At 71.4% G+C, this 115343-nt stretch carries 98 protein-coding genes (2 of these 98 cut by a window edge); 37 read left to right on the top strand and 61 right to left on the bottom strand.

What is annotated here, in order from left to right; genetic code table 11:
- Positions 1-1316, bottom strand: partial view of a hypothetical protein gene (locus tag ABZ444_RS14175; protein WP_357995590.1) — the 5' portion only. 28 nt of this gene lie to the left of the window's left edge; 1316 of the gene's 1344 nt are visible here — the first part of the coding sequence; its start codon is at positions 1314-1316; its stop codon lies beyond the left edge, outside the window.
- Between the two features lie 117 nt (positions 1317-1433).
- Here ABZ444_RS14175 and ABZ444_RS14170 point away from each other — a divergent pair, with 117 nt between their 5' ends.
- The gene (locus ABZ444_RS14170) at positions 1434-3020 is read left to right on the top strand and encodes a molybdopterin-dependent oxidoreductase (RefSeq protein WP_357995587.1); all 1587 of its coding nucleotides are present in this window, start codon (positions 1434-1436) and stop codon (positions 3018-3020) included.
- Here ABZ444_RS14170 and ABZ444_RS14165 read toward each other — a convergent pair.
- The 6 genes from ABZ444_RS14165 to ABZ444_RS14140 all read right to left on the bottom strand — a co-directional run bounded on the left by ABZ444_RS14165 (position 3007) and on the right by ABZ444_RS14140 (position 13173).
- Positions 3007-4833 carry a glycoside hydrolase family 18 protein gene (locus tag ABZ444_RS14165; RefSeq protein ID WP_357995584.1) on the bottom strand — a complete coding sequence of 609 codons (1827 nt, stop codon included), beginning with the start codon at positions 4831-4833 and terminating at the stop codon, positions 3007-3009. The genes ABZ444_RS14170 and ABZ444_RS14165 overlap by 14 nt on opposite strands.
- Positions 4830-6488, bottom strand: coding sequence for a carbohydrate binding domain-containing protein (locus ABZ444_RS14160; RefSeq protein WP_357995581.1), 1659 nt, complete (start codon positions 6486-6488; stop codon positions 4830-4832). Before ABZ444_RS14160 ends, ABZ444_RS14165 begins: the two co-directional genes overlap by 4 nt.
- Before the next feature lie 75 nt (positions 6489-6563).
- A complete protein-coding gene (locus tag ABZ444_RS14155) occupies positions 6564-8252 on the bottom strand; it encodes a carbohydrate-binding protein (RefSeq protein ID WP_357995579.1) in 1689 nt (562 codons plus the stop codon).
- The gene (locus tag ABZ444_RS14150; protein WP_357995576.1) at positions 8249-10069 is read right to left on the bottom strand and encodes a glycosyl hydrolase family 18 protein; all 1821 of its coding nucleotides are present in this window, start codon (positions 10067-10069) and stop codon (positions 8249-8251) included. The genes ABZ444_RS14155 and ABZ444_RS14150 overlap by 4 nt, the downstream gene beginning before the upstream one ends.
- Positions 10070-10576: 507 nt before the next feature.
- Entirely contained in the window at positions 10577-12406 is a 1830-nt protein-coding gene (locus ABZ444_RS14145) for a M14 family zinc carboxypeptidase (protein WP_357995573.1), read from the bottom strand.
- Positions 12407-12480: 74 nt separating this feature from the next.
- A complete protein-coding gene (locus tag ABZ444_RS14140; RefSeq protein ID WP_357995570.1) occupies positions 12481-13173 on the bottom strand; it encodes a nitroreductase family protein in 693 nt (230 codons plus the stop codon).
- 94 nt (positions 13174-13267) lie between these two features.
- Between ABZ444_RS14140 and ABZ444_RS14135 the strand changes: the two genes are divergently transcribed.
- Genes ABZ444_RS14135 through ABZ444_RS14120 form a run of 4 tightly spaced genes read left to right on the top strand, consistent with a single transcriptional unit; the run spans position 13268 to position 17049 of the window.
- Positions 13268-13744 carry an Lrp/AsnC family transcriptional regulator gene (locus ABZ444_RS14135; RefSeq protein WP_357995567.1) on the top strand — a complete coding sequence of 159 codons (477 nt, stop codon included), beginning with the start codon at positions 13268-13270 and terminating at the stop codon, positions 13742-13744.
- A gap of 40 nt (positions 13745-13784) precedes the next feature.
- Positions 13785-14696, top strand: coding sequence for an ATP-binding cassette domain-containing protein (locus tag ABZ444_RS14130; protein WP_357995564.1), 912 nt, complete (start codon positions 13785-13787; stop codon positions 14694-14696).
- The gene (locus ABZ444_RS14125) at positions 14693-15454 is read left to right on the top strand and encodes an ABC transporter permease (protein WP_357995561.1); all 762 of its coding nucleotides are present in this window, start codon (positions 14693-14695) and stop codon (positions 15452-15454) included. The genes ABZ444_RS14130 and ABZ444_RS14125 overlap by 4 nt, the downstream gene beginning before the upstream one ends.
- The gene (locus ABZ444_RS14120; RefSeq protein ID WP_357995558.1) at positions 15451-17049 is read left to right on the top strand and encodes a CocE/NonD family hydrolase; all 1599 of its coding nucleotides are present in this window, start codon (positions 15451-15453) and stop codon (positions 17047-17049) included. The genes ABZ444_RS14125 and ABZ444_RS14120 overlap by 4 nt, the downstream gene beginning before the upstream one ends.
- Here ABZ444_RS14120 and ABZ444_RS14115 read toward each other — a convergent pair.
- Complete coding sequence (locus tag ABZ444_RS14115) at positions 17022-20195, bottom strand: BTAD domain-containing putative transcriptional regulator (protein ID WP_357995555.1); 3174 nt, start codon at positions 20193-20195, stop codon at positions 17022-17024. The two genes, ABZ444_RS14120 and ABZ444_RS14115, sit on opposite strands and share 28 nt — an antisense overlap.
- A gap of 148 nt (positions 20196-20343) precedes the next feature.
- Between ABZ444_RS14115 and ABZ444_RS14110 the strand changes: the two genes are divergently transcribed.
- On the top strand, positions 20344-21234 hold the full coding sequence (locus ABZ444_RS14110; protein ID WP_357995552.1) for a hypothetical protein: 891 nt from the start codon (positions 20344-20346) through the stop codon (positions 21232-21234).
- Between the two features lie 240 nt (positions 21235-21474).
- Here ABZ444_RS14110 and ABZ444_RS14105 read toward each other — a convergent pair whose 3' ends face one another.
- Together ABZ444_RS14105 and ABZ444_RS14100 are read right to left on the bottom strand one after the other, a co-directional pair.
- Positions 21475-22083, bottom strand: a complete 609-nt coding sequence (locus tag ABZ444_RS14105) for a hypothetical protein (RefSeq protein WP_357995611.1) — start codon at positions 22081-22083, stop codon at positions 21475-21477.
- A 2-nt stretch (positions 22084-22085) separates the two neighbouring features.
- Positions 22086-23477, bottom strand: a complete 1392-nt coding sequence (locus ABZ444_RS14100) for a selenium-binding protein SBP56-related protein (RefSeq protein ID WP_357995549.1) — start codon at positions 23475-23477, stop codon at positions 22086-22088.
- Between the two features lie 106 nt (positions 23478-23583).
- Between ABZ444_RS14100 and leuE the strand changes: the two genes are divergently transcribed.
- A complete protein-coding gene (leuE, locus tag ABZ444_RS14095) occupies positions 23584-24237 on the top strand; it encodes a leucine efflux protein LeuE (RefSeq protein WP_357995546.1) in 654 nt (217 codons plus the stop codon).
- 203 nt (positions 24238-24440) lie between these two features.
- Complete coding sequence (locus tag ABZ444_RS14090; RefSeq protein ID WP_357995544.1) at positions 24441-25082, top strand: VC0807 family protein; 642 nt, start codon at positions 24441-24443, stop codon at positions 25080-25082.
- Here ABZ444_RS14090 and ABZ444_RS14085 read toward each other — a convergent pair.
- Together ABZ444_RS14085 and ABZ444_RS14080 are read right to left on the bottom strand one after the other, a co-directional pair.
- On the bottom strand, positions 24990-25958 hold the full coding sequence (locus tag ABZ444_RS14085; RefSeq protein ID WP_357995542.1) for a hypothetical protein: 969 nt from the start codon (positions 25956-25958) through the stop codon (positions 24990-24992). The genes ABZ444_RS14090 and ABZ444_RS14085 overlap by 93 nt on opposite strands.
- 16 nt (positions 25959-25974) lie before the next feature.
- Entirely contained in the window at positions 25975-27150 is a 1176-nt protein-coding gene (locus ABZ444_RS14080; protein ID WP_357995539.1) for a histidine kinase, read from the bottom strand.
- 392 nt (positions 27151-27542) lie between these two features.
- Between ABZ444_RS14080 and ABZ444_RS14075 the strand changes: the two genes are divergently transcribed.
- From ABZ444_RS14075 to ABZ444_RS14040, 8 genes are all read left to right on the top strand, one after another.
- A complete protein-coding gene (locus ABZ444_RS14075) occupies positions 27543-28160 on the top strand; it encodes a DedA family protein (RefSeq protein ID WP_357984304.1) in 618 nt (205 codons plus the stop codon).
- Positions 28161-28196: 36 nt separating this feature from the next.
- Positions 28197-29009, top strand: a complete 813-nt coding sequence (locus ABZ444_RS14070; protein ID WP_357995536.1) for a DMT family transporter — start codon at positions 28197-28199, stop codon at positions 29007-29009.
- Positions 29010-29096: 87 nt separating this feature from the next.
- Positions 29097-30302, top strand: coding sequence for a glycosyltransferase (locus ABZ444_RS14065; protein ID WP_357995533.1), 1206 nt, complete (start codon positions 29097-29099; stop codon positions 30300-30302).
- Positions 30299-30973, top strand: coding sequence for a DUF998 domain-containing protein (locus ABZ444_RS14060; RefSeq protein ID WP_357995530.1), 675 nt, complete (start codon positions 30299-30301; stop codon positions 30971-30973). The genes ABZ444_RS14065 and ABZ444_RS14060 overlap by 4 nt, the downstream gene beginning before the upstream one ends.
- A gap of 70 nt (positions 30974-31043) precedes the next feature.
- On the top strand, positions 31044-31799 hold the full coding sequence (locus ABZ444_RS14055; RefSeq protein WP_357995527.1) for a cytochrome P450: 756 nt from the start codon (positions 31044-31046) through the stop codon (positions 31797-31799).
- Positions 31796-32542 carry an isocitrate lyase/phosphoenolpyruvate mutase family protein gene (locus ABZ444_RS14050; RefSeq protein WP_357995525.1) on the top strand — a complete coding sequence of 249 codons (747 nt, stop codon included), beginning with the start codon at positions 31796-31798 and terminating at the stop codon, positions 32540-32542. Before ABZ444_RS14055 ends, ABZ444_RS14050 begins: the two co-directional genes overlap by 4 nt.
- Before the next feature lie 7 nt (positions 32543-32549).
- Entirely contained in the window at positions 32550-35540 is a 2991-nt protein-coding gene (locus ABZ444_RS14045) for a BTAD domain-containing putative transcriptional regulator (RefSeq protein ID WP_357995522.1), read from the top strand.
- A gap of 35 nt (positions 35541-35575) precedes the next feature.
- Entirely contained in the window at positions 35576-37081 is a 1506-nt protein-coding gene (locus tag ABZ444_RS14040) for an MFS transporter (protein WP_357995520.1), read from the top strand.
- On the opposite strand, the gene ABZ444_RS14035 is transcribed toward ABZ444_RS14040, so the two are convergent.
- The gene (locus ABZ444_RS14035; RefSeq protein WP_357995518.1) at positions 37050-38288 is read right to left on the bottom strand and encodes an MFS transporter; all 1239 of its coding nucleotides are present in this window, start codon (positions 38286-38288) and stop codon (positions 37050-37052) included. The genes ABZ444_RS14040 and ABZ444_RS14035 overlap by 32 nt on opposite strands.
- A 229-nt stretch (positions 38289-38517) precedes the next feature.
- Between ABZ444_RS14035 and ABZ444_RS14030 the strand changes: the two genes are divergently transcribed.
- Positions 38518-41070: a PEP/pyruvate-binding domain-containing protein gene (locus ABZ444_RS14030; RefSeq protein ID WP_357995516.1), complete on the top strand. Its 2553-nt coding sequence runs from the start codon at positions 38518-38520 to the stop codon at positions 41068-41070.
- Between the two features lie 38 nt (positions 41071-41108).
- Here ABZ444_RS14030 and ABZ444_RS14025 read toward each other — a convergent pair whose 3' ends face one another.
- The 9 genes from ABZ444_RS14025 to ABZ444_RS13985 form a co-directional block, all read right to left on the bottom strand.
- Complete coding sequence (locus ABZ444_RS14025) at positions 41109-41927, bottom strand: serine hydrolase (protein ID WP_357995514.1); 819 nt, start codon at positions 41925-41927, stop codon at positions 41109-41111.
- A 165-nt stretch (positions 41928-42092) separates the two neighbouring features.
- Positions 42093-43037, bottom strand: coding sequence for a zinc-binding dehydrogenase (locus ABZ444_RS14020; protein ID WP_357995512.1), 945 nt, complete (start codon positions 43035-43037; stop codon positions 42093-42095).
- Between the two features lie 39 nt (positions 43038-43076).
- Positions 43077-43970, bottom strand: a complete 894-nt coding sequence (locus ABZ444_RS14015; RefSeq protein ID WP_357995510.1) for an alpha/beta hydrolase — start codon at positions 43968-43970, stop codon at positions 43077-43079.
- Positions 43971-44030: 60 nt separating this feature from the next.
- A complete protein-coding gene (locus ABZ444_RS14010) occupies positions 44031-45425 on the bottom strand; it encodes an FAD-dependent oxidoreductase (protein ID WP_357995508.1) in 1395 nt (464 codons plus the stop codon).
- A gap of 176 nt (positions 45426-45601) precedes the next feature.
- Entirely contained in the window at positions 45602-46396 is a 795-nt protein-coding gene (locus ABZ444_RS14005) for an ABC transporter permease (protein WP_357984262.1), read from the bottom strand.
- Positions 46397-46410: 14 nt separating this feature from the next.
- Positions 46411-47262 carry an ABC transporter permease gene (locus ABZ444_RS14000; RefSeq protein ID WP_357984259.1) on the bottom strand — a complete coding sequence of 284 codons (852 nt, stop codon included), beginning with the start codon at positions 47260-47262 and terminating at the stop codon, positions 46411-46413.
- Positions 47263-47264: 2 nt separating this feature from the next.
- Entirely contained in the window at positions 47265-48458 is a 1194-nt protein-coding gene (locus tag ABZ444_RS13995) for a spermidine/putrescine ABC transporter substrate-binding protein (protein ID WP_357995506.1), read from the bottom strand.
- A 48-nt stretch (positions 48459-48506) separates the two neighbouring features.
- Positions 48507-49574 carry an ABC transporter ATP-binding protein gene (locus tag ABZ444_RS13990; RefSeq protein ID WP_357984253.1) on the bottom strand — a complete coding sequence of 356 codons (1068 nt, stop codon included), beginning with the start codon at positions 49572-49574 and terminating at the stop codon, positions 48507-48509.
- Positions 49575-49589: 15 nt separating this feature from the next.
- Positions 49590-51023: a gamma-aminobutyraldehyde dehydrogenase gene (locus tag ABZ444_RS13985; protein WP_357995504.1), complete on the bottom strand. Its 1434-nt coding sequence runs from the start codon at positions 51021-51023 to the stop codon at positions 49590-49592.
- Between the two features lie 203 nt (positions 51024-51226).
- Here ABZ444_RS13985 and ABZ444_RS13980 point away from each other — a divergent pair, with 203 nt between their 5' ends.
- Positions 51227-51718, top strand: coding sequence for an Lrp/AsnC family transcriptional regulator (locus ABZ444_RS13980; protein ID WP_357995502.1), 492 nt, complete (start codon positions 51227-51229; stop codon positions 51716-51718).
- Here the strand turns inward: ABZ444_RS13980 and ABZ444_RS13975 are convergent.
- Genes ABZ444_RS13975 through speB form a run of 3 tightly spaced genes read right to left on the bottom strand, consistent with a single transcriptional unit; the run spans position 51715 to position 54805 of the window.
- Complete coding sequence (locus ABZ444_RS13975) at positions 51715-52371, bottom strand: cyclase family protein (protein WP_357995608.1); 657 nt, start codon at positions 52369-52371, stop codon at positions 51715-51717. The genes ABZ444_RS13980 and ABZ444_RS13975 overlap by 4 nt on opposite strands.
- On the bottom strand, positions 52371-53876 hold the full coding sequence (locus ABZ444_RS13970) for a cytosine permease (protein WP_357995500.1): 1506 nt from the start codon (positions 53874-53876) through the stop codon (positions 52371-52373). The genes ABZ444_RS13975 and ABZ444_RS13970 overlap by 1 nt, the downstream gene beginning before the upstream one ends.
- Positions 53873-54805: an agmatinase gene (gene speB, locus ABZ444_RS13965; protein WP_357995498.1), complete on the bottom strand. Its 933-nt coding sequence runs from the start codon at positions 54803-54805 to the stop codon at positions 53873-53875. The genes ABZ444_RS13970 and speB overlap by 4 nt, the downstream gene beginning before the upstream one ends.
- Positions 54806-54875: 70 nt before the next feature.
- On the opposite strand from speB, the gene ABZ444_RS13960 reads away from it, so the two are divergent.
- Positions 54876-56330, top strand: coding sequence for a PucR family transcriptional regulator (locus ABZ444_RS13960; RefSeq protein WP_357995496.1), 1455 nt, complete (start codon positions 54876-54878; stop codon positions 56328-56330).
- 9 nt (positions 56331-56339) lie between these two features.
- On the opposite strand, the gene ABZ444_RS13955 is transcribed toward ABZ444_RS13960, so the two are convergent.
- From ABZ444_RS13955 to ABZ444_RS13940, 4 genes are read right to left on the bottom strand one after another with little or no spacing between them, the layout of a single operon-like run.
- Complete coding sequence (locus ABZ444_RS13955) at positions 56340-59066, bottom strand: alpha-mannosidase (protein WP_357995494.1); 2727 nt, start codon at positions 59064-59066, stop codon at positions 56340-56342.
- Positions 59057-60145 (bottom strand): Gfo/Idh/MocA family oxidoreductase, encoded by a 1089-nt coding sequence (locus ABZ444_RS13950; RefSeq protein ID WP_357995492.1) that lies wholly within the window; start codon positions 60143-60145, stop codon positions 59057-59059. The genes ABZ444_RS13955 and ABZ444_RS13950 overlap by 10 nt, the downstream gene beginning before the upstream one ends.
- Positions 60142-61041 carry a TIM barrel protein gene (locus ABZ444_RS13945; RefSeq protein WP_357995490.1) on the bottom strand — a complete coding sequence of 300 codons (900 nt, stop codon included), beginning with the start codon at positions 61039-61041 and terminating at the stop codon, positions 60142-60144. Before ABZ444_RS13945 ends, ABZ444_RS13950 begins: the two co-directional genes overlap by 4 nt.
- The gene (locus tag ABZ444_RS13940) at positions 61032-62210 is read right to left on the bottom strand and encodes a CehA/McbA family metallohydrolase (protein WP_357995488.1); all 1179 of its coding nucleotides are present in this window, start codon (positions 62208-62210) and stop codon (positions 61032-61034) included. The genes ABZ444_RS13945 and ABZ444_RS13940 overlap by 10 nt, the downstream gene beginning before the upstream one ends.
- 225 nt (positions 62211-62435) lie before the next feature.
- Here ABZ444_RS13940 and iolC point away from each other — a divergent pair, with 225 nt between their 5' ends.
- The 5 genes from iolC to ABZ444_RS13915 all read left to right on the top strand — a co-directional run bounded on the left by iolC (position 62436) and on the right by ABZ444_RS13915 (position 68010).
- Positions 62436-63374, top strand: a complete 939-nt coding sequence (iolC, locus tag ABZ444_RS13935; RefSeq protein ID WP_357995486.1) for a 5-dehydro-2-deoxygluconokinase — start codon at positions 62436-62438, stop codon at positions 63372-63374.
- Positions 63371-64276 carry a deoxyribose-phosphate aldolase gene (locus tag ABZ444_RS13930; RefSeq protein WP_357995484.1) on the top strand — a complete coding sequence of 302 codons (906 nt, stop codon included), beginning with the start codon at positions 63371-63373 and terminating at the stop codon, positions 64274-64276. The genes iolC and ABZ444_RS13930 overlap by 4 nt, the downstream gene beginning before the upstream one ends.
- On the top strand, positions 64273-65112 hold the full coding sequence (gene iolB / locus ABZ444_RS13925) for a 5-deoxy-glucuronate isomerase (RefSeq protein ID WP_357995483.1): 840 nt from the start codon (positions 64273-64275) through the stop codon (positions 65110-65112). The genes ABZ444_RS13930 and iolB overlap by 4 nt, the downstream gene beginning before the upstream one ends.
- A complete protein-coding gene (iolD, locus tag ABZ444_RS13920) occupies positions 65109-66944 on the top strand; it encodes a 3D-(3,5/4)-trihydroxycyclohexane-1,2-dione acylhydrolase (decyclizing) (RefSeq protein WP_357995481.1) in 1836 nt (611 codons plus the stop codon). The genes iolB and iolD overlap by 4 nt, the downstream gene beginning before the upstream one ends.
- Positions 66945-67005: 61 nt before the next feature.
- Positions 67006-68010, top strand: a complete 1005-nt coding sequence (locus ABZ444_RS13915) for an AI-2E family transporter (RefSeq protein ID WP_357995479.1) — start codon at positions 67006-67008, stop codon at positions 68008-68010.
- Here the strand turns inward: ABZ444_RS13915 and ABZ444_RS13910 are convergent.
- Positions 67991-68584: a PadR family transcriptional regulator gene (locus ABZ444_RS13910; RefSeq protein WP_357984218.1), complete on the bottom strand. Its 594-nt coding sequence runs from the start codon at positions 68582-68584 to the stop codon at positions 67991-67993. The genes ABZ444_RS13915 and ABZ444_RS13910 overlap by 20 nt on opposite strands.
- A 66-nt stretch (positions 68585-68650) precedes the next feature.
- Here ABZ444_RS13910 and ABZ444_RS13905 point away from each other — a divergent pair, with 66 nt between their 5' ends.
- Both ABZ444_RS13905 and ABZ444_RS13900 read left to right on the top strand, forming a co-directional pair.
- Entirely contained in the window at positions 68651-70222 is a 1572-nt protein-coding gene (locus ABZ444_RS13905; RefSeq protein WP_357995477.1) for an FAD-dependent monooxygenase, read from the top strand.
- A gap of 3 nt (positions 70223-70225) precedes the next feature.
- Positions 70226-70873: an HAD-IA family hydrolase gene (locus ABZ444_RS13900; protein ID WP_357995475.1), complete on the top strand. Its 648-nt coding sequence runs from the start codon at positions 70226-70228 to the stop codon at positions 70871-70873.
- A gap of 24 nt (positions 70874-70897) precedes the next feature.
- Here ABZ444_RS13900 and ABZ444_RS13895 read toward each other — a convergent pair whose 3' ends face one another.
- Entirely contained in the window at positions 70898-71398 is a 501-nt protein-coding gene (locus tag ABZ444_RS13895) for a DivIVA domain-containing protein (protein ID WP_357995473.1), read from the bottom strand.
- Between the two features lie 137 nt (positions 71399-71535).
- Between ABZ444_RS13895 and ABZ444_RS13890 the strand changes: the two genes are divergently transcribed.
- Genes ABZ444_RS13890 through ABZ444_RS13880 form a run of 3 tightly spaced genes read left to right on the top strand, consistent with a single transcriptional unit; the run spans position 71536 to position 73742 of the window.
- Positions 71536-72294, top strand: a complete 759-nt coding sequence (locus ABZ444_RS13890; protein WP_357995471.1) for an ATP-binding cassette domain-containing protein — start codon at positions 71536-71538, stop codon at positions 72292-72294.
- 37 nt (positions 72295-72331) lie between these two features.
- Positions 72332-73003: a hypothetical protein gene (locus tag ABZ444_RS13885; protein ID WP_357995469.1), complete on the top strand. Its 672-nt coding sequence runs from the start codon at positions 72332-72334 to the stop codon at positions 73001-73003.
- A gap of 31 nt (positions 73004-73034) precedes the next feature.
- Positions 73035-73742 carry an SGNH/GDSL hydrolase family protein gene (locus tag ABZ444_RS13880; protein ID WP_357995467.1) on the top strand — a complete coding sequence of 236 codons (708 nt, stop codon included), beginning with the start codon at positions 73035-73037 and terminating at the stop codon, positions 73740-73742.
- A gap of 39 nt (positions 73743-73781) precedes the next feature.
- Here the strand turns inward: ABZ444_RS13880 and rlmN are convergent, their stop codons facing one another.
- Positions 73782-74882 carry a 23S rRNA (adenine(2503)-C(2))-methyltransferase RlmN gene (gene rlmN / locus ABZ444_RS13875; protein WP_357995465.1) on the bottom strand — a complete coding sequence of 367 codons (1101 nt, stop codon included), beginning with the start codon at positions 74880-74882 and terminating at the stop codon, positions 73782-73784.
- Between the two features lie 153 nt (positions 74883-75035).
- Between rlmN and ABZ444_RS13870 the strand changes: the two genes are divergently transcribed.
- Positions 75036-76058, top strand: coding sequence for a suppressor of fused domain protein (locus tag ABZ444_RS13870; RefSeq protein ID WP_357984194.1), 1023 nt, complete (start codon positions 75036-75038; stop codon positions 76056-76058).
- Here the strand turns inward: ABZ444_RS13870 and ABZ444_RS13865 are convergent.
- From ABZ444_RS13865 to ABZ444_RS13840, 6 genes are all read right to left on the bottom strand, one after another.
- Positions 76038-76877: a phosphatidate cytidylyltransferase gene (locus tag ABZ444_RS13865; protein ID WP_357984190.1), complete on the bottom strand. Its 840-nt coding sequence runs from the start codon at positions 76875-76877 to the stop codon at positions 76038-76040. The two genes, ABZ444_RS13870 and ABZ444_RS13865, sit on opposite strands and share 21 nt — an antisense overlap.
- Before the next feature lie 57 nt (positions 76878-76934).
- The gene (frr, locus tag ABZ444_RS13860) at positions 76935-77492 is read right to left on the bottom strand and encodes a ribosome recycling factor (protein ID WP_352350337.1); all 558 of its coding nucleotides are present in this window, start codon (positions 77490-77492) and stop codon (positions 76935-76937) included.
- A 43-nt stretch (positions 77493-77535) separates the two neighbouring features.
- Positions 77536-78234: a UMP kinase gene (gene pyrH / locus ABZ444_RS13855; RefSeq protein WP_221762026.1), complete on the bottom strand. Its 699-nt coding sequence runs from the start codon at positions 78232-78234 to the stop codon at positions 77536-77538.
- A 145-nt stretch (positions 78235-78379) separates the two neighbouring features.
- Positions 78380-79213 carry a translation elongation factor Ts gene (gene tsf, locus ABZ444_RS13850; RefSeq protein WP_357995463.1) on the bottom strand — a complete coding sequence of 278 codons (834 nt, stop codon included), beginning with the start codon at positions 79211-79213 and terminating at the stop codon, positions 78380-78382.
- A gap of 1050 nt (positions 79214-80263) precedes the next feature.
- The gene (rpsB, locus tag ABZ444_RS13845) at positions 80264-81208 is read right to left on the bottom strand and encodes a 30S ribosomal protein S2 (protein WP_357995461.1); all 945 of its coding nucleotides are present in this window, start codon (positions 81206-81208) and stop codon (positions 80264-80266) included.
- A gap of 242 nt (positions 81209-81450) precedes the next feature.
- Positions 81451-82065 carry a winged helix-turn-helix domain-containing protein gene (locus ABZ444_RS13840; protein WP_357995459.1) on the bottom strand — a complete coding sequence of 205 codons (615 nt, stop codon included), beginning with the start codon at positions 82063-82065 and terminating at the stop codon, positions 81451-81453.
- A gap of 169 nt (positions 82066-82234) precedes the next feature.
- On the opposite strand from ABZ444_RS13840, the gene ABZ444_RS13835 reads away from it, so the two are divergent.
- Positions 82235-83557, top strand: coding sequence for an MFS transporter (locus ABZ444_RS13835; protein WP_357995457.1), 1323 nt, complete (start codon positions 82235-82237; stop codon positions 83555-83557).
- Between the two features lie 490 nt (positions 83558-84047).
- Here the strand turns inward: ABZ444_RS13835 and ABZ444_RS13830 are convergent, their stop codons facing one another.
- Positions 84048-85283, bottom strand: coding sequence for a GNAT family N-acetyltransferase (locus ABZ444_RS13830; RefSeq protein WP_357995455.1), 1236 nt, complete (start codon positions 85281-85283; stop codon positions 84048-84050).
- A gap of 171 nt (positions 85284-85454) precedes the next feature.
- On the opposite strand from ABZ444_RS13830, the gene ABZ444_RS13825 reads away from it, so the two are divergent.
- Positions 85455-86870 (top strand): M23 family metallopeptidase, encoded by a 1416-nt coding sequence (locus ABZ444_RS13825; protein ID WP_357995453.1) that lies wholly within the window; start codon positions 85455-85457, stop codon positions 86868-86870.
- Positions 86871-88282: 1412 nt separating this feature from the next.
- Here ABZ444_RS13825 and ABZ444_RS13820 read toward each other — a convergent pair.
- From ABZ444_RS13820 to rpsP, 13 genes are all read right to left on the bottom strand, one after another.
- Positions 88283-89167 (bottom strand): tyrosine recombinase XerC, encoded by an 885-nt coding sequence (locus ABZ444_RS13820; RefSeq protein ID WP_357995605.1) that lies wholly within the window; start codon positions 89165-89167, stop codon positions 88283-88285.
- 445 nt (positions 89168-89612) lie between these two features.
- On the bottom strand, positions 89613-90866 hold the full coding sequence (gene dprA, locus ABZ444_RS13815) for a DNA-processing protein DprA (RefSeq protein WP_357995451.1): 1254 nt from the start codon (positions 90864-90866) through the stop codon (positions 89613-89615).
- A 91-nt stretch (positions 90867-90957) separates the two neighbouring features.
- Complete coding sequence (locus ABZ444_RS13810) at positions 90958-92499, bottom strand: YifB family Mg chelatase-like AAA ATPase (RefSeq protein ID WP_357995449.1); 1542 nt, start codon at positions 92497-92499, stop codon at positions 90958-90960.
- Positions 92500-92853, bottom strand: a complete 354-nt coding sequence (locus ABZ444_RS13805) for a YraN family protein (RefSeq protein ID WP_357984159.1) — start codon at positions 92851-92853, stop codon at positions 92500-92502.
- Positions 92854-93949: 1096 nt separating this feature from the next.
- Complete coding sequence (locus ABZ444_RS13800; protein WP_026215037.1) at positions 93950-94273, bottom strand: DUF2469 domain-containing protein; 324 nt, start codon at positions 94271-94273, stop codon at positions 93950-93952.
- A gap of 39 nt (positions 94274-94312) precedes the next feature.
- Entirely contained in the window at positions 94313-94981 is a 669-nt protein-coding gene (locus tag ABZ444_RS13795; protein WP_357984156.1) for a ribonuclease HII, read from the bottom strand.
- Between the two features lie 50 nt (positions 94982-95031).
- Entirely contained in the window at positions 95032-95628 is a 597-nt protein-coding gene (gene lepB / locus ABZ444_RS13790) for a signal peptidase I (protein WP_352330985.1), read from the bottom strand.
- The gene (gene lepB / locus ABZ444_RS13785) at positions 95628-96485 is read right to left on the bottom strand and encodes a signal peptidase I (RefSeq protein ID WP_357984150.1); all 858 of its coding nucleotides are present in this window, start codon (positions 96483-96485) and stop codon (positions 95628-95630) included. The genes lepB (ABZ444_RS13790) and lepB (ABZ444_RS13785) overlap by 1 nt, the downstream gene beginning before the upstream one ends.
- Positions 96486-96627: 142 nt before the next feature.
- Positions 96628-96990, bottom strand: coding sequence for a 50S ribosomal protein L19 (gene rplS / locus ABZ444_RS13780; protein WP_357707128.1), 363 nt, complete (start codon positions 96988-96990; stop codon positions 96628-96630).
- Positions 96991-97127: 137 nt separating this feature from the next.
- A complete protein-coding gene (gene trmD / locus ABZ444_RS13775) occupies positions 97128-97907 on the bottom strand; it encodes a tRNA (guanosine(37)-N1)-methyltransferase TrmD (protein ID WP_357995447.1) in 780 nt (259 codons plus the stop codon).
- Positions 97907-98407: a ribosome maturation factor RimM gene (gene rimM / locus ABZ444_RS13770; RefSeq protein ID WP_357995445.1), complete on the bottom strand. Its 501-nt coding sequence runs from the start codon at positions 98405-98407 to the stop codon at positions 97907-97909. The genes trmD and rimM overlap by 1 nt, the downstream gene beginning before the upstream one ends.
- A 74-nt stretch (positions 98408-98481) precedes the next feature.
- Positions 98482-98727 carry an RNA-binding protein gene (locus ABZ444_RS13765; protein WP_020546537.1) on the bottom strand — a complete coding sequence of 82 codons (246 nt, stop codon included), beginning with the start codon at positions 98725-98727 and terminating at the stop codon, positions 98482-98484.
- Position 98728: 1 nt separating this feature from the next.
- Complete coding sequence (rpsP, locus tag ABZ444_RS13760) at positions 98729-99178, bottom strand: 30S ribosomal protein S16 (RefSeq protein WP_357995443.1); 450 nt, start codon at positions 99176-99178, stop codon at positions 98729-98731.
- A gap of 254 nt (positions 99179-99432) precedes the next feature.
- On the opposite strand from rpsP, the gene ABZ444_RS13755 reads away from it, so the two are divergent.
- Positions 99433-100878, top strand: a complete 1446-nt coding sequence (locus ABZ444_RS13755) for a hypothetical protein (protein ID WP_357995441.1) — start codon at positions 99433-99435, stop codon at positions 100876-100878.
- A 412-nt stretch (positions 100879-101290) separates the two neighbouring features.
- On the opposite strand, the gene ffh is transcribed toward ABZ444_RS13755, so the two are convergent.
- Genes ffh through ABZ444_RS13730 form a run of 5 tightly spaced genes read right to left on the bottom strand, consistent with a single transcriptional unit; the run spans position 101291 to position 107171 of the window.
- Complete coding sequence (gene ffh / locus ABZ444_RS13750) at positions 101291-102844, bottom strand: signal recognition particle protein (RefSeq protein ID WP_357995439.1); 1554 nt, start codon at positions 102842-102844, stop codon at positions 101291-101293.
- A gap of 56 nt (positions 102845-102900) precedes the next feature.
- Entirely contained in the window at positions 102901-103461 is a 561-nt protein-coding gene (locus ABZ444_RS13745; RefSeq protein ID WP_357995602.1) for an ATP/GTP-binding protein, read from the bottom strand.
- A gap of 7 nt (positions 103462-103468) precedes the next feature.
- Positions 103469-103861 (bottom strand): DUF742 domain-containing protein, encoded by a 393-nt coding sequence (locus tag ABZ444_RS13740; protein WP_357995437.1) that lies wholly within the window; start codon positions 103859-103861, stop codon positions 103469-103471.
- Positions 103862-103866: 5 nt separating this feature from the next.
- A complete protein-coding gene (locus tag ABZ444_RS13735; protein WP_357995435.1) occupies positions 103867-104289 on the bottom strand; it encodes a roadblock/LC7 domain-containing protein in 423 nt (140 codons plus the stop codon).
- Positions 104286-107171 (bottom strand): nitrate- and nitrite sensing domain-containing protein, encoded by a 2886-nt coding sequence (locus tag ABZ444_RS13730; RefSeq protein WP_357995433.1) that lies wholly within the window; start codon positions 107169-107171, stop codon positions 104286-104288. The genes ABZ444_RS13735 and ABZ444_RS13730 overlap by 4 nt, the downstream gene beginning before the upstream one ends.
- Before the next feature lie 391 nt (positions 107172-107562).
- Between ABZ444_RS13730 and ABZ444_RS13725 the strand changes: the two genes are divergently transcribed.
- Genes ABZ444_RS13725 through ABZ444_RS13710 form a run of 4 tightly spaced genes read left to right on the top strand, consistent with a single transcriptional unit; the run spans position 107563 to position 111134 of the window.
- Entirely contained in the window at positions 107563-108549 is a 987-nt protein-coding gene (locus ABZ444_RS13725; protein WP_357995431.1) for an ABC transporter substrate-binding protein, read from the top strand.
- Entirely contained in the window at positions 108549-109325 is a 777-nt protein-coding gene (locus tag ABZ444_RS13720; RefSeq protein WP_357995429.1) for an ABC transporter permease, read from the top strand. Before ABZ444_RS13725 ends, ABZ444_RS13720 begins: the two co-directional genes overlap by 1 nt.
- A complete protein-coding gene (locus ABZ444_RS13715; protein ID WP_357995428.1) occupies positions 109322-110113 on the top strand; it encodes an ABC transporter permease subunit in 792 nt (263 codons plus the stop codon). The genes ABZ444_RS13720 and ABZ444_RS13715 overlap by 4 nt, the downstream gene beginning before the upstream one ends.
- A gap of 16 nt (positions 110114-110129) precedes the next feature.
- Positions 110130-111134: a methyltransferase gene (locus ABZ444_RS13710; RefSeq protein WP_357995426.1), complete on the top strand. Its 1005-nt coding sequence runs from the start codon at positions 110130-110132 to the stop codon at positions 111132-111134.
- A 25-nt stretch (positions 111135-111159) separates the two neighbouring features.
- Here the strand turns inward: ABZ444_RS13710 and ABZ444_RS13705 are convergent, their stop codons facing one another.
- The 4 genes from ABZ444_RS13705 to ABZ444_RS13690 all read right to left on the bottom strand — a co-directional run.
- A complete protein-coding gene (locus ABZ444_RS13705; RefSeq protein WP_357971198.1) occupies positions 111160-111726 on the bottom strand; it encodes an ATP/GTP-binding protein in 567 nt (188 codons plus the stop codon).
- 7 nt (positions 111727-111733) lie between these two features.
- Positions 111734-112081, bottom strand: a complete 348-nt coding sequence (locus ABZ444_RS13700; protein WP_125632598.1) for a DUF742 domain-containing protein — start codon at positions 112079-112081, stop codon at positions 111734-111736.
- Between the two features lie 71 nt (positions 112082-112152).
- The gene (locus tag ABZ444_RS13695; RefSeq protein ID WP_020546542.1) at positions 112153-112575 is read right to left on the bottom strand and encodes a roadblock/LC7 domain-containing protein; all 423 of its coding nucleotides are present in this window, start codon (positions 112573-112575) and stop codon (positions 112153-112155) included.
- Positions 112572-115343, bottom strand: the 3' portion of a protein-coding gene (locus ABZ444_RS13690; RefSeq protein ID WP_357995424.1) for a nitrate- and nitrite sensing domain-containing protein. It continues 48 nt past the right edge of the window; 2772 of the gene's 2820 nt are visible here — the last part of the coding sequence; its start codon lies off the right edge, out of view; its stop codon occupies positions 112572-112574. The genes ABZ444_RS13695 and ABZ444_RS13690 overlap by 4 nt, the downstream gene beginning before the upstream one ends.

Raw genomic sequence — 115343 nt, 5'->3', positions numbered from 1 at the left:
GGGACGGCGGCGACCCTGTCCTGGGCCGTCGACACGCGACGGGCCCAGGGCATGGCCAGCAGCAGCACCGGCAGCAGCACGATGGAGGCCCGTGACCAGTCGCGGTGGAGGTACCACCAGTCGTTGGTGCTGAACTGCGTCATGTACAGGTAGCCGAAGGCGGCCCAGAAGGAGGCGCCGATGATGGCCGGCCAGGCCCACCTGGTCGGCCTGGCCACCAGGAACGGCATGAACCACAGCAGGTACTGGGCGCCGAGGCGGGGCGTCATGACCATGAAGACGAGCAGGATGGCCGTGGTCAGGTCGATCGGGTCGGCCCGCCGCCACAGCAGCAGCACGGCGACGACGCTGACGTAGATGAGCTTCGTGCCGAACGAGGCCAGCCCCGGCATCAGGGCCCAGTCACCGCCGGTGAACCACGGCGTGTAGCCCCATTCGCCGACGATCGGGCGGATGTCCTGGATGGTCCGGATGACGGCGGGGATCTCGTCGAGCGTGGTGCCCGCGAAGATCGGCGAGGTGAGCAGGAAGAACACCGGGACGATGCCGGTCATGACGAGGGCGGCGATCCTGGCGCGCAGGTGGGGCAGGAGCAGCAGCATGCCGGGCACCAGCCAGATCGGCCAGCTCTTGGCGCACAGCGCGAGGCCCATGAGCAGCCCGGCCAGCATGGCGCGCCGCAGGTCGGCCCGGTCGTCGGAGCCGGGCATGAGGGCGCGGCGCAGCATGGCGACAGGGCGGCGCGCCACGGCGCGAAGGCCGTCGGCGTCGATGGTGACGCCGGGGCGGTCGGGCGCGCCGGGGCCGCGGGCGACCACGAACGCGGCCACGCCGAACACCAGCGCGACCGGCTCGACCTGGCCGTGGACGCCGGCGATGAGCACGGCCAGCGGGTTGAGCGCGTACTGGAAGGCGCGCAGGGACGCCTTGGGGCCGCCGGCCAGCTTGGCGACCAGCGGGACCAGCACGATGTCGGCGACCACGGTGACCAGGCGGCCGGCGTACTCCCACGGGATGCCGAGCCACAGCAGGATGCCGTAGACGTAGGGGATGGTCGGCAGGAAGTGCCAGCCGCCCTCGCTGGCCAGCACCGGGTCCTTGCCCTGCAGCACCGCCTCGCCGGCGGGCTTGAAGCTCTCCATGAAGTCGACGGGTTGCCATGAGTCGATCGCGGAGGTGTACATGATCAGCACGCGGACGGCGATGCCGACGAGCACGGCGACGTAGAGCGGCGGCCGCCAGTCGCGCCACTGGGCGACGAGGGCGAGCACGACACCGGTGACGAGGACGACCCCCGTGAGAACTGCGTAATCCATGGCGGCCCCTAGCCTGCCGTAACAATCTGAGTGCCGCCACCTGGGCTTCCAATTCTTATCCCCGACATGCGGACACGTAACGCGATAGAACATGACTGTCTGTGTTGAACTTTTTCCATGGGGGGATCGCAGGTCAACCAGGCACTGGTCAGGCTCTATTTCGAGGTGAGGGACGGGGTCCGTGACCCGGTCGCGGCCTGGGCGAAACTCACAGGCAACTCTCAGGTCTACCAGGCGCGGCGCGGTGAGCGGCGGGTCCCGCTGGACGACGCCACGGCGGCCGAGCTGGCGGCGGCGGCGATCGTGCACACGGCGTCGGAGCACGGCGCGGACCGGGTGGCGGCGCTGGCGACGTCGCCGCTGGCGGGCGTGGTCGACGGGCTGGGCGGCGCGCTGCTGACCGAGCATCCGTGCGCGTCGGAGCAGGTGCTCGGGCCGCGGTTCACGGGGCCGGGGGCCGAGGACTGGGCGCGGGCGGCGTACGTGCTGCTGTGGGGGGAGAACAACCGGCTGGCGCGTACGGCGGACACGCCCTGGGTGATCGCCGGGCGGTACAAGGGCCAGAAGGTGGTGGCGATCGGCACCCATCCGACCCGGTTGTCGGACGAGACGCTGGTCGTGCGGCCGGGCACGGACGGCGCGCTGGCGATGGCGATGGGGCACGTGCTGCTGAAGGAGTTCTTCCTGGACCGGCCGCCGTTCGCCGCGCACGCGATGGAGCGGACGGACCTGCCGTTGCTGGTGCGGCTGCGCGAGCGCGAGGACGCGTACGTGCCGGGCGGGCTGCTCGGCCGGACCTGCGACCGGCTCAGCGTGTACGGCGGCGAGGCGGTGCAGGTGTTGTTGCCGCGCTTCGACTTCGGGCCGGGCGTGCTGCGGCGCGGCGTGCCGGTCGTCAGGGACGGCGGCGAGCTGGTGACCACGGTGTTCGACCTGCTGCTGGCCGCCTACGGCGTGGCGCGTGACGGGCTGCCCGGGGTGTGGCCGCAGGGGTACGGGGACCGGGAGCCGTACACGCCGGGCTGGCAGGAGATCTACACCGGCGTGGCCGCCTCGCGGACCGTGAAGACGGCCCGGGAGCTGGGCGTGACGGCGGAGAAGACCGGCGGGCGGTGCATGATCGTGCCGGGCCGGCTGGAGACGCCGCACGCCGACACCGCCTACCGGGCGATGCTGGCGCTGCTGGTGCTGACCGGGTGTGGCAGCGGGTGGGCGCAGCCGGCGGGCGGCGCGGGGATCCCGCTGGTGCCGTACCTGTGCCTGCACGCCTGCGGCGAGGACCGCGCCGACGTGGGCGCGCTGAGCTGGGCCCTGTGCGAGGGCCTGTTCGCGCGCCGCACGTCGCGGTCGGTGCTGCTGGAGGCGGTGCGCGACGGGTGGCCGATGGCTCCTTCGCCGCGCGTGCTGGCCATCCCCCGGCCGATCTACCCGCTGCCGCCGGAGGTCGACCTGCTCATCGGCCCCGACGAGCAGTGCGACCTCGCGCCGCCGGACGCGGGTCTGGTGGCCGAGGCGGTGGCCCGGCTGGCCGGGCGGACGTCCCGGGCGGACCCGGGCGGCACGCCGGCGGACGGGCGCATGCGCCTGATGGTCGACCACGCCTGGATGCACGAGTACGGCGAGGCGCTGCCGACCTACCGTCCGCCGGGGTTGGGGGTGCCGCTCAAGCCCACCCAGCTCGTCCGGCCGTTCACAGGCCGTTGAGGTAGGCCCGGTGCCTCCTTGAGAACTCGAAGGCGTTGTACTTGTCCCAGTTGATCGACCAGGTCATCAGGCCGCGCAGGTTCGGGTAGACGCCGCGTGGCTTGTAGGTGCCGCAGTTGCTGCCCTTGGCCAGGCAGTCGAACGCCTTCTGGACCTCGGCGACGGTGGTGAACCCGTTGCCCGCGTTGGGCGAGGCGGGCAGGCCGATGGCCACCTGGTCCTGGCGCAGCGGCGGGAACACGTTGTTGGGGTTGCCCATGATCGGGAAGCCGGCCAGCAGCATGTCCGTCATGGCGACGTGGAAGTCGTGGCCGCCCATCGTGTGGTACTGGTTGTCCAGGCCGGTGATCGGGCCGGAGTTGTAGTCCTGCACGTGCAGCAGGGTCAGGTCGTCGCGCAGGGCGTGGATGACCGGCAGGTAGGAGGCGGCCCTGCTGTCGGCCGAGCCGTTCGGGCCGGGGCCGTAGAACTGGTAGCCGAGCTGCACGAAGAACGTCTCGGGCGCCATGGTGAGCACGAACTTGGCGCCGTAGCGGCTCTTGAGCGCGCGCAGCGCGGAGATCAGGTTGACGACGACGGGCGTGGTGGGGTTGGCCAGGTTCGTGTCGCCCTGGTTGAGGTAGAGGGAGTGGCCCTCGAAGTCCACGTCGAGGCCGTCCAGGCCGTACCTGTCGATGATGGCCGCGACCGACTCGACGAACTTGTCCCTGGCGGCCGTGGTGGTGAGCTGCACCTGGCCGTTCTGGCCGCCGATGGAGATGAGCACCTTCTTGCCCTGGGCCTGCTTGGCCCTGATGGCGGCGACGAAGTCCGCCTCGGGCTCGACGTTCGGGCACTCGGCGGCCGGGCACTGGCGGAAGCGGATGTCGCCGGAGGTCACCGAGGTGGGCTCGCCGAAGGCGAGGTTGACGACGTCCCATTCGGCGGGCACGTCGGCCATGCGGATGTAGCCGGAGCCGTTGGCGAAGGAGGCGTGCAGGTAGCCGACCAGGACGCGCTTGGGCAGGCCGCCTCCCCCGCCGCCGCCGGCGGTCGTGGTGCCGGTGGCCTCGGCGGTGTAGGGCGAGCAGTTGCCGGCGGCGTCGCAGGCGCGGACCTTGAAGCGGTAGGAGGTGGAGGCGGCCAGGCCGGTGGCGGTGTGGCTGGTGCCGGTCACGGCGACCGGGGAGCCGCCGTCGCGGGAGACCTCGTACCGGTCCACGCCGACGTTGTCGGTGGAGGCCGACCAGGTGGCGGTGAGCGTGCTGCTCGTCGCGCCGCCCACGGTCAGGTTGCCGGGGACGGTGGGCGCCTGGTCGTCGCCGCCGCCTCCGCCGCCGGGGGCGCCGTCCAGGACGACGTCGTCGGCGACGTAGGCGCTCTGGCCGTACCAGGCGTTGAGGTAGATGGTCACGGACGTGGTGGTGGCGCCGGTGGTGAACGTGGTGCGCAGCTGCGTCCAGGCCGAGCCGGGCGAGCCCCACGTCTGGGGGTCGGTGCCGCCGGTGCCGGTGGCGCCGAGGAAGACGTAGCCGCCCTGCACCCAGGCCGACAGCGTGTACGACGACGACGGCTGCACCTTGATCTGCTGCTGGCAGCGGGCGAGGTCGGCGCCCGCCGGGGTGGCCTTGAGTGCCTTCGTCCCGCCGTGGACGGGCGAGGTGACGGCGGCGGCGCCGGAGGAGGCGCTGCAGGTCCAGCCGGTCAGCCCGTCCTCGAAGCCGGGGTTGACGGCGATGTTGGCCGCCAGGGCGGGGGTGGCGGACAGGCCCGCCGTGCCTAGGGCGAGCGCCACCGCCGCGACGGCGGTGCGCCACCTGAAGATGCCGCTCATCCGGTGAACCCCTTGAAGATGTTCGTGAACTCGTAGCTGGACTGGGAGATCCCGCTGCAGGTCGGGGAGACCTGGCCGGTGGGGCAGCCGCCGTTGTCGCGGGCGGCGGACCAGAAGCCGACGAATCCGATGTGGTTGCTGTTGGCCCAGGTCAGGAGCTTGCGGGCGTCGGCCTGGGTGGTGGTCATGCCGGTGTCGTTCTTGCCGATCATGGGGGTGACGCCGAGCGCGCGCCTGAGCTGGGCGTCGCTCCTGGCCGGCCAGACGCCCTTCATCTGGCCGAGCGTGGCCTGGGCGGCGGCGGTCATCGCGTCGCCCCAGTTGCCGGTGTAGCCGAAGTTCATCAGCATCGGGTTGACGATCACGTCGAGGCCCTTGGCGGCGGCGTCCTGGAGGATCTGCAGCGAGAACGGGTCCACGCCGTAGTCCTGGCCCTGCACGCGCAGCGTGTAGCTGATCACCGTGCCGCGCTCGGTCTGGAGCTGCTTGAGCGCGGTGTTGACCTTGTTCGCGTCGATGCTCGCCTCGACGTCGATGTCCAGGTGGTTGGTGCCGACGGTGTCGAGCACCTTCTTGTAGGCGGCCAGCAGCGCCGCCGAGGTGCCGCAGGCGTGCTCCAGGTACGGTCCGACCGCGCCGCCGCTGGCCACGACGACCTGGCCGCCCTGGGCCCGGAGGGCCTTGACGTCGTTGACGATCCGGGTGTCGGCGAGCGGGATCGTGCCGCCCCAGGCCGGGTTGCAGCCGCTGCTGTCGCCGAGGACGAACGCCAGCGTGTAGTTCTTCACGCCGGTCGCGTTGGCCGCGCCCACCAGGGACGGGCTGGTCATCGTGATGTCGATGTAGGGGGCGTACCGGATGTCGCCGGCGGGCGGGACGGTGTCCTTGGTGGTGCGGCCGCTGACCGGGGGCGAGTAGGCCGAGCAGTTGCCGGCGGCGTCGCAGGCCCTGACGCGGAAGGCGTAGGAGGTGTCGGGGGTGAGGCCGGTCGCGGTGTGGCTGGTCGTGGGAACGGCGACGGGGGCGGCGTCGTCCCTGGAGACCTCGTAGCGGGCCACCGAGCCGGAGTTGTCGGTGGAGGGCGACCAGGTCACGGTCAGGCTGGTGCCGGTCGGGCCGCCGACGGCCACGCCGCCGGGGACGGTCGGAGCCTCGGTGTCGGGCGGGCCGCCGGGGCCGTCGAGGACGATGTCGTCGGCGGTGTAGGCGCTCTGGCCGTACCAGCCGTTGACGTACACGGTCACGGAGGTGGTGTTGGCGCCGGTGGTGAAGGAGGTCCTGAGCTGGCCCCACTGGTTGCCGGGGGCGCCCCACGTGCTGGCGTTGACGCCGGCGCCGGTCGCGCCGAGGAAGACGTAGGAGCCCTGGGCCCAGGCGGAGAGCTGGTAGGCGGTGCCGGGCTTGACGGTGACGGTCTGCTGGCAGCGGGCGAGGTCGGAGCCCTGCGGGGTGGCCTGGAGCGCCTGCGTGCCGCCGTGCGCCGGGGTGGTGACGGCCTGCGCGCCGGCCGGGCAGGTCCAGCCGCTCAGGCCGGACTCGAAGCCGGGGTTGGACAGGATGTTCGCGGCGGCGGCCGGGGTGGCGTGCAGGACGGTGAGTCCCAGTGCGGCCAGGGCCGTGGCCGCCGGTCCGCGCAGTCTCGGGCGGGGTCTCATGCGGGTCCTTTCGGGGGGTGCGGACCGCGCGCCGGTGCGGCCCGCCACCGGAGGGTGGCGGGCCGCCTCAGCGGGTCAGAAACCAGCGGTGATCTTGGTGAACTCCCAGTTGTCCTGGGCGATGCCGCTGCAGTTCTCCGCGACGCCGCCGCCCGGGCAGGGGCGGTCGCGGTTGACCGACCAGAACGCGAGCCTGGTCAGGCCGTGGGAGTTGGCGTAGTCGCGGATCTGGGTCCAGGTGCTCGGGTTGGTGAGCTCCTGCTGGTCGGACAGGCCGTTCATGCCGGAGATGCCCATGTGGGCGTACGCCTGCGCGTCGGTCCAGCCCTGGGCGGTCTTCAGGGCGTTCTTGAGCCCTTCGGCCGCGTTGACGGTGTTCTGGTACATGTTGGCGCCGCCGCCGAAGTCGAACGGCATGATCGTGTAGTTGTCGATCGGCACCGCCAGTTCCTTGGCGCGGTTGATCAGGCGGGTGCCGTAGTAGGTCGGGCCGGTGGTCGCGGTGCCGAAGGTGACGGCGATCTTGACGTTCGGGTTGGCCGCCTTGACGATCTTGAGGGCGTTCAGGATGCGGTCCTGGACGGTCAGGTTCTCGAACTCGTCGGTGTTCTCGATGTCGAAGTCGACGACGGCCGGGCCGACGGCGTTGATGACCTTCTGCACCGCGCCGGCGAACAGTTCGGGCGTGGAGCAGTTCGGGCCGAGCTTGTTGCCCTGCCAGCCGCCGAAGGACACCTGCACGCTGCCGCCGGCCGCCTTGATGGCCGAGATGGCCTGCGCGTCCTGGCCGCCGGACAGCGGGCGCTGCCCGTCCCAGGCCGGGTTGCAGCCGTTGCTGGCCAGGATGAAGGCCATCGTGAACGACTTGATGCCGGTCGCGCTCATCACCGTGGTGGGAGAGGGCGGGTCGCCCCAGCCGGTGTAGAGGTAGGGGGCGCCGGGCATCTTGCCGCCGGTCGGGCAGCCGGTCGTGGTCGCCGAGACGTCACGCCCGGCCGACTCGCCCACCGAGTTGTACGCCTTGACGGTGTAGGTGTGGCTCTGGCACGCGCTCAGCCCTGAGATCGTCGTGCTGGTCCCGGTGACCTCGGCCTTCTGGGTCGCGCCCTCGTAGACGCGGTACCCGGTCACCGTGCCGGAGGAGGCACCCCACGACAGCGCGATGCTGGTGTCGGTCACGGTCGTGGTGACCGTGCCGGGCTGGCCGGGCGCACCGTTGCCGCCGGGGGTGGTGACGCTGAGCGCGTTGCTGACGCCGGACAGGTTCCCCGCGGCGTCGCGGGCCCGGACGGTGTAGCTGTAGGTGGTCGAGGCCGTCAGCCCGTTGTCGGTGTACGTCGTGCCGGTCGCGGTGCCGACCTGGGTGCCGCCGCGGTAGACGTTGTAGCCGGTCACGCCGACGTTGTCGGTGGAGGCGTCCCAGGCCAGGCCGGCGCTGGTGGCGGTGACGGTGGTCGAGCGCAGGTTGCCGGGCACCGACGGCGGGGTGGGGTCGCCGCCGCCGCTGCCCTGCTTCCACAACGCGGGCACGTTCGGCGGCTCCCAGCCGGGCTGGGAGGTGTGACCCTGGAGGGCCACGTAGTCCACGCCGTTGTAGGTGACGGCGGCGCCGGTGGCGTAGGCGGTCCACGGCGCCCAGGCGGCGGCCAGCTGCTGCTGGGCGGCGGCGCCGTAGGCGGTGGGGACGCCCGTGGCCAGGCCGGCCCCGGTGAGGGCGATGGCCAGGCCGGCCACCGAGCTGATCAGTCTGCTACGTAATCTCATGGCATTCCCTGAAGGTGCGGCTTGACGGTCTTGGAGAAGGACCAGTTGTTGCTGGCGTCCCAGTTGATGGACCAGGTCATCGCGCCCCGGATGTCCGGGTAGGCGCGCGGCGGCACGAAGGATCCGCAACTGGTGCGCTTGGCCAGGCAGTCGAGCGCCTGGTTGACGAGGGAGGGCGAGACGACGCCGCCCCCCGCGGCGCCGGGCCCGGCCGGCAGGCCCAGTGCCACCTGGTCGGGGCGCAGGCCGTTCTCCAGCTGGATGCAGGCCAGGGCGGTCATGAAGTTGACCGTCCCCTGCGAGTACGCCGCGGACTGGTCGCAGCCGAGCATGGAGCCCGAGTTGTAGTACTGCATGTTGACGACCGTGAGGATGTCCTTGATGTTCAGGGCGAGCTTGAAGTACTCCATCCCGGTCGACTGCATGTCGATGGTCTGCGGGGCCATCATGATGATCAGGCCGCTGCCCGCCTTGGCGCGCAGCGACCGCAGGGCCTGGCCCATGTAGGTGGCGTTGAGGCCGTTCTCCAGGTCGATGTCCACGCCGTCGAAGCCGTAGCTCTGCATCAGCGCGTACACCGTGTCGGCGAACTTCGTGGCGGCCGCGCCGCTGGAGACCTGCACGCGGCCGGCCTCGCCGCCGACCGACAGGATGACCTTCTTGCCGCGCTGGTGCAGGGCCTGCACGTCGGCCTTGAACTGGGCGTCGGTGTAGCCGCCGAGCGCGGTGGAAAGGCCCGGGTCGACCGAGAAGACGACCTCGCCGGCGGTGGAGGTGGCCTCGCCGAAGGCGACGGCGACGACGTCGTACTCGTTGGGCACGGCCGACAGCTTGAGCTCGGTCGCGGCGTTGACGAAGTTGTGCCAGTAGCCGGTGAGGAAGTGCTTGGGCAGCGGGTCGGTGGTGCAGCCCGGGGTGGTGAAGGTCGCGGCGTCGCTGGGCGGGCCGTCGCCGGTCGCGTTCGACGCGGTGACCGTCAGCGAGTACGAGGTGCAGGCGGTCAGGCCGGAGAGGGTGTGGGAGGTGCCGGTGACGGTGGCCACCTGGGAGCCGTTGAGGCGGACCTTGTAACCGGTGGCTCCGGCGACCGCCGGCCAGGCGGCCGTGGCGCCGGTCTGGGACGTGCCGGTCACGGTGATCGGGCCGGCCTTGCCGGGCACGCCGGTGCCGCAGCCCGTGGTGGTCGCGGTCACGGCGTCGCCGGCGGCCGACTCGCCCGCCGAGTTGTACGCCTTGACGGTGTAGGTGTGGCTCTGGCACGTCCCGAGGCCGGAGATCGTCGCCGTGGTGCCGGTGACGGTGGCCCTGACGGCGCTGCCTTCATAGACGCGGTAGCCGGTCACCGTGCCGCTGGAGGCGCCCCAGGAGAGGGCGATGCTGGTGTCCGTGCTGGTCGCGGTGGCCGTGCCGGGCTTGCCGGGGACCTCCACGGTCGTGCCGCCGCACGAGGAGCCGTTCAGCGTGCAGCCGGTGATGCCGGGGAAGTTGCCCGGGGCGCCGTTGAAGCCGAAGCTCGTGCTCGCCCCGGCCGCCAGCGGTCCCGCCCAGCTCGGCGCGGTGAACGTGTAGTGCTGGCCGCTCCTGGTCAGGACGGCGTCCCAGGCGGACGGGATGGAGAACCCGGCCGGCACGTCGAACTGCACGTTCCAGGCCAGGGGGGCGGTGGTGCCGTTGACGACGGTGACCTTGCCCTCGAAGCCGGACCCCCAGTCGGCGACCTTGACGAAGGTCGCGGTGGCGGCGGCGGCATGGGCGGGCAGTGCCAGGAGACTCAGTGCGAGGGTCGCGAGCGCTAAGAGGATCGCGCGAAATCTCACTGTCGATTTCCGTTCTTCTGGCGTGCCGTACGGCTTGCACCGGGGGGTGAGAGCGCAAGCCGTACGGCACGGGCCCGTGGAGGTGAGACACGGGCTTTTTGGGGGGTGTCGGCGCAGGCCGGTGGAACGACAGGCGCGCGGAGCTTGCAACGGCAGTCAGGGCCGGTGCGTCCGGCCGGACCGCGTGACCGCTCCAGCGGCTGGGAAAAGGTGGGGGATGTGCACGCCCGCAGCGCCGGGGGCGTGGGAGAAGAGGTCGTTCGGGCGGATGTCTCCGCAGCTCAGCGGCGAGTCATGCGGGCGGCGAGCGGGTCATGGGCCATCCGATCCATGATTTCTTTTAGGAAAGTTTCCTAAGAGTTGCCGCGATCGTAGCCTTGACACCCTGTGCTTACAAGACCCAATCACGTGACGGCCCGTGACGTGCCGAAACGCGTGGTGCCGGAGCCAATGACAGCGCCCCCTCGCCCGGACCGGGGTCCGGAGCGAGGGGGCGCGGTGGTCGGGTCAGGGCTGTTGGGTGATCTTGACGTCGTCCACGCCCGCCTCCACCAGGGAGGCCCCGGAGGCGTCGGCCGCGTCGATGAGGATGCGGACCGTCTGGCCCGCGTAGGCGGTCAGGTCGGCCGACGCCACGGCCCAGGCGCCGTTGCGGTTCGTGGCCGCGCCGGCCTGCTGGAACACGGTGGTCGTGGTGCCGCCGACCACGCGGACCCGGAAGTAGTCCGCGCTGGAGGCGTTCGAGCCGTGCGCCAGGTACCACGACAGCGACAGGCTCAGCGTGCCCGTCGAGGGCAACGTGATCGGCGGCGACTGGATCGAGCTGACGCCGCCGTCGAGGTCGTAGTCACCGGCCGCGGTGCCCGCCAGGCGGCCGGTCACCAGGTCGTTCGTGCCGCTGACCGTGGTGCCGAGCTGCTTGGCGCCCGAGGAGGTGGTCGCCTCGGGGTCGCCGCGCTCCCACGCGCCCGTGGTGGCGGTGTCGGTGCCGGACGGGTTCGCCGTCCAGCCGGTCGCCGTCTCGAACGTGTCGGACCAGACCGTCACCGGCGGCGTGCCGGTGCCGCAGTACTGGGACTCCTTGCCGATGATCCGGTAGACGCAGTCGGAGTACTCCAGGAAGCGCAGCACGGCCTCCTTGTTGCGGGTGGTCTGCGGGACGATCTGCTCGTCCGGCGGGTAGAAGCCGGGGCTCGCGCCGACCGGGTACATCTCGAACGTGAAGCTGAAGATCTTGTACTGGCCCCACATCCAGTCGTCGATCGTCCCGTCGGTGATGTAGAGGTCGCTGGACTGCTCGGGCGTGTAGCCGTTGGTGCCGGCCATGTTCTGGCCGAGGGTGGCGTGGGCGTCCCGGTCGTCCTGGGTCAGGCCGGGGGCGGTGTCGTTGTAGGTGAAACCGTAGGGCCACAGGACCAGCTCGCTGTAGGTGTGCCAGTCGAGGTTCGTCCTGATCTGCTGCACGCCGCCGACGACCCGGCTGCGCACCCAGTCGGCCGCCGCCTTGACCTCGGGGGCCGACTCGGCGCTCGCGCCGCGGTAGGTCTCGCTGGAGGTCGAGCCCGAGGAGCCGCCGCAGCAGCCCCACTGGTAGGCCCAGTTGCGGTTGAGGTCGGTGCCGACGGCCGAGGAGCCGGAGTTCGGCTGCCGGTTCTTGCGCCACGAACGGTAGGTGCCGCTGGCGATGTCGTACTCGCCGCCGTCGGGGTTGAGGTCCGGCATGATCCAGATCTCGCGGGTGTTGACCAGGTTCGTGATCCTCGCGTCGGTGCCGTAGTTGTCGGCCAGCAGGTGCATGATGTACAGCGCCATCTCGACCGTGAGGTGCTCACGGGCGTGCTGGTGGGCGGTGAACAGCACCTCGGGCTCGGCCTCGTCCGTGCCCACGTTGTCGCTGATCTTGACCAGGCGCATCGGCCGCCCCTCGTACGAGGTGCCGAACGTGCTCTGGCTCATGATCCCCGGATGGGCCGCGACCAAGGTGTTGATCTCGGCCGTCATCTCCGCGTAGTTGTGGTAGCCGGAGTCCGACGGCGGGAAGTCGAACGCCCCGACGGCGTCCGGCGGCGCCGGGCGCGGGGCCTCCGTCACCCGGTAGCCGAGCCGCCTGATGGCCGCGATCTCGGCCTGCGTGGCGGTGACCAGCACCGAGTTCGGCTGCACGTCCTCGATGGCGGCGCCGGTCGCCGCGACGGCGCTGCGCTGCCGCGCGTCGGCCGGGCCGGAGACCCGGTACTGCTTGTTCGCCGGTGGTTCCGCGCCGGCCCCGGCGCCGGTCATGCCGGTGAGGCTGACCATGCTCAGGACCGCCAGCAGGATGAGTAATCGGCGTTTCACCTCGTCCTCCTCGCCCGCGCGGGACTGGGGGGTTTTGACCCGCGCCTGAACTGAGAGTGAAGACGATGGGTGCCCTAGGAAAGGCCCAATTTTCCGTCGAACCGGATCAGGGCCTCTTCCAGCGGTTTCCTGGCGAGGTCAGGCACCTCGGCGTCGGGGGCGGCGTACCCGACGGGGAACAGGATGTAGGGCCGCTCGTTGGCCGGGCGTTCGCAGATCTCGCTGAGGAAGGCCATCGGGTTGGGGGTGTGGGTGAGCGTGGACAGGCCCATGGCGTGCAGGGCGGTGATGAACAGGCCGCAGGCGATGCCCACGCTCTCGTTGACGTAGTAGTGCTTGACCTTGCGGCCCCCTGGGCGCACGCCGTACTTCTCGGCGAAGCACACCACCAGCCACGGCACGACCTCCAGGTAGCCCTTGTCGGAGGTCGTCTCCAGCGGGGCCAGCGCCTCGCGCCACTCCTGCGGCAGCCTGCCGCCCTCGTAGTTGCGGCGTTCCTCCTCCTCCGCGGCCTCGCGGATGCGCCGCTTGGTCTCCGGGTCGCCGATCGCCACGAACTTCCACGGCTGCTGGTGCGCGCCCGACGGCGCGGTGTTGGCGGCCCGTACGGCCAGCTCGACGCACCGGTACGGCACCGGCTCGTCGCTGAAGAACCGCACGCTGCGCCGCCGGTCGGCCAGCGCGTGGAACTCCTCCCCGCGCTTGATCATCTCGTCGGCGTCGTGGCGTTCGGGCCGGTAGGGGACGAACGGAAACTGGTGCTCCATAAGATCCGCAGTCTCGGCACGACTGGCGGCTGTGACAACACCGCTCGCCGTATGCTGCCGATCTGACAGCCGAATCGGCTTTTGGGAGGCGAATATGCCGGCACGTCGCCGCGGGCTCGACAATCTGGACCTGCGCGTCCTGCGCCTGGTCGCCGACCGGCCGCGCAGCGGGCTGCTGGAGATCGCCCGGCTGCTCGGGGTGGCGCGGGGGACCGTACAGGCCAGGCTGGACCGGATGGCCGCGGACGGCGTGATCATCGACTACGGCCCGAACCTGTCCCCCGCCGCCCTCGGCTACCCGGTGCAGGCGTTCACCACCCTGGAGGTCGAGCAGGCCGCCCGCGAGCACATCTCCAGGACCCTGGAGTCCATCCCCGAGCTGCTCGAAGCCTGCATCGTGACCGGTCAGGGCGACGTCTGGTGCCGCGTCGCGGGCCGTGACAACGAGCACGTCCAGCGGGTGATCGACCGGATGCTGACGATCCCCGGCGTGCGCCGGAGCACCACCGTCATCGCGCTGTCGACCGTCGTGCCGCACCGGGTCCAGCCGCTGGCGGCGGCTGACAGGTAGCTGCCAGGGCGCTGCCAGCGCGCCCCGCGACCGTAGGGGCATGACATACGCGATCGAAGCGGAAGGGCTCGTCAAGCGGTACGGCGACAAGACCGCGCTGGACGGCGTCGGCCTGCGGGTCAGGACCGGCACCGTGCTCGGCGTGCTCGGCCCCAACGGCGCGGGCAAGACCACCGCCGTCCGCATCCTGGCCACCCTCGCCGCCCCCGACGCCGGCCACGCCACGGTCGGCGGGCACGACGTCGTCACCCAGGCCCGCCGGGTCCGCGAGCTGATCGGCCTGACCGGCCAGTACGCCTCGGTCGACGGGAAGCTGACCGGCACCCAGAACCTCGTGCTCGTCGGCCGCCTGCTCGGCCTGTCCAGGCCGGCCGCCAGGGCCAGGGCCGCCGAGCTGCTGGCCAGGTTCGGCCTGGAGGAGGCGGCGGGCCGGGCGGCGGCCGGCTACTCGGGCGGCATGCGCCGCCGGCTGGACCTGGCGGTCAGCCTGGTCAGCCGGCCCCGGATCCTGTTCCTCGACGAGCCGACGACCGGCCTCGACCCGCGGGCCCGCGGCGACCTGTGGGACGTGGTCAGGGAGCTGGTCGCGGACGGGGTGACGGTCCTGCTGACCACGCAGTACCTGGAGGAGGCCGACCAGCTCGCCGACGACCTGCTGGTCATCGACCGCGGCCGGGTGGCGGCGAGCGGCACGCCGGCCGAGCTCAAGTCGCTGGCCGGTGGGCACCGGCTGGACGTCCGGCCGCTGCACGCCGCCGACCTGGAGAAGGCCGGCTCGATCCTCGGCGCCACGGCCGTGGACGGGCTGCTCAGCGTGCCCGTGCACGACCTGGCCGGGCCGCCCGACCTGCTCAGGCGGCTGGACGACGCCGGGATCGTGCTGGCCGAGCACGCCCTGCGCCTGCCCTCCCTCGACGACGTCTTCCGCACACTCACCGGAGCAAGCTCATGACCACCGCGCTCTCCCAAGGGCTGACGCTCGCCTGGCGCAGCCTGATCCCCCTGAGGAACAACCCCGGCCAGCTCGCCGGGCTGCTGCTCCAGCCCGTCTTCATGATCGTCATTTTCGTCTACCTGTTCGGCGGGGCGGCCGGGGGCGACCGGGCGGGCGCGGTGTCGTACATGCTGCCCGGCGTGCTCGTCCAGGTCGCGCTGATGGCGACGATCACGACGGGCATGAACCTGGCCACCGACATCGGCAACGGCGTGTTCGACCGGTTCAGGACCATGCCGATCGCCAGGTCGGCGCCGCTGGCCGGGCGCATCATGGCCGACCTGCTGACCCTGCTGATCACCATCGCCATGTCGCTGGCCGTGGGGTACGCCGTCGGCTTCCGCGTGCGGACCGATCCGCTGAGCGCGCTGGCCGGGATCGGCCTGGTGCTGCTCATGGTGACGGCACTGAGCTGGGGGTCGGCCTGGATCGGGCTGGTGGCCAAGTCGGTCGCCTCCATGCAGGGCATCGCCACCGCCGTGCTGCTGCCGCTCACGTTCGGCAGCAGCGCCTTCATCCCCGCCACCGGCCTGCCGGGCTGGCTGACCTGGTGGATGGGCGTCAACCCCGTCTCGCACCTGGCCGGCGCGCTGCGCGGCCTCCTGGTGGGCGGCCTGGCGGCGTCCGACGTGTGGATCACGCTCGGCTGGGCCGCCGCGCTGCTCGCCCTCTTCGCCCCCTTCGCCCTTCGTGCCTACAACAGGAAAGTGCGATGATCGAGACCACCGAGACCATGACCACCCGCGACGGCGTCGAACTCGTGGCGACGCTCTGGCGTCCCGAGGGCGACGCGCCCCGGCCCGTCCTGCTGAGCCGCACCCCCTACGGCAGGGCCGTGCCGAGCGCCGGGCACCACCTCGACGTCGAGCGCCTGGTGGCGGCCGGATACGCCGTGTGCCTCCAGGACGTCCGCGGCACCGGCTCCTCCCAGGGCGAGTTCCGCTTCCTGCGGGGCGAGGCCGCCGACGGCCACGACGCGGTCCGCTGGGCGGCCACGCGCCCCTGGTCCGACGGGAACGTCGGCATGTACGGCGACTCCTACCTGGCGATCACCCAGCTGCTGGCCGCCCAGGAACGCCCCGAAGGGCTGCGGGCCATCGCGCCCCACGTCTCCCCCCTCGGCCTGTACGAATGCGTCCACCAGCCGGGCGGCGTCGCCAACCTCAACGTCTTCCTCACCGTCAGCGTGGTCGTCCTGGCCGTGCGGGAGCTGGACCGCCGGATCGCGGCCGGGCTCGCCACGGCGCGGGACAAGGAGGCGTACCTGGCGGCGATCGGCATGCCGGACCGGATCGCCGAGACCCTCCAGGAGCTGTCCGAACGCCTTCCGCCGAGCGACCAGCCGCTGCTGGCCGAGCTCGTGCCCTGCTACGCCACCTGCGTGGACGCCGCCGACCCGGCCGACCCGCTGTGGCGCGAGGCCGTCGTGGACCACGCCGCGATCGAGGTGCCCGCGCTGGTCAGCACCGGCTGGTACGACTGTTTCAGCGCCGGCTCGATCGAGCACTACCTGCGCCTGCGCGGGCCGCGCCGGCTGATCGTCGGGCCGTGGAGCCACATCAGCCACGACCGGGACATCTGCGGCCGCGACTACGGCGACCGCGCGAGCCAGGACGCCGTCGACTGGACCGGCATCCACCTGGACTGGTTCGGCCACTGGCTGCGCGGCGCGCCCGCCCGGGACACGACGCCGGTGAAGATCTTCGTGATGGGGGCCGACGAGTGGCGGGACGAGGAGTCCTGGCCGCTCACACGGGCCCGGCCGGTGCCGTACCACCTGGGCGCCGGCGGCACGCTCACCCGCGAGCCCGCCGTCCACGGGCAGAACGCGGGCGGCGGCGCTTTCACCGCCGACCCCGCGGATCCCGTGCCGACGGTGGGCGGGGCGGTCATGACGTTCGACGCGTTCGGCCCGCTCGACCAGCGCCCGCTGGACGGCCGCGACGACGTCCTGCGGCACCGGACGGAACCGCTGTCCGCCGCCGTCGAGGTGAGCGGGCACGTCGAGCTGGTCGCGCTGGTCTCCGCCACCGCGCCCAGCGCCGACGTGACCGCCAAGCTGATCGACGTGCACCCCGACGGCCGCGCCGAGCTGCTGATCGACGGCGTCGCCAGGGTCACCGGCCTGACGCCGGGCGAGCCGGCCGCGGTCAGGGTGCCCCTGGGCTGGACCTCGAACCTCTTCCGCCCCGGCCACCGGATCAGGATCGACGTGGCCGGCTCCAACTTCCCGCGTTTCGCCCGGAACCCGGACAAGGGCACGACCACGCTGCACGCGCCCTCCTACGTGGTGCTGCCGACCATCGAGTAGAGCTCGGCCAGTGGCAGGGCGGCGCCCTCGGCGAAACGGCGTTCGAAGAGCTCCTCCCCGAGGGCCCTCCTGGCCGCCGCGCGTCCCTCCGTGGTGTCGGGCGAGGTGTCCTGGGGGACGACCGCCGACGCCCCGCCGAACAGCACCGCCGCCCGCTCCTGGTCGCCCGCGGCCTGCGCCGCCAGCGCGAACCCGGCCAGCGTCATCGACAGCAGCGGCCGGTCCGGGCTGACGTCGCCGAGGACGTCGAGCGCCTGGCGGTGCCGGGCCAGCGCGGCCGCCAGGTCGCCGGCGCGGGCCAGCGCCCGGCCGTAGGAGGTCAGGTACACCGCCGTGAGCTGCGGCACCCGGGGAGCCGCGGCCACGACACCGTCCATGTCCCGGTAGATCGCCAGGCTGCCGTCCAGGTCGCCGCGCTGCGCCTGGTACGCGGCCTCGCCCAGGCCGAGCAGCACCAGCGTCCACGGCGACGTCTCCTCGCCCACCCGGGACCTGGCCATGGCGAGGTCGGCGCCCGCGCCGTCCAGGTCGTCGACCCGCAGGCGGAGCTGGGCGAGCCGGATCAGGGTGGAGATCGACTCGTCGTCGCTGACCCATTCGCTGGTCAGCGATCTGGTCTCGGCGATCAGGTCGTCGGTGCTCGCGCCGCGCTCGGCCCGCAGGTCGGCCAGCCCCAGCAGCGCCTCGCTCAGCCCCCAGCGGTCGCCGAGCCGCCTGAACCCCTCGACCGCCCGTTCCAGCTCCCGCTCTCCCCCCGCCTGCATCCGGCCGCCGATCATCAGGGCGGCGGACGACAACCACAGGTCGTCGCTGCCGGCGTAGTCGCCGATCAGCGTGGCCGCCCGCTCGTCCTGGCCGGCCGCCGCGGCCATGACGACCCTGCTGATCAGCAGCAGCGGGTGCACCGGCCCCTCCCGGACCGCCCGCTCCACCAGCTCCTCCATCCGGACCGACAACTCCAGCATGGCCGCGCGGTCGTTGCTGATCGTCCCGAACACGTCGACGCCGTAGGCGAACATGCAGGACGTGTACGCCGCCGCGAGCCCCGGCGGCGGCGTGTCCCCGGCCAGGTCGAGCGCCTGCCTGGCCCACACCGCGCTCTCCCGGCGGTAGCCGCACATCCACCAGTACCAGTTGAGCGCCCCGCACAGCCGCAGCGCGGGCCCGGCGTCGCGCCGGTCGATCAGCCAGCGCAGCGCCGCCGCGAAGTCGTCGCGTTCTGCCGCCAGCCGTTCGATCCACTGCACCTGCGTGGCGGTGCGCAGCTCGGGCACCGCGCGTTCGGCCAGGTCGAGCAGGTGGCGGGCGTGCCGGTCGCGGTACTCGGCGGTCTCGTCCGCCTCGGCCAGGCGTTCCAGGGCGTAGGCGCGGATGGTCTCCAGCATCGCGTAGCGGCCTTCGGGCGACAGGCGCACCAGGGACTTGTCGGCCAGCGCGCCGAGGACGTCGGCCGTGCCGCCGCACACCTCCTCGACGGCCTCCAGGGTCGCGCCGCCGGCGAACACGCCGAGCCGCCGGGCCAGCACGCATTCCCGCTCGTCGAGCAGGTCCCAGCTCCACTCCACGACCGCCCGCAGCGTCTGCTGGCGCGGCAGCGCGGTACGGCTGCCGCCGTCGAGCAGCCTGAACCTGTCGTCCAGCCGGTCGGCGAGCTGGCGCGGCGTCATCGTACGCAGCCGGGCGGCGGCCAGCTCGATGGCCAGCGGCATGCCGTCGAGCCTGCGGCAGAGCGCGACCACGGCCGCCGCGTTGCCCTCGTCCACGGCGAACGACGGCCGGGCCGCCGCCGCCCGGTCGACCAGCAGCCGCACCGACGGGTACGCCGCCGCCTCGGCGGGCCCGGCCCCGAGCGGCGGTGGTTCGAGCGGCGGGAGGGGCAGCAGCCGCTCGCCCGGCACGTTGAGCGGCTCCCTGCTGGTGGCCAGCACCCGCAGCTCGGGGCACTCGTCGAGGAGCCGCTCGACCAGCACGGCCGCGGCCGTCACCACGTGCTCGCAGTTGTCCAGCACGACCAGCGCGGGCCGTTCGCCCAGTGCCTCGGCGACCTGCTCGACCACGTCCTTGGCCGCCTCGGGCGGGCGGTAGCCGGGGCGGTCGTCGCGCAGGCCGAGCGCGTCGAGCACGGCACCGGGCACGCCGGCCGGGTCGCTGACCGAGGCCAGCTCCACCATCCACGCCGCGGCCGGCCGCCGGCCGCGGGGCTCGCCTGCCGTCCGAGGTGCGGAGGGTTCGCCGGCCGGCCGGAGGGCCGCCTCGATGCGGGGTTCGGTGCGGGGGGCGGTGGCCAGTTGGAGGGCTGCCTCGGTCGCCAGCCTGGTCTTGCCCGCGCCGCCCGGCCCTACGAGCGTGACGAGCCTGTCGTGGCGGAGCAGGCCGGTGAGCCGTCCGAGCTCGGCCTCCCGGCCGATGAAGCTGGTGCGCGGCTTGCGTACGTTGCCCTTCGGCCGGCTCCTCGGCCACGCGACCGGGCGCGGCTCCGCCGACAACACCGCCAGGTGCGCGGCCCGCAGCTCGGCGCCGGGATCGACGCCCAGCTCGTCGGCCAGCCGGTGGCGGGTGCGTTCGAACAGCTCCAGCGCCTCGGCCTGCCGTCCGGACGCGGCCAGCCCGCGCATGGCCAGCGCGACCAGCCGCTCGCGCAACGGGTGCGCCGTCACCTCGGCGGCGAGCTCGACCGGCCGCCCGGCCGCCAGCAGGCGCTCGGCCCTGGCCTCGACCGCCGCCAGCCGCTCCTGCTCCAGGGCGGTCGCCGCGTCGGCCAGGTACGGGACCGACGTGAGATCCGCCAGCGCCGCCCCATGCCACAACGCCAGCGCCCGGTCGGCGTCCTCGCCCGCCAGCCGCCGGAACGCCAGCGCGTCCACCTGTTCGGCGGGGAGCGCGAGGGCGTACCCGCCGGGGCGGCTGTCGATCACCTCGTCCGGCCTGAGCGCCGCCCGCAGCCGTCTGACCAGCGTCTGCAGCGCGTTGGCCGCGTTGGCGGGCGGCTCGTGCGGCCAGAGCACGTCGATCAGCCGCTCCGCGGTGACCGTACGGCCCGCTTCGAGCGCCAGCACGGCCAGCAGCGCCCGCAGCCGGAGACCGCCGACCACGACCGGTCCCCCGTCGCCCTCGACCTCCAACGGCCCCAGGATGGATATCCGCACGTACCACATCCTGCCCTGCCTGCGCACATGCTCCGGTAGAGACCTTTCTCCCGCCCGTTTCCTCCCAGGGATGAACTCTTTCCACCGCCACGCGCCTGCCATCCGTTTTCGCGGACACGCAACGTCATCGATCGCTAACGTTCCGCTCGTGATCTCCTCCCAGCACGAGGCGCTGCACCGCGACTTCCGTGACAATCCAGAGCTCTGCACGAGCGTCTTCAAGGTGCTCGACATCCCCTTCCCGTCACCGACCGAGGTCGCGGTGGTGGACACCGATCTGACCGAGATCAAGCCGATCGAGCGGCGCGCCGACACGATCATGATGTTCACGTCCCTGGAAGGACAGCACGTGGTCATCACCGAGTCGCAGTCCAAGCCCGACGACCGCAAGACCGCCGCCTGGGCGCACTACATCAGCCACGTGCACGTCAAGTTCGCCTGCCCGGTGACGCTGCTGGTGATCTGCCAGGACGAGGCGACCGCCGGCTGGGCCGCCCTTCCGAAGACGATCGGCCTGCCGGACTGGCCGACGCTGTCCGTCCGGGCGGTCGTCGTGGGCCCGCACAACATCCCCGTGATCGACGACCTCGCCGAGGCGGTGAACGACGTGGTGCTCACCATGTTCTCGGCGCTGACCCACGCCCGTTCCCAGGAGGTCACTGCCATACTGGAAGTCCTGGCAGACGCCTTGGACACCACCGACACCACCAGCGCGGGACACATCGCCGAACAAACCGAAGTAGGCCTCGGAAACACCGACGCCCGACGAATCTGGAGAGACCTGATGGCGACCAAGACCTACCGCTACCAGTCCGAGTACGCCCAGATGCTGCGCGCCGAGGGCAGAGCCGAGGGCGAAGCCAAAGCGCTGCTGCGGATGCTCGACCGTCGTGGCGTAGTGGTCCCCGACGTCGTGCGTGAGCGCGTCCTCTCCTGCACCGACACCACCGTCATTGACACCTGGATCGACAGGGCCGTCCACGCCACCAGCCTCTCCGACATCTTCGGGATTGACGACGAGCAACCGGAACAGGGCTGACGGGCGGCCATGACGTACCGCTACCGCTCCGAGTACGCCGAGATGCTGCGCGCCGAAGGCGCGGCGGAGGCCATGACAGCCAGGGGCATGACCAGGGGGCTCTTGCGGCTGCTGGACGGGCGAGGCCTGGAGGTGCCCGATGATGTGCGGGAGAGGGTCACCGCCTGCACGGACATCGCCGTCCTCGAAACCTGGATCGACCGGGCCGTCCACGCCGACTGTCTCGGCGAGGTGTTCGGGTCAGGCTTGGAGGAGGGTGAGGAGGCCGGCGGCGATCAGGGCGGCGGCCCACATGCGGTCCACGTTGAACCAGGCGCGGCGCAGGATCGTCAGGCCGAGCACCTCGTAGACCACCAGGGCCACGACGCCGGCCACCACGAACATGGCCAGCGTGTGGAGGGCCGCCACCGCCAGTCCGCCTGAGACGGCGTGCCCCGGGTGGCCCTCCGCGCGCAGCCCGGTGAGTACGGGCAGCAGCATGAGCCCGGCGCCGTGGGCCGACGACATCAGGAAGGACCAGCCGGCGAGCTGGGCGAGCGACAGGCGCATGCCCACCCACCGGAAGTGGCGGGTGGACAGCAGCCGCCACAGCCCGAACGCCACCAGCACCAGCCCGCCCGCCACCGGCAGCGCCGCGCCCGTCATGAGGGAGCCGGTCACGGCCACCACGAGGGCGACCAGGGCCACCGACGCCAGGTGGCCCAGGGCGATCACGGGGATCGACTGGAGCAGCAGGTCGCGGCTGCGCTCCTGCAGGCCGCGGGCCACCGCGAAGAGCCAGCCCATGGCCGGGTTCAGGCCGTGGAAGGCCCCCAGCAGCAGGACCGTCGCGGTGCTCATGGCGGGCATGGTCACGGGTAGCAGTAGGAGTCGGAGGAGGCGTCGCCGCCCTGGAGGCGTACCTGGTGGGGGCGCAGGCCGCGGAAGGCGTCGCCGTGGGGGAAGAAGGCGGTGTCGAAGGTGAACGAGGCGGCGTCGACCTTGGCGAGCCAGGCTCCGACGCCCTCGGGGTAGAACTGGTCGTCCCAGGAGCCGTACAGGGAGTTGGTGAGGTAGACGCGGCGGCCGTCGCGGCTCACCTCGACCATCTGGGGGCCGCCGCGCAGCGGGAGGCCGGGCTCGGCGGGGTGCGGAGTGCGCCGGGTGATGCCGCCGATCCGCAGGGAGCCCAGCTCGACCGGCTTGTACGGGTCCGACACGTCGTACTGCTTCAGCTCGCCGGTGCCCCAGCACGAGACGTACAGGCGCTGGTCGTCCACGGCGAGGGCGATGTCGGTGACCAGCGGCGGCACGGCGGCGAACGGCTGCAGCACGGGCGGCAGCAGGGCGGGGTCGGCCGGTTCTGCGGGGATGGTGATGACCTTCCGCGCCTGCCAGCGGCCGTCCTCGTGGAACCACAACCAGACGGAGGCCGACAGGTCCTCCACGCTGGTGACCACGCCGACGAAGCCGTACAGGCGGGTGGGGTCGTGGGCGGGGCGCAGCTCCAGCGGCATCTGATGCTGGTCGCCCAGGTCCACCTCCTGCACGTGCCGGCGCTTGCGCAGGTCCCAGAAGTGCAGCTTGTGGCCGTACTTGCGGCCGAGCAGCAGCTCGCCGACCACGCCGTCCTCGATCATGGACGGGGTGCCCCACTCCGAGGTGATCAGCACGTCGTGGTTGATGTGCCACCAGAAGTCGTAGGCGAGGTACTGCGGCCCGCGGTCCAGCTCCCACCGGCCGAGCACCTCGAAGGAGGTGTGGTCGAGGACGGCGATCCCGCCGGGGCCCTCGGCGCCGTCCGCGCCGCCGAGCGCCGAGACGTACAGGCCCTCGGGGCCGCAGTGGACGGTGTGCGGGCGGGAGTAGCCCGCCCGCCTGGCCAGCGACTCGGCGTCGATCACCTTGACCAGCTCGGGGCTGACCCGGTCCTTGGTGTCGTAGATGTGGATGCGCGAGGAGCGCAGGCCGGGGACGACCAGGTAGCGCCGCTCGACGTGCGGGTGCGGCGCGTTGGGGCACAGTGCGCTGCTGCAGGCGTTCCAGCCGAAGTGGTGCAGCTCGTCGCCGGTGCCGGGCAGGTCGGTCCAGCCGATGACCGTGCCGTAGGCCGGGGAGGCGGGGTCGGTGTCGAGCACGGCCAGCGCGTCCGGACGGTTCGCCGACCGGTCGAAGGCGGCGACGTAGGCCAGCTTCTCCACGGGGGCCTCGACGGCGTCGCGCGGGGAGGGGTAGAACGTGGGGTCGGGGGTCCAGAGAGCCATGACATCAGATATTCACGAGTATCCCTACTGGGTCAATAGGCATCAGCGCCGCAAAGTGCAGGCCCCAGCCGACTAAATCGGCACATATCACGCGATACCGTTAAGCGTGTTCTTCGGTATCACGGACATCTGGACCTACGTCGTCGGCGCCTTCTTCATCGTGCTGCTCCCCGGCCCGAACTCCCTGTACGTCCTCAGCTTCGCCGCCCAGCACGGCGTCCGGCAGGGCTACCGGGCGGCGGCGGGCGTGTTCCTCGGCGACACCGTCCTGATGGTGCTCGCCGCCGCCGGGGCCGCGTCGCTGCTGCGCGCGACGCCCGCGCTGTTCACCGTCGTCAAGTACGTCGGCGCCGCCTACCTGGCCTGGCTCGGCTTCCAGATGATCCGCGGCGCGGTACGGGCCTGGCGGGCCGGTCCGGCGGCGGCGGACGACGCCGGGGCGGCCCCCCTGCGGCAGGCGCGGCCGTTCCGCAAGGCCCTGACGATCAGCCTGCTGAACCCGAAGGCGATCCTGTTCTTCCTGTCGTTCTTCATCCCGTTCGTGGACCCCGGGTACAGCGCGCCCTGGTTGTCGTTCCTCATCCTGGGCGCGGTGATCCAGATCTTCAGCGTGCTCTACCTCACCACGCTGATCTTCTCCGGCACGTTCCTGGCCGGCCAGTTCCGCCGGCACAAGAAGCTGAGCGCGGGCCTGACCTCGGGCGTCGGCGCGCTGTTCCTCGGGTTCGGCGCCAAGCTCGCCACGGCGTCACTCGGCTGAAAGCCAGGTTCAAGGGTGAGCTGGTTTCGTATGGAACAGATGGAACGCGGCAAAAGCGGCAGTCCTACTCGCCGGGCTCCGGTACGGTAGGCCACCGGCCTTCGGAGTCACACCCGGCGGGTGACGACGACCGGTCCATCCGGCAAGCCTGGACCCCCGAAGCCCGGGTAGACGCTGATCGTCGGCCTATCTGCGGAGCAGCCTTGAACCACCATCCGGTCGCACTCCCCCGTCTGACCGCGCTCGCCCGTCAGGCGGCCCCCCGCCTGCTCGAAGGCGTGGTCGCCCCCCTGCTGGTGTTCTACCTCGCCATGGTCGTGCTGGGCTTCAAGTGGGCCCTGGTGGCCACGGTCTCCTGGGTGTACCTCGGCGTGGCCTGGCGGCTGGTCAGAGGGGTCAAGGTGCCCGCCACCATGTTCCTGGCCGCGTTCGCGATCACGGTACGGGCCCTGGTGTCGTTCTGGACGGGCACCTGGATGTGGTTCTTCATCCAGCCGGAGCTGGGCACGATCTGCATCAGCATGGTCTTCCTGGCCTCCGTCCGGCTCGACCGGCCGCTGGTGCAGAAGCTCACCCTCGACTACATCCACCTGCCGTCGGCCGTGCTCAAGCACGAGCGGGTGCGCAGGTTCTTCGCCAGGATCACGCTGCTGTGGGCGTTCGTGCTGCTGGCCAACTCGACGCTGAGCATCTTCCTGGCCGTCTACGAGAAGCTGGAGGGCTCGCTCGGCGCGTTCATGGTGCTGCGCACCTCAGCGGTGGCCGTGATCAGCGGGCTGGCGATCACGTTCTCGATCCTGGCCTTCAAGCGCGTCCTGGCCAGGCTGCACGTGGCCCACGCCTGACCGTTCGGCCAGCAGGAACGCTCCACACATCCCCATCACCAGCCCGGTCAGCATGCCGAACAGCTCGGCGAAGTCCGCGACGCCCGTGCCGCCGTAGGCCAGGGGGCCGCCCGTGGACCTGACGATCATCGAGAACAGCCCCCAGCCGAACAGCGAGCCCGACCCCAGCCAGGCCAGCACCAGCGGCCGCCAGAACGGACCGTTCCCGCGCCGCCTGACCAGGGCCACCAGCGCGGCCGCCCCGCCCACCGCGAGCAGGCCCTTCAGCCCGTTCTGGACGGCCTGGACGGTCCCGTCGAACGCCATGACGACGCGCAGCACCGCGACGGCGGTCGCCACCAGGAGCGCGCCCCACGCCACCACCTCCTGGAACGACCTGGTCGCGCTCGGGAACGGCAGCTTGACCGGGGTGACGAAGACGGCCGGCCAGCGGTCGCGGGCGTAGAGGGCGAAGGCCGTCATGAGGGCGACGCCGAGGGTGATGAAACCGCCGTAGACGACCAAATAGACCCAGGTCTGGATCGGGCCGCCGCTGAAGATCGCCAGGCCGCCGATCAGCACGATCAGCGGGGTCGTCACGGCCAGCACCGACAGCAGGCCGGTGCCCACCCAGAGCGGCAGCAGCACCAGCCAGGCGGGCAGCCGCATGCCCCAGCGCATGGTGAAGGCCAGCGCCAGCAGCAGCCCGGCGGCCTCCATGGCGAAGGTCAGCGCGTTCATCCCGAGCATCTGCCCGTTGTCCATGAGCGCCGGGTCGGAGACGCCGACGGGGTCGCCGGTCAGCCAGAGCGTCTTGATCGTGAGGTAGGGCAGCGTGGCGGCGACCGCCACGATCGCGGCGGTGAGCCGGCCGATGCCCGCTCGCTGTTCTGTCATGCCCCGATCGTGCGCCTCAGGCGGGCCGGTCCCCTCCCGAGCGGCGGGGATCCGCCTCCCCCTCGCGGGGGAGCTCGACGGCCAGGCGGAAGCCGTCGCCGTCGGGGCCCGCGATCAGCGTGGCGCCGGCCAGCCGTACGCGCTCGCGCAGGCCCGCCAGGCCCAGCCCGCCGCGCCGGGCGCTGGGACGCGAGCTCGGCGGGCCGTTGCGCACGACCACCCGGTGCGGCGCGACCGACACGGCGACCGCCGCCCCCGGCGCGTGCTTGGCCGCGTTCGTCAGCCCTTCCTGGACGACGGCGTGCGCCAGCTCCGACGACGCCCCCGGCGCCAGCTCCAGGGTGATCGACATGCCGGAGTCCCTGGCCCGGCCGACCAGCTCGGCGACGTCCTCGCCCACCGGGGACAGCGGGGCCTCCTCGGCGTCCTCGCGCAGCAGGCCGATGATCTGACGCAGCCGCTCGGTCGCGTCGGCCGCCGCCACGCGCAGCTCGCCGGCCGCCTTGACCTGGGCCGGGCCGAGGCCGGGGGCGAGTTCGAGCCCGCCGGCGCGGACCGCGATCAGCGCCAGGTCGTGGCCGAGCGAGTCGTGCATCTCACGGGCGATCCTGGCCCGCTCGCGCAGCCGCGCCTGCGCCTCGACCGACAACCGCGCCTGCCGCCGCTGCTGGAGCACGCCCCGCCGGAGCAGCCCCAGCAGGTACGGCACCAGGTACGTGCCGACCAGCCCGGTGCCCATCGACACCCACAGCGCCAGGTCACCGCCATGGACCAGCACGACCCCGCAACCGACGGCCGCGATCAGGCAGAACACGGCCCCCGCGGGCCACAACCGGGTCATGCGCCGGCCGGTGAGGTAGGCGTACCAGATGATGAACGGCGAGGTCGCGAGCAGCGGCAGGATCTTCACGTTGCGCCGGGGCAGCAGCCACGTCAGGTCCACCGTCGCGAAGCCCTCGGTGAAGGTCCACGGGCCGAGCGGCAGCAGCAGCACCAGCGCCGCCAGCGGCCAGGCCCGGCCCACGAGCACGGCCAGCGCGGCCAGTCCCACCCTGGGCAGCGTCACCAACACGAACCCGGCCGGCTCGACGAACGGGTCGGGGCCCATGGCGGTCACGAAGATGCCCAGCACGGCCCACAGCAGCAGGTCGAGGACGACCTGACGGCGGTTCTCACGACGCAGACGGTTCACGCACCGACGTTATCCGCCGCCGGACGGGGCCGGTCCCGCCCGAAGGTCATGCGGCGCCCCTGACGAAAGTCAGGGTGGTGCCTGGTGCAGCGATCACGGTGGGGCTAACCCCACCTGAAAGGCGGATACCTCCTCTCCTGTTTCTGGAGCGCGCAACCGGTTTGATCGTGGGTGTCACGCGGAAGTCGCACGTCCGCCCCTGACGAAAGTAGGGGGTGGCGCGTGCCGATGGTCCGATGTGCCATGACCTGCGGAATTTCTACCTTCATGGGGTAGGCGGCCCTGACCCTCCTAGGGGACGGGCCCGCGTTCGACCGGGGGCATCCCCGATGTCCCCGGTCCGCTCACACCGACAGGCTTTGTGAGTGCCCTGACGATCGGAGTCCACGCATATGTCGCACGCCATTCTCGACCTGGTCCAGCAGGTGATGTCATCGCCATGGCTGTACGTGGCGCTGTTCGCCCTGGCGCTGCTCGACGGCTTCTTCCCCATCGTGCCCGCCGAGACGTCGGTCATCACCGCGGCGGTGTTCGCCGCCTCCGGCCAGACCAACCTGGCCCTGGTGATCCTGGTCTCGGCGCTCGGCGCGTTCGCCGGCGACCACGTGTCGTACCTGATCGGCAACCGGTCGGCGGGGCGGCTGCGGGGCAAGAAGGCGTTCGTCTGGGCGCGTGGCGCGCTGGCCGAGCGGGGCGGGCTGGTGCTGGTCGTGGCCAGGTACATCCCCGGCGGGCGGACCGCGACGACGCTGACCATGGGCGCCGTGGGGCATCCGCTGCGCTCGTTCACGTTCTTCGACGCCATCGCGGCCGGCTCGTGGGCGGTGTACTCCGGGCTGATCGGCTTCTTCGGCGGCATGGCCTTCGAGAACGACCCGATCAAGGGCCTGCTGCTGGGCCTCGGCATCGCGCTGTCGATCACCGGGCTCGTCGAGCTGGTGCGGTGGGCCAGGAAGCGGCGCGCCACCCAGCCTTCCCCGGAACGCCTTCCGGTGGACACGTCCGTTTGACCCTGCCCGGCAACCATCCGTCTGAAAGGAGTGCGCATGAGTGTGCTGGCCGCGGCGATCGCGCTGGTCGGTTCGCTGTTCTTCGCGCTCGGGGCCGCGCTGCAGCAGTTCGAGGCGGCGGGCTCGGCGAAGCCCGCGCTGCTGACCCTGCCGCGCAGGCCGCGCTGGCTGCTCGGCGGCGCCTCCATCGTGACGGGCGGCGGCCTGCACATCGTCGCCCTCGGGCTCGGCCCGCTGACCGTGGTGCAGCCGATGGGGGTGGCCAGCCTGCTGTTCGCGCTGCCCATCACCGCCGCGCTGCACGGCCGCCGGCCCTCCCGCAAGGAGCTGGCCGCGGCGGGCGTGGTCGCGGCCGGGCTGATCGGCCTGGTGCTGCTGGTGCCGGAGTCCGACGGGCCGACGTACCTGGCGCCCACGGGCGTGCTCACCCTGCTCGCCGTGGCCGGTGTCGCGGCGGTGCTGCTGTGGGCGGGCTCGAAGGCGGCCTCCCCCGCCGGCCGGGCCGCGCTGCTCGCCACGGGCTCCGGCGTCCTGTACGGCGCGACCGCCACGCTCATGCGCGTGCTCGTGGACGGCGGCTGGAACTGGTGGTACCTGCTGGCCCTGCCGGTCCCGCTGCTGCTGGCGCTGGTGATGCTGCAACGCGCCTACGCCGTCGGGCACTTCGGCGTCTCCTTCGCCTCGCTGCAGATCGCCGACCCGCTCACGGCGGTGGCCTTCGGGGCACTGCTGCTCGGCGAGCCGCTGCCGTCCGGCCTCGCGCCGATCGCGGCCGCCGCCCTGACCGCGGCGGGCACGGTCGCCCTGGCCCGGACGTCCCCGCTGGAGGCGCGCAACGACCTCGCCTGATCCCCTCCCCTGACCGAAACCCCCTGTTCGTCCATCGGCCCTCCCCCAGCCGTCCCCCCTTGTGAAAGCGGAGTCACCGTCATGGCCATGCCCCTGCGCAACGTCACCGACCACGCCCAGCTCGCCCCCGCCCCCGAACGTCCCCGCCGCGTCCTGATCTCGACCGACACCTATCCCCCCGACGTGAACGGCGCCGCCTACTTCACCCACCGCCTGGCCACCGGCCTGGCCGCGCGCGGCAACGAGGTGCACGTGGTGTGCCAGTCGGAGGCCGGCCCGGCCAGCGCCGACGTGGTGGACGGCGTGGTCGTCCACCGGCTGCGCTCGGCCCCGCTGCTGGTGCACCCGACCATGCGGGTCACCGTGCCGACCAGGCTCGACCGGCTGGTCGCCGACATCGACCCGGACGTGCTGCACACCCAGGGCCACTTCGTGGTCGGCCGGGCCGCCATCGCCGCCGCCCGGCGCCGCGGCGTGCCGGTCGTGGCCACCAACCACTTCATGCCCGACAACCTCTTCCAGTTCGGGCACGTCCCCGAGACGCTGCGGGCCAGGGCAGGCCGGCTGGCCTGGCGCGACTTCAGCCGGATCTTCAAGCGCGCCGACCACATCACCACGCCGACCCCGCTGGCCGCCAAGCTCCTGTCCGACCAGGGCTTCTCCCGTGACGTCGAGGCCGTCTCGTGCGGCATCGACCTGGGCAGGTTCCACCCGCACGCCGAGCCCAAGTCGTGGGCGCGCCGGCGGTTCGCGCTGCCCGACCGGCCGACCGCCCTGTTCGTGGGCCGCCTGGACGAGGAGAAGCACCTCGACGAGCTGATCCGCGCGCTGCCCCTCGTGCTCAACGAGACCGACGCGCAGGTGGCGTTCGTGGGCCGCGGCAACCAGCGGATGGAGCTGGAGAAGCTGGCCAAGCGCATCGGGGTGGGCGACCGGGTGTTCTTCGTCGGGTTCGTGCCCGACGAGAGCATGCCGCAGGCGTTCGCCGCCGCCGACGTGTTCGCCATGCCGGGCGTCGCCGAGCTGCAGAGCATCGCCACGCTGGAGGCCATGGCGTCCGGCCTGCCCGTCGTGGCCGCCGACGCGATGGCCCTGCCGCACCTGGTGGACGGCAACGGCTACCTCTACCAGCCGGGCGACGTGGTCGCGCTGGCCAGGCACCTGACCGCCGTCCTGACCGACGACGACCTGCGCGCCCGCCTGGGCAACGCGAGCCGGGCGCTGGCGCTCACCCACGACGACCAGGTGTCGCTCGCCCGCTTCGAGCAGATCTACGACGAGGTGGCCCGATGACCTGGCGTGCCGTGCTGGCTCCCGTGGCCGGCGCCGTGACCGCGGTGGCCGCCCTCGGCTACGCGCAGGTGACCCTGCCCGAGCAGCCGCTGATCAGCGACTACGCGCTCGTCCCCGGCGGCATGCTGCCGGTGCTGGCCGGGACGCTCGCGCTGGCCGCCGCCTGTCTGTCGCTGGCGTACGGGCTGGCCGCCCGGGAGCCGGGGCGGACCGCCGCCGCCCGCGTGCTGCTGCTGGCGGGGGCGGCCGGGCTGATGCTCAGCGCCATCTTCCCCACCGATCCCGGCATGTCGGACCTCAGCACTCTCGGCGGGGAGATCCACCGCTGGTCGGCGGCCGTGGTCTTCACCGCGCTGCCGGTCGCCGGCTGGACCCTGGCCAGGGGGCGGGCGGCGGCCGCGCGCTGGAGCGCGGTCAAGGCCCTGAGCGTGACCTCCGGGCTGGCGCTGGTCGCGTACCTGGCGGCCCACCCGGCCGCCGTCACCTCCTCGCTGATCGGCGGTGAGGCCTACTACGGGCTGCTCGAACGGGGGCTGGTGCTGGCCGAGATCGTGCTCGTCGTCGCCATGGCGCTGGCCTGCGCGCCGGGCCGCGCCGCCGTACGGACCGAGGGCACGCGGGCCACCGGGGCGCCCGTGCAGCCCGAGAGCCCGCAGCGGCTGGCGGCGTGACCGTCGGCTTGACCGGTGGCGCGGCCATACTTCGTCCGCCGTCGAACGGTCGGCGGCCTAGCGTGGACCCATGCTCATCACCCACCACGCCGAAGCCCTGGCGGTGCTGTCCGACAGCCGGTACGTGCCGCCGCCCGTCCCGCAGGACGGCGAGCCGGGGACGCTCGCCTGGCTGCGGGCCCACGTGTCGCGCTTCAGCACCGGCGAGACGCACGCCGAACGCCGCCGGCTGGTCGTCGAGCGCCTGTCCGCCCTGGACCCGGCCGCGCTGCGGACGGCCGCCAGGGCCGCGACGCGGGACCGCGACGGCGACTGGCGGGGCGTCCCGACGGCCGTGCTGGGGGCCGCGCTCGGCGTGCCGGACACCTCGGCCGTGCCCGCGGCCGCGAGCGGCTACCTGTCGGGCGAGGGAGGCCCGCAGGCCGACGCCGCCGTCGCCGAGCTGCTCGGCCTGACCGACCTGCCGGCCGTCACCCTGCTGCTCCAGGGCCACGCCGCCACCGAGGCGCTCATCGAGAACGCGCTCACCCACGCCGCGCCGGGCGACGACCCCGAGGCGGTGCTGCGCGAGACGCTCAGGCAGGACCCGCCGCTGAGGACCGGCCGCAGGCTCGACACCCGCACCGGCGAGGAGGTCACGATCGACCTGGTCGCGGCCAACCGCGATCCCGAGGTGTTCGCCGACCCCGACCGCTTCGACGCCTCCCGGGGCCCGGTCCCCCACCTGACGTTCGGGGACGGCCTGCGCCCGTGCCCCGCTCCCGCCCACGCCCTCGCGCTGGCCGCCGGCGTGCTCGACGCGCTCCTCGAAGGGACCCGCCGATGAACTTCCACGACCTGCACAAGCCGGGCGACCCGCTGCTGCTGCCCAACGCGTGGGACTACGGCTCGGCCGCGATCCTGGCCGCGCACGGCTTCCCCGCGATCGGCACTACCAGCCTCGGCGTGTCCGCCGTGCACGGCAAGCCGGACGCCGCCGGCGCGACCAGGGCCGAGACGATCGAGCTCGCCGAGACGGTCAAGGACCTGGGCGTGCTGGTCACGGTGGACATCGAGGGCGGCTTCAGCGACGACCCGCAGGAGGTGTCGGACCTGGTCGCGAGCCTGGCCGCGCTCGGGGTGGCGGGGGTCAACCTGGAGGACGGCCGTCCCGACGGCACGCTGCGCCCGGTCGAGCTGCACCGGCGGATCATCGAGGCCGCCAAGGGCCACGGCGTGTTCGTCAACGCCCGCACCGACACCCACTGGCTGGGCACCGGCGACTGGCGCGAACGGGTGGACGCCTACGAGCACGCCGACGGCATCTTCGTCCCCGGGCTCTCGGATCCGGCGGAGATCGCCGAGGTCGTCGCGCGGACGCGGCTGCCGCTCAACGTGCTCTACCAGCCGGGCGGGCCCACGCTCGACCGGCTGGCCGAGGCGGGGGTGGCGCGGGTGAGCACCGGCTCGCTGCTCTACCGGGCCGCGCTCCAGGGCGCGCTGGCCGCCGTGCTGGGCGCGCAGGGCAAGGAGGCCCCGGCGCTGCCGACGTACGGAGAAATCGCCGCGCTCCTCCCGCAGACCCGATAATCGGGGCATGCGCTTCGAGATCCTCGGCCCCACCAGCGTGCTGGACGAGGACGGCGCGCCGGTGGCGCTCGGCGGGCCGCGGGTGCGCGCCCTGCTCACCCTGCTGGCCCTGAACGCCGGCCGCGTCGTCGGCGCCGGCCGGATCGTGGACGACCTCTACGGCCCCCACCCGCCGGACGGCGTGGCCAACGCGCTGCAGTCCCAGGTGTCCAGGCTGCGCCGGGCGCTCGGCCGGGACCTGGTCGAGTTCCACCCGGCGGGCTACCGGCTGGTCGCCGACCCGCACGACGTGGACGCGCGCCGCTTCGAGCTCCTGGCCCTGGACGGGCGGCGGGCGCTGGCCGCCGGGGACGCCGGGCGGGCGGCGGCGCTGCTGGGCGAGGCGCTGGAGTTGTGGCGGGGCGCGCCGCTCGCCGACGCGCCGCACGCGGTGTCCGCCGCGGCCGGGCTGGAGGAGCTGCGGCTGGCGGCCGTCGAGGACCGTCTCCAGGCCGACCTGGAGCTCGGACGGCACCGCGACCTGGTCGCCGAGCTGCGCCGGCTCACCGCCGCCCATCCGCTGCGCGAGCGCCTGCGCGCCCAGCTCATGCGCGCCCTGTACGGCAGCGGCCGGCAGGCCGAGGCGCTGGCCGTCTACGACGAGGCGCGGCGGCTGCTCGACCGGGAGCTGGGCATCGAGCCGGGCGCCGAGCTGGCCGCCGTGCACCTCGCCGTCCTGCGCGCCGACCCGTCCCTCACTCCGTCGATCACCGTGCCGATCACCGTGCCGATCACCGTGCCGAGTCCCGTGCCGAGTCCCGCGCCGAGTCCCGCGCCGAACCCCCCGCCGACTTCGACGCCAACCTCGACGCCGGCCTCCGCACCGACCTCGGCGCCGATCCCGCCGCCGGTTCCCCCGTCCCTTCCCGAGCCAGGGGGGCCCGCCGTGTCGCCGGGCGGGGGGTTGAAGCAGGGGTTGCGGGCGCAGCTCACCAGTTTCGTGGGCCGGGCGGAGGAGCTGGCGCAGGTGGGCGCGCGGCTGCGGGACAGCAGGCTCGTCACGCTGATCGGCCCCGGCGGCGCGGGCAAGACCAGGCTGGCGCAGGAGGCGGCCGCCCAGGAGCCGGGCGACGTGTGCTTCGTGCCCCTCGCCCACGTCGCCGGCGCCGCCGGGGTGCCCGGCGCGGTGCTGGTCGCGCTCGACATCCGCGACGCCCTGCTGCCCGCGCCCCAGCGCGTCGCGGTCGGCCCCGTCACCCGGCTGCTCACCGCGCTGGCCGAGCGCGACCTGCTGCTCGTCCTGGACAACTGCGAGCATCTGGTCGGCGCCGTGGCCGAGCTCGCCGACACGCTGCTGGCCTCCTGCCCCGGGCTGCGGGTGCTGACGACCAGCCGCGAGGCGCTGGGCATCACCGGGGAGTCGATCCTGCCGGTGTCCCCGCTGCGCCTGCCGCCGCCGGAGCCGGACGACCCGCTGGAGTACGCCGCCGTCCGGCTGTTCGCCGACCGGGCCGCCGCCGTGCGTCCGGGGTTCGCCGTGGACGCCGGCCACGCCGCGCACGTGGTGCGCATCTGCCGGGCGCTGGACGGGCTGCCGCTGGCCATCGAGCTGGCCGCGGCCCGCCTCCGTACGCTGTCGGTCGCCGACGTGGCGGCCCGCCTGGACGACCGGTTCCGGCTGCTGACCCGCGGCAGCCGTACGGCGCTGCCCCGGCACCAGACGCTGCGCGCGGTCGTCGCGTGGAGCTGGGACCTGCTGGACGACGCCGAGCAGCGCCTGGCCGCCCGCCTGAGCGTGTTCGTCGGCGGCGCCACGCCCGAGGCGGCCGAGCGGGTGTGCGGGCTGCCGGAGGAGGTGCTGTTCTCGCTGGCGGAGAAGTCGCTGGTGGAGTACGTCGGCGGCCGGTACCGCATGCTCGACACGATCCGGGCGTTCTGCGCCGAACGCCTGGCCGAGTCCGGCGAGACCGCCGCGATCAGGGACGCGCACACCGCCTACTACCTCGACCTGGTCCTGACCGCCGACCCGCTGCTGCGGACCGCCGACCAGCTCACCTGGCTGGCCCGCCTCGACGAGGAGAGCGACGACCTCGAAGCCGCCGTGCGCTGGACGACCGCGTCCGGGCGGCCGGAGACCGGCCTGCGGCTGCTGGCGCACAGCTCCTGCTACTGGTGGATGCGCGGCCACCGCGGCCTCATCGCCGGCCTGGCCGCCGCGCTGCTGGCCAGGATCGGCGACGCCCGCCCCGCCGGCATGGAGGAGGAGTACGTCATGTGCCTGCTCGTCACCGCGTGGACGGGCGTGGCCGACGACGTCGTGCGCGAGCGGCTGGCCGAGGTGCGCGAGCTGCTGCCGATCACCCACCTGCCGGAGCGGGTGGAGTTCCTGATGATGATGCGGTCGATGTTCACCGGGCCGCCGGGCGACGTCGAGGAGATCTACCACGAGCTGCAGGCCCACACCGAGGGGCTGCCGCCCTGGCAGCGGGCGTTGTCGTACAGCGGCGCGGGGTTCGTGCTGCAGATCCTGGGGCGGATCGAGGAGTCGCTGGCCGCCTTCCGGCACGCCCTGGCCGCCTTCCGGGCCATCGGCGAGCGCTGGGGGGCGGTGCTGGTGCTGTCGGGCCTCGGCGAGCTGGCCTCCCGCGAGGGGGACTACGCGGCCTCGTACGCGCTGTCGGACGAGGCGCTGACGCTGGCCCGCGAGCTCGGCGCGCGGGCGGAGATGGCCGAGGCCCTGTGCCGGCGCGGCGACGCGCTGCTCGGCATGGGCGAGCCGCTGGGCGGGCGGGCCGACTTCGAGGAGGCGGCCGAGCTGGCCCGTCGCGTGGGTTCCATGGACATGCTGGCCTGGGCGCACCTCGGGATGGCCGAGGTGGCGCTGATCGGCGGCGAGCGCGACGCCGCGCTGTCCCTGCTGGCCCAGGCCCGCGCGGAGTGCCCCGACGACTGGTTCAGCACCGAGGACATCCGCAACCGCATCGACGAGGCCCTCGGCCGGGCGGTCAGCGAACGGTAGGCGGGCCGTCAGCCGCCCCCGCCACCGTGGACGGCATGACGCGAAAATGGGCCTGTCTGGCCATCGCCTGCCTGGCGACGCTGCTGCTCTCGGTCGATCTCACCGTGCTGCACCTGGCGCTCCCCCGGCTGGTCGCCGACCTCGGTGCGAGCTCGACGCAACTGCTCTGGATCGGCGACATCTACGGCTTCGCCCTGGCCGGCCTCCTCGTCACCATGGGCAACCTCGGCGACCGCGTGGGCCGCAAGCGGCTGCTGCTGATCGGCGTGGCCGGCTTCGGCGCGGCCTCGATGGTGACCGCCTACGCCCCGAACCCCGAGCTGCTGATCGCGGCCAGGACGCTGCTGGGCGTGGCGGGCGCGATGATCATGCCGTCCACGCTCTCGATCGTCAGGAACGTCTTCGCCGACCCGCGCGAGCGGACCGCGGCCATCGGGCTCTGGAGCGGGATGAGCGCGGCCGGGTTCGCGATGGGGCCGGTCGTCGGGGGCGTGCTGCTGGACCACTTCTGGTGGGGGTCGGTGTTCCTGCTCAACGTGCCGATCATGGTGCTGGTGCTGGTCTGCGGCTTCCTGCTGCTGCCGGAGTCGCGCAACCCCGCCGCCGGACGGATCGACGGGCTCAGCGTGGCACTGTCGTTCGCCGGTGTCGTGACGGCCGTCTACGCGGTCAAGGAGGCCGCCCACCAGGGCCTGGCGCACGCCGACGTGCTGGGGGCGGCCGTGGCCGGCGCGGTGTGCCTGGTGCTGTTCGTCCGGCGGCAGAGGACGCTGACCACGCCGCTGATCGACGTCCGGCTGTTCCGGCGGCGGGCGTTCAGCGCGTCCGTGGGCACGAACCTGCTGGCGATCTTCGCGTTGTCGGCCATGAGCCTGCTGTTCGCCTGGTACCTGCAGCTCGTCCTGGGCTGGTCACCGCTGCAGGCCGGGCTGGCGCAGATCCCCGGCGGCCTGAGCGGCGCGGTGGGCGGGGTGCTCGCGGCCCGGCTGATCGGCCGGCTCGGCAGGAACGGCGTGGTCGCGCTCGGCCTGGCACTGAACGCCGGCGCGTTCGTCCGGTACGGCATGCTCGGCACCGAGGTGGACTATCTCACCCTGCTGCCCGTGATGATGATCGGCGGGCTGGGAGTCGGGCTCACGTTCACCGTGAACAACGACAACATCCTGGCCACGGCCCCCAAGGAGCGGGCGGGGGCGGCGGCCGCGGTGTCGGAGACGGCGTTCGAGCTGGGCGGGGCGCTGGGCATCGCGGTCCTGGGCACCGTGCTCAACAGCGTCTACCGCGCGAACCTGCTGGTGCCCGCCGGGGTGCCCGGCGAGGCGGCGCGGGAGTCGATCGCCGGGGCCACCGCCACGGCCGCGGCCCTGCCCCCGCAGGCCGCCGGAGAGCTGATGCGCGCGGCGCGCACGGCCTTCGTGGCCGGGATGCAGGTGACGACGCTGGTCACGGCGGTGTTGCTGGCCGTGGTCGCGGTGCTCGCGCTGACCGGGCTGCGCGGTGTGCCGAAGGTCATCCAGGAAGAGTCGCCGGTCCCTCACTGAGCGCGGGGACGTCCGCCGCGGGCCCGCCGGGAAGCGGGCGCAGGCTGCTCATCCTGGCCAGCACGAGCAGCGCGGCCACCCCGGTGGCCACCGGGGCGACCACGAACGCCAGGGAGGCGCCGAAGTGGTCCACGAGCTGCCCGGCGACCGACGACCCGGCCGCGATGCCGAGGGCGATGCCGCCGTTCAGCCAGGTGAACGCCTCGGTCCGGACCTCCGCCGCGACCAGGCCCTCGACCAGGGTGTAGCCGGTGATCACCACGGGGGCGATCACCAGGCCGGCCAGGGCGGCGGCGACGTACATGTGGGGGACGGCTCCGGCGAGCGTGAACGCGCTGGTCGCGACCGCGAGCAGGGCCAGCCCGGCGGCCAGCCGGACGCGGGCGGACGACCGCCAGCGGACCGCGCCGTACAGCAGGCCGCCGAGCATGCTGGCGCCGGAGAAGACGCCGTAGACGGGTCCGGCGGCGGCGGGCGCGTGCAGGGCGGTGGTGAGCGAGGTGACGCCGACCTGGAGGCTGCCGAAGACCGACCCCATCGCCAGGAAGGCGGCGGCCAGCAGCGCCACGCCGCGCCGCCGCAGCACGCCCTTGGAGGCGGCGATCCTGACCGGCACCGGCTCGGGCGCGCCCGTCCGGACGGCGGCGAAGACCACCGTGCCCACCAGGATCAGCACGAGCCCGCCGAGCAGCGCGACCACCGGCGAGTACGCCGTGGACAGACCCACCAGCAGCACCGGGGCCAGCGTGAACGTCAGCTCGTCGGTGATCGACTCGACCGCGAACGCCGTGTTCAGCCTGCCGGTGCCGCCGAGCCGGTGCGCCCAGCGGGCCCGGACCATCGAGCCGACCTGCGGTCCGGACGCGCCGACGAGGGCGGCCATGGCGACCAGCGGCGCGAGGTGGGCGTGCGCGGCGGCCAGGGCCAGCAGGCCGCCCATGGCCAGCGCGTGCAGGGCCACCTGCGGGAGCAGCACGCGGGCCTGGCCGTACCGGTCGGCCAGGCGGCCCGTCTGGGGGCCGATGAGGGCCTGGAAGACGGCGGCGGCTGCGGCGGTGATCCCGGCCGCGCCGTAGGAGCCGGTGGACCACTGGACCAGCAGCAGGATGCCCATCTGGGTCATCGCGAACGGCACGCGGGCCAGCAGCGCGGGCACGAGGAACCGCCAGGCTCCGGGGGTGGCCAGCACGTCGAGGTAGGACCTCAAGGGTCTCCGTCCAGATCAAGACGGAGCCCTCCCCCGGGGGAGCACACCGTCGGAGGTGGGCTTCGACCGGGGTAGATACCGGCGGGTGCCGGCCGCCGAGCGGTCAATCAGTTCACTTCAGTCAAACGCGACGAGAGCCGATCCTATTGCAGGAAACGGGCGACTTAATTCATTTATCGTTGACTTCAACGACGTTGAGATTTACCGTCGGAAGTCTGGAGGCAGTGACATGGATGCGATCCTGAAATTTCCCGACATCGACGGCTCGATGCTCGCGCTGGTGGGCGGCAAGGCGGCCAACCTCGGCGTCCTCACCAGGGCGGGGCTGCCCGTCCCGCCGGGTTTCTGCGTCACGACGGAGGCGTACCGCGCGATCACCGCGGGCCTCGGCGACGTGACGGACGCGGCCGTCGCCCGCAAGCACATCCTCGACGCGACGATCCCCGCCGGCCTCGCGCGGGCCGTGACGGAAGCCCTGGCCGAGACCCTGTCGGGCGGCCCGGTGGCGGTGCGCTCGTCGGCCACCGCCGAGGACCTCCCGTACGCCAGCTTCGCCGGCCAGCAGGACACCTACCTCAACGTGGCCGGACCGGAGGCGGTGCTCGACGCGGTACGCCGCTGCTGGGCCTCGCTCTGGACCGATCGCGCGGTCGCCTACCGCGAGTCCAACGGCATCGACCACCGGGCGGTCAGCCTGGCCGTGGTCGTCCAGCGCATGGTGGACGCCCGGACGGCCGGGGTGCTGTTCACCGCCGACCCCGTCACCGGACGCCGCCGGCGGGCGGTCGTCGACGCCGCTCCCGGCCTCGGCGAGTCCGTGGTGTCGGGCGCGGTCAACCCCGACCATTTCCTCATCGACCCGGACAGCGGGCGCGTCCTGGAGCGGCGGATCGGCGACAAACGCCTGGCCGTGCGCCCTCTGCCGGACGGCGGCGTCGTCCACGAGGCGGCCGACGCCTCCACCGAGCCGTGCCTGACCGACGGCGAGCTGCGCGAGCTGGCCGCGCTCGGCACCCGGGTCGAGGAGCTCTACGGCGTGCCGCAGGACCTCGAATGGGCCTTCGACCAGGCGGGCACGCTCTGGCTGACCCAGGCCAGGCCCATCACCACGCTGTTCCCGCTGCCCGCCGGGCACCGGGGCGAGGGGTTGCGCGCCTACTTCTGCTTCAGCGTCGCCCAGGGCGTCCTGCGGCCGTTCACGCCGATGGGGATGGCGGCGGCGCGGGCCGTGTCCGCCGGGGTGTCCGGCCTGTTCGGCTTCCCCGTGGCCGCGCCGCTGGCCGGCGCGCCGGCCTTCGCCGAGGCGGGCGGGCGGCTGTTCGTCGACGTCACGGGCGTGCTGCGGAGCAGGGTGGGCCGGGCGATCGTGCCGCGCGTGTTCGACGTCATGGAGGCCAGGTCGGCGCGGTTGCTGCGCGGCCTGTTCGACGACCCGCGCCTCGGCGTCACCCGGCACTCGGTCTGGCCGTTCGTCCGCCGGCTGGGCGCGATCACGGTGCGCCATCGTCTGCCGGTCACGTTCGTCCGGGCGCTGGCCGATCCGGCGGGCGCGGAGCGGCGGGCGCGCCGGCAGGCCGACGCCCACCTCGCCAGGCTCGCCCCGCCGCCCGGCGCGAGCCTGACGGAACGCGTGGACCACGTGGCCAGGACGCTGATCGGCCAGGTCGTGCCGATAGCGCCGCGGGTCTTCCCGGTGGCCGCCGCCGCGCTGCCCATGCTGCTGCTGGCCGCGCGGCTGCTGAAGGGCAGGGCCGCCCCGGGCGAGCTGCAGACCGTCCTGCGCGGCGCGCCCAGGAACGTGACCACCGAGATGGACCTGGCGTTGTGGGCGCTGGCCCGGCGGCTGCGCGAGGACCCGGACGTGGCCGCCCGGTTCCTGGCCGAGCCGCCCGAGCTCCTGGCCCGCGAGCCCCTGCCCGCCCCCGTACGCGCCTTCCTCGACGAGTACGGCCACCGCGCGGTCGCCGAGATCGACCTCGGCCTCCCCCGCTGGTCGGAGGACCCCACGCACGTCATCGGCATGCTCGCCAACTACCTGCGCCTGGAGGATCCGGCCATGGCCCCCGACGTGCTGTTCGCGAAGGGCGCGGCCGAGGCCGAGGCGATGGTCGAGGAGCTGGCCGGGCGGGTGGGCGGCCTGCGCGGCCGGGTGGTGCGCTTCGCGCTCGGCCGGGCCAGGGAGCTGGTCGGGGTGCGGGAGCTGCCGAAGTTCCTCATCGTGCGGATCTTCGCGGCGCTGCGCGCCCAGTTGCTCGACGTGGGCCGCGAGCTGGCCGGCCGGGGGCTGCTCGACGCGCCCGGCGACGTGTTCTTCCTGACCCTGGCGGAGGCCAAGTCCGGCCGGGACCTGCGCGGGCGGGTCGCCGTCCGGCGCGAGCGCCACGAGCGGGAGCTGCGCCGCCGGCACGTGCCGCGGCTGTTGTTGTCGGACGGCACCGAGCCCGAGGCCGTCGCCTCCGGGCAGCCGGCCGAGGGCGCGCTGACCGGCTCGCCCGCCTCGCCCGGCCAGGTGACCGGCGTGGCCAGGGTGGTGCTCGATCCCGTGGGCGCGCGCCTGGAGCCCGGCGAGATCCTGGTCTGCCCGTCCACCGACCCCGGCTGGACGCCGCTGTTCCTGACCGCGGGCGGGCTGGTCATGGAGATGGGCGGGTCGAACTCGCACGGTGCGGTGGTGGCCCGCGAGTACGGCATCCCGGCCGTCGTCGGCGTCCCGCACGCCGTCGAACGCCTCCGTACGGGCCAGACCGTCACCGTGGACGGCACCGCGGGCACGGTCGTCTGAGACGGCCGGGCCCTCCGGTGCGGCCGGGACGGTCACCGTCAGGCGCCCGGGTTCCGCGGGCAGGCCCGGATCATCGTCGGTGACAGCTCGTCGAGGCGGGAGCCGATCATCCTGGCCACCCCCTCGATGGTCTCGATGCCCGCCCCCTCCCCCGGCTGCTCGTCGGTCTGCACCGCCAGCAGCAGGTCGCGCCCCGGCCCGACGACGCGGCCGTAGCTGGTCACCGCCCAGGTGTTGTGGATGAACGGGCGCGGCGTCCAGCCGTTCTTCAACGCCACCCGGTCCACCGGGCGGGCGGCCGCGCTGACACCCCACGACTGGTCCTTGACCACGCGTCCCATCAGGCCGAGCACGAGGTCGCGGTCACGGTCGGACAGGCCCTCGCCGCCCTTGACCAGCACCTGGAGCAGGCGGATGCGGTCGGCGGGGCTGGTGTTGGTGCCGCCCCAGAAGACGCCGGGCCCGGGGACGGTCTCGGTCAGGCCCATACGCCGGTAGAACTCGCCCATCGCGCCGCCGACCCGGCCCCACAACGCGTCGGCGGCGCCGTTGTCGCTCTCGGTGATCATGCGCTCGGCCAGGTCGCGTTCCTCCTCGCCCAGCCCGCCGCGGCCGAGCACGAGCGCCGTCAGGATGTCCACCTTGACGCCGCTGGCGGTGATCATGTCGTGCTGGTGCTCGCCGTGGCCCAGGGTGATGCCGCTGTCGAGCTCCAGCATGCTGTAGGCGACCCGGCCCGGGCGTCTGGACAGGTACTGCTCGATGTCGTGCGCAAGCCGGTCGCGGGCCGCCCTCCCAGCCCTCTTGTCCGGAAATTTCAGGACGCATCGGCCGACCTTCACCGGCGCCTTCCGCACGCCCGGCACCTCGGGCAGCCGTCCGGCCGCACACCCGGTCGCGAGCCCCCAGACCACTGCGACAGCCAGCCATCTCCACCACACCCGCAAAACCCCCGTGATCGTCACGTCTCGGGGGTTTTGATCACCTTCTGCCCAGTGGCGGCAACGGTCACACCCTGCCCGTCAAGGCAGGAGCACCACCTTTCCGACAGTTCGCCGTCCGGCCAGGTCGGCCACGGCCCGGCCCGCCTCCGCCAGCGGGTACTCACCGCCCACCAGCGGCCTCAGCCGGCCGGCCGCGGTCAGCGCGAGCAGCTCGCCCAGCGGGGGCCCGACCATCTCCCGCCGCCTCCGCAGCGGACGCAGCCAGAACCCGAGGACGGCGAGGTTGCCCGCGGTGAGCCGCCCGACCTCGACCGGCCTGGCCTGCTCGCCCGACGACGACCCGTAGCTCACCAGCCGCCCGAAGGGGGCGAGCACGGTCAGCGCCGCGTCGAAGACCCCGCCGCCCACGGCGTCGAGCACGACGTCCACCGGCCGGTCGCCGTTGGCCTCGATGACACGCTCGGCGTACCCGTCGGCCGCGCCGTCCACGGCGGCGTCCGCGCCGAGGTCGAGGGCGAGCGAGCGTTTGTCCTCGCTGGAGGCGGTGGCGATCACGCGTCCGGCGCCGAACACCTTGGCGAGCTGCACGGCCAGGCTGCCGACGCCGCCCGCGCCGGAGTGGACGACCACGCTCTCGCGCTCCCTGAGCCGCGCCGACGAGCGCAGCAGGTGCCAGGCGGTGAGCCCCTGGACGAGCAGCGCCAGCGCCTCGCCGGCCCGCAGCGAACCGGGCACGACCACGACGTCGCCCTCGTCCAGGACGGCCCTGGAGGCGTAGCCGTTGGCGGTGAAGCCCATCACCCGCCGCCCCCTGGGGTCGAGCCCGACGACCTCGCTGCCGGGGATGTGCGGCAGGCGGTCGGGAGCGGAGTAGTGGCCGGAGATCTGCCGCACGTCGGCGAAGTTCAGCCCCGCGGCCTCGACGTCGACCAGCACCTGGCCCGGCCCCACCACCGGGTCGGGCACCTCGGCCTCTTCGAGCACCTCCGGGCCGCCGAAGCGGGTGAACTGGATGGCACGCATGAATCCCCCCATTCCGCGCGATACCACCCAGCGTAGACGTCAGCCTCCGGAGCCGCCCGGCCGGAGGTGCTCGGCGAGGAAGTCCGCCGTGGCCTCCACGGCCTGCGACACGTACGGCTCGCGGTCGTAGAGGTCGATGTGCTGCTTGGCGTCCACCCAGACGAGCCTTTTGGGCTGGTCGAGCCGCTTGAACGCCTCCTCGGCCCCCTCCGGCGGGCAGAACCTGTCGATCACGCCGTGCACGATCAGGGCGGGCTTCGGCGACAGGAAGTCGGCGCCCATCATGTTGTCCATGGTGATCAGCTCGCGCAGCCCGGCCCGGGTCACCGCGTTCCGCCAGGAGGCGGAGGCCCCGCGCTCGGTGCCGTAGTAGGCGAACGGCTCGTCGCCCGGCATCGCGGCCTCACCCTCCTCGGCCACGGCGGGCATGTACTCGACCGGGCCGCCGCGGTCCTGCCGTTCCAGCACGCCGGCGAACCCGGCCAGCGCCGCCTGGTAGTCCATGCCCGACCGCATCGTGTACGGGTTGTTGTAGGCCCCGGCGATGCCCGCGAACGCCCGTACGCGCGGGTCGAAGGCGGCGAACCTCAGCGCGTACCCCGCGCCCAGGCAGATGCCGACCGCGCCGATCAGGTCGCCGTCCACCTCGGGGCGCGACCGCAGCAGCGACACCGCCGCCCGCAGGTCGGCCAGCTTGCCCTGCGGATCCTCCTGCCCGCGCGGCTCGCCGCCGGACTCGCCCCAGTTGCGGTGGTCGAAGGACAGCGTCACGTAGCCGCGCCGGGCCAGCCGTTCGGCGTACAGGCCGGTGACCTGGTCGCGCACCCCGGTGAACGGCCCGGTGAGCACCAGCCCCGGCCAGGGGCCCGTGCCCTCGGGCGTCCGCAGGTCACCGGTGAGGGGCACGCCGTCGGCGGCGAACTCGACTTTCATGGTGACAAGTGTGCGCCAGGCCCGCGGCGGGCGGGCCCGGCGCCCCCTCGGAACACCGGATCAGGAGTCGAACCCGAGGCCCATCTTGTCGAGCGTGCGCAGCCACAGGTTGCGCTTGCCCTGATGCTGGTCGGCCTGGGCGATCGACCACCGGGTGAACTGGATCACCCCCGACCGGACCGGCTCGGGCGGGAACGGGACCGGCTTCTCCTTGACCATCCGCAGCTCGGTCCGCTCGGTGGCCTCCCCCGACAGCAGGTCGAGCATCACGTTCGCGCCGAACCTGGTGGCCCCGACGCCCATGCCGGTGTAGCCCACGGCGTAGGCCAGCCGGCCGCCGTGCGCCGTGCCGTAGAAGGCGCTGAAGCGGCTGCAGGTGTCGATCACGCCGCCCCAGCGGTGCGTGAAGCGCACCTGGGACAGCTGCGGGAACGTGGTGGCGAAGTGCTCGGCGAGCTTGACGAACGTCTCGTCGCGCTGCTCGTACTCCGGCTTGACCAGGCCGCCGTTGTAGTAGACCGCGTCGTAGCCGCCCCACAGGATGCGGTTGTCGTCGGTGAGCCGGTAGTAGTGGAACTGGTTGCCCGAGTCGCCGACGCCCTGCCGGTTGTGCCAGCCCACCTCGGCGAGCTGGGCCGCGGTCAGCGGCTCGGTCATCAGGGCGTAGTCGTACACCGGGACGACGAAGTGCTTGAGCCTGCGCAGCAGGGGCGGGAAGACCCCCGTGCCCAGCGCCACCCGACGGCCCGTCACCGACCCGTACGGGGTCCGCAGGGTGATCGTCGTGCCGTCGTCACGCAGCGAACGCACCGGGCTGCGCTCGAAGACCCGGACGCCGAGCCGCAGGCACGCCTCGCGCAACCCCCAGGCCAGCCGCGCCGGGTCCAGCATGGCGCAGCCACTGCGTTCCCACAGGCCGCCCAGGTAGGTCGGCGAGTTGACCTCGGCCCGCACCTGCCGCTCGTCCATCGGCACGTAGTCGAGGCCGAGCTCGGAGATCAGGTCCAGGTGTTCGCCCAGCGAGTCGAGCTGCCACGGCTCGGTGGCCACGTGCAGCTCGCCGGTGCGCTCGAAGGAGCAGTCGATGCCGTGCCGCTCCAGCGTGCGCTCGATCTCGTCGAGGTTGTCGACACCCATGCGTTCGAGGCGGCCGATCTCCTCCGGCCACCGTTCCAGGCCGTTGGCCAGGCCATGGGTGAGGGTCGCCATGCAGAACCCGCCGTTGCGGCCGGTCGCCGCCCAGCCGATCCTGCGCCCTTCGAGCAGGACCACGTCCAGCGAAGGGTCACGTTCCTTGGCCATCAGGGCCGTCCATAGCCCCGAGAAGCCTCCGCCGACGACGACCAGGTCGGCGTCGGTGTTTCCGATGAGCCGCGCGCGCGGCTCGGGTCTGGCCGGGCTGTCCAGCCAGTACGGCTTGCGCTCCGCGTCAGCCAGCGCCTTCAGCGGATCCACAAATCCCACTTCCCTACGAAAGTCTTAGATGTTCTTTGATGATTGCGGGATCCAAAAGCATGATGTGATCACGCGCGGGTTCCCCCCGCCGAAATCCGATCTCGCCTCCCTGTTCTTGGTCGGAATACACCAATCCCCCCGCCGGATCGCGGGGGGAAAGCCTGTTGGAGCAGATCCTAGGCGCGGCGTCTGGCGGCCACCGCGTTCGCCACGGCGATCAGCACACCGATCCCGAAGATGAGCGTACCCATCACGTTGACCTGCGGTGGAATGCCGGTCTTCACCGCGCCCACGATCCACAGCGGGAAGGTGACGGTCGAGCCGTTGACGAAGCTCGTCACCACGTAGTCGTCGATCGACAGCGCGAAGGAGAGCATCGCGCCCGCGAGCACGCCCGGCATGATCGAGGGCAGCGTCACCTGCCGGAACGTACCCCAGGCGGTCGCGCCGAGGTCCTTGGCCGCCTCCTCCAGCGACGGGTCGAGCGTGATGACCCGCGCCCTGACCGTCACCACGACGAAGGAGAGCGAGAACAGCACGTGCGCGACGATGATCGTGTTGCCGTCGCGCGGCACGTTGCCCGAGACGAACAGCGACAGCAGCGAGGCCCCCATCACCAGCTCCGGCGTGGAGATGGCGGCGAAGACCAGGAAGTTCGTGGCGCCGAGGCCGCGGAAGCGGTGGCGACCGACGGCCAGGCCCAGCATCGTCCCGATGACCACCGTGATCACGGTGCTGGCCAGGGCGATCACGATGGAGTTGCGCAGCGCCGTGGTCAGGTCGGAGATCTCGAAGAGCTCGCCGTACCACTTGAGGGTGAAGCCCTGCCAGCTCGTGTTCGACTTGCTCTTCTTGTCGTTGAAGCCGAACAGGATCATGACGGCGATCGGCGACGACAGCCACAGGATGATCAGCCAGGTGTAGACGTGCAGCAGGCGGTCGCCGAACCTGCCCCGCGTGCCCCTGCTCATTGCTCGCTCACCGCTCATCGCGCCGCCGCCTCCAGGACGTTCTCGGTGCCGAGCGCGCGGGCGTAGACGAAGATGCCCACCAGCAGGATCGCCATCAGCGTGAACGACAGCGCCGAGGCGGTCGGGTAGTCGAGGTTGGTCAGGTACTCGGTCTGGATGATGTTGCCGATCATGGTGTTGGCCGTGCCGCCGAGGATCTGAGCGTTGACCGGGTCGGCCGTCGCGGGCACGAACGTCATCAGCACCCCGGCGAAGACGCCGGGCAGCGACAGCGGCAGCACCACCCGGCGGAAGGCCCCGGCGCGGGTGGCGTACAGGTCCTGGGCCGCCTCCACCACCCGCGGGTCCACCCGCTCCAGGGCCACGTAGATCGGCAGGATCATGAACGGCAGGAAGTTGTACGTGAGCCCCCCCACCACGGCCACGGTGGTGGCCAGCACGTGGAAGCTCTCCGGCAGCACCCCCCAGCCCTTCAGCGTCCCGAACAGGATGCCGTTGTCGGCCAGCAGGAAGTTCCACGAGATCGTCCGCAGCACGAACGACACGAAGAACGGCAGCAGCAGCAGGAACAGGTACACCGACTTGCGGCTGCCGCCCTTGAAGGCGATCCAGTACGCCACCGGGTACCCGATCACCAGCATGGCCACCGTGGCCAGGCCGCCGTACAGGAGCGAGCGCAGCAGCTGGTCGCTGTACCTGCCGAGCGCGTCGGCGTAGTTGGAGAAGCTGAACGTCATCGCGTAGCCGTCGATGGCGTTGCCCGTCTGGAGCGAGACCGACGCCATCGCCACCATGGGCACGACCAGGAAGATCGCCAGCCACAGCCAGCTCGGCAGGGCGAGCAGGTAGGGGGTGAGCCGTTTCATGGCTATGCCTGGGTGATCGACTGGAAGATGGAGTTGAACACCTGCTCCTGCTGGGTGGTCAGCTTGGTGTAGGTGCGCAGCTTGGCGTAGTCGGCCTCCGAGGGGAACATGAGCGCGCTGTCCACCATGTCCTCCAGGGCCTTCTTGTCCTCGCCCTTGGCCGTCTTGGCCTTCTCCCGCATGAGGTCCTGCACGGCCGGGACCGGGGTGACGAACTGGATGAACTCATCGAGCTCGGCGGCCACCGCGGGCTGGTACAGGTAGTCCATGAGGGTGAGCGCGTCCACGGGGTTGGCCGCGCCCTTGGGGATCAGCATGTTGTCGGTCCAGATCGTGCCGCCCTCCGCCGGCACCACGAACTTGACCGGCTCGCCGGCGAGCTGCCGCTGGAAGATGTCGCCCGACCAGGCCATGGTCAGCCAGACGTCGCCCTTGGAGACCGCGTCGATGTAGCTCTGGTCGTAATATTTCCGGACGATTCCCGCGTCGCGCTGCTGCTTGAGCTTCTCCCCGGCCTTCTTCCAGTCGGCCTCGGTCGACTTCTCCGGATCGACGCCCAGCGCGAACATCCCGAAGTTGCCGATCTCCTGCGCGTCGGCCATCATCCCGACCCGCCCCTTGTACTTGGGGTCGAACAGGGCCTCGATGCTGGTGATGTCGTCCTTGACGTACTTGGTGTTGTACGCGATGCCGGTCACGCCCGAGGAGTAGGGCATCGTGTACTGGTTGCCCGGGTCGTAGGCGCGTTCCTTGTACTTGTCGCCGGCGTTGGCCAGGAAGTTCGGCATCCGGCTGTGGTCGAGCGGCACGATGTAGCCGAGCTCGACCATGTGCTGGAGCTGCACGCCGTTGGTCATCACGATGATGTCGTAGCCGAGCGACTGGCCGGCGCGGAGCACGGGGTCGGCCTTGCCGAAGAACTCCGCGTTCTCCTGGATGACCTCCTTGTACTCCACGGAGATCCCGGTGGTCTCGGTGAACTTCTTCAGCGGGGCCTGGTCCTCGGGCATGTACTCGGGCCAGTTGGCGAAGACGAGCTTGCCGTGCTTGCTCTGCTTGGACCAGTAGTCCTGGACGGCGTCGGCCTTCGGAGGGGCGGCCTTCTGGCCCTGGACGCCACAGGCGGCGAGCGCGAGGCCGGCGGCGGACAGGCCGGTGACACGGAAGAAGTCGCGGCGGGTGCGGGGCTGGGTCATGCCCCTCAGGAGGGCGGGGGTGATCTGGCGGGGGTTCATGGGGTGCTATCAACTTCCAATCACGTAAGAGTGCTGCGCCTCCCACGACAGCCACACGGAGTCGCCCCGCTCCGCGGTCGCCGTCGCGTCATGCGCGTTCTGCTCGAACACGGTCATCTCGGCCCCGTCGGCGAGCTGCACCGCGTAGCTGTTGGAGGTGCCCAGGTAGACCATCTCCGTGACGGTCCCGGGGACGGCGCTCAGCCCGGCTCCCGGCTCGTCCGCGCAGATCGTGATCTTCTCGGGGCGGACGGTCACCGTCACGTCGCCCTCGTGGCCCGGCACCAGCACCCGGCCGCCGCCGATGCCCAGCACCCCGCCGGTCACCGTCCCGGTGATCAGGTTGGAGGTGCCGATGAACCCCGCCACGAACGCGGTGGCCGGCCGTTCGTAGATCTCCCGCGGGCTCGCGAGCTGCTCGACCAGCCCGTCGTTCATCACGGCGATCCTGTCGCTCATGGTCAGCGCCTCGTTCTGGTCGTGCGTCACGTACACGAACGTGATGCCGACCTCCCGCTGGATGCGCTTGAGCTCGATCTGCATGGCCTGGCGCAGCTTGAGGTCGAGCGCGCCCAGGGGCTCGTCGAGCAGGAGCGCCCGCGGCCGGTTGACCAGCGCGCGGGCCAGCGCCACGCGCTGCTGCTGGCCGCCGGACATCTCGCGCGGCCGGCGCTTCTCCCGGCCGGTCAGGTCGACGATCTCCAGCATCTCGCCGACCCGCCGCCGGATCTCCTCCTGCGGCGTCTTGCGCTGCTTCAGGCCGAACGCCACGTTGTCCCACACGCTCATGTGCGGGAACAGGGCGTAGGACTGGAAGACCATGTTGACGTCGCGCTTGTTCGGCGGGACGTCGGTGACGTCCTTGCCGTGCAGCCTCACGAGCCCTTTGGTGGGCTCCTCGAAGCCGGCGATCATCCTCATGGTCGTGGTCTTGCCGCATCCGGACGGGCCGAGGAGGGAGAAGAACTCCCCCTCGGCGATGTCCAGCGACACACCCTTGACCGCCTGGACGACCTCGCCGTGCGAGAGGTACTCCTTGACGACGTCCTCAAGCTGAATCGCGGATAGCTCGGTCATGTCCAGGGCTCGTCCTTATTCGCCGATGTAGTGCATGACGTGCTTGACCCTGGTGTAGTCGTGCAGACCGAACACCGACAGGTCCTTGCCGTACCCGGAGTGCTTGAAGCCGCCGTGCGGCATCTCCGAGACGAACGGGATGTGCGTGTTGACCCAGACCACGCCGAAGTCGAGGCGGTTCGACATGCGCATGGCGCGGCCGTGGTCGGAGGTCCACACCGAGCTGGACAGGCCGTACCTGACGTCGTTGGCCTTGGCCAGCGCGTCGGCCTCGTCGGTGAACGTCTGGACGGTGATGACGGGGCCGAAGACCTCGTTCTGCACCATCTCGTCGTCCTGCCGCAGGCCGTCCACGACGGTCGGGGCGAAGAACCAGCCCTTGTCGCCGACGCGGTTGCCGCCGGTGAGCACCTTGGCGTGGCCGGGGACCCGGTCCAAGAAGCCCTGGACCCTGGTGAGCTGGTTCTCGTTGTTGAGCGGGCCGTAGAGCGCTTCCTCGTTGCCCAGGTCGCCGGTCACGGTGGCGGCGGCGGCCTCGGTCAGCGCGGCCACGAACTCGTCGTGCACGCTCTCCTGGACGAGCACGCGGCAGGCCGCGGTGCAGTCCTGGCCGGCGTTGTAGAGACCGGCGGTGGCGATGTCGGCGGCGGCCTTGGCGAGGTCCTTGACGTCCTCGAAGACCACGACCGGCGCCTTGCCGCCGAGCTCCAGGTGCACCCGCTTGAGGTCGTCGGCGGCGCTCTTGGCGACCGCCATGCCCGCGCCGACGGACCCGGTGATCGCCACCATGGCGGCGGTCGGGTGGCCCACGACGAGCGCGCCGGTCTCGCGGTCGCCGGTGACGACGTTGAACACGCCGGGCGGCAGCACCGAGCCGACGATCTCGGCCAGCTTGAGCGTGGAGGCCGGGGTGGTGTCCGACGGCTTGAGGACGATCGTGTTCCCGGCGGCCAGCGCCGGGGCGATCTTCCACACGGCCATCATCATCGGGTAGTTCCAGGGGGTGACCTGGCCGACGACGCCGATGGGCTCGTGCCTGATGACGCTGGTGTGCTCGGCGAGGAACTCCCCGGCCGTGGGGCCCTCCAGGGTGCGGGCGGCGCCGGCGAAGAAGCGGAAGTGGTCGGCCGCGACCGGCGTCTCGTCCTCGGCCATGCGGGCGCGCGGCTTGCCGGTGTTGAGGCACTCGGCCTCGTTGATCTCGTCGGCCCGGGCGTCGATGGCGTCGGCGACCTTGAGCAGCAGGTTCGCCCGCTCACCGGGGGTGGTCCGACCCCACGACTCGAACGCGGCGGCCGCCGCGGCGTAGGCCGCGTCGACGTCCTCGACGCCGGAGACCGGGGCCTGAAGGTAGGCCTCCCCCGTGCAAGGGTCGATGATGTCGGAGAACCGGCCGCTCTGGGCGTCCACGAACTCACCGTTGATGAAGTTCTGCAGACGGGTGGTCAATGCACGACCTCCTCGTTGAGGTGGCTGAGATGCCGCGACTCTTACAGAGCAGATGCATCTGGACAAGGGATTTCGTGGTGAAGATATCAAATTGCTACGAATTCGCTTGACACACCGCCAAGAACTGACAACATGTCGCACCAGGACGGCAATCGAGCGGGAACGCCCCCGTAACGCCGGACCGCTAGGAGGATTCCTCTGACATGACGACGCCGCCCCGCGTACGACGAAACAACGCCAGTTCCGGGCCCGTCGTGCTCGACGATCTCTCCAAGCAGATCATCGAGCAGCTCCAGTCAGACGGGCGCATGCCCTACGCGGCGATCGGCAAGGCCGTCGGGCTCTCCGAGGCCGCGGTCCGTCAGCGCGTCCAGCGGTTGCAGGACGCCGGGGTGATGCAGATCGTCGCGGTCACCGACCCCCTCACCCTCGGCTTCCCCCGCCAGGCGATGATCGGGGTCAACTGCGAGGGCGACCTGGAGTCGGTGGCCGACGAGCTGTCGGCCATCGAGGAGATCGACTACGTGGTGCTCACGGCGGGCTCCTTCGATGTGATCGTCGAGGTGGTCTGCGAGGGCGACGGGCACCTGCTGGAGATCCTCAGCAAGATCCGCGCCATCCCCGCCGTACGGGCCACCGAGTCGTTCGTGTACCTGAAGCTGCGCAAGCAGACGTACTCCTGGGGCACGCGCTAACCGATCCGCGCCACGGCCCGCACGGGCGCGCCGTCGGCGCCGTCGAGCCGCAGCGGCATCATCCAGACCTCGATCGGCCGCCCCCGGGCCTGGGCGTCGAGCAGCCGGTCGAGGCCGGTCAGGTTCTCGGCGATCACGGCGTGCGCCCCGCACAGGACGCGGTGGGCCGGGAAGTCGTCGGCCGGCGTGGGGTCGACGCTCAGCGCGTCGATGCCGACCGTGCGCACGCCCCGCTCGACCAGCAGCGTGGCGGCCTCCTCGGTGAGGAAGGGATGGCCTCGGTAGGACTCGGTGCCCCAGTGGGCCGACCAGCCGGTCGCGACCAGCACGATGGGCGCGTCCCCACCGGACGGCCAGGCCAGGCCGTCGAGGCGCCCGGCCCCGATCGGGGACCGGGGCGCGAGCCCCCGGGCGTCGGCCACCACGGCGGGCCCGGCGAAGCGGGACAGCGGCAGCTCGCCGAGCGCCGGCAGCGCGTCGTCGATGTGGAAGGGCGCGTCGACGTGGGTGCCCGACTGCGAGCCGAGGTGCAGGCCCAGCACGTTGACGCCGTCGCGGGCGACGGTGAGCGCGGGGGCGACCGAGACCTCGGGATCGCCCGGATAGACGGGCATCCCGGTCTCGACGGGCACCGACAGGTCGACGAGTTCCATCACGCCATCGATTCTGCCGCGTCCACGATGGGCAGGATCGGCGTGTCGGCCGAGCGCACCAGGCGCGGGCCCCGCGGGCCGTACACCTCGCGCGGTTCGGGGAAGAGCGCGAGCAGCGTCAGGTAGAGCACGGCCGCGACCGCGAGGCCCAGCGGCAGCGAGACGTCCACGCCGCCGGCCAGGTCGCCCAGCGGCCCGACGAACTGGCCGGGCAGGTTGACGAACATCAGCGCCACGGCGGCCGCGAGCAGCCACGCCGTGAGGCCGCGCCAGTTCCAGCCGTGGGTGAACCAGTACCGGCCGCCGCGCTGCCGCCGGTTGAAGACCTGCAGGGCGTCGGGGTCGTACCAGCCCCTGCGGGTCACGTAGCCGAGCATCATGATCACCATCCAGGGCGCGGTGCAGGTGATGATCAGCGTGGCGAACGTGGAGATGCTGGCCGTCAGGTTCGCCGCGAAGCGCCCGACGAAGATGAACACGATCGACAGGGTGCCGATGAACACGGTCGCCTGCACCCGGGAGAAGCGCGGGAACACGCTGGAGAAGTCGAGCCCGGTCCCGTACAGGGAGGTGGTGCCGGTGGACATGCCGCCGATCAGCGCGATCAGGCAGACCGGTACGAAGTACCAGGCCGGCGAGATCGCCAGCAGCCCGCCCACGTAGTTGGGCGCGGCCGGGTCGACGTACTCGGCGGCCTTGGCGGCGATGATCGAGGCGGTGGCCAGCCCGAAGAAGAACGGCAGGACGGTGGCGAGCTGCGACAGGAAGGCCGCCGCCATCACGCGGGAGCGCGGGGTCGAGGCCGGGATGTAGCGGGACCAGTCGCCCAGGAAGGCGCCGAAGGACACCGGGTTCGACAACACGATCAGCGCCGCCCCGATGAACGACGGCCAGAACAGCGGGTCGCCGGCCGCCAGCGTCCCGGGATAGGACGGGTCGAAGTCCCCGGCGAAGGCGAACAGCCCGAGCACGAACAGCAGCGACGCCGCCGCGACCGCGATCTTGTTGACGAACAGCATGAAGCGGAAGCCGTACACGCAGACCACGAGGACGAGCAGGGCGAAGACGGCGTAGGCCACCCCGTAGGACAGGTCGGTGTCGGGCAGGCCGACGAGCCGGTGCGCACCGCCCACCAGCGCGTCGCCCGACGACCACACCGAGATCGAGAAGAACGCGATGGCGGTCAGCAGCGACAGGAACGAGCCGACGACCCGGCCGTGCACGCCCAGGTGGGCCGAGGAGGAGACGGCGTTGTTGGTGCCGTTGAGCGGCCCGAACAGCGACAGCGGGGCCAGGATCAGCGCCCCGACCACCAGGCCGAACACGGTGGCCGCGAGCCCCTGCCAGAACGACAGGCCGAACAGGATGGGGAAGGCGCCGAGCACGCAGGTGGCGAACGTGTTCGCGCCTCCGAAGGCGACCCGGAACAGGTCGAACGGCCCGGCGGTGCGGTCGGCGTCGGGGATGCGCTCGACGCCGTAGGTCTCGATCTCGGTGATGCTCATGTCTTCTCCTGCATCGCCAGCAGGCTGACGAGGTCGTAGGCCACGTGGGAGGCGGCGACCGAGGTGATCTCGGCGTGGTCGTAGGCGGGGGCCACCTCGACCACGTCGGCCCCGATCAGGCGGCAGCCGGCCAGACCGCGGAGGATCTCCAGCAGCTCCCGGCTGGTGAGCCCGCCGGCCTCCGGCGTGCCGGTGCCGGGGGCGTGGGCGGGGTCGAGCACGTCGATGTCGACGGAGACGTAGAGCGGGCGGTCGCCGACGCGCTGCCGCAGCATGTCGATGACCTCGTCCAGGCCGCGGCGGAGCACGTCGGCGGCGGTCAGGACGCCGAACCCGAGCCGCCGGTCGTCCTCCAGGTCCTTCTTGCCGTACAGCGGGCCGCGGATGCCGACGTGGCTCAGCGCCTCGGTGTCGAGCAGGCCCTCCTCGACCGCCCGGCGGAAGGGGGTGCCGTGGGTGTACTCGGCGCCGAAGTAGGTGTCCCAGGTGTCGAGGTGCGCGTCGAAGTGCAGCAGCGCCACGGGGCCGTGCTTCCTGGCCGCCGAGCGCAGCAGCGGCAGCGCGATCGTGTGGTCGCCGCCGATGGTGACCAGCCGGGCGTCCAGTTCGTCGGCCGCGGCCTCGATGGTCTCGACGGCCTCGCCGATGTCGAACGGGTTCGCCGCGATGTCACCGGCGTCGGCGACCTGGACGCGCTCGAACGGCGAGACGTCCAGCCCCGGGTGGTAGGGCCGCAGCAACCGGCTGGCCTCCCGTACGGCGGCGGGGCCGAACCGGGCGCCCGGACGGTAGGACACGCCCGCGTCGAAGGGCACGCCCACGACGGCCACGTCCGCCCGCTCGACCTGGTCGAGCCGGGGCAGCCGGGCGAAGGTGGCGGGCCCGGCGAAACGCGGGACCCGAGAGGAGTCGACGGGACCGATGTGCATGCTCGTCAGTGTTCGTCACGCTTCTGACCTGCGGCAATTGTTACTCCCACAAAGTAATACGGTGTGTGTTGTGGCTGACCACAAGCTGACGGTCGAAGACCTTCTCCGCTCCCCCGCTCTCCAGCTCCGCGTGCTCGCCGGTGAGGCCGGGCTGTCCCGCTCGGTCTCGTGGGCGCACGTCAGCGAGCTGGCCGACCCGACGCCCTGGCTGCTCGGCGCCGAGGTCATCATGACGACCGGTCTCGGCCTGCCGCGCTCGGCCGCCCGGCAGCGCGCCTACCTCGAACGCCTCGACGACGCGGGGGTCTCGGCGCTCGCCCTGTCGGCCCAGCTGCACGTGCCGCCGCTGCACCAGGCGTTCTTCGAGGCCGCCGAGGAGCGCGGCATGCCGGTGCTGGAGGTGCCGCTCGCGGTGCCGTTCATCGCCGTCTCGCAGGAGGTGGCGGCGGCGCTGCAGGAGGACGCCAGCCACCGGCTGGGCGCCCAGCTCCAGGTGTTCGGCGCGCTGCGCTGGCTGGCCGCCGAAGACCTCGACACCGTCACCCTGTTCAAGCGCCTGGAACGCCTGTCCGGCTACGACGTCTACCTGTGCACCCCGCAGGGCCGGCCGTTGTTGCCCGGCGTGCCGGTGCCGGCGCTCGACGTCCTGCCCGCCGAGCCCGACGCGCCGCCCACGATCCCGGGCGGCTTCGCGCTGCCGGTGCCGGCGCCCGGCGGCCCCGCCGGGTTCCTGGTGGCCTTCGAGCGGGAGGGCGCGCGGCCCGCCGGGCTGGCCGTGGTCCAGCACATCGCCACCGTGGCCGCCCTCCAGGTCGCCATGGCCCGGCACGAGCGCGAGACCCTGCGCAGAGAGGGCGCCGAGACGCTGGCCGAGCTGCTCCAGGACGTGCTCGACCCGCCCGCGGCCCGGCGCCGGCTGGCCAGGATGGGCCTGCCCCTGGAGACCGGGTCGGTGCTGCTCGTCGTGCGGCACGCGCCCGACGACGCGCTGCGCAGGGCGGTGGGCGAGCTGCCGCACCTGCTGCTGCGGCGCGGCGACGACCACTACCTGCTGGGGCCGCCCGAGCTGGGGCCGGCGGTGGCCGCCGTGCCCGGGGTGAGCGCGGGCGTGAGCCGGCCGTTCCCGCCGGGCGAGTCGTTGCGGGTCGCCCAGCGCGAGGCCGTGTGGGCGGCCGCGCACGCCGCCGAGTCGGGCAAGGCGCTGGTCCACTACGGCGACGACACGACCGGCCGCTGGCTGCCCGACGACCCCTCGACGCTGTCGGCCCTGGTCGACCACGTGCTGGGCGAGGTGCTGGCCTACGACGAGGCCCACGACTCGCGGCTGCTGCTGTCGGTGCGCACGTGGATGGAGCGCAACCGCCACGTCGAGGACGCGGCGGCGGCGCTGCACGTCCACCCCAACACGCTGGCCTACCGGCTGCGCCGGTTCGCCGCGCTGAGCGGGCGCGACCTGTCGTCCAGCGCGGCGTTCGCGGAGGTCTGGCTGGCCGTGCGCGCGGCCCGCCAGCTCGGCCTGTGCTGAGGCTCCCGGTCAGCTGAGCTGGACGGTGGCGATCTCCCACGGTTTCAGCGGCAGCCTGAGCGTGCCGTCCGCGGTCTCCAGCGGCTCGCCGGGGCCGCCGGTCAGGCCGGCCCGCCTGGCCCGGGTGAAGGCCCCCCGCACCACGGCCTCGGTGTCGGACGAGGTGAGCGCCACCAGGCGCAGCTCGTGCCAGTCGTCGCGGCGGCGCAGCGAGCTCATCGTCACGCCCTGGCCGGACACCGACAACCCGTGCGCCGCCGGCGGCGGGCTCAGCTCGCGATCGCCGCTGCCCGGCACGACCAGCAGGTCGTGCCGGAACATCTCCGCCTGCGGCGGCACGTCCCGCCAGTCCATGTACGGCATCAGCGCCAGCGACACGGTGTGCGGCCCGCGTGACTGCGCGGCGGGGGTCGGCAGTTGCGGACCGGCGGGCTCGGGCCGCAGCGCGTTGTGGTTGCGCGACAGATAGCCGACCGAGCGCAGCAGCGTGAGCGCCAGCTCGTACCCGTCGTCCAGCAGCTCGTACTCGGTGACGTGCTCCAGCAGCGCGGCGACGCCGCCGGCGGCCACCCAGCCGGAGGCGGGGAAGGTGGGCAGCGGGGTCTCGCCGCAGCCGCCCTCCGCTTCGAGCTCCCGCCGCACGATCGCGAACTGCCCCTCGGCCAGCGAATGGTCGGCCCGCCTCGGCAGCGGCACGTGCAGCCGCACCCGGTGGTCGGCGCACCTGTTGTCGAACGACACCCGCAGCCGGACGAACGGCTCGCCCGCCCGCAGCTCGACCCGCATGGTGACCACGACGTCCTCGGTCGCGCCGGTACGCGCGATCGGCGGCCGCTCCGGCGTGTTCGGGACGGGCTCGCCCGCCGTCGGCCACAGGTAGAGCCGGGTGATCTCCACGACGGCGACGAGCGGCCCCCCTTCGATGATCTCCGTGTCGATCGAGATCGGCTCGGACACGACCAGGTCGTCGGCGGGGGGCGCGTGGTTGTAGGTGTCGCCGGCGTCGCCGCCGTCCTCGATGCGGCCCACGCCGGTGATCGTCCGGCCGTCCCTGCCGAACAGGCCGAGGGTGCCGTCCGGCTCGATCTCGACCCGCAGCAGCCCGTTGTCCATCACCTTGGAGTCGGCCTTGACGGGCAGGACGTGGGTGTCGGAGGAGAGCCAGCAGTGCTGGTGGTGGCGGTTCTTGCGGAACTCCTCCAGCGGAGCGGGGTGCGTGGGCTCGGGCGGGCCGGGGCGCAGGTTCGTGTGGCCGAGTGCGGGCACCTCGACGAGGGCGGCGACCGTGCGCCGGGGCTCGGCCTCGACGCGGACGTAGGTCACGCCGTCGAGCGCGCGGCGCACCTCGGCCTGGTCGAACGGCAGGCGCGGCTCCCTGCCCACGGTGAGGAGGAGGATGTCGTCGAACACCCGCCAGCCGATGACGTGCTGGCCGTACAGCTCGGTGCCGTGCACGAAGCCCAGCACGGTGCGGGGGTCGATCCGCTCGTCCAGCAGCAGCACCGGCGCGCACTCCAGGGGCTGGGTGGGCACCGGCGCGCCGGAGGGGCCCACCAGCGGCCCGTTGCCGCCGGCCACGTCGGCGATCACCACACCGCTGCGCACGGCCGGCGTCGGGTTGACGACGAGCACGCCGTCGGCCGGCACCGCCGCCGCCAGCCGCGCGGTCACCATGTCGCGGACGGCCTGCCCGAGCTGTTCGGCCTCGGCGATGCGGGCGGCGACCTGCTGGGCGGTCTCGTCCACGCCGCAGCCGGTGACCGAGTCGTGGCCACTGGCCTCCACCAGCCGCCGCCAGGCCATGTCGAGGAAGCGGCCGGGCCACGGGCCGCCCCAGAGCGTGGCCAGGGGCTCGGCGTAGCGCTCGACCATCCGCTCGGCCCGGCCCATGGCCTGCTTGACGGCGGCGCGGACGGAGATGACGCCGGGCAGGATGTTGGCGCGGGCGTGCGAGCGCAGCTCGCCGGCGACCTGGGGCAGCCCCGCGGTGTCACCCGAGAATTTCTCGATATATCCAGACAAGGTGTCCATGCGGGCGCCGACGGCCGCCACCATCTCCGGCAACCCGCGCACGGGGGCCGAGTGGTCGGTGCCGTACATGGCCAGCAGCTCGCCCTCGGGGCCGTGCCAGGCGCGCATGGTGGCGACGAACTCCGCCGCCCGCTCCTCCAGCCCCTTGGCGTCGGAGAACAGGTGGGCGCCGTTGCCGTAGCCGCCCTCGGGCAGGTACTGGGTGCGGATCGCCGTGCCGTCGGGGGCCACCCAGGCGAAGGCGTCGGTCGTCACCGACGACGGCACCCCGCGGTAGACGCAGGCGTGCTCGATACCGGCCCGCCGCAGGATCTGCGGCATCTGGGCGGTGTGGCCGAACATGTCCGGCAGGTAGCCCACCCGCATCGCGCCGCCGAGCTCGTCCGCACCGGCCAGCCCGAGTTCGAGGTTGCGCACGATGTTCTCGCCCGAGCACAGGAACTCGTCGAGCAGGATCTGCCACGGCCCCACCGCCAGCCGCCCGGACTCGACGAGCGCCGCGACGCGGTGCCGGTTCTCCGGGCGTACCTCCAGGTAGTCGTCCACGCAGGCGAGCTGGCCGTCGAGGGTGAAGTGGTAGGCGGGCTCGCGTTCCATGGTGTCGAGCACCTCGTCGAGGAGGTCCACCAGCCGCAGCCTGAAGCGCTGGAAGGGCTCGTACCACTCCCTGTCCCAATGCGTGTGCGGTACGACCACTATGTCCATGCCGCCGCCTCCCCTCCGATGGGCAGCCGATGCTGGACGGCGTAGCGGGCGGCGATCCGCTGAGCCGTCACGATGTCCTCCAGTGCGCCGGCCGCGTCGGTGAGCGGCGGGCTGCCATCGTTCACATAAGCATGGAAGGCCGTCAGTTGTACCTCGAACGCCTCGGTCACCTGGCGGTGTTCGGCGCGGGTCTCGGCCCCGGAGACCACGGTGAGGGTGGTGGGCGCGTTCATCAGATAGGGCGTGGGGAAGACCAGCTCCAGCGTGCCTCCGTCGTGGTGGATCGCGACGGTCTCGCGGTAGGCGGGGTAGCCGTCCAGGTAGTGCCAGCGGATGTGGAACCGGCCCGCCACGGGCAGCGGCCCGGAGATCTCCACGGACCCGGGCGCCGGCCCCCAGCTGTCCACGTGCGCGATCTCCCGCGGCGATCCGGTGAAGCGCCTGAGCAGCGACAGATCGTGGCAGATCGAGCCCAGGGAGACCGCGTAGACGTTGCGCAGCGACTCCGGGGCGGCCTGGCCCAGCGCTCGGGAGACGAGCGTGTCCTCGGCCTCGCGCAACGAGCCGAGCACGCCGGGATCGACGTCGCCGGCCCGCGCCAGGTTCGCGAACGCGAGCTGCGACTCCCCGCTGGGATGCAGCACGGTCACCTCGACCGACCGGACGGCCGCCGGGCCGCCCAGCTCCTCCAGCAGCCCGACAGCCCGGTGCACGGCCGGGTCGTACTGCTTCATGTAGCCGACCATCAGCCGCCCCTCGGGCAGCGCCGCCACCTCCGCCCTGGTCAGCGCGAGCGGCTTCTCGCACAGCACGGCGTACCCGGCGGCCAGCGACCGGCGCACGGTCTCGCCGTGGGAGCCGGAGGCCAGCACCACCACGGCCTCGAAACCGCCGTCGGCCAGCATCTTCGCCAGGGAGGTGTAGCGCCGGGGCGCGCCCAGCCGGTCGCCGACGACGTCGGCCAGCGTGCGCGACAGGTCGCAGACGGCGCTCACCTCGAACAGGTCCCGCCGCCTGGACAGCAGCGGCACGTAGACCGCCTGGGTGACGGCCCCGCACCCGACCAGCGCGATCCTCACAGGCCCAGCTCCCTCAGCCGCTCGCGGTTGGCGGCCTGGTCGGCGATGTTCCGCCCGACCGGGCGGCGGCCCGGCATCGTGTCCTGCTCGACCACGATCCAGCCCTCGTAGCCGATGGCGTCCAGCGCCGCCACGACCGCGGGCAGGTCGAGCTCGCCGTCGCCCAGGCGGGTGAAGCCGCCCCTGGCCATCAGCTCGCGCAGGTCGGCGCCGTCGTCCAGGGCGGCGGCCAGGATCTTGGTGTCGCCGTCCTTGACGTGCACGTGCCCGACGCGGCCGGCCCACGCGCGCAGCGCCGCGACCGGGTCCCCGCCGGCCAGCAGCAGGTGGCCGGTGTCCAGGCAGAGCTGGACGTCGGTCAGCTCCAGGAGGCGCTCGACGTCGTCGGGGGTCTCGACGTAGGTGCCGAGGTGGTGGTGGAAGGCGGGTTCCAGGCCGCGTTCGCGGCAGCGGTCGGCGGCGTCCTGGACGCGGGCGGCGTACCCGGGCCAGTCGGCGGCGGGCAGCCCTGGGGCGCTCCCGCCGGGCCTGGCGAACCTCTCGGGCGAGCCCGAGCAGGCCAGCGTGGGCCGGGGCGCGAGGAGGGCGGGCGCCTCGGGGGCGGCGGCGAACACGTCGAGCGCGGCCTCCAGCGCGGGCAGCCCCCGCCGGTAGGCCTCGGCGTCGCCGTACCGCAGGTCGACCCAGCCGCCGGCGAGCAGCAGGCCGTGCGCCGACAGCCGGGCGGCCAGGCCGGGTCCGGTGCCGAGATAGCCGATGGGCCCGGAGTCGATGCCCGCGTAACCCGCCTCGGCCAGCGCGCGGACCATCTCGTCGGGGCCCAGCGGCGGCGGCGCGTCGCTGAGCTCGAACACGCCGAAGCTCACCGGCGCGTTCGCGACTCTCCTCACTCGCATAGGGCGATCACCTCGTTCTCGTAGGTCTCCAGGCGGTGGCGTCCCTCGGCGGCGGGGAGCAGCGCCCGCTCGCCGCGGACGACCTGGCGGGCGCCGCCGGGGCGGACCAGCACCAGGCCGTCGGCGTCGAGCGCGAGCAGCTCGTCGCCCAGCCGGAGCAGCAGCGGCGCGTCCGGTCCCGCCGAGACCGCGGTGCGCCCGGCGCGTACGCCGTCGAGCACCGCGCCCGGCTCCTCGGCCAGCACCCACGTGGTCGGCGCGCCCGGCAGCCCGTCGCTGCCGTGCCGGTGGAAGTCGCTGCCGCCGATCGCCACCACGTCGTCGCGCCAGGCGTCGGCCCAGGCCAGCGGCGCGCCCCAGCGGCGGTCCCACCATCCGGAGCTCCACACCTCGGCCACCCTCGGGCGTTCGTCGACCGGCAGCAGCCAGGCGCAGTCGCCGCCCAGCGGGTGGTTGATCGAGATCAGGCCGCCCGCGCGCCCGGCGTGCTCGGCCCAGGAGCCCGCGGGCCGCCGGAAGTCCACCCAGCCGACCTCGCCGAACACGTTGGCGTGGCCGCGGTCGGTGGTGACCTCCTGGCCGGGGATGAGCGTGACGCCGCGGTCGGTCGCGCGCAGCCAGGGGTGGTGGCTGACGGTGTTGTGGTCGGTGACCGCCAGAAAGTCCAGGCCCCGGCCGCGGGCCAGCTCGGCCAGCTCGGCGACGGTGAGCGCGCCGTCGCTGTGGACGGTGTGCGCGTGGAAGTCGCCGGCGAACCAGCGCAGCCCGCCGACGTCGGGCACGTCCCTGCGCGGCGGCCGTTCGCCGGGCGGCGGCTCGGCGGCGACCGGCTCCGGCGGGGCCGTGCGCCCGACCGTGATCTCCAGGGTGAAGTCGAGGCCCTGCGGCGGCACGCGGTGCAGCCCGAGCCACACGTGCCAGGTGCCGGGCTCGGGGACGCCGGGCAGGTAACCGGGGGTGGCCCAGTCGCGGGCGATCGTGAACTCCGTACGCGCCCCTCCCGACCAGCCGCGGAAGCCGCCGGGCGAGCCGCAGCCGAGGTCGAGCACGCCCTGCGACCGGTCGTGGTCGAGCCGCACGGTGACGGACTCCGACCCGGCGGGCACCTCGAAGGGGACCTCGCGCAACGACCGCTCCAGCCGGTCGTCGAGGCTCCAGTGGCCTTTCACGCCGGTCCGCCCTTGCCTGAGGCGGGGCGGAAGGAGAGCTTGGTGGTGTGCTGTTCGTGATGGACGCCGTTGGGGACGAACATGAGCGAACCTCCTCACCGCCCGACACTACAGAAGTGAGGTGACGGGGGCCCGTCCTGAAGGATCATCAACAACATAGCGGACATCCTTATGTCATGACAATATGCCATAGTGTCGAGGTAAGGTGCGTCCTCTGGAGGTGCGTTGTACGACCTGATCACGATCGGCCGCTGCGGCGTCGACGTCTATCCGCTGCAGACCGGCGTCGGGCTGGCCGACGTCGAGACCTTCGGCAAGTTCCTCGGCGGCAGCCCGACCAACGTCGCCGTCGCGGCGGCACGTCACGGCCTGCGCTCGGCGGTGATCACCGCGGTGGGCGCCGACCCGTTCGGCGCGTACGTACGACGGGCCATCCGCGAGTTCGGCGTGGACGACGCCTACGTGAGCGTCATCGAGGGCCCGGCCACCCCGGTCACGTTCTGCGAGATCTTCCCGCCCGACCACTTCCCCATCTGGTTCTACCGCGGCGAGCATCCGCCCGACCTGCGCCTCACCCCCGGCGACCTCGACCTCGACGCCATCCGCGCGACCGGCCTGTTCTGGTTCTCCCTCACCGGCCTGAGCAAGGAGCCGAGCCGCGCGGCGCACGCCGCCGCCCTGTCGGCCCGCACCTCCGGCTGGACCGTGTTCGATCTCGACCACCGTCCGGCGCTGTGGGAGTCGCGCGCGGCCGCCCGCGCGGCGGCGCGCGAGGCGCTGCCGCACGCGAACGTGGCCGTCGGCAACCTGGACGAGGTGGAGACCGCCGTGGGCGTGCGCGAGCCGGAGGCGGCGGCGCAGGCCCTGCTCGACGCCGGGGTCGAGGTGGCGATCGTCAAGATGGGCCCCGATGGGGTCCTCGCCCGCACCGCCACCGAGACCGTCGTGGCCGAGCCGGTCGAGGTGAAGGTGGTCAACGGCATCGGGGCCGGGGACGCGTTCGGCGGCGCGGTCTGCCTCGGGCTGCTGCGCGGCTGGCCGCTGGAGCGCACCATCCGCTTCGCGGGCGCCGCCGGGGCGTTCGTGGCCGCCCGGCTGGCCTGCGCCGACGCCATGCCCACCACCGACGAGGTGCACGAGCTGCTGAACGAGGTGCCCACGTGAGCGACCTCACGCTGCCCAGGACCGCCCGTTACGAGTGGCTCACGCGGATCCGCGCGACCCGCCCCGAGGAGATCGCCGAGGCCGCCGCGCGCCGGCAGCGCCGCCGGATGCCGGGGCCGGACGAGCGGCTGCTGATCATCGCCGCCGACCATCCGGCCAGGGGCGCCCTGTCCGTACGCGACCGCCCGCTGGCCATGGGCAGCCGCCACGACCTGCTCGACCGCCTCCAGACGGCCCTGGCCCGGCCCGGCGTGGACGGCATCCTCGCCTCCCCCGACGTCCTGGAGGACCTGCTGCTGCTGGGCGCGCTGGAGGGCAAGCTGGCCTTCGGCTCGATGAACCGGGGCGGGCTGCAGGGCTCGGTGTTCGAGCTGGACGACCGCTTCACCGGCTTCGACCCCGAAGCCATCGACACGATGCGCCTCGACGGCGGCAAGATGTTGTGCCGCATCGACCCGGGCGACCACGCGACGGCCGCCACCCTGGAGTCGTGCGCCCACGCTGTGACCGGGCTGGCGCGCAGGCGGCTGGTGGCCATGGTGGAGCCGTTCTGGGCGGCTCGCTCGGAGTCCGGCGCGCTGCGCAACGACCTGTCCCCCGACGCCGTGATCCGCTCGATCAGCGTCGCCCAGGCGCTCGGCGCCACCTCGGCCCACACCTGGCTGAAGATCCCCGTGGTGGCCGAGATGGAGCGGGTGATGGCCGCGACCACGCTGCCCACCCTGCTCCTCGGCGGCGACCCGCCCGACATCGGCACGGCCTACGCCGACTGGCACCGCGCGCTGGCCCTGCCCGGCGTGCTCGGCCTGGTCGTCGGCCGCGCCCTGCTCTACCCATCCGACGACGACGTGGCGACGGCGGTGGACGGCGCCGCCGCCCTGGTACGAGAGGCACACTCATGACCTACCTGCCCTACGGCAAGGCCGCCGGCGGCCCCTGGTCGGTGGAGATCACCCCCTCGCTGGCCGGCTGGACCTACTCCGGGCTGCGCGTGGCGGACCTGACCGGCACGCCGCTGTCGTTCGGCACCGGCGAGGAGGAGATGATCGTCCTTCCGCTGTCGGGGTCGTGCACGGTCGAGGTCGGCGGTGAGACGTTCGTGCTGGCCGGGCGCGGGTCGGTGTTCGACGGGCCGAGCGACTTCGCGTACCTGCCGATCGGCGTCCAGGTCACGTTGAGCGGCGGTGGACGCATCGCGCTGCCGTCGGCCCGCGCGACCCGGTCGCTGCCGCCGCGCCACGTGCCCGCCGCCCGGGTGCCGGTGGAGATCAGGGGCGCGGGGCAGGCCAGCCGGCAGGTGAACAACTTCTGCGCCCCCGGCGTGTTCGACTGCGACAAGCTCATGGCCGTCGAGGTGCTGACCCCGGGCGGCAACTGGTCGTCCTACCCGCCGCACAAGCACGACACCCCCAACCCGGGCGAGGCCGTGCTGGAGGAGGTCTACTACTTCGAGGTCGCCGGCGACGGGCCCGGCTACCAGCGCGTCTACTCCTCCGAGCGGGGGCAGGTCGACACGCTGGCCGAGGTGTCCTCCGGCGACGTCGTCCTGGTGCCCTACGGCTACCACGGGCCGTCCATGGCCGCCCCGGGCTATGACCTGTACTACCTCAACGTGCTGGCGGGCCCGGCGGAGGAGCGTTCGATGGCGTTCTGCGACGATCCCCGTCACGCCTGGATCCGCTCGTCCTGGTCGGGTCAGGACATCGACCCGAGACTGCCGTTCGGAGGGCACGCATGACCCGGTTGACCGTCGCGCAGGCCGTCGTGCGCTTCCTGGCCGCCCAGTGGAGCGAGCGGGACGGCGAGGAGCGCCGCTTCTTCGGCGGCTGCTTCGGCATCTTCGGCCACGGCAACGTCGCCGGGCTCGGCCAGGCGCTGGCCACCGCGGGCGACGACCTGCCCTACTACCTGGCCCGCAACGAGCAGGCCATGGTGCACACCGCCGCCGCCTACGCCCGGGCCGCCGACCGGCTGGCCACGCTGGCCTGCACGACGTCGATCGGCCCCGGCGCGACCAACATGATCACCGGCGCGGCCGGCGCGACGATCAACCGGCTGCCCGTGCTCCTGCTGCCCGGCGACGTCTTCTCCACCCGTGCCGCCAACCCGGTGCTCCAGGAGCTGGAGGACCCGCGTTCGTACGACATCTCGGTCAACGACTGCTTCAAGCCGGTCTCGCGGTACTGGGACCGGATCAACCGGCCGGAACAGCTCCCGTCCGCGTTGACGGCGGCCATGCGGGTGCTCACGGACCCGGTCGAGACCGGCGCGGTGACGCTGGCGTTGCCGCAGGACGTGCAGGCCGAGGCGTACGACTGGCCCGAGGAGCTGTTCGCCCGCCGGGTGTGGCACGTGCCGCGCCCGCGACCCGAACGCGCCGCGCTGGCCAGGGCGGCCGAGGTGATCAGGTCGGCGGCCCGCCCGCTGATCGTCTCGGGCGGCGGGACGATCTACAGCCGGGCCACCGCCGAGCTGGCCGCCTTCGCCGAGGCGCACGGCATCCCGGTCGCCGAGACCCAGGCCGGCAAGGGGTCGTTGCCGCACGGCCATCCGCTGGCGGTGGGCGCGGTGGGCGCGACCGGCACCACCGCCGCCAACACGCTGGCCCGCGAGGCCGACGTGATCATCGGGATCGGCACCCGCTACAGCGACTTCACCACGGCGTCGAGGTCGCTCTTCGCGGCGGAGGCCAGGTTCGTCAACGTCAACGTCGCCGCCTTCGACGCCGCCAAGCTGTCGGGGCTGCAACTGGTCGCCGACGCCCGCGAATGCCTGGCCGACCTGGTCGCGGCCGTCGCCGGCCGGCGCTCCGACGACGCCTGGACGGCCAGGGCCGCCGCGCTCTCCCGGGAGTGGGACGCGCAGGTGGACCGGGCGTACGCGCTCGACGGCTCCCCGCTGTCGCAGGCGGCGATCATCGGCGCCGTGAACGCGGCGGCGGGCCCGGACGGCGTCGTGGTGTGCGCGGCCGGTTCCATGCCGGGCGACCTGCACAGGCTGTGGCGGCCGAGCGGCCCCGGCGGCTACCACGTCGAGTACGGCAACTCCTGCATGGGCTACGAGATCGCGGGCGGCGTCGGCGTCAAGCTGGCCGCGCCGGAGCGCGAGGTGTTCGTCCTGGTGGGCGACGGGTCGTACCTGATGATGGCGCAGGAGCTGGTCACCGCGGTCGCCGAGGGCGTCAAGCTGGTCGTCGTCCTGGTGGACAACTCGGGCTTCGCCTCCATCGGGCGGCTGTCGGAGAGCGTGGGCGCGCGCCGCCTGGGCACGTCCTACCGCTCCCGTACGGGCGGGCCGCTGCCGGTCGACCTGGCCGCCAACGCCGCCAGCCTGGGCGCGGCCGTGCTGCGTCCGGAGTCGCTGGCCGACCTGCGCAAAGCCCTGGAGGAGGCCCGCTCGTCCGGCGAGACGACCGTCGTGCACGTGCGCACCGATCCCATGGCCGACGACGTCCCCTCCTCGCAGGCGTGGTGGGACGTGCCCGTGGCCGGGGTGGGCGCGCCGGCCGAGCGGGCGGCGTACGAGGAGGCCAAGCGGTCGCAGCGCGCGCACCTGAGCCCGCCGTCCTGACCAGGGTTGCCCTCGATCGCCGCCGGGAAGGCCACTGACCAGGCACGATCGGGGGTTGGGTATGAGGCCGTGGCAGGCGCTCGGGTGGATCGCGATCATCGCGGTCGCCTTCTTCTGCCTCTATCACCTGCGCACGGTCGTCATGTCCGTGATCATCGGCGTCTTCCTCACGGCGCTGCTGCACCCGCCGGCCCGCTGGCTCACCTCCCGCGGGCTCGGCCCGGCGCTGGCCACCACGATCGTCTTCGTCGGCGGCCTGCTGCTGGCCGGCGCGCTGATCGCGCTGCTGGTGCCGCCCACGGTCGACAGCCTGAGCGAGATGCGCACCAGCCTGGGCAAGGCGCTCGGCGACCTGCACGGCCTGGCCGCCCGGTTCGGGCTCGACGACCAGCGACTCCTCGCCCAGGCCAAGGAGTACGTGTCCAAGCAGGGCAGGCAGATCACCAGCGGCGCCATCGCCGGGGTCAGGACGGCCGGCGAGATCGTCGTCGGCGCCGTGCTCGCGGTCATCCTGTCGGTGTACTTCGTGCACGGCGGCGAGCGGCTGTTCGCCTGGATCGTCGATCTGCTGCCCGAGGGGGCCAAGACGCGCTGCCGCGACACCGGCGTGCTGATCTTCGGGGTGATCGGGCGCTACATCCGCGGGGTGGCGATCGTGGGCGTGGTCGACGGCTTCTTCATCGGGCTCGCGCTGTGGATCCTCGGCGTGCCGATCGCGCTGCCGCTGGCCGTGCTGACGTTCGTGGGGGCGTTCCTGCCGGTGGTGGGGGCGTTCATGGCCGGGCTGCTGGCGGCGGTGGTGGCGCTCGTGGCCAAGGGGTGGCTGGTGGCGCTGATCGTGGTCGCGGTGACGGTGGCGGTGCAGCAGCTCGAAGGGCACGTGCTGGCGCCGCAGGTCTACGGCAAGGCGCTCGACCTGCCGGGGGCGATCATCCTGGTCGCGATCACGGTGGGCAGCGTGATCGCGGGCATCACCGGGGCGTTCCTGGCCGCGCCGGTGACCTCGGTGCTCGTCGCGCTGCTGCGGCGGCCGCGCCCGCAACTGATCACTCCCGGGCCGAGCTGACCTGTTCGAGCTGCTCGCGTGACCACTCCAACCGCCCCTCGCGCAGGTCGGCGATGACGGCGCGGAGCCAACGGGCCTCGGCCGCCGTCACCTCGCGCAGGTATTCGCACTCCAGCATCGTGACCCGCGGCAGGTCCTCCTCGGCCAGGCTCGACTCCAGCTGGGCGAGCGTGCGCTCCACGGCCGCCGCCCGCCGCTCCAGCGCGTCGGACAGCCCGCCGGGGCCGAGCAGCATCGCGTTCGCCAGCGCCGCAGGGAACTGCGGGAACTCCTGTTTGGGACGGCTGAGCATGTCGTCCAGCCAGGTCAGCAGCCGCTCGCGGCCCTCGTCGGTGATCTCGTAGACCGTGCGCTCCGGGTACTGCTGGTCGCGCCCGGTCTCCCTGACCCTGATCAGCCCGGCCTCGTCCAGCCGGTCGATCGTGCGGTAGAGCCCTGCCCGCTGGCCCACGTTGACCACCAGGTCCTTGCCCCACTGCTTGAGCAACCGCTGGATGCCGTACGGGTGCAGGGGTTGGTGGTTCAGCAGGGTCAGCACGGTCAAAGCGAGCGGCGAGCCGCGGTCGAGCGCCATGGGCTCACCCTATCGTTCAGCGAAACTAGTTGACTTGATACTAGTTGCAATGCAACTATCAAGCCCATGACCACATCAGACCGCCCAGAGGGCGTCATGACCGAGATCCCCGTGCTGATCGTCGGCGGCGGCTACGCCGGGCTCACCTCCGCCCTGTTCCTGTCCCACCACGGGGTGCCGTGCGTGCTCGTCGACCGCCACCCCGGCGTGTCACTCCTGGGCCGGGCGCGCGGCATCACCCCGCGCACGATGGAGATCTACCGGCCGCTCGGCCTGGAGCAGGCCGTCAAGGAGGCCGGGCGGCCCTTCGACGAGGAAGGGGGCGTGGCCCGCTGCGCGACGCTGGCCGGCGAGTGGCAGTGGATCTTCGAGGGCGGCTCCTCCCGGGCGCTGCCCGAGCTGACCGCGGGCGAGTACGGCCTGGCCGACCAGAGCACGGTCGAGCCGATCCTCGCCGAGGCCGCCCGCGCCCGGGGCGCCGACCTGCGCTTCGACACCACGTGCAGGTCGATCGAGCCCGACGCGGACGGCGTCACGGTGGTGACCGAGGACACCCGCACCGGCGAGCGCCGGACCCTGCGCGCCCGCTACCTGATCGCCGCCGACGGCTACCGCGGCACGATCAGGGAGCGACTGGGCATCGCCCGCGAAGGGCTCGGCGTCCTGCGCGCCTACCAGTCCTTCGTCTTCAGGGCCGACCTGTCGGAGCTGGTCACCAAGCGGGCGCTGTTCTGGATCCTCGGCACGCCCGGCGGGACGGCCTCGGGCGCGATGGTCTCCCACGCGCTGCCGAACCATTGGGGCATGGCCCTGACGTACGACCCCGCCGCCGAGTCGCCCGACGACTTCACCGACGAGCGGCTGGTCGCCTCGGCCAAGGAGCTGATCGGCCGCGATCTGCCCGTGGAGATCGTCAGCAGGGCCGCGTGGGAGGAGGCGGTGGGCGTCGCCACGCGCTACCGCGAGGGACGGGTCTTCCTGGTCGGCGACGCGGCGCACGTCTGGCCGCCGGCCGGCGGCCTGGGCGCCAACTCGGCCGTCCAGGACACGCACAACCTGGCCTGGAAGCTGGCCGCCGTGCTCGCCGGCCGGGCCTGCGACGCGCTGCTCGACACCTACGAGGCCGAGCGCCGCCCGGTCGCCCTGGAGCTGGCCGACCTGACCGTACGCAGCCAGGCGGCCAGGTTCGGCTCCACCCCCGAGGACGACCCGCTGGACCACGTCGTGGCGATCCTGGGGCAGCGCTACCGCTCGTCGGCCATGGTCGGCGCCACCCACGAGACGGTGTTCGGCGACTCGGTGGCCCAGGGCGCCCGTCCCGGCACCCGCGCCCCGCACCTCTGGCTCGACCGGGACGGCGTGCGCATCGGCGTCCACGACCTGTTCCACGACACGTTCGTCCTGCTGTGCGGCCCCGGCGGCGCGGACTGGGCGCGGGCCGCCGGGCCAGGCGTGCGGGTGCACCAGGTGGGCGGTGACGTGCTCGACGTCGAGGACGCCTGGGCCGAACGCTACGGCGACGCCACCGCCGTCCTGGTCCGGCCGGACGGCTACGTGGCCTGGCGGTCCGAAGGACCGGCGGTCGAGGGCGAGATCGGCCGCGCGCTCGACCAGGTGCTCGGAAGGGTCATCATGTGACCTATGCGATGGATCACGTTCGACTGTTTCGGCACCCTCGTCGACTGGCGGCACGGCATCGGCACCAGCCTTGAGCTGATCGCACCCGGCAGGGGGGAGGAGCTGCCGGCGGCGTACCTGCGGCACGAGAGCGCGGTCGAGGCCGAGACGCCACGGGCCCGCTACCGGGACGTCATGGCCGAGGCGCTGCGCCGCGCCTGCGCCGACGCCGGAGTCCCGCTGAACGACGACGACGCCTCGGTGCTGGCCGCCACGCTGCCCTACTGGCCGGTGTACGGCGAGGTCGGGGCGGAGCTGTCGGCCCTGCGCGCGGCGGGCCGGCGGCTGGCGCTGCTGACCAACTGCGACCGTGACCTGATCGCCCAGACGCTGCGGCGGCTGCCCGTGCCGTTCGACGCGGTGGTGACCGCCGAGGACGCCGGGGCCTACAAGCCGGACGAGGCGCACTTCGAGCACTTCAGGAGGGCGTACGAGCCGGCCGAGTGGGTGCACGTGGCCCAGAGCCACTTCCACGACATGATCCCGGCCGAGCGGCTGGGCGTCCGCCGGGTGTGGATCAACCGGCACGGCGAGCGGCCCGCCGGCCCCGCGGTCGTCCGGGTGGTCCTGCCCGACCTCCGCGGCCTGCTCGCGGCCGTCGAACGGGCGTAGCGGAGCTCAGGCCGGCTCGTGGGCCTAGCGGGGCTTGTCCAGGATCTCGGCGACGCCTTCGAGGAAGGAGTCGACATCGGCGATCAGGTAGCCGGCGCGCAGGAGCACGGTCGAGAACCGGGCCTCGCGCACCTCCTCGGCGGTCACCGCGAACTCGGTCGTGCCACGCAGGGTGGCCACGATGCGGTCGAGGAAGGCGTCGACCTCGTCCTCGTTGTAGCCGGTGCCCATGCGGCCGGGGCGGAAGGCCACGCGTTCGACCCGGGCAGCCTGGGTCTCCAACCACTCCTCGCGCAGCAGCTCCCCGGTGGGCTCGGCCATGGCGAGCCGTACCGGGCGCTTGGCCTGGGTCTCCAGGGCCACGACGAACGCCTCCAGCGCGAAGTCCACCGCGGTCTCGTGGTAGCCGCCGCGCTTGGCGCGGAAGGTCGCGGTGCGGACCTCGTCGGCGGTGACGGGCTCGACCGTGTGCGGGCCCCTGCCCAAAGTCGACTCGATGCGCGCGATCAGGGCGTCGACTTCCACGGGGTCATAGCCTGAACGCATACCCATGACGCGCGGAAAGCGGTTCAAGCCCACTCCTCCTGAGATGTGCCGGGGGTTTCTCCATTGTGAGGCCCTTTATCACGGCCCTGCGCCCTGACATATACCGTTACAGCACCATGCGACTGTTACAGGTCTCTTTTCGCTACCGAAGACGTCAGCCCTTCATCCTCGAAGAGGCCGACGCGCAGCTCGCGCCGGGCGACGCGATCGAGCTGACCGGGGTCAACGGAGCGGGGAAGTCCACGCTGCTGCGGCTCCTCGCGGGGCTCGCGCGGCCGACGCGGGGCCACATCACCGACCGTCCCGGCGTCGTGGGCTTCGCCCCCGACCGCTTCCCGACGGCCCAGCCGTTCACGGTGACCTCCTACCTGACGCACATGGCGTCCGTACGCGGCGGCGCCCGGTGGCGCCCCTGGGCCGAACGCCTGAACATGGGCCACCTCCTCGGCCTGCCACTCGGCGAGCTGTCCAAGGGCAGCGCCCACAAGGTCGGCCTGGTCCAGGCCCTGATGGCCGACCCCGGCCTGCTGATCCTGGACGAGCCCTTCGCCGGCCTGGACGCCGACGCCCGCGAGACGCTGCCCGCCATCGTCACCGAGGTCGCCGGGCGCGGGGGCATCGTCGTCGCCAGCGACCACCAGGGCGGCCTGCGCGACCTTCCCGGGCTGCGCTCGTGGTCGATCGTGGACGGCCACCTCAAGGAGGCCGCCCCCGCGGCCCCTGTGGCCCCCGCTCCGGAACGCCCGCTGACGACCGTGGCGGTCACCCTGCCCGCCGACGAGCTCCCGCTCTTCCTGACCAGGATGCACGACCAGGGCTACCGGACCACCGACCTCGACCACGCCCACCCCGACCCGCCCGAGGAGCCCGGATGATCGCCCTGGCCGTCGTCCGCCTGACCGAGGAGCCCCGGTGATCGCCCTGGCCGTCTTCCGGCTGGCCGCCTACGTGCGGTCGCACCGCGTCCATCAGGCGCTCCTGCTCACCCTCGCCATGCTCGCGATCGTCTACGGCAGCCGCGCGCCCAAGGGCACCGAGGCCGCCGTGCTGGCCGACGGCGCCGTGCTGATCATCCCCATCCTGGCCTGGGCCACGCGGAGCCTGCTGGACACCGAGCCCGACCGGCAGCGCGAGCTGTCGGCGGTCACCGCGGGCGGGCGCGGCAAGGAGGTGGCCGCAGGGCTGGTGGCGAGCCTGGTCGCCGGCGCCGTGCTGGCCGCCGTCGGCCTCGCGTGGGCCGTCCTGCTCGGCCTGAGCGAGCGCCCGGGTCGGGACGTGCTGGGCGCGGCCCTCGTCCTGCACGCCCTGGCGGTGCTCGCCGGGACGGCGCTCGGCGCGCTCACCAGCCGGGCCGTGCTGCGCTCCCCCGCGGTCTCGATCATGTCGCTGGTGCTCGGCTACCTGGTGATGCTGCTGCTCAGCGCGTCCCCCGCGTACTGGCTGACGGTTCCGCTGGTGGTCTGGATGCGTACGGCCGGCGCCGGCGAGCTGCTGGACCGGCTGCCCCAACTGTCCGCGATCTCCCTGGCGTGGTGCCTGGCGGGACTCGCCCTGTATGCCTGGAGGCGCCGTAGGGTAGGTTAGTAAGCGTTCACTCACCCCTGAGGAGGCAACGGTGAAGGTGATCTGCCTGGGTGACAGCATCACCCGCGGACAAGTGAGCGTCGACTATGTGGCCATGCTGCGCGACCGGCTGCCCGGCGAGACGGTGATCAACGCGGGTGTCAACTACGAGCCGTCGTCCGAGTTGCTCAAGCGTCTCGACGACGTCGTGCGGCAGGATCCGGACGTGGTCACCGTGCTCATCGGCACCAATGACGCCAACGCCACCTTGAGCGAGAGGCGGGCCAGGGCCCTGCGCAAGCGCTGGAAGCTCACGCAGACCCCCACAGCCGCCGCGTACGCCGCCAACCTGACGGCCATCGCCGCCCGCCTGCAGAACGAGACCATGGCCCGCGTGGCGCTGCTGTCCCCGCCGGTCATCGGCGAGGACCTGGACTCGGTCCCGGTGCGCCGCACCCAGGAGTTCGCCGAGATCGTCAGGACGGTCGCCGCCCAGCAGGGCGTGACCTATCTGCCGCTCAACGAGCGCATGACCGCCGACCTGGAGGGCACCTCACCCCGCACCCACTACCGTCCCGAGAGCAACAAGGCGCAGACCGCCGCCATGCAGCACTTCCTGCTCGGCCGCAGCCTGGACGCCATCTCCAGCAGCCGCGGCCTGCGGCTCACCACCGACACCGTGCACCTCAACAGCCGGGGCGCCGCCATGATCGCCGACCTGGTCGAGACCTTCGCCGCCCGCTCGACCGCCACGAGGTAGCCCGGCGGCGACCGCCGCCTTGCTCGGGGCGGTCGCCGGCTACTCGGCCGCGGCGAGCTGGCCGCAGGCGCCGTCGATCTCGCGGCCCCGGGTGTCGCGCACGGTCACCGGCACCCCGTGGAACTCCAGCCGGCGCACGAACGCCCGCTCGTCCTCCGGCCGGGACGCCGTCCACTTGGATCCGGGTGTGGGGTTGAGCGGGATCAGGTTGACGTGCACGAGCTTGTTCCTGACCAGCTTGCCGAGCAGGTCGGCCCGCCACTCCTGGTCGTTGATGTCCTTGATCAGGGCGTACTCGATGGAGATGCGGCGCTTGGTCTTCGCCGCGTACGACCAGGCCGCGTCGAGGACCTCGGCCACCTTCCACCGCGTGTTGATCGGGACGAGCGTGTCGCGCAGCTCGTCGTCGGGCGCGTGCAGGGACAGCGCGAGCGTGACCGGCAGCCCCTCCTCGGCGAGCTTGCCGATGGCGGGCACCAGCCCCACGGTCGAGACCGTGACCCCGCGCGCGGAGATGCCGAGACCGTGCGGCGCGGGGTCGACGATGCGGCGCACGGCGCCGATCACCTGCTTGTAGTTGGCCAGCGGCTCGCCCATGCCCATGAAGACGATGTTGCTCACCCGGCCGGGACCGCCCGGCACCTCGCCCGCCGCCAGCGCGCGGGCGCCGGAGACCACCTGCTCGACGATCTCGGCGGTGGACATGTTCCGGGTCAGGCCCGCCTGTCCGGTGGCGCAGAACGGGCAGTTCATGCCACAACCGGCCTGCGACGACACGCACATCGTCACCCGCTCGGGATAGCGCATGAGCACCGACTCGACCAGCGCGCCGTCGAACAGCCGCCACAGGGTCTTGCGGGTCGTGCCGCCGTCGGTGGTCAGCTCCTTGACCGGCGTGAGCAGCGTCGGCAGCAGCGCCGACAGCTTGTCGCGGGCCACCGCGGACAGATCGGTCATCTCGGCGACGTCGGCGGTGTGGCGCTCGAAGTAGTGGCGCGAGAGCTGGTCGGCACGGAACGCCTTCTCCCCCAGCTCGGTGACCGCGGCCCGGCGCTCGGCCATGGACAGGTCCGCCAGGTGCCGCGCGGGCTTGGCCCGTCGCGGTGCGACGAAGGTGAGCTGGCCTGGCTGCTGGGACACGTTCCTGCCTTTGCTTGGGGGGACTTCCGGGATTCTGGTTGGGCTACCGGGATTTCTCACCGGCCAGGTTAGTGAACGCCGGCCGCGGAGGAGGCATTCCTGATCACGGTACGGCTCGCGTCAGGGTCACCGCCCGATCTACAGTCATCTCGTATGGCGATTTTCCGGTCGGCATCTGGCGAGGGTGGGACCGAGGTCGTCCTCGCCGCCGGTAACCCCTACGGCAGCCGCACGCTCGTGGTCGAGCGGGACGAGGACTCCTCGGTAGCTTACCTGTGCTCGCCCGAGGGCGCCGTCCACGGAGCGGTCTGGCTGGCCAATCACCGGCCGGCCCCGTCCGTGGTCGATCTGGCCCGGATCAACTCCGGCCTGCCCCCGCTGATGCCCAGGGGCAACACGACGCACCCCGAGGGACGCAGGCCGCTCGGCCAGTTGTCCGCCCTGTGGTTCGAGGAGGGCGACGGCGTCGCGCTCTACGAGGACGACGACCTGCTCGCGGTCATCCCCGGCTGGGCCGACATGAGCAGGGGCATGCCCGGCTACGCCCGTGACGCCGTGGGCGAGTCGCCGTTCGCGTGGGCGCTGTCGGAGGCGCTGGAGGGGCTGCGGCCGCGTATCTCCAACGCCACGTCCTACTGGCGCTGGCGGCACGGCGAGGGGTCGTGGCCGTCGTTCCAGCAGTTCGTCATGGGACATCTCGACCGGGTGCTCGGCCCGGCCGGCCGCTACTGGGACGCCAGCGGCGAGCGCCTGCCGACCGTCGGCATCACCGAACGCCCCCCGTACGAGGGCCGCGAGCCGACCGTGCTGTCCACGGTGGGGATGAGCTGCCAGCGCATGCCGACCGTCGAGCAGTGGATCGACCGCCCCGACGCCTACGCCCGGATCGAGCTGGCCGTGGCCACCCACGACGACCCCCGGGACGCGGCGCTGCTGCTGGTGTGGCTGGCCCAGTATCCGTGGCACTCGGTGACCTGGCTCGGCCACGGGCACACGGCCAAGTGGTACCACGAGCCCTCGACGTTCCCGCTGGGGTCGCAGTACTCGGGGGTCCTCATGCGAGCCGACCCGCCCGACATGCCGGACATGTCGGGGTTTGCGTTCGGCGGGGAGGCCGTACGGTGGTTGTGGCTCACCCCCGTCACGACGGAGGCGCTAGAGGAACAGCGTCAGTAGCAGCCAGACCGGCACCAGCGTGGTCACCAGCGAGTCGAGGCGGTCCATCAGGCCGCCGTGCCCCGGCAGAATCGTGCCGAGGTCCTTGATGCCGAGGTCCCGCTTGATCATCGACTCGATGAGGTCGCCCACGGTCGCCAGCAGCGCCGCCAGCGCCCCGATCAGCGCGCCCAGCCAGAGCGGGCCGTCCAGCAACCAGGTCACCAGCCAGCCGCCGACCAGCGTGCAAGCGATCACCGAGCCGGCGAAACCCTCCCAGGTCTTCTTCGGGCTGATAACCGTCATCTTGTGCCTGCCGAACAGCACACCCGCGACGTATCCACCGATGTCGCTGGCCACGGTCACCGCGATGAAGATCAGCACCCGGTCGCGGCCGTCGGGCGGCGCGAGCAGCAACGCCGCGAACGCCGCCAGCATCGCCGGGTAGAACAACGTGAACACCGAGGCCGTGCCGTCGCGTACGTAACCGTCGGTGCCGTCGCTGAACATCCGCCAGACCAGCAGCACGAACGCGAACACCGCGAACGCCCCCAGCAGCCAGAACGGCCCGCCCCAGTACGCCCCGGCCTGCATCGCCACCAGCCCCGCGAGCACGGGGACGGCCGGGACCTTGATCCCACGCGTGGCGAACGCCTTGGTCAGCTCCAGCACGCCCACGCCGACGCACACCACGATCACCAGGAGGAAGAGCTCCTTGATCGTGTAGAGGGTACCGAGGACCAGCGCACCCAGCCCCACACCCACCGCGATCGCGGCCGGCAGGTTCCTTCCGGTACGGCTGCCGCCGTCCGGGCCGGTGCCGGCCGTACGTTCTTCCACAGACACTCTCCATAGCCACGGCCCCCGCCTTCCGGCGAGGGCCGCGAGGCGTGCCGCTCAGACTTCGAGCAGCTCGGCTTCCTTGTGCTTGAGCAGCTCGTCGATCTTGGCGACGTGCTTCTGGGTGAGGTCGTCGAGTTCCTTCTCCGCGCGACGGACCTCGTCCTCGCCCGCCTCGCCGTCCTTGATCATCTTGTCGAGGGCCTCCTTGGCCGTACGACGGATGTTCCGGATCGACACCTTGGCGTGCTCGCCCTTGTTCTTGGCGACCTTGATGTACTCCTTGCGGCGCTCCTCGGACAGCTCCGGGAACGTCACGCGGATCACGTCGCCGGTGTTGGTCGGGTTGACGCCGAGGTCGGAGTCGCGGATGGCCTTCTCGATCGCGCCCATCGCACTCTTGTCGAAGGGCTGGATGATGACCATGCGCGCCTCGGGCAGGTGGAACGAGGCCAACTGCTGCACCGGTGTCGGAGTGCCGTAGTACTCCGCATTGATCTTGTTGAACATCGCGGGGGTGACCCGGCCGGTCCGGATGGTCGCGAAGTCTTCCTTCGCGACCGAGACGGCCTTGTCCATCTTTTCCTCGGCTTCGAGGAGGGTTTCGTCGATCACAGCGGCTCCCTGTCTACTAGCTGGCGGTGTCGGGCTAGCTCCCTCATTTGCCTGCGGGACTCACCAGCGTGCCGATTTTCTCACCGCGTACCGCTCGCAGGATGTTGCCCTCGCCCATCAGGTCGAAGACCACGATCGGCAGATCGTTGTCCTTGCACAGGCTGATCGCGGTCGCGTCCATGACCGCGAGGTCGCGCAGCAGCACCTCGCCGTAGTCAAGATGGTCGAACCGGACCGCGTCGGGGTTCTTGCGCGGGTCGGAGTCGTAGATCCCGTCGACCTGCGTGCCCTTGAGCAGCGCCTCGGCGCCGATCTCCAGGGCCCGCTGCGACGCCGCGGTGTCGGTGGAGAAGTACGGCGAGCCGAGACCCGCCCCGAAGATGACCACGCGGCCCTTCTCCAGGTGCCTGATCGCGCGGCGCGGCAGGAAGGGCTCGGCGACCTGCTGCATGGTGATGGCCGTCTGGACGCGGGTCTCGACGCCCCGCCTCTCCAGGAAGTCCTGGAGCGCCAGACAGTTGATCACCGTGCCGAGCATGCCCATGTAGTCGGCCCTGGCACGGTCGATGCCGCCCTGGGACAGGGTGGCGCCGCGGAACATGTTCCCCCCGCCGACCACGACCGCGACCTGCACGCCCTCGCGCACGGCCTCGGTGATCGAGTCGGCCAGGTGGTCGACGACGCCCGGGTCGATGCCCAGTGGGTCGTCTCCGGCGAACGCCTCGCCTGACAGCTTCAACATCACCCGCTTCCACCTCAGTGGACCCTGCGGGCTGGGTGATGAGGAAGCCGCCGTCCGTGTGGATTCGTGGGCTGACTCCCGGTGGTCCTGCACGGCGGCGGCCTCCTTCATTGGGTGGAACTCTGGGCAGGCAGTTCGCTCAAGCCTAAGCCTGGCCGACCTTGAATCGGACGAAGGCGAGCACCTCGACGCCGTTCTCCTCGGCGTACTTGCCCACGCTCTTCTTGTTGTCCTTCACGAAGGCCTGCTGGACCAGGGTGAAGTCCTTGTACCAGCCGTTGACGCGACCCTCGACGATCTTGCCGATGGCGGCCTCGGGCTTGCCCTCCTCGCGGGTCATCTCCTCGAAGAGCTTGCGCTCCTTCTCGACGACCTCGGCGGGGACGGACTCGGCCTTGAGGTACTGCGGGGCCATCGCCGCGGCATGCTGGGCGATGTCCTTGGCGACCTCGGCGTTCGGCTTGTCGAGCTGCACGAGCACACCGACCGCCGGCGGCAGCGCCGGGTCCGTCTTGTGCATGTACGCGCCGATGTAGCCGCCCTCGAGCACGGCGAAGCGGCGGATCTCGATCTTCTCACCGAGCGCGGCGTTGGCCTCGTCCAGGTGCTCCTTGACGGACTTGCCGCCGAAGGAGGAGTCGAGCAGCGTCGCCACGTCGGCGGGCTTGCTCGCCAGGATGTGCGCGACCACACCGGCGGCCAGCTCCTGGAAGCGCTCGCCCTTGGCCACGAAGTCGGTCTCGCAGTTGAGCTCGAGAAGAGCGGCGGAGGAGTCGCTGTCCTGCTGGAGCGCGACGAGGCCGTTGGAGGCCGTACGGGCCTCGCGCTTGCCCACGTCCTTGGCGCCCTTGAGGCGCAGGAGCTCGATGGCGCGGTCGAAGTCGCCGTCGGACTCCTCGAGCGCCTTCTTGCAGTCCATCATGCCGGCAGCGGTGATCTCGCGAAGCCGCTTGACGTCGGCCATGTTCACGGAAGCCATTGCTCTTATTCCTTGTGGGATTTCGTCGTCGTCGTGGATCGGGGTGGACGCCCTGGGCGCCCGCCCCTGGTCGGTACGGCAAGCGCGTGCCGCACCAGGGCCTTGTCGTGCGCGGGTCGTGCGCGGGTCGTGCGTTCTGCCTCGGTCTTGCGCGGTCTCAAGCGGTGGTGCCGGGTCGTGTCGGGTTGTGCTCGGACGGTCGTGCCCGGGTCTGGTTCGGAGGGCGCCCTTGCGCCGGACTCCCTCCCGACCAGCCGGACTCCCATCCGACCGACCCGGCCCTCGCCCAACCGGCCCGGATTTCCATCCAACCCGCCGAACTCCCGTCCGACCGGCTGGGCTTCTGCCCGGCCTTTCGGCTTTCGCCTGACTGGCCCGGCTTTCACCTGGCCCGTCCGGCTTCCTCCGGGACCTTTGCTCGTAGCTGGGCTTGGTCTGGGCTCGGGCTTCGTCCGGCCTGGGCACGGACTCCGCTCGGGCCCGGGCTTGCGCCCAGGTCTCCGCTCAGCAGGACGGGCTCCGCCGGTGGAGCTCCGCTCCGCCTCGCTCGGCATACTGCCCAGCCAGGCTCGGCTTATCGCTCCGGCCCGATGGTCATCCACCTCGGCTCACCGCCTCGGTTTCCGATACCCCGGCCCTGGCCTACCGCCCGGACCTGATCGCCACCTTGCTTTGGCTGTCCGCCTCAGCCTGGTCGACACCCTGCCTCGGCTTACCGCCTCAGCCCGACTGCCGTCCTGCCTTGGCTGACCGCCTCGGCCCGATGGCCACCCTGCCTTGACTTATCGCCTCCGCGGGGTGCCGTCCTGCCCGGCTTGCCGTCCCGGCTCGGCCGTTTGCCCAGTCGAGACGCGTACCTTGCCCTACCAAGCCTCAGCCCGCGCAGGACCTCGGCCTTGCCCTTCACAACCTCGGCCCGCGCAGGACCTGGGTTCCGCTCACCCTCGATCGGCCGGCTGCCCGCCCCGCACCGCGGTCGATGACGACCTGCGGCGCGGAGCCGGCGCCTGCACCGGGCCCGGCCTCACGCCCGGGCCCGGCGGCCGTGTCTCAGGCCTGCGGCTCGGACTCGGGGGTCGCGTCGGCAGCCGGAGCGGCCTCGGCGGCGGGCGCCTCCTCGGCCGGAGCCTCGGCAGCGGGGGCCTCCTCGGCCGGAGCCTCGGCAGCGGGGGCCTCCTCGGCGGCGGCCTCGGGAGCGGCCTCAGGAGCGGCCTCGGCGGCCTGACCCTGCTCGATGAGCTCGCGCTCCCACTCGGCCAGCGGCTCGGCGGCGGCCGGCTTCTCGTCACCGCGGGCGGCGCCGGAGCGAGCCATCAGACCGGCGGCGACACCGTCGGCGACGACCCTGGTGAGCAGGCCGACGGCGCGGATGGCGTCGTCGTTGCCCGGGATCGGGTAGTCGACCTCGTCGGGGTCGCAGTTGGTGTCGAGGATCGCGACGACCGGGATGCCAAGCTTCTTGGCCTCGCTGATCGCGATGTGCTCCTTCTTCGTGTCCACGACCCACACCGCGCTGGGCACGCGGCCCATGTCACGGATGCCGCCGAGCGTGCGCTCGAGCTTGTCCTTCTCGCGACGGCGCATGAGGAGCTCCTTCTTGGTGAGCCCCGAGCCGGCGACGTTGTCGAAGTCGAGCTCCTCGAGCTCCTTCAGACGCTGAAGCCTCTTGTGCACGGTGGAGAAGTTGGTGAGCATGCCGCCCAGCCAGCGCTGGTTCACGTACGGCATGCCGACCCGCGCGGCCTGCTCGGAGATGGCCTCCTGAGCCTGCTTCTTGGTGCCGATGAACAGGATCGTGCCGCCGTGGGCGACGGTCTCCTTGACGAAGTCGTAGGCACGGTCGATGTACGACAGCGACTTCTGCAAGTCGATGATGTAGATGCCGTTGCGCTCGGTGAAGATGAAGCGCTTCATCTTCGGGTTCCACCGGCGGGTCTGGTGGCCGAAGTGAACGCCGCTCTCGAGCAGCTGTCGCATGGTGACGACGGGGGCCATGTGATGGTCCTCCAGGTCTGGGCGCCCTGCGGATGGGCGCAGTTCTCGGTTGTGCCGCGGCAGCGCGTTGTCTACCGCCCTGATGCCCCAAAACCGCTCCAGCCGGGCCGAGGCCCGGACCGAGGGTGCGGTCCGCAACGGGGCATGCGAAGTCGGCCTGTTGCCACAGGCCATCGAAAAGTCTACCTCCCACACCGCCCCAGGCTGACCGTCGGAGGTCAAACCGACATACCGGGTACGGCTCACCCCACATCGTGGTCCTCCGTGGGCAACCCGGGCGACGTCCTGGATGCGATCGGGAAGAGGTTGATCTGTGCCTCCGCGATCCTGGCCCCGCTCGGCGCGTCCTCCTGGCTGCGCTGGTGCGCGATGTACGGCTCCAGAAGCTTCTCGATCTCCGCGCTCAGCCGTCCCAGCTCGCTCGCGTCGACCCTGATCCGGGTACGGCTGAAGCGCGTCGCGTCGCGCCATTCGTCCGTGTCGTGTTCGATCCCGGCCAGGGCCCGGTCGGCCTCGTCGCCGGCCTCCTTGCGGAACGCCTTGATCAACAGGGTCTTGGCGTCACGGACCTCCGGCTGATCGTCCGGAAGCACTCCCACGCTGAACGGCTTGTGCGTCGATCTCCACAGCCGTTCGCGTCCGTCCCCTCTGGGCGGGGCGTCCTCGACGAACCCGTACTTGGCCAGCATGCGCAGGTGATAGCTGGCTGCGCTGGGCGTGATCCCCGCGATCTCCGCCACCTCGGTCGCGGTGGCACTGTCCTCCACGCCGAGCCGGTTGAGGATCAACAGCCTCGCCGGGTGAGCCAGCGCCCGCATCATCTTGGGATCGCTGAGCCCCTCCATGTCCTGCGTCATGTGCCAAAGGTACCCGGCGAGAGATATGAAGCATTCCCTTTACAACTCTGAAGGGATCCCTTCATACTTATGAAGTCTTCCTTTCACATCTCCCGCCTTATCCGCGCTCCTCTCAGCCGGCACCCCTTCAAGCCCACCTGGCCCGAACTCGCCACCGGAGACCCCCAGCATGGACACGACGCCCCCGCTCCCCCTTCGCAAACAGCGCGACTACCGCCTGCTGTGGAGCGCCCGCACGATCTCGATCACCGGCTCGGAGGTCTCCAAGCTGGCCGTCCCCCTGACCGCCATCACACTGCTGACCGCCTCACCCACCGAGATGGGGCTGCTGACCGCCGCCGCCCCGCTGCCCGCCCTGCTGTTCGGCCTCCAGTCGGGCGCCATCGCCGACCGCCTCACCCGGCACCGCCCGCTGATGATCGCCTGCGAGCTCGTCTCCTGCGCCGCCGCCGCCACCGTCCCGCTGGCCTGGCTGTTCGGTGTCCTCACCGTGCCCTGGCTGGTCATCGTGGCCCTGGTCATCGGTACGGCCGGCGTCATCTTCAAATCCGCCAACTTTCCCTACATAGCCGCCGTCGTGGACCCTTCGCAGCGCACCGAGGCCATGGCCGGCTTCCAGGCCTCGTACTCGGTGGCCTCCGTGAGCGGCCCCGGCCTGGCCGGCCTCCTGGTCCAGACGCTCACCGCGCCGTTCGCCGTACTGGCCGAGGCGCTGTCCTTCCTCGCCTCCGCCCTCCTGCTCCGCTCGATCCGCACCCCGGAGCACAACCAGCCCACCCGCTCGTCCAGCATGTGGCGGGACATCGTCGAGGGCCTGCGAACCAGCCTCACCCACCCCACGCTCCGAGCCGTCCTGGGCGCCGGCGTGACGATCAACTTCTTCGCCATGGCCTACATCGCCGTCTACATGCTCTACATGGTCAACACGCTCGACATCCCCAAGGGAATGATCGGCTTCCTCACGGCACTGAGCGGCGTGGGCGGCCTCCTGGGCGCCTGGCTCACCTCCCGCCTGTCCAAGCGCTACGGCGAGAACCGCATCCTGCTCGTCGCGGTCCTGTTCTTCCCGCTGGACATCCTCGCCGTCGGCCTCCTGACCGGCCCCCTCTGGGTGAAGCTGACGGTCCTCGGCCTGACGGGCGTCATGACCGGCGTCATCGTGGTCGCCTTCTCCACCTGCATGGGCGTGATCACCCTCCGCGACACCCCCACCGCCCTCCGCGGCCGCGTGAACGCCACCATGACCTTCGCCGTACAGGGCGTCCTGGCCGTCGGCGGCCTGACCGGCGGCGTACTGGCCGAGTTCGTGGGCCTGCGCCCGGTCATCCTCATCAGCGCGGCGGGCATCGCCCTGAGCAGCCTCTGGATCTGGCTCTCCCCCCTACGCCCCAACCGCCCCCAGGTCACCCACACCCCGCCCCCGCCCCCTCAGAACCCCCTCCCCCAGGCACTGACCCACCTGATCGAGTCCAAGCGCCACTCAGTCATCTAGCCACCGCAACCCCCAGACCCCACACTCCATCCACACGGACCAATAGCATCTGGCTTCTGCCGCCACCACACCGCTCTCCTCCCCGCCGACCGCACGCACGCCCGCAGCGTCTGCACCGGTCCTTACGGTTGCAGCTAGAGCCCTCACGGCCTACGACTCCCCGGGGCCTCTCGTGCATGCCTCCACCTCCACCTCGGCGCCGGCGGTCACCGTCACTGGGGCGGCCCGTCCCCGGACCGGACAAAGATCGCCCTGCCCTGCACCGGCGCCCATCTGCCTCATCAACGTCCTGAAGCCGCCCGTGAGCAGCCACCGCCGGAAGCGGCCATTGATGCTCGATCAGGAGCCGCAGCACTCGGCCATATCGCGCCAGATCACGCCGTTCAGCTGCCTGCGCGGTCAGGAACGTAGTACGTCAGATCACCCCGCCTGACCCGGGACGGACAGACGACCGAGCTCCGCCGGACAGTGACCTGAGGCTGGAACAGGCCTAATACGGCAGGTAGTAGCTGAGCAGATCCGCGGTGAGCGGCGGGAAGAGCGCCTGGAACAGTTCTTCCTCCCCGGTGTAGACGTCGGGCCGGATCCGCGTCAGCCCCTCGATCCCGTGCGGGCCGAACAACAAGGCGGGCAGGTGGTCGGGGGCCACTCCGACGCCCTTCACGGATCCGGGTCTCTGCATCGGGCCGCCGGTGACGACCTCACCGAGGCCATCGGCGCCGACGGGGATCCGGTGATGGGCGCCGAAGGTGGAGATGACGATGTCATCGCCGGTGCGGTCCGTCCCCTCTGCGGTGAGGCGCTGCCAGAGCAGCGGCCGCAGGCGGTCGAGCAGCACCGGGACGTCCGGAATGCGCACGTAGTACTGCTCCGCCCGCTTCCCCGGTTCGTGGTCGAGGTACTCCTGCCAGGCGGTGGCAGTCACGGATCCGGCCCGATGGACGACCTTCAGCTCGCTCCCGGGGAACTGAGCGACGACGGCACGGAGCAGGTCGCGGGCCGCGGTCTCGTTGGCGGCGGCGGCCTCGGCCAGCAGCACTTCGTCGTCGGGGGGCGTGGTGCGTCCGGTGGCGATGACGGTGCCGGCGTGCTCCAGGACCCAGGAGGTGCTCGCCTGGTGGTCCAGCAGCCATCGCCAGCATGCCGCCGAATGCGGCATGGCAACGTCGAACCGGTCCTGAGCCATGTCCTGCAGAGCTGCCATGACGGGGATGTCGGCGGGCCGGGCGGCGCGAAGTGCGGGCGTGCCCTCACCGGCCGGTGGCGTGTGCACGGTCAGCGCCGACGGTATGTCGATGGCGTACTCGTAGCCGAACAGCCGGTAGAAGTACGGGATCCCGATCATCACCTGAACGACGTGACCGCGGGCGGCGGAGCGCTCGTGGGCCCATCGCATGAGCGCCCGTACGAGTCCGCGTCCTTCGTATTCGCGGTCGGTGGCGACCAGTTCGACCTGACCGGCGGGTAGGCGGATGCCGCCGATGCGCACTTCCTCGTCAAGGAGCGTCGCGGTGGACACGACCCGGTCTCCATCCACGACCACGGCACAGGCGGACCAGCCGGCGTCGGGGTCCGAGACGACCAACCGGTGGTCGAGGGCGTCGGCCGAGTCGCCACGTTCGGTGAGAAGCGCGCTGATCTGATCGAGGTCCGCAGGCCGTGCCCGCCGCAGGACGAGACCGTCGGCCAGCGGGACGGGTGTGACGGAGGCTGCGGTCGGGCTCACGGTGGGACTCTCGCATCGCCCGGATGACCTCGTCCATCGGATTTCCACCGGGCGGGCGGCGGGGCTCGGCACAAGGCGGCTTGTCCACAGGAGACTCCCCGCCGCCTTCTCTGTCCACAGAATCCCGCTCGCCTCTGCCTCCGCAGGCCGCTCCCGGCGAGACTCCCCGCCATGCCCCCTCGCCCACGCCTCCCCGCCATGCCCCCTTGCCTTCCCGCCATGCCCACTCGCTCAGCACCACCACCGCCGAGACCCCGCACGCAGAACGTGGCTCGCCGTGCCGTGATCTCCCTGGTCGTGCTCGCGACGGCGATCATGCTCACGACCATCGCCACCCCGGCTCCGCTGGCGAAGGCCGCCCCGCCGGCCTGGCGATGGCCACTGGACGGCAGCCCCCGCATCCTGCGCCGCTTCGCCCCGCCCTCCGCTCCATGGCTGGCCGGACACCGAGGCGTAGACCTGGCCGCCGCCGCCGACACGCCCGTCCTGGCCGCAGGCTCTGGCACCGTCCGCTACGCAGGCCCAGTAGGCGGAAGAGGAGTCGTCACCATCGACCACCCAGGCGGCCTCCGAACGACGTACCTGCCGATCAGCGCATTGGTGAAGCGAGGTGAGCAGATCACGATGGGCAGCCGTCTGGGTGTCGTACAAGCCGCACAGGGCCACTGCCAGGAGTCATGCCTGCACTGGGGCCTGATCCAAAGCGCCCGCTACCTGGACCCTCTTCTCCTCCTGGGCCACACCCCCATCCGCCTCCTCCCCATCTGGCCCACGTCCGGCACGCCCCCGATCACCCCACCCCTGCTGCCTCCGGCCCCCAAAACTCTCTCCGAAACACCCCTTGCCTACCCCTTCGAGCCTTCCGAAGCGCCTCTCACTGTCCCCATCGACCCCTCCGAAGCACCCCTCGACGTCTCCTTCACCCCCTCGGAGGCCCTTGCACGCAGCACCTCAACCCCACCCACCCTTCCCCTGCTCACCAGCCTGTCCGCCGCCTTCTACCGCCCGAACCCGTCCCTACTTCCGCTCCTGAACCCGTCTGTTCCGCTGGCACGGAACCTGCTCCCCAACGCCCCCATGCCTCCTCCACCCCCGCTTCTCGTCCCCCTCCCCCCGCCCCTGCTCACAGTTCTCGCGCACCATGACTCAACCTCGGCCCCACGTAACGCGCTGCCATCCCCCTACTCCACCGTCCTGCAGGCACTTGCCCTCACCTCGGAGCCGAACCCCGAGACCCCGTTCATCACCCCTGAAGTCACCCCCTCGCGCCCGGAGACGCGTTCCAGCGACCTTCCCCTCCGCGACGATTCAGCCAGAACCTCCGAGCAGCGGCATGACCCGACTCGCGACCCCGCCAGGCCCCTCCCAGCCGTCCTCCGACTCCTGACACGTGGAGCTTCGCTGTCAGCAGCCCCAGCAATCGGACTGGGCACCCTCTTCGGCGCCGCCCTCCTGATCACGGCCCTACGCCGCCGCCGACGCCCCCACAAGAAGCACTACGGCTCAAGAAGCGGCCAACACCGCAAACCCCCAAGATCGGAAGGGGTCCACAGACGCCCCACCCCACCCTCACGACGCTCCTCCTGACCCTCCCAAGCCACCCTCAGAAACTCCCTCTTCAAGCCCTCAACCCCCGACACCCAACCGAAGCCCTCCAAGCTCACGACACGAGCCCCACACCGGCAATCCACCCACATCCAGAAGATCGTCTAAGCAACCAAGCTGCCCATTCACCGCAACTGGGTGACCACTACCGCAAGCCTCATCGGGACATACGTACGCCTGCGAACCGGACCAGGTCGTGACTTACCCCCGGCGCCTTGTGTCGCCCGCAGCCACTCCACCGCCCACCACCCGCCACCCGCCACCCACCGCCGATCACCCACCGCCCACCGCCGACGCCTGACGCGCCGCACGCCCGACGCCCGCACCTCCGCACCTCCGCACCTCCGCACCTCCGCACCTCCGCACGCACGCCCGCACGCCCGCACGCCGACAACCGTCTCTGAACTCTCCGCACTTCGCGCCTTCGAGCCCTCGGCTCCTTTGCACCATCACCGCCGGGCCAGGAACCGAAATTCGGTGCACCAGGGCCGCACCACCAAGTTGCGGCCTACACACAGCGCATAGGGCGCCAGCGCCATGTGTGGTTGTGGTTGCCTGTAGCGGCGCACTGCACCCGCGCCATGTGAATGGCGACTACGCGACTACGCAGCTCATGGCCGCCGTAGGTCAACACAGTCGCCGCGTGGCCACCGCTCCCCTGTACGCGAGACGCTTCTCTCCGCCGTAATGGGAAGCTCGTCCGGCATGGGGACCGAGCGCAGCGGGGACTCACACGGGCGGGTACTGGACCCGCGCCGGAGCCTGCGCCCTCTGGAGGGGCGGGGACTTACCCGGGCGAGGACTGAGGACTGGACCCTGGCGGGAGACCATGTCCTCAGATACGCCCTCCCACGCCGGAGTGGCTTCGTTCCTCTACCGTCCGCGACGCTGTCGTGCGCGATCCTTCGTTCTCCGCTCCTTAGCGGAGGGGCCGGATAGAGACGCGTCGTGCTTTGGGATGACGATAGGTGATCTGGCATGTCCAGCAAACCGGCGACAGCCAGGAGCATCCGGTCCTCAACCAAGGAACTGCACGCCACCGATGCCTCCCGCGCGCTCCCATCCGGCAGAGCAACCGTCGGTCAGGTGGTCGCCGCCAGTCTCTCGCTCCTCACTGTGGATCCTCACGGCCTGCGCGGCAGGAACATGCTCTTCGCCTCATTGCCCCTCGCCCCTTCACATGCCTCACGCATCGAGGCCACTGCCGTGTCGTCACACCGTCGGGTTCCCGGGCGGGCGTGGCATCAGGTCATGGGCCGTCGCGTCGATGGGAGGCGGGCTCGGCTGGGCCCTTCTGCCTCGTAGGCGCTTGCTTCGACATCTTGTGGCCCTTGCCGCTCAGTCGGGCAGCGAGGGGTTGGTCATGGGAGGCAACGACGTTCTGGCGTCTGTGGTCAGGCGCGGGGGTGGGCTTGGCGGTATGCGGTGCGGAGGCGGTCGATCGAGACGTGGGTGTAGATCTGGGTTGTGTTGAGGGAGGCGTGACCGAGTAGTTCCTGGACGCTGCGCAGGTCTGCTCCCCCTTCGAGCAGGTGAGTCGCCGCGGTGTGCCGCAGTCCGTGCGGGCCCATGTCCGGGGCACCCTCGGTCTGGGCCAGCCGCGCGTGCACCACCCGTCGTACGGTGCCGGCGTCGATCCGGCCGCCACGGACTCCGAGGAAGAGGGCCGGCCCGGAGCGTTCCCGAACCCAGATGGGACGCCCGTTGATGCACCATCGGTCCAGAGCCCGAAGCGCTGGTAGCCCGAACGGCACGGAACGCTCCTTTCGCCCCTTGCCCATGACCCTGATGACATGCCGGTCCCGGTCCACGTCATCGACGTCGAGCGCGCAGAGCTCACCCACACGCACACCCGTGGCGTACAGGAGCTCCAGGAGAGCCTGGTCTCGAAAGTCCTTGGGGTCGCCGGTGGAGGGGGGCGCGTTCAGGACGGTCTGCGCCTGCTCCTGGTCGAGCACGGCAGGCAAGGGACGGGGTGCCTTTGCGCTGCCGAGCAACAGGCCGGGGTCGGCGGCCAGCCAACCCCGGCGGTGGCAGTACGCGGTGAAGGTACGGACACAGGCCGTTCTGCGAGCCAGCGTGGCTCTTGCCTTGCCTGCACTGTGCTGGTCGGCCAGCCAGCCTCGCAACTCGCTGATGTCCAAGCCGTCAAGCCGTCCACGGAGGTGGTCGAGGAGGGCGGTGATGTCGGAGAGATAGGCACGCACTGTGTGTGGGGAAAGGTCTCGCTCGAACCGCAGATACCTCTCGAACTCGGCAAGCACTTCGTCGGCATTCAAGTCACGGTTCACATCAGGGTTCACGTCGGGGGTCAGGTCGGGAGTCAGGTCACGATTCACGTCGGGGGTCACGTCGGGGGTCACGTCGGGGGTCAGGTCGTGATTCGGGTCGCGGTTCAGGCTGTCGTTGAGGTCGTTGTTCAAGGCTTCACCCACTGTCCGCGCGAACATCTGCCACTTGTGTCACTGCTGTGCTGCCCGATGCTTCGGAGTCGCCATGGGAGCGGTGCACGCTCAACCGTCCGAACGTCCGTCCGCGCGGCCGGGCAAGGCGCGGCGCGGACGCCGGCTGCGGCTTGGTTGCGCGTCGCGCTGCCCACATGTCAGTCATTTCGATCGCCCCCATGCCCCCCTTCCCCCACCATCTCACCCCATGAACTCGCCACCTGGGTCATGGTGGCTGTCACATCGGCTGGGGTGCATGCCGCTACGCCGGAAGGGTTGGTCAGGTAGAGGTGGCGAGTTCTTCGGGGTGGGGTGGGGGTGGGGTGTCGTCTTCTGCAGGTGGCGGAGGGTCTGTGGCTGGGGCTTCGTTGGCCGGGGGCGGGGCCAGGGCCATGGTTTCGGGCGCTTTCGGGTAGCTCGATGTGGTTTTGCGGAGGCGCCAACCTCCGCCCGCTCGTTCTATGTATCCGGCTGCGGCCAAACCGCCCAGGGCGCTCAGCGTGATGTCCATGCTGACGCCTGCTGAGACCGCTATCGATGCCGGACCGGCGCCGCCGCGGGTGGGGATGGCGTCCAGGACTCTCTTGGTGGATTCGCTGAGACCGTCGCGGGGGACGATGGGCGGTCGGGTCTGCGGAGCCAGGTCGTCGCCCATGACGCCGACGAGTTCGATCATCTCCTCCGGAGTGGTGACACAGACCGCCTTGCGTTCGCGCAGGAGTTTGTGACATCCGGCCGACAACGCGGACGTGGTGGGCCCGGGCACGGCGCCCAGGTGCCGGTTGAGAGTGAGCGCGTGGCCGGCAGTGTTCAGGGCGCCGCTGCGGAGGGCTGCCTCCACGACAGCCGTGCCTCTGGTCAGCGCGGCGATGAGGCGGTTCCTGATCAGGAAGCGGGCGCGGGTGGGATGGACGCCGGGCGGGCATTCGCTCATCACGACGCCTTGCTCGCGGGTCTGGGCGAAGAGGTCCTGGTGGCCGCTCGGGTAGCAGATGTCCACTCCGCAGGCGAGCACGACCACCGTGGGTGAGCCGGCCAGCAGGGCGCCCTTGTGGGCCACACCGTCCACGCCGTAGGCGCCGCCGGAGACGACGGACCAGCCCGCTTCGCTGAGGCCGATGCCGAAGTTGGCCGCGATGTGCAAGCCGTACTGGGTGGCGGCTCGGGCTCCTACGACTGCCACGGACTGCAGGCAGGCGAAACGGAGATCGGCCGTGCCGTGCAACCAGAGGCCGAGGGGGCGGCTCGGGCCGAGATGGTCCAGTTGCGTGGGCCATTCGGGGTCGCCGGGGACGATCAGCCTGGCTCCGTGCTTCTCGCCGGCCTCCAGATCGGCGGCGGGTTTCGACGCCGCCAGCCGGAGGAACCAGGCGTTCAGCCGCCCCGACAGGTCACACGGACGTTCCTGCCGGGACTCCTGGGCGGTGAAGGCCGGTGGCAGTGCGCGCTCGCGGATCGCCTCCACCGCTCCGGACGCACCGAGGTGCGCCACCAGACGGCCCATGGCCGTGTCGCCCACGTCGGCGGCTCGCATGAGGGCCGCACGTGCCTCATGCTCTGGACTAATCACAGTGGCCTCCTGGTGATCTTCATGGGCGGGTTCGTGTGCAGGTGGATGGCCGGGGTCATGGTCGTACTCCGAGCCAGAAGCCGAGGGCTGCGGTGGTCTCGTCTTCTTCCGGGCGGTCCTTGCCGACGAGGTCGGCGAGGGTCCAGGCGACGCGCAGCGTGCGGTCGAGGCCGCGGGCGGTGAGGGAGCCCGAGTCGAGGCAGGAGGTCATGGGCTTCATCGCCGCATCGGACGGACGGAATTCGGCGTGGAGGACGGAGGAAGGAATCTCGGCGTTCGTCCGCCAAGGGGTGTGGGCCAGGCGCTTCACGGCGCGTTCGCGGGCCAGCAGGACACGTTCGGCCACTGTTTCGCTGGATTCGACGAAGTGGCGGTCGGCCAGGAGCTCACGCCTGGACGACCGGGCGACCGTGACCTTCATGTCGATGCGGTCGAGGAGGGGGCCGGACAGCCGGCCCAGGTACCGGCGTCTTGTGGTGGGCGAGCAGCGGCAGGTTGCGCCGACCTGGTCGTCGGCCTGGGCGCAGGGGCACGGGTTGGCGGCAAGCACCAGCATGAACCGGGCGGGGAACGTGACCGACGCCGCGGATCTGGACACCGTGACGCGCCCCGACTCCAGCGGTTGCCGCAACGAGTCGAGGACGTGACGAGGGAACTCGGGGGCCTCGTCCATGAACAGCAGGCCCCTGTGCGCGAGGGAGACCGCTCCCGGACGGACGACCGTACTGCCACCACCGATGATGGCGGCCGCCGTCGCCGTGTGGTGGGGACTGACGAACGGCGGACGGTTGACCATGGGACTGTCGGGCGGCAGCAACCCCGCGACGGAGTGGATGGCCGTGACCTCCAGGGCGTGGTCGAGCTCCAGGTCCGGCAGGAGGGTGGGAAGGCGTTCGGCCAGCAGGGTCTTGCCGGTGCCGGGCGGCCCTACCATCCACAGGTTGTGGCCGCCGGCCGCGCACACTTCCAACGCTCGGCGGGCCACGGGCTGGCCGACGACGTCCGCCAGGTCGACGGCGGGCTGGGACACGGGCTTGGGCGTGTCGACGCGGTCATCGACCTTGGGTTCGGGTGGCTTGTCGCCTTTGCGGAGCCACTCGACCAGCTGGCGCAGGTGAGCCACCGGGACCACGTTCACGTCGGGGACCAGGCCGGCTTCCCCCGCATTCTCCGACGGGACGATGATCGTGGCGTCTTCGTGCGCGGCCGCTGCGCCGAGGATGGACGGGAGCACTCCGCGTACGGGCCTGATGCGGCCGTCGAGGCCGAGCTCGCCCAGGAAGAAGGGCTCGGCGATGCGTTCCGCCGGGACGACTCCGGCGGCTCCCAGGATGGCCATGGCGATGGCCAGGTCGAACTGGGATCCGCGCTTGGGGAGGCTGGCGGGGAAGAGGCTGACGGTGATGCGGGCGTCCGGCCATGGGTAGCTGCTGTTGACCACGGCGGATCGCACCCGGTCGCGGGCCTCGCTGAGCGCCGTGTCGGGCAGGCCGATGAGGTGGATGCCGGCCAGGCCGTTGCCCACGTCGGCCTCCACCTCGACGCTGCGGCCGCTCACGCCGACCAGCGCGACGCTCCGGGTCCGGGCCACGGCCATCTAGATCGCCCCCCGTATGTGACGCAGGGCGAAGTTGCCCGCGAAGCGCTCAAGGGCGATCACGTCTATGCGCACGGCTTCGAAGGACCGGGACTGCGCCGACAGCCATTTGGCGGCCAGCATGCGGAGCCGCGCCAGTTTGGTGTGGTTCACGGACTCCAAGGCTGTGCCGTGGGATCTGCTCGATCTGGTCTTGACCTCGACGACCACCAGAACCTGACCGTCCATGGCGATGATGTCGATCTCGCCGCGACGGCAGCGCCAGTTGCGTTCGAGGATCGTCATCCCCTTGGCTTCGAGGTAGATCGCGGCCAGGTGCTCGCCTTCTTTGCCGAGCTCGTCTTTCGGGGCCATGTGGGGCGTCCCTTCGTCCGTCGTCGGTGTGGTGTTCGGTCACCGACCTTGGCGGATGGCGGGGAGAGCAGGCGGAGGCGAACGGGATTCTGGGGATAGCCGGGAGAGCAGGGCGGCGGCTTGTGGATAACTCCTCGCAACGGATGCCCGTTGCCGGGTCATCGAGGGGCGACGCCCGCGACACCCGCGCTCCCGTACCGGGGAAACAGAACGAGACGCTGTGTGATCAGGCGCAATGTGCGGTGTGCCGGTCCTGCGGGGACGGCTCGCCGTGGCGCGAAAGCCGGCCGCTGCACAGCGCAGGGGGCGATGCCGCACCATGAGCCCTGCGGCCCCTGCGACCCACTGCGCCCCCTGCCTCCTGCGGCCCTCCGCGGCGCCCCTGAAGCGATGCGGACGGCTGACGGCGACGGTATTGGTAGGACGCGCGTAACGCATCGCACGAAGCGGCACATAGCGGGAGGCGGGCAGCACGTGAAAGGAGGTGACACGTGGCGGGGCGACACATGGCGACAGCACATGGCGACAGCACATGGCAGGAGGCGGGCAGACGCCTGCGCTGCCGGATGACGCCTATCTTGAGCTGGCCGCCAACGCTCATCGCGGGCCAGGCGCGGCTACTCTGAGCTGGCCAATGCTCCCCACATGCCAGGCGACCCACCGCGCGTTCGACGACGACTCACCGCAGGCCGGATGACGCCCCAGCGTGCGCTGACGGCGCCCAGCGTGCGCCCACAGTGCCCAGCGTGTGCCCACAGTGCCCAGCAAGCAGCAGGCGGTGCCCAGCCGTGCAGCAGGCAGCGCTCAGCGTGCGGATGGGCAGGTGGGCAGGTGGGCAGTGCATATGTGCGCAGGGGTGCGCATTGTGCTGGGCATGGGGCCGATGGGAACAGGCGTTGGTAACCAGCAACAGCACGTCCGGAGACCTGTAGCCACTCAGCAATGAGTGCCCCGATGAGGGTGGCTGCGGCGTCACGCGCAACACCAGAACCTGGAACCCCAGGTGTGATCACCAGCGGACCCGACCCCGGCACGCCGCCGCCGGACGTACCAAGAACACCCGCCGCCCCCATCGGCCCTCGCCTTAACGGCGGACCTACCCCGAGAACCCTTCCTTGGGCATCTCCAGGTCGGCCTTGGCCAGCTCTTCCACGTTCACATCCTTGAACGTGACCACCCGCACGTTCTTCACGAACCGCGCCGGCCGGTACATGTCCCACACCCAGGCGTCCTGCATCTTCACATCGAAGAAGACGTCGCCGTTCTCCGCCGTACGGACGTCGAGGTCGACCGAGTTGGTCAGGTAGAAACGACGCTCAGTCTCGACGACGTATGTGAACAAACCGACGACATCGCGGTATTCGCGGTAAAGCTGCAGCTCCATCTCGGTCTCATATTTTTCGAGATCCTCTGCGCTCATCGCGGTCCTCCTGTCGTACCGGTCCCCCGGTTCGCCTGCTCAGGCAACCCCGGCCCCCATCTCATTTTCACCCATGCCCCTGGCCACCGTGACGAAGGAGTAACGGTGTTCGGGGCACGGGCCATGTCTCTCCAGTGCCAAACGGTGTCCTGGCGTGACATACCCCTTGTGCTCGGCGAAACCGTACTGAGGGAACCTTCGATCCAGTTCGACCATCAGGCGGTCCCTCGTCACCTTGGCCACGATCGACGCGGCCGCCACGCAGGCGGCCACCTGATCCCCCTTCCACACCGCCAGGGACGGCGCGGGCATGCCGGGCACCGGGAAGCCGTCCGTGAGGATGTACTCCGGATCACATGGCAACTGCGCCACAGCCCGCCGCATTCCGGAGATGTTGCTCCTGTGCAGCCCCCGGGCGTCGATCTCGGCGGCCGGGATCACCACGACGCCCACGTGGGCGGTGGCGATGACGCGGTCGTACAGGCGCTCGCGCACCAGCGGGGACAGCAACTTGGAGTCACCGAGACCGTCGATCTCCCTGCGCAGGACGACGGCCGCGACGACCAGCGGCCCGGCGCAGGCGCCGCGGCCCGCCTCGTCGACCCCGGCGATCGGGGTCAGCCCACGGCGGGCCAGCGCCCGCTCATAGGCGTAGAGTCCGGAATCGCGCCGGACGACGCTCGGTCGAGGGCGGAACGCAACTGTCATGACACTCGAAGCGTACGCCCCATTCGCCGCAAACCGCGACCGAAAGCCCCTTACTTGACCTTGTCGAAAGTCTCGGGCGTGGAGAACAGGTAGCCGCGCGACAGCGGCCAGTAGCGGACGACCGCCTTGCCGATCACGTCGTCGACGGAGATGAAGCCGCCGCCGGGCTCGTCCATGTGGGCGCGCGAGTCCGCCGAGGCGGTGCGGTGGTCGCCCATCAGCCACAGTTTGCCGGCCGGGACGGTGACGCTGAACTTGTCGCCGCCGCCGAAGTCGCCGGGGTAGAGGTAGGACTCCTCGTCGAGCGGCGTGCCGTTGACGCTGATGCGGTGCTTGGAGTCGCAGCACACCACCTTGTCGCCGCCGACGCCGATGACCCGCTTGATGGTGTCCTCGCCGGTGCGCCAGCCCTTGAAGACCACGATGTCGCCGCGCTCTGGATCGCCCGCCAGCTTGTTGACGAAGACCCGGTCGTTGATGAGCAGGGTGTTCTCCATCGACTCCGACGGGATGTAGAACGACCCGATCACGAACGCCTGGAGCAACAGCGCGATGCCCACGCCGAGCACCAGCAGCAGGACGGTCTCCCGGAAACCGCCCTTTTTCTTCTCTTTGGCCACGCCCTCCGCCTTCTTGGTGACGGCCATCAGCGCTTCCTCCCCAACCGGCGCCGACGAACCAGGACCAAGGGTACGGCCAGCCCGAACCCGGCCACCAGCGGTACGGCGCCTCCGAGTGCCTGGAGCGCGGGCTGCGCGAAGGTGTCGGGTATGGACAGCACGCCCGCCCGGTTGAACGGCCAGACGATCACGAAGGCCCGGCCGATGACCTGACCTTCGGGGATCGAGCCGCCGCCCTGGTCGCCGGTGTGCGAGCGGGAGTCGAGCGAGACGGAACGGTGGTCGCCCATCACCCACAGCCGCCCGGGCGGCACGGTGATGTCGAAGAACCTGTCGGACGGCACGTTGCCCGGATAGAGGTAGCTCTCCTCGTCGATGGCCGTGCCGTTGACCGTGATGCGGCCCTTGGAGTCGCAGCACTTGACGTGGTCGCCGCCCACGCCGATGACCCGCTTGATGTAGTCCTTCTCGCCGGGGACGACGCCGAAGGCCGTGCCGACCCAGCGGAAGAAGGCCGCGATCGGGTTGGACGGCTCCTCGACCTCGAACTCGCCGTCCCAGGAGTCGACGCCGGAGAAGACGACCACGTCGCCGCGCTCGATGTCACGGGTGTGGTAGACGAGCTTGTTGACCAGGACCCTGTCGTTCTTGAGCAGGGTGTTCTCCATGGACTCCGACGGAATGTAGAAGGCCTGGATCACGAACGTCTTGATGATCAGGGCCAGCACGAGGGCCACAACGACAAGAACGGGGAGTTCTTTCCAGAACGACCCCTTCTTCTCCTTGTCGCCCTTTGCCGGCTTCTGAGTCTCTTCGGCGACCACGTCCACCTCGTCCTCGACAGGGCGGCGCGAAGCGCCGTACTCCTGGTCTTCGCTTGTCATCGCTGACGAGCCTAGATGATGGAACGGCTCGACAAGCCTCGACCGACGTTACACCCACGCACGAGTCGCTCCACATAAAGGAAATGGCCCCGCAAAGCCGAAAGGCCCGTGCGGTGCACGGGCCTTTCGGAAAAGATTGGGGTTACTTCGCGGGCGTTGCTTCGCGCTTCTCGCGGATGCGGGCGGCCTTGCCGCGCAGGTCGCGCATGTAGTAGAGCTTGGCGCGACGCACGTCACCGCGGGTCACGAGCACGATCTTCTCGATGACCGGGCTGTGCACCGGGAAGGTGCGCTCGACGCCGACGCCGTAGCTGACCTTGCGGACCGTGAAGGTCTCGCGGGCGCCGCTGCCCTGCCGGCGCAGCACGAAGCCCTTGAAGACCTGGATACGGGAGCGGTTGCCTTCGACGACTCGTACGTGGACCTCGAGCGTGTCACCGGGGCGGAACGCCGGGACGTCGCTCCGAAGGGTCGCCTTCTCGAGCTCCTGGATCTTCGTGTGCATGAGAGCTGTCCTCAAGTCCTCGCGAGCACGCGGAGGTCCACCCGGCCGAAGCTCGCGGCGGACACGCTTGCTGATTTGATGAACCCGGGACCGTTACCCGGGCATGACGGACCAACCGTGTGATGGTCGGCAGCGATTCAGTTTGCCACATCTTCCGGCCGGACGCGAAACGAGAGCTCGTCCAGCAGCTTCCTGTCGTGCTTGTCGAGCGTCTCGGGATCGAGCGCCGCCGCCAGTTCCGGCCGGTTCCGCACCGTACGCCGGAGCGCCTCGTCCCGTCGCCATCGGGCGACTTTTCCGTGATGTCCGGACAGCAGCACCGCGGGAACCTCGTGCCCGCGCCAGACCGGCGGCTTGGTGTAGACCGGGCCTTCGACCAGGTTCTGCATCGAACCCGGCGCGAAGGAGTCGTCCACGGCGGACTGGGCGTTCCCCAGCACGCCGGGCAGCAGCCTGCCGACGGCCTCGACCATCACCAGCACCGCGACCTCGCCGCCGGCCAGCACGTAGTCGCCGATGCTGACCTCGTCGACCCGCAGCCGGGCGCCGTAGTCGGCCATGACCCTCGAATCGATGCCCTCGTAACGCCCGCAGGCGAACAGCAGCCACGGCTCGGCGGCCAGCTCCTGGGCCAGCTCCTGGGTGAACGGCCGCCCGCTCGGCGTCGGCACGATGACCCGCGGCGCGCCGTCGCCGATCACCGAGTCGATGGCCTCGCCCCAGACCTCGGGCTTCATCACCATGCCGGGACCGCCGCCGTACGGCGTGTCGTCGACCGTCCTGTGCACGTCGTACGCCCAGTCGCGGAGCTGGTGGACGCGTACGTCGAGGGTGCCGCGCTCGCGCGCCTTGCCGATGAGCGAGACGTCGAGCGGGGCGAAGTACTCGGGGAAGATGGAGATGATGTCGAGGCGCATCACAGCAGGCCCTCTGGCGGGTCGACGACCAGGCGCCCGCCCGTCAGATCGACCTCGGGCACCAGGGCCTTCACGAACGGGATGAGCGCGTCGTCCTGCCCGCGCCGGCGTACGACCAGCAGGTCCTGGCCGTGGTGCAGCACGTCGGTGACCTCGCCGACGGGCTCGCCCGACACGGTCTCCACCGCCAGCCCGACCAGCTGGTGGTCGTGGAACTCGTCCGGGTCGTCCGACGACTCCACCTCGGCGGAGTCGATGACCAGCATGGTGCCCCGGAGCTCCTCGGCCGCGTCGCGGCCGTGAACGCCCTCGAACGCGATCAGCAGCACGCCCTTGTGCCAGCGGCGGCCCTCGATCACGAGCGGCCCCGCGCTCGCCGGGTCGGTCACGACGGCCATGCCCTCGGCGAAGCGCAGCTCGGGATCGTCGGTGCGCACCTCCACGGTCACCTCGCCGCGTACACCGTGCGGACGGCCTATCCGGCCGACGACCAGCTGCACGTAAAACCACCTTCTCCTAACGCAAGCGCCCCCATCAGGCCTTTCAGGACCGATGAGGGCGCGAATTCCTGACGCTAACGGACTGCTTCGTCCAGGTCGAGCAGATCGACCCGTACGTACTTCCCGTCGGCCAGGGCGTTCACAACGGTGCGCAGCGCCTTGGCGGTGCGCCCGCCGCGTCCGATGACCTTGCCCAGGTCCTCGGGGTGCACCCGGACCTCCAGGACGCGCCCGCTGCGAATGCGGCGAGCGCGGACCCGGACATCGTCAGGATGTTCGACGATGCCCTTAACGAGGTGCTCGAGAGCCTCCTCGAGCACGTCAGCCCTCGCCCTCGGTCGGGGTCTCGGCGGCGGGGGCGGCCTCAGCCTCTTCCTTCTTCTTGGCACGCTTGGGCGCCGTGGTGGCGGCCGTGCCGGTGTCGCCACCGGACAGCGCCTCCTTGGCCGCGGCCTCGTAGAGGGCGTGACGGTCGGGCGCGGGCTCGGCGACCAGCATCGGCGCCGGGGCGGCCTCGCCCTTGAACTTCTGCCAGTCACCGGTGAGCTTGAGCAGCTTGAGCACCGGCTCGGTCGGCTGCGCGCCGACACCCAGCCAGTAGGCCGCACGCTCGGCGTTGACCTCGATGCGCGAAGGGTTTTCCTTCGGGTGGTACAGGCCGATCTCCTCGATCGCCCGGCCGTCACGCTTGGTGCGGCTGTCGGCGACGACGATTCGGTACTGAGCGTTGCGGATCATGCCGAGCCGCTTGAGCTTGATCTTGACTGCCACTGGTGTGGTCTCTCCTGCATTCGAGCGTGGGTGAACGGCACCTCATCGAGTGGGGCACGATGAGAGGACGTTCCAGGGACAGGCGTGGCCGGCGGGAGATGAGAGGGCACCCACCTGGTCACGATGTTCCAACATGTCATTCTGCCAGACCGCGGACAGTGCCTTCGACCTGTCCCGGCAGGCCGCGGCAAAGGCTCGGCAAGGGCCGCGTGTCACCTCGCCCGACTTGATCAACTTCCCTGCGGAATGGGTGGGTGACCACCACGACCAATCCGCTGTTCACGCGCGCGCGGCTGCTCACCGCCGGCGCGTCCGTCCTGCTCACCGGCGCCTTGTTCGGGCTTACGGCCACCGCCGCGGCGGGCGAGTTCGCCAATGCCAACGGTATCGGCCTGACCATCACCGAGATCCCGGAGCTGGGCCAGCCAGGCTTCTCCGGCATCTGGGGCACGGCGTCCGTCGGGCCCGACCCCGGCACCGACACCGGCGACTGGAGCGACCCCGACGGGGTCACCGAGTTCGCCGACCTGGCCAACGAACAACTCCAGGCCGACGGCCTCGACGCGCCGGACGTCTGGGAGGCCAGCGCCCAATTGGTCGTCAACACCCTTCAGCTCAACCCGGACGCGTCCGAGCCGCTGCTGGTCACGGGCAACGTGGAGACGCACGCGCGGTGCACGCCGCCGGCTCCGGCGATGTCGTCCGTACAGGCGGCGCCGGGGACCATCACGGTGCTCGGCGTGCCCGTGGGGCAGGGGACCACGGAAGTGCCCGCGACGGGGGCGCAACTCGGGTATCCCGGCGTGTCCGACGGGGTCCTGACGGTGGTAAGGACCGACAACGCCACGACGAACGACGCGACCTCCGCCGAGGCGGACATGACGATCTCGATCTCGGCCCGCCTGCGGGACGCCGACGGGAACGTCGTCTACGAGGGGCCGCTCACGGAGGTCACCATCGGCCGGGTGGAAGTCAACTGCGTCCCCAACCAGCCCACCCCGACCCCCACGATCACACCCACCATGACACCCACGCCCACGGTGACGCCCACGCCGACGCCGACGGTGACCCCGACACCCACGATCACGCCCACCGTGACACCGACGCCCACAGTGACGCCCACGCCTACCGTGACGCCGACACCCACGGTCACGCCCACATCCACCGTGACACCGACGCCTACCGTGACACCCACACCGACGGTGACGCCGACACCCACGGTCACGCCCACGGTGACGCCCACACCCACCGTGACACCCACACCCACCGTGACACCCACACCCACCGTGACTCCGACGCCCACAGTGACTCCGACGCCCACAGTGACTCCGACGCCGAACCCGCCGCCCACCCCGACTCCGACTCCGACTCCGACTCCGACGGCCACGCCGAGCCCGACGCCCACGCATGACTGCACTCACAGGCCACACAAGCCACACAAGCCGCACAACCCGCACGAGAAGAGCTACTGGCCCCCTTGCGGATGGCCGCACAACCCGCATGAGCCGCACCAGCACGGCGGCCCGAGCGGTCATCAATGGCCCGCCGACCACGCCGGCGAGTTCGGCCCGGCGCCCGAAGACGCCTGGATGACCCAGAAGTCGCCGCTCACCGGCCTGCCGATGTGGATGCCCGCAACGGCCGCCTCAGGGTGGCTCCTCATGGACCCCGCTCTGCAGTGGATGCTCCTCTGCCGTTAGAGCAGGCCGAACGGCCTCACATCCGCGCGCCCGGTGACCGACCATGGTCCCGGGCGCGCACCCGTTCGGGCGAACGCGAACGCGCCGGAGAACGGCGAGGCAGCCCCGACGCACGAACCGCCGTCATGAAGCCGACGCAAAAAGGACCGGCACGAGAACGCCGGCGCAAGAAGGACCAGCGCTAGAAGGACCAGCGCAAGAAGGGCCAGCGCGAAAACCATCAGCACCAAGACCGCCAGCACAGGACCGTCGGCGCAGGGGCCGACGGTGCTGGCGCCGCCGACGCAAGGGCCGCCGGTGCAGGCGCGCCTGGGTGCTCAGGCCTTCCGGTGCGAGGCGAGGCCCTCTGCCGGGCAGGGCAGGGCAGGCAGGGGCGGGCGGTGCCAGGTGGGGTACCCGCCCCGGTCGGCTGTTACTGTCCGGGCAGCTTCAGCTTCGACGGGTCGAAGCCCGGCGGCAGTTCGAGGCCCGGCGGCAGCTTGCCGCCCAGGTTCCCCAGCACTCCCCCGGCCTTGGGCGCGCCGCCCTCGCCGTCGGGCGACGGGGACGCCGACTTCTCCAGGCCCGCCTTGCGCGGGTCGCCGCTGACGCGCCGCCCCTTCTTGGCCTTCTTCTGGGCCTTGGACGCCTTCCCGCGCCCCCCGGGCATGCCCGGCAGCCCCATGCCCCCGGCCACCCGCTTCATCATCTTCTGCGCCTCGAAGAAGCGCGTGACGAGGTTGCTCACGGCGCTGACCGTGACGCCGGAGCCGGCGGCGATGCGGGCGCGGCGGGAGCCGTTGATGATCTTCGGGTCCTGCCGCTCGCCGGGCGTCATCGAGCGGATGATGGCGGCGATGCGGTCGAGGTCGCGGTCGTCGATGGAGTTGAGCTGGTCGCGCATCTGCCCCATGCCGGGCATCATGCCGAGCAGGTTCTTGATGGGGCCCATCTTCTGGACCATCATCATCTGCTCGAGGAAGTCGTCGAGCGTGAAGTTCTCGCCCGAGGTGAGCTTGCCCGCCATCTTGGCGGCCTGCTCCTCGTCGAACGTCTTCTGCGCCTGCTCGATCAGGGTGAGGATGTCACCCATGTCGAGGATGCGGGAGGCCATCCGGTCGGGGTGGAAGGCGTCGAAGTCTTCCAGCTTCTCGCCCGTGGAGGCGAACATGATCGGGCGGCCGGTGATGTGCCGCACCGACAGCGCGGCGCCGCCGCGGGCGTCGCCGTCGAGCTTGGTGAGCACGACGCCGTCGAAGCCGACGCCGTCCATGAACGCCTGGGCCGTGGTGACGGCGTCCTGACCGATCATGGCGTCGACCACGAACAGGACCTCGTCGGGGCGGACCGCGTCGCGGATGTCGGCGGCCTGCTTCATCATCTCCTGGTCGATGCCCAGGCGACCGGCGGTGTCGATGATGACGATGTCGTGGTTGAGCCGCCTGGCCTCGTCGATCGAGCGGCGGGCGACGTCGACCGGGTCGCCGACGCCGCTGCCCGGCTCGGGCGCGAAGACGGCGACGTGGGCGCGCTCGCCCACGACCTGGAGCTGCTGCACGGCGTTGGGCCGCTGGAGGTCGGCGGCGACCAGCATGGGCGCGTGGCCCTGCTCGCGCAGCCACCGGGCCAGCTTGCCGGCCAGGGTGGTCTTACCGGCACCCTGGAGACCCGCGAGCATGACGACGGTCGGCGCGGTCTTGGCGAAGCGGAGCCTGCGGGTCTCGCCGCCGAGGATCTCGATCAGCTCGTCATTGACGATCTTGACGACCTGCTGCGCCGGGTTGAGCGCCTGGGAGACCTCGGCGCCGCGGGCGCGCTCCTTGACCTGGGCGACGAACGCCTTGACCACCGGGAGCGCGACATCGGCCTCGAGCAGGGCGATGCGGATCTCGCGGGCGGTGGCGTCGATGTCGGCGTCGGACAGCCGACCCTTGGATCGGAGGGAGGAGAAGACCGATGTCAGCCGGTCGGAAAGCGTCTCGAACACGTGGTTGGCCAGTCCTCGAAGCGAATGTACGTCAAGACTTCAGCCTATCCGCTCTCCTAGCCGCTCCAGCCTGGCACGGCCATCCGGACGGTCAACGCGTGCTCGACGAGGTTGATCAGAGCGCTTTTGACCGAGTCCTTGTGGCGGGCGTCGAGGCGCACCAGCGGGATGTGGGGGGCCAGCGTGAGGGCGTCGCGGACCTCGGCGTCGCTGTGGGCGTACGTGCCGTCCCAGCCGTTGATCCCCACGATGAAGGGGAGTTGCGCCTCCTCGAAATAGTCGATCGCGGGGAAGCTGTCGGCCAGGCGGCGGGTGTCGACCAGGACGACGGCGCCGATGGCGCCGCGGACCAGGTCGTCCCACATGAACCAGAACCGGTGCTGGCCGGGCGTGCCGAACAGGTACAGGATCAGGTCGCGGTCGAGCGAGACGCGGCCGAAGTCCATCGCGACGGTCGTGGTCGACTTCAGCGGCGTCATGCCCAGGTCGTCGATGCCCGCGGAGGCGTCGGTCATGACGGCCTCCGTCGTGAGCGGCATGATCTCCGAGACCGCGCCGACGAACGTCGTCTTGCCCACGCCGAAGCCGCCGGCCACGACGATCTTCGTCGAGGTCAGACCGGGGCTAGAGCCTGCGAAGTCCACTGAGCACCCTTTCCAGCAGGTTGACGTCCGGCCTACCCGCATCCAGCTGCGGCTGATGCACCCGCACCAGGCCCTCGGCCGCCATGTCGGCGATCAGAACACGCACCACACCGAGCGGGATCCGCAGCAGCGCCGACACCTCGGCGACCGATCGCACCTGACGGCAGAGCTGGCTGATCGCCTTGTACTCGGGGGTGATGTGGGAGAACTCCCGGTGTTCGGCCGTAGCCGACGAGACCAGGGCCTCCATGGCCAGCTTGACCTTGGGCGCGGTACGCCCGCCCGTCACCGCGTACGGGCGCACCGGCGAGGCCGGGTCCGAGCTGACCGGCTGCTGGGGCTCCCAACCGCCGCTGTTCCAGGAATCCGTCACCTACATCACCTGGTCTGGCTGGCGCGCAGCTCCGCGCGCACCGCCGGGGTCAGCACCTGACCGGCGCGATCCACCATCAAGGTCATCTGGTACGCCACCAGCCCCATGTCACAGTCCGGAGCAGCCAGCACCGCCAGACACGAGCCGTCGCTGATCGACATGATCAGCATCAGCCCGCGCTGCATCTCCACGATTGTCTGGTTGACCACACCACCCTCGAACACCCTGGCCGCACCCTGCGTGAGACTCACCAGTCCCGACGCGATGGCAGCCAGCTGATCAGCCCGGTCAGCCGGAAAACCCGACGACGCCGCGAGCGGCAACCCGTCGGATGACACGACCACCGCGTGCGCGACCCCCGGGACGGTACTGACGAAGTCGGTGATCAACCAGTCGACTCCGCGTGCCGCGTGGCTCAGGTCATTCACGCGCCCTCCTCCCTACTGTCGTTCCTAGAGCCGGATTGGTATGTCCTGCCCTCGCTGATGTCGTCACGCGCTGCTCGGAAGCCCTGCTGGAAGCTCGACAACCTGCTGCGCACCCGGTCCGGCGAGACCGACGGCATGGGAGCCACGCCCTTGGGCGCGGACGCCGTGTCCGCCGATCCGGGCACCAGGTTGGCCTTGGGCACCCGCTTGGGCAGCCCGGCCGCCGTCGAGCCGTCGCGTACGGGCTCCACCACGGACGCCGCCGCGTTCCAGCCGGCGTCGGCCTTGGCCGAGCCCCAGGTGGCGCTCGGCTCGCCTTGGTCGAACCAGGCCGACTCCACCGCGGCGAATATCGGCAGGTACTCGTCCCCGCCGGAGGCGGGCTTGACGACGGGGATCGGGCCGGTCGCCGCCGACTCGGTCTCGGGGTAGTCGTACCTGGACGCGGACGGCGTCTCCTGCGGCGGAGCCGACCAGGCGCGGGGCTCCTCGGGGGGCAGGCCGCGCTGCGGCGGCGCGTGTTCCCCGGTGACCGGTCCGCGCGAGGACACCCAGACGTCGGACGACGAGTCCGGCAGCCAGTCGGAGCCGGTGTTCGTCGACTCCGTCGAGGGCCACTGCGGCATCGCGGACGGCATGGACGACGACATCGAGGACGGCAGCGAGCTCGGCACCGACGGCCACGACCCGCCGGCCGGCTCGGACGGGTACGACGGGTAGGACGGGTGCCCGGGGGCGAGCCCGAAGCCCGACGCGCTGGGCCACTGCTGGGCCCCGGCGGCGGGCTGGGAGGCGGCGAAGGCGTCCTCGCGGGCGGTCGTGGCGGCGGTGTTGCCGCCCGCGCCGGCGACCGCGACGGGCTGCGCGCCGAGCAGCGTCTCGGGGATGAGGACCATGGCGGTCAGGCCGCCGGAGCCGTGCGGGCGCAGCTGCACCCTGATGCCGTGCCGGTGGGCCAGCCTGGCGACCACGAACAGGCCCATGCGGCGGGAGACCGACACGTCCACCGTGGGGGCGTCGGTCAGGCGCTCGTTGGCCTGGACCAGTTCGTCGCCGGTCATGCCGATGCCGGAGTCGCTGATGGAGAGCATGATCCCGCCGCCGTCGATCCTGCTGCCGGAGACGGGGACGCGGGTCTCGCGCGGGGAGAACGACAGCGCGTTCTCGATGAGCTCGGCCAGCAGGTGGATGACGTCGTTGACGGCCTGGCCGGCGATGGAGACGCCCTCGGGGACCTCCAGGACGACGCGCTCGTAGTTCTCCACCTCCGACAGGGAGGCGCGGGCGACGTCGACCAGCTTGACCGGCTGGCTCCAGCGCCGCGGCGGATCCTGACCGGCCAGCACCAGCAGGTTCTCACTGTTGCGCCGCATACGCGTGGCCAGGTGGTCCAGCTTGAACAGGTTGCCGAGCCGCTGCTCGTCCTGCTCACCCTGCTCCAGACCGTCGATCAGGGTGATCTGCCGCTCCACCAGCGTCTGACTGCGCCGCGACAGGTTCACGAACATCGCGTTGACGTTCGAGCGGAGCCTGGACTCCTCACCGGCCAGCCGGACGGCTTCGCGGTGGACCTCGTCGAAGGCGCGGGCGACTTCACCGATCTCGTCCTTGGAGTTGACCTCGATCGGCGGGACCTGGAGCTGTTCGGGGCTGACGTCGGTGTTGCGCAGCTGCCTGACCAGGTCGGGCAGCGTCTGGCCGGCGATCTTCAGGGCGTCCGAGCGCAGGCGGCGCAGCGGGCGTACCAGCGAGCCGGCCATCAGGGCGGTGATCGCGAGCACCAGGACGAGCAGGCCCACCACGATGCCGATGTTGATCGCGGCGAGCTGCCGGTCGCTGCTGGCGATGTCGGCGCTTCGGGTGGCGATCTGCTCCGACAGCGACTTCTGCACGGTGTGCAGGCGCTCGACGGTCTCGGTGATGGACTGGAACCACTGGTCGGTGTCGTCCCTGGTCGAGGTGTCGAGCCGGCGCAGTGACTGGTTGGCGTTGTGCAGCAGCACCGCGCGGCTGGCGTAGAACTCGGCGCGGCCGATCTTCAGGCTGGCGACGGTGTTGTCGTAGAACTGGCGCTGCGCGGGCGTGGCGACGGCGCGGAAGGAGTCGCGCTCGCTGCTGCGGCGGGAGCGGGCGTCGAGGAAGGCGTTGTACTCCGGCTCCTCGAACGAGCCTCTGATCAGGGCGCTGGTCAGCAGGCCGCGCTGCTTGGAGGCCTCCTCCTCGGCGCGGGCGACGGCGCGCAGGGCCGCGCTGGTGGCGATGATCTCCTCGTCCGTGGAGCCCTGGCCGAGCTCGTCGTAGAGCTGCAGCAGCTCGGCGATGACCTCGGAGTACTTCTCGCTGGTGGGCAGCGGGCCGAGCTTGGTCTCGGCGACGGCCTTGCGCATCGTGGGGATCTGGCCGAGCCGGATCCGGATGTGGTCGAGGGACTTCCTGCCGAGGTCGGACAGCGACGTTTCGGACGTCTTGCCCGCCTCCAGGGTGCTGGCGATGCGCTTGTCGACGATCTCGTGCTGGCTCTTCAACCGCTGCTCGTCGGAGGATCCGCGGTTGGTGGCGACGTGGCGGGTGGCCAGGTCGCGTTCGAGCCCGAGGTCGCGGGAGAGCTCGCCGAGCTGTGCGACCAGGGTCCCCACGCTGCTGATGTCCTGGTACTGCTGGGCGCTGCTGATCGACGTCGTGACCCGCAGGGCGCCGAGGACGACGGCTACGAGCGTGGGAATGGCGATGAGGGCGATGAGGCGGGTACGCACGCGCCAGTTGCGCAGGGCGAACGGGCTGCCCGCCTTGGGCGGGTGGGCCTGCTGCACCTCCCCGTCCGCGGCCTTTTCCGGGGCGTCCGGCGCCCTGCCACGACCGGGGCCGGTCGTTGTTGTCCTCACTGGTGGCAACCTCTCGCCATGGCCTGCTTCAGGGGGAATCAGCGGCTTCGTCACGCGGACGAGTGATCGCAGGCAAGTTCGAGGCCCAATTTGAGCACAAACCTCATACTTAGGCCAACGTTTCGGTGGTTTTCAACCGTTCCACATCGCACTCCCTTCACGTCGCATGCCACCGCACACGGAGCGCAACCACCGTCCCAATACGGACATATCACCACTAAACGTACTTAATCTCTAGATTTACATCTATAACACTGATTTGTCATATTTTCGCGATAAACCTGCATATACGCGGCATAGCGCTGTAGATCCGAAGACGGCTCCGGTACGCTTCACGCCCGGCATCCCGTGCCGATCTCCGAGAACTTCCCCCTGGTAGGAGAACCCCCCCATGACACGCACCATGCGCGGTCACGCCATTGTCGTCGGCGTGGCTCTGGCGCTCACCCTTGCCGGCTGCGGCGGAGGCGGCGGCGAGACCGCGAAGAGCTCCGCCAACAGCAAGGGCCTGGAGAAGACCACCATCAAGGTCGGCGCCCTCCCCGTGCCCGACGTTGTGTCGGTCTATCTTGCCAACGAAAAGGGCTTCTTCAAGGAAGAGGGGCTGACCGTCGAGCCGGTCACCATCACCGGTGGCGCGGCGGCGTTGCCGCAGATCGAGAGCGGCGCGCTCGACATCTCCCAGACCAACTACGTCTCGACCTTCCTCGCGGTGAGCAAGGGCAAGAAGATCAAGCTGGTCGCGGACATGTACCAGGCCGCGCCGAACACGTTCAACATCATGGTGCCCAAGGACTCCCCCATCAAGACGGTGGCGGACCTGAAGGGCAAGACGGTCTACGTCAACAACCTCAGGAACATCGCCACCCTGGCCGTGGAGACGCAGCTCAAGGTCGCCGGTCTGGCCGAGGCCGACGTCAAGTTCGTGGAGAAGCCGTTCCCGGAGCAGGGCAACGCGATCAACACCGGTCAGGCGGACGCGGGCTGGATGACCGAGCCCTTCATCACCGCCAACCAGAGCGCCTTCGGCTTCCGCAAGCTCGCCGACACCATGACCGGCCAGACGGAGGACTTCCCCATCGCCGGCTGGATGGCCACCGAGGACTGGGTGCAGAAGTACCCGAAGACGCTGGCCGCCTTCCAGCGGGCCATCGCCAAGGCGCAGCAGCTCGCCTCCAGTGACCGCAAGGTCATCGAGGAGACGCTGCCGAAGTACACCAAGATCGACGCCAAGACGGCCTCGGTGATCACGCTCGGCACGTACCCGAGCGAGCTGAACGAGAACCGGCTGCAGAAGGTCGCCGACCTGATGCTGGAGTACAAGTACCTCACCAGCCCGGTCGACGTGAAGTCGGTCATCGCCGCGCCTGTCAGCTGATGAACACCGCGCGTCTGCTCCGCGGCGCCGCCGGCGCCGCGGGGTTCCTCATCGCCGGTGAGCTGGTCATCCGCTTCGCGCTGAGCGACGGTGTGATCTTCCCGGCGCCCTCCGTCATCCTGTACGAAGCCGTGCGCCTGCTCGCCGACCCGGTGTTCGTGGACGGCCTGGTCACCACCCTCACCAACTGGGCGCTCGGCCTGCTCGCCGCCATCGTCGTGGCCGTGCCGCTGGGCGTGCTGCTGGGGGCGGTGCCGCCGGTGGAGCGGGCGATCCGGCCGCTGCTGGAGTTCATGCGCCCGATCCCCTCGGTGGCGATCATCCCGCTGGCGATCCTGCTGATCCCGGTGGACGGCCTGATGAAGGTCTCGGTCATCGTGTACGCGTCCATGTGGCCGATCCTGATCAACACCCTGTACGGCATGCAGGACGTGGACCCGCTGGCCAAGGAGTCGCTGCGCAGCTTCGGCTTCGGCCGCCTGGCCGTGCTGGCCCGGGTCAGCCTGCCGAGCGCCGCGCCCTTCGTCGCGACCGGGATCAGGATCGCGGCCGGCATCGCGCTCGTGCTCGCGGTGAGCGCCGAGCTGCTGGCCGGCGGCACGGCCGGGATCGGCGTCTACACGATCCAGGCGGGCAGCGGCAACCGGATGGACCTGATCATGGCGGCGACGTTCTGGGCCGGGGCGTTCGGGGTGTTCGCGAACCTCGTCCTGCTGGCCGGCGAGCGGCGGCTGTTCCGCTGGCACCGCGTCCGGATGGGAGCGTCGGAATCGTGAGGCGGCTGTCCAGGCTGTGGGTGGTGCCGGTCGTGCTGGTCGTCTGGGAGCTGCTCGGGCGGCTCATCGACGACGGCGACTTCCCGCCGCCGCTCACCATCGTCACCAGCATGTACCAGATGTGGTTCTCCGGGCCCGTCTCCCACCTGTTCCTCACCGAAGAGGCGATCGGCAACATCCTGCCCAGCCTCGGCCGCATGTTCAGCGGCTGGATCCTGGCCTCGCTGCTCGGGGTGCTGCTCGGCGTGGCGCTCGGCCGTTCCAAGGCGGCCACCGACTACGTGGACGCGCTGTTCGAGTTCGGCCGGGCGATCCCGCCGCCGCTGCTGCTGCCGCTGTTCGTCGCGCTGTTCGCGCGCACCGAGCACGCCCAGCTCAGCATGCAGCTCGCCACGATCGTGTTCGGCGTGATCTGGCCGGTGCTGCTCAACACGATCGAGGGCGTCCGGGCCGTGGACCGCACCTACACCGAGACCGCCACCGTGTTCGGCCTGTCCAAGGCACAGCGCCTGCGCGTGGTCGTGCTCCCCGCCGCCTCGCCGAAGATCTTCGCCGGGCTGCGGCTGAGCCTGTCGCTGGCGCTGATCCTCATGGTGATCTCCGAGCTCTTCGGCAGCACGGACGGCATCGGCTACCAGCTCCTGCAGGCCCAGCGCAGCTTCGACGGGCCCGGCGTGTGGGCCGCGATCGCCCTGCTCGGCATCCTCGGCTACCTGGTGAACTCGCTGTTCGTGCTGGCCGAGCGCCGCCTGCTGGTGTGGCACCGGCAGGCCAACCGCAACGTCTGACTTCTGGAAGGACCCCATGCCCCACTCGGATGACCTCCTTTGGGGGGCCGTGGCCGACATCTCGCGCTTCGCCGCTCTGCTGACCATGGCGGAGCTCGGCCTGGCCGACCATCTCGCCCACGGTCCGCTCAGCACCACCGACCTGGCCGCCCGCTGCGAGGCCGACGCCCCCAGGCTGCGCCGCGTGCTGCGCGAGCTGGCCGGGATGGGCGTCGTCCGCGGCGCCGGGCCGGACACCTACGACCTGACCGAGCGCGGCACGGCGCTGCGGTCGGACGTGCCCGACTCGGTGCGCTCGTCGATCCGGATGCTCGGTGAGGAGGGCTTCTGGCACGCCATGGGCAACCTGCCGGCGACCGTCCGCGACGGCGGCTCGGCCTTCGCCGCCCGCTACGGCCACCTGTACGAGTACCTGGCGGCCAACCCGGGAGCGGGCAAGCTGTTCGACGACTACATGACCGCCCGCGCCATCCCCTTCACCGAGGGCCTGGCCAAGCGGTACGACTTCCCGGCCACCGCCACCATGGTGGACGTGGCCGGCGGCAAGGGTCACATCCTGGCCACGGTCCTGCACGCCAACCCGGACATGCGCGGCATCCTGTTCGACCTGGAGCACGTGGCCGACCGGGCCAGGGAGCTGCTGGCCGCCGAGGGGCTGGGTGCGCGGAGCGAGGTCGTCACCGGCGACTTCTTCACCGAGGTCCCGGCCGGCGGCGACGTCTACCTGCTGGCCAGCGTCCTGCACAACTGGGACGACGAGGACGCGGTCACGATCCTGCGCAACGTCCGCCGGGCGATGAACCCCGGCGGCCGCGTCCTGGTGCTGGAGGTGGTGCTGCCCGACGACGAGGCGCCGCACCTGGGCAAGGACATCGACATGCGGATGCTGGCGATCTTCGACGGCGGCGCCGAGCGCAGCCGGGAGGAGTACACGGCACTGCTCGACCGGGCGGACCTGCGCCTGGCCGAGGTCGTCGAGCTGGGCTCGGGAGCCAGCCTCATCGAGGCCCGGCCCCGCTGAGCGCGAGGGGCGGCGGCGTGCCGGATCAGCTGCCGCCGCTCCAGCCCGGCACCGCCATCCTGATCGACAGGGCGTGCTCGACCAGGTGGATCAGCGCGCTCTTGACCGAGTCCTTGGAGCGCGCGTCCAGCCGGACGAGCGGGATGTGGGGGGCCAGCGTGAGGGCGTCGCGGACCTCGGCGTCGCTGTGCGGGTACTGGCCGTCCCAGCCGTTGACGCCCACCACGAACGGCAGCTGCGCCTCCTCGAAGTAGTCGAGCGCGGGAAAGCTGTCGGCCAGGCGGCGGGTGTCCACCAGCACGACCGCGCCGATCGCGCCGCGCACCAGGTCGTCCCACATGAACCAGAACCGGTGCTGGCCCGGCGTGCCGAACAGATAGAGGATCAGGTCGCGGTCGAGCGAGACGCGGCCGAAGTCCATCGCGACGGTCGTGGTCGACTTCAGCGGCGTCATGCCCAGGTCGTCGATCCCCGCGGAGGCGTCGGTCATCACCGCCTCCGTGGTCAACGGCATGATCTCCGAGACCGCGCCGACGAACGTCGTCTTGCCCACCCCGAAACCGCCGGCCACCACGATCTTCGTTGAAGTCAAGCCGGGGCTAGAGCCTGCGAAGTCCACTGAGCACCCTTTCGAGCAGATTAACGTCCGGCCTGCCGGCGTCCAGCTGTGGCTGATGCACGCGGACCAGGCCCTCGGCCGCCATGTCGGCGATCAGAACACGCACCACGCCCAGCGGGATCCGCAGCAGCGCCGACACCTCGGCCACGGACCGGACCTGCCTGCACAGCTGGCTGATCGCCTGGTACTCCGGCGTGATGTGGGAGAACTCCCGGTGCTCGGCCGTCGCCGACGACACCAGGGCCTCCATCGCCAGCTTGACCCTGGGCGCCGTCCGCCCACCCGTCACCGCGTACGGGCGGACGGGTGAGGCGGGGTCGGGCTGCAGCTGCGACTGGGGCTGTGGCTTGGGCGGAGGCGCCCAGCCGCCGCTGTTCCATCTCTGGTCCGTCACCTACATCACCTGGTCTGGCTGGCGCGCAGCTCGGCCCGCACCGCCGGGGTCAGCACCTGACCGGCGCGATCCACCATCAAGGTCATCTGGTACGCCACCAGCCCCATGTCACAGTCCGGAGCAGCCAGGACCGCCAGACACGAGCCGTCACTGATCGACATGATCAGCATCAGCCCGCGCTGCATCTCCACGATCGTCTGGTTGACCGCACCACCCTCGAACACCCTGGCCGCACCCTGCGTCAGGCTCACCAGTCCCGACGCGATCGCAGCCAGCTGGTCAGCCCGGTCAGCCGGAAAACCCGACGAGGCCGCAAGCGGCAACCCGTCGGACGAGACGACCACCGCATGTGCCACACCGGGGACCGTGCTGACGAAGTCGGTGATCAACCAGTCGACTCCGCGCGCCGCGTGGCTCAGGTCGTTCATGCGCCCTCCTCTCTTTCACTGTTGTGGGGTTCACCGTTGTAGGAGCCGCGGGGGCCCGGCTGGAACGCCTTGCCCTCGGTGATGTCGTCGCGGGCCGCCCGGAAGCCCTGCTGGAAGCTGGACAACCTGTTCCGCACCCGGTCCGGCGAGACCGAGGGCATCGGGGACACGCCCTTGGGCGAGGCGGCGGTGTCGGCCGAGCCCGGCACCAGGTTCGCCTTGGGCACCCGTTTGGGCAGGCCGGCCGCGGTCGTGCCGTCGCGGGCCGGTTCGGCCACCGCCTCGGCCGCGCTCCAGCCGGCGTCGGCCTTCGTCGAGCCCCAGCCGCCCTCGTTGCGCCCGAACCAGGCCGACTCGACGGCGGCGAAGATCGGCAGGTAGTCGTCCCCCGCGGAGGCGGGCGGCACGGGCGGGATCGGGCCGGTGGCCGCCGACTCGGTCTCGGGGAAGTCGGGCCGCCGGCGCTGGAAGCCGTCCTGCTTCCAGGGGGGCGGCGGCTCGGCCGCGGGACGCTTGGGCAGCCCGCGATCACCGTTGTTGCGCGGCGGCGACCAGATGTCGTGGCTGTCGAAGCCGCCGCTGTGCGGGTCGGAGGGCCAGCCGTCGGACGGCCACTGCGGCCAGTTGCCCCCCGCCTCCGGGTTCGACGGGTACGACGGGTGCGCGGGGCCCATCTGGTAGGTGGGCCGCGGCCAGTCCTGTCCGGCGGCCGGCGGCGCCTGCGGCCAGTCGGCCGCCGGCGTGAGCGGCGTCTGCGGCCAGTCGGCTCCCGGCGCGGGCGGCGCGGGCGGCCAGTCGGCCCCGGCGGGGGAGGCGGCTGCGGGCCAGTCGGCCTCGGGAGGAGCCGAGACCGGCGGCCAGTCGGTGGCCGGGGGCGCCGCGTGCGGCCCGACGTACGGCTCGCTGCCGGACGTGCTCTCGGCCGCCGCCGGCTGCATGCCCGCGAACCCGGGCGGCTGCGTGCCGAGCATGTTCTCCGGGACGAGCACCATGGCGGTCAGCCCGCCCGAGCTGTGCGGACGTAACTGCACCCTGATGCCGTGCCGGTGGGCCAGCCTGGCGACCACGAACAGGCCCATCCGCCGCGAGACCGAGACGTCGACGCTGGGCGAGTCGGTGAGGCGGTCGTTGGCCTGGGCCAGCTCCTCGGGGGTCATGCCGATGCCGGAGTCGGTGATCGACAACATCACGCCGCCGCCGTCGATCCTGCTGCCCGACACCGCCACCCTGGTCTCGCGCGGCGAGAACGACAGCGCGTTCTCCACCAGCTCGGCCAGCAGGTGGATGACGTCGTTGACGGCCTGGCCGGCCACCGACACGCCGTCGGGCACCTGGAGCACGACGCGCTCGTAGCTCTCGACCTCCGACAGGGAGGCGCGGGCGACGTCGACCAGCTTGACCGGCTGGCTCCAGCGCCGCGGCGGATCCTGACCGGCCAGCACCAGCAGGTTCTCACTGTTGCGCCGCATACGCGTGGCCAGGTGGTCCAGCTTGAACAGGTTGCCGAGCCGCTGCTCGTCCTGCTCACCCTGCTCCAGACCGTCGATCAGGGTGATCTGCCGCTCCACCAGCGTCTGACTGCGCCGCGACAGGTTCACGAACATCGCGTTGACGTTCGAGCGCAGCCGCGCCTCCTCACCGGCCAGCCGCACCGCCTCGCGGTGGACCTCGTCGAAGGCGCGCGCCACCTCGCCGATCTCGTCGTGGGTGTCCACCCCGATCGGCGGGACGGGCCCGACCTTGCCGTCCCCCGCCTCGCGGAGCTGCCGCACGGTCTCCGGCAGGCGTTTGCCGGCGATGTCCAGGGCCTCGCCGCGCAGCCTGCGCAGCGGCCTGATGAGCGAGCGGGCGATGAAGGTGATGATGATCAGCACCACGATCAGCAGGATCATGATGAGCACGCCGGAGATCAGCGCCGAGCGATTGGCCGCCTCCTCCAGGGCACGGGCCCGCAGGATGACCGAGGAGGCCAGCGACTTCTCCACGCTGCGCAGGGCGTCGATCTTGCCCGTGCTGACGTCGAACCAGGTGCCGACGTCCTTGTCCGGACGTACGCCGATGCTCAGGGGTTTGGCCTCGACGGACTGGGCCATGGCGCGCAGCCGGAACAGGTCGGTCTGGTCGACGTCCCTGCCCACCACGGTGTCGCGGTAGAGCTCCAGCTGGTCGATGCTGGCGAGGGTGGCGAACAGGGTCTCCTCGCTCTCCTCCCTCGCCTTGGCGTCGGAGAGCGCGTCGAGCTCGCCGCTGTCGAAGCTCTTCTTGTCCAGGGCGCTGGCCAGGATGCCGCGCTGCTTGGACGCCTGCTCCTTCGCGCGCGCGATGGCCGCCATGGAGCTGGCGCTGTGGGAGATGTCGTCGTCCACCGCGACCTGTCCCACCTGGTCGTGGAACTGCAGGAGGGTGGCGATGATCTGGGAGTACTTCTGGATCATCGGCAGGGGCTGGATCTTGCCCTTGACCGCGGTGTCGCGCAGGGTCTGGATCTCCTCCAGGCGGCGCAGCACCGGGCGTACGGAGTCGGCGTGGGTGTCGGTGAGGGCGCCGGCCCGCACCTTGGCCTCGTCGATGAGGTTGTCGACCCCGCTGTAGGTGGTGCGGAGCTGGGCCGCGCGGCTCTCCGGACGGCCTTGGGCGATGTAGAGAGCGGTCTCGTCCCGTTCGAAGGCCAGTTCGTGCGTGACGGCGCCGAGCTGTTCGCTGAGCTCGGCCACCTCTCTGAGTGTCTGGTAGGTGTTGGCGTCCCTGAGGGAGGTGATCACGTTCAG

The sequence above is a fragment of the Nonomuraea sp. NPDC005730 genome (assembly GCF_040630865.1).
GTDB lineage: Bacteria > Actinomycetota > Actinomycetes > Streptosporangiales > Streptosporangiaceae > Nonomuraea.
The sequence above is the reverse complement of the archived record's forward strand: the minus strand, read 5'-3'. Positions and strand labels throughout refer to the sequence as shown.

Coding starts and splice junctions, on each gene's coding strand:
- ABZ444_RS14130 (WP_357995564.1), top strand. CDS start 13,785: ATGACATACGCGATCGAAGCGGAAGGGCTCGTCAAGCGGTACGGCGAC.
- ABZ444_RS14105 (WP_357995611.1), bottom strand. CDS start 22,083: ATGCCCGCCATGAGCACCGCGACGGTCCTGCTGCTGGGGGCCTTCCAC.
- ABZ444_RS14055 (WP_357995527.1), top strand. CDS start 31,044: ATGCTCATCACCCACCACGCCGAAGCCCTGGCGGTGCTGTCCGACAGC.
- ABZ444_RS14135 (WP_357995567.1), top strand. CDS start 13,268: ATGCCGGCACGTCGCCGCGGGCTCGACAATCTGGACCTGCGCGTCCTG.
- ABZ444_RS14070 (WP_357995536.1), top strand. CDS start 28,197: ATGAGTGTGCTGGCCGCGGCGATCGCGCTGGTCGGTTCGCTGTTCTTC.
- lepB (WP_357984150.1), bottom strand. CDS start 96,485: ATGACAAGCGAAGACCAGGAGTACGGCGCTTCGCGCCGCCCTGTCGAG.
- ABZ444_RS14100 (WP_357995549.1), bottom strand. CDS start 23,477: ATGGCTCTCTGGACCCCCGACCCCACGTTCTACCCCTCCCCGCGCGAC.
- iolD (WP_357995481.1), top strand. CDS start 65,109: ATGACCCGGTTGACCGTCGCGCAGGCCGTCGTGCGCTTCCTGGCCGCC.
- ABZ444_RS14170 (WP_357995587.1), top strand. CDS start 1,434: ATGGGGGGATCGCAGGTCAACCAGGCACTGGTCAGGCTCTATTTCGAG.
- ABZ444_RS13890 (WP_357995471.1), top strand. CDS start 71,536: ATGCGACTGTTACAGGTCTCTTTTCGCTACCGAAGACGTCAGCCCTTC.
- ABZ444_RS13995 (WP_357995506.1), bottom strand. CDS start 48,458: ATGACCCAGCCCCGCACCCGCCGCGACTTCTTCCGTGTCACCGGCCTG.
- ABZ444_RS13915 (WP_357995479.1), top strand. CDS start 67,006: ATGAGGCCGTGGCAGGCGCTCGGGTGGATCGCGATCATCGCGGTCGCC.
- pyrH (WP_221762026.1), bottom strand. CDS start 78,234: ATGTTGAAGCTGTCAGGCGAGGCGTTCGCCGGAGACGACCCACTGGGC.
- speB (WP_357995498.1), bottom strand. CDS start 54,805: ATGCACATCGGTCCCGTCGACTCCTCTCGGGTCCCGCGTTTCGCCGGG.
- dprA (WP_357995451.1), bottom strand. CDS start 90,866: ATGCGAGCCGCCGACGTGGGCGACACGGCCATGGGCCGTCTGGTGGCG.
- ABZ444_RS14085 (WP_357995542.1), bottom strand. CDS start 25,958: ATGACAGAACAGCGAGCGGGCATCGGCCGGCTCACCGCCGCGATCGTG.
- ABZ444_RS14165 (WP_357995584.1), bottom strand. CDS start 4,833: ATGAGCGGCATCTTCAGGTGGCGCACCGCCGTCGCGGCGGTGGCGCTC.
- ABZ444_RS13870 (WP_357984194.1), top strand. CDS start 75,036: ATGGCGATTTTCCGGTCGGCATCTGGCGAGGGTGGGACCGAGGTCGTC.
- ABZ444_RS13975 (WP_357995608.1), bottom strand. CDS start 52,371: ATGGAACTCGTCGACCTGTCGGTGCCCGTCGAGACCGGGATGCCCGTC.
- ABZ444_RS13795 (WP_357984156.1), bottom strand. CDS start 94,981: ATGACAGTTGCGTTCCGCCCTCGACCGAGCGTCGTCCGGCGCGATTCC.
- rplS (WP_357707128.1), bottom strand. CDS start 96,990: ATGCACACGAAGATCCAGGAGCTCGAGAAGGCGACCCTTCGGAGCGAC.
- ABZ444_RS14015 (WP_357995510.1), bottom strand. CDS start 43,970: ATGAAAGTCGAGTTCGCCGCCGACGGCGTGCCCCTCACCGGTGACCTG.
- ABZ444_RS13970 (WP_357995500.1), bottom strand. CDS start 53,876: ATGAGCATCACCGAGATCGAGACCTACGGCGTCGAGCGCATCCCCGAC.
- ABZ444_RS14000 (WP_357984259.1), bottom strand. CDS start 47,262: ATGAAACGGCTCACCCCCTACCTGCTCGCCCTGCCGAGCTGGCTGTGG.
- ABZ444_RS13835 (WP_357995457.1), top strand. CDS start 82,235: ATGGACACGACGCCCCCGCTCCCCCTTCGCAAACAGCGCGACTACCGC.
- ABZ444_RS14155 (WP_357995579.1), bottom strand. CDS start 8,252: ATGAGATTACGTAGCAGACTGATCAGCTCGGTGGCCGGCCTGGCCATC.
- ABZ444_RS14075 (WP_357984304.1), top strand. CDS start 27,543: ATGTCGCACGCCATTCTCGACCTGGTCCAGCAGGTGATGTCATCGCCA.
- ABZ444_RS14040 (WP_357995520.1), top strand. CDS start 35,576: ATGACGCGAAAATGGGCCTGTCTGGCCATCGCCTGCCTGGCGACGCTG.
- ABZ444_RS13695 (WP_020546542.1), bottom strand. CDS start 112,575: ATGAACGACCTGAGCCACGCGGCGCGCGGAGTCGACTGGTTGATCACC.
- ABZ444_RS13725 (WP_357995431.1), top strand. CDS start 107,563: ATGACACGCACCATGCGCGGTCACGCCATTGTCGTCGGCGTGGCTCTG.
- ABZ444_RS13810 (WP_357995449.1), bottom strand. CDS start 92,499: ATGGCCGTGGCCCGGACCCGGAGCGTCGCGCTGGTCGGCGTGAGCGGC.
- ABZ444_RS14160 (WP_357995581.1), bottom strand. CDS start 6,488: ATGAGACCCCGCCCGAGACTGCGCGGACCGGCGGCCACGGCCCTGGCC.
- ABZ444_RS14060 (WP_357995530.1), top strand. CDS start 30,299: ATGACCTGGCGTGCCGTGCTGGCTCCCGTGGCCGGCGCCGTGACCGCG.
- iolB (WP_357995483.1), top strand. CDS start 64,273: ATGACCTACCTGCCCTACGGCAAGGCCGCCGGCGGCCCCTGGTCGGTG.
- ABZ444_RS13910 (WP_357984218.1), bottom strand. CDS start 68,584: ATGGCGCTCGACCGCGGCTCGCCGCTCGCTTTGACCGTGCTGACCCTG.
- ABZ444_RS13800 (WP_026215037.1), bottom strand. CDS start 94,273: ATGAGCGCAGAGGATCTCGAAAAATATGAGACCGAGATGGAGCTGCAG.
- ABZ444_RS14125 (WP_357995561.1), top strand. CDS start 14,693: ATGACCACCGCGCTCTCCCAAGGGCTGACGCTCGCCTGGCGCAGCCTG.
- ABZ444_RS13980 (WP_357995502.1), top strand. CDS start 51,227: ATGACGACGCCGCCCCGCGTACGACGAAACAACGCCAGTTCCGGGCCC.
- ABZ444_RS13905 (WP_357995477.1), top strand. CDS start 68,651: ATGACCACATCAGACCGCCCAGAGGGCGTCATGACCGAGATCCCCGTG.
- ABZ444_RS13945 (WP_357995490.1), bottom strand. CDS start 61,041: ATGCGAGTGAGGAGAGTCGCGAACGCGCCGGTGAGCTTCGGCGTGTTC.
- ABZ444_RS14030 (WP_357995516.1), top strand. CDS start 38,518: ATGGATGCGATCCTGAAATTTCCCGACATCGACGGCTCGATGCTCGCG.
- tsf (WP_357995463.1), bottom strand. CDS start 79,213: ATGGCTTCCGTGAACATGGCCGACGTCAAGCGGCTTCGCGAGATCACC.
- ABZ444_RS13840 (WP_357995459.1), bottom strand. CDS start 82,065: ATGACGCAGGACATGGAGGGGCTCAGCGATCCCAAGATGATGCGGGCG.
- ABZ444_RS14020 (WP_357995512.1), bottom strand. CDS start 43,037: ATGCGTGCCATCCAGTTCACCCGCTTCGGCGGCCCGGAGGTGCTCGAA.
- ABZ444_RS14005 (WP_357984262.1), bottom strand. CDS start 46,396: ATGAGCAGGGGCACGCGGGGCAGGTTCGGCGACCGCCTGCTGCACGTC.
- lepB (WP_352330985.1), bottom strand. CDS start 95,628: ATGGCCGTCACCAAGAAGGCGGAGGGCGTGGCCAAAGAGAAGAAAAAG.
- ABZ444_RS13805 (WP_357984159.1), bottom strand. CDS start 92,853: ATGGCCCCGAAAGACGAGCTCGGCAAAGAAGGCGAGCACCTGGCCGCG.
- trmD (WP_357995447.1), bottom strand. CDS start 97,907: ATGCGCCTCGACATCATCTCCATCTTCCCCGAGTACTTCGCCCCGCTC.
- ABZ444_RS14120 (WP_357995558.1), top strand. CDS start 15,451: ATGATCGAGACCACCGAGACCATGACCACCCGCGACGGCGTCGAACTC.
- ABZ444_RS13990 (WP_357984253.1), bottom strand. CDS start 49,574: ATGACCGAGCTATCCGCGATTCAGCTTGAGGACGTCGTCAAGGAGTAC.
- ABZ444_RS14045 (WP_357995522.1), top strand. CDS start 32,550: ATGCGCTTCGAGATCCTCGGCCCCACCAGCGTGCTGGACGAGGACGGC.
- ABZ444_RS13900 (WP_357995475.1), top strand. CDS start 70,226: ATGCGATGGATCACGTTCGACTGTTTCGGCACCCTCGTCGACTGGCGG.
- ABZ444_RS13710 (WP_357995426.1), top strand. CDS start 110,130: ATGCCCCACTCGGATGACCTCCTTTGGGGGGCCGTGGCCGACATCTCG.
- ABZ444_RS14065 (WP_357995533.1), top strand. CDS start 29,097: ATGCCCCTGCGCAACGTCACCGACCACGCCCAGCTCGCCCCCGCCCCC.
- ABZ444_RS13955 (WP_357995494.1), bottom strand. CDS start 59,066: ATGGACATAGTGGTCGTACCGCACACGCATTGGGACAGGGAGTGGTAC.
- rpsB (WP_357995461.1), bottom strand. CDS start 81,208: ATGGCCCCCGTCGTCACCATGCGACAGCTGCTCGAGAGCGGCGTTCAC.
- ABZ444_RS13720 (WP_357995429.1), top strand. CDS start 108,549: ATGAACACCGCGCGTCTGCTCCGCGGCGCCGCCGGCGCCGCGGGGTTC.
- ABZ444_RS14050 (WP_357995525.1), top strand. CDS start 31,796: ATGAACTTCCACGACCTGCACAAGCCGGGCGACCCGCTGCTGCTGCCC.
- ABZ444_RS13825 (WP_357995453.1), top strand. CDS start 85,455: ATGCCCCCTCGCCCACGCCTCCCCGCCATGCCCCCTTGCCTTCCCGCC.
- ABZ444_RS14140 (WP_357995570.1), bottom strand. CDS start 13,173: ATGGAGCACCAGTTTCCGTTCGTCCCCTACCGGCCCGAACGCCACGAC.